Source organism: Flavobacterium sp. SLB02 (assembly GCF_009664855.1).
Lineage (GTDB): Bacteria > Bacteroidota > Bacteroidia > Flavobacteriales > Flavobacteriaceae > Flavobacterium.
In genome coordinates this window covers 5,099,016-5,214,358 of sequence record NZ_CP045928.1, presented here as the reverse complement: position 1 = coordinate 5,214,358, position 115,343 = coordinate 5,099,016, and the positions used below count along the sequence as shown (strand labels likewise).

The following is a 115,343-nucleotide window of genomic DNA, read 5'->3' as shown; positions in this document are numbered from 1 at the left end:
CAATTCTGCCAGTACTTTTTATTTTTATAACCCAACAACAGTTGCTTACGGAAAACTGCAATTCAAGAAATTGTGGGGTAATAGAACTTTGGGCGGAAATTGGAGATTGGCTGCAGTAAAATCTGCAAATAATGCTGCGATGAACGATTCATTAAGTATTGCTCAGGAAGCGGCAGATAAACTAAAAGATTCTATTGTTGTCGAAAAATATACAACTGCTTTTTATGAAAAACAGCTTCCAAAAACACAATCTGCCATAGATAGTATTGGAGTAGAACGTAATTTCGCATATTATCAATTAGGACTTATTTATAAAGAGAAATTCAAGGAATATAATTTGGCAAGTGCTAAATTAGAACAGCTATTAAAAAATAATCCGGAGGAAAAATTGATTTTGCCATCGATGTATAATTTGTACAAAATATACCAGATTACAAATCCGGCAAAAGCTGAAGCTATAAAAATGGATATCAGTTCTAAATATCCAAATTCGAGATACGCACAAATTTTAAATAATACCAACTCAGAAGATTTGGCATCTGCAGATAAAGAGTATCAAAAATGGTACAAACTATTTCAGGAAGAACAGTTTGACACCGTTTTAGATAATATTGATAATCTGATCAATCAATATTCTGGTGACGAAATTGTTTCTAAATATGAATTACTTAAAGCAAACACTTTAGGAAAGGTAAATGGTCTTGCAGCGTATAAAAATGGTTTAGAGAATGTTGCGGATAATTATCCAAATAGCGACGAAGGTAAAAATGCAAGAGAAATTCTGGAAAAGCAAATTCCAGGTTTAGAAAAACTAGATTTTACATCAGTTGATAGCAAAAACTGGAAAATTTTATATTTAGTTCCTAATAACGATTCTAAAACCCGTAAAAAAATCGAAGAAGCGATTAAAGTATTTTTGTTAGTTGAAAATTATGAAAGATTAACCACATCTTTCGACAGATACAACAGAACAGAAAGTTTTATAGTTGTTCATGGTTTAAAATCAGAGGCTTATGCCAAGGATATTTCCGGAGTTTTTAGAGATGATAAAAAGTATCAAATATCAAATCAGCCAATTATCATCTCAAGTGATAATTATAAATTGATCCAGATTAAGAAAAATCTCGAAGCCTACTTAGCCCCCAAAACCCCATAATCCCCATAATCATGTTTGATAAAGTTAAAAAAAACGGAACAGAACTCTTAGGTAAAACAAACAGAATTGTAGAAGGCACCTCTATAATAGGTGATATTGTTTCTAAAGCCGATTTTAGATTAGACGGCGAATTGATAGGAAACTTTACTTCGCAAGGAAAATTAGTGATAGGCGCCTCAGGCGTTGTAAGAGGAGAAATTGTTTGTAATAATGCTGATATCGAAGGAGAATTTCAGGGAAAAATCAAAGTTTTAGAAGTACTTAATATAAAGGCATCTGCACAAATTCATGGCGAAGTTGCTGTAGGAAAACTGTCTATCGAACCAGGAGCCGATTTTACAGCGACTTGTACGATGTTAACAAATAATCCAAAAGAAGTAACGCTAAAAGATGGAAAAGGAACCGAACAAAAACAGAAGGAATAAATGGATGCCGCTTATTAATATTCCTGTTCAAATGGGAATTATTATTTTCGTGTTCTCTTATTTCGGTACATGGTTAGATGAAAATCATCCAAGCCCAAAGGTGTATTATAATACAATCTTTGTAATGCTGGGTGTTGGACTTGCCTTGTATAATGTTATTCGTCAGGTAAATGACATTAACAAAACAAAGTGATTTTTGTCATTGAAAGCATTTGATAAAAAGTGCATCTTTGCATAAAATTATTTTTCCAATGCTTTCAAAAAATTACAAATCCATTTTACATTTATTCTTTTTTGCTTTGGCAGCTTATGTTTTGCATAAAGCAGCTTTTTTAGTTTTAGATTTAAACAGTCAAACCTTTTATTATAGTATAGAATTTTTGTATTTGATTTTTTTCGGATTATCAGCATTATTATACCTTATATTATTAATAGTAAAAAAGAAAAATTTTGAGATTGTCGGAATGGCTTTTCTGTTCGGAACTTTTACTCAAATGTTAATAGGATATTTAATTTTAAGACCGATTTTGGAAAACCATAGTGCAGAGGTTATGGTTGAAAAGATCAATTTTTTTATAACATTTATTTTGTTTTTGTTATTTGAGACGCTTTTAACTGCCCGATTATTAAATGAAAAGCGTTAAAATAGGGATTCTGTAAAAAAGGGTTCAAAAATAATTTTTCATATCCTTTTGAATATTAATAAAAAATGTACCTTTGCACCAAATTTTAGAAACGTAAAAAATAAGATTTTTAACAGATATGGTGATTTCAAACAAACCGCTCAAATTTATTCTTGCAGCTTTAGTAGCTTGTTCTCCTGTAATGAGTTTTGCAAATTCAGAGAATGACTCAACGCATGTACAGACTGAAACTGCTCATGAAGAGAAAGTAATTTCACATAACGCTCCTGTAGAAGGCGAGCATGAAGCTCTGGATCCAAAAGCAAAAGTAGACGCTTTTATTGATCATCACTTACAGGATTCTCATGATTTTGTTTTCTTTTCAGATGAAAAAGAAAATAAACATTATGGTTTCCCATTACCCGTTATCCTTATTGATGGAGGTTTGAAAATTTTCTCATCTTCAAAATTACACCATGGTGCAGAAGTTGCAGAAGTTGATGGTAACTTCTATAAATTAGTTCACGGTAAAATTTACAAAACAGATGCTGCCGGTACCATTACTTTTAATGAGCACGGACATCCTGAAAACGAAAAGCCATTAGATTTTTCTATTACAAAAAATGTAGTGTCAATGCTTTTTGTTGCAGTACTATTATTCATAATGTTTACTGGTTTAGCAAAATCATATAAAAAAGGACCAATCCCAACTGGATTTGGTAGAGTATTAGAACCGCTTATCATTTTCATCAGAGATGAAATCGCTGTTCCAAATATTGGTGAGAAAAAATACAGAAAATATATGGGTTACCTATTAACCGTATTTTTCTTTGTGTGGTTGTTAAACTTATTAGGTATGACTCCACTAGGAATAAACGTTACAGGAAATATTGCCATCACAGTTTGTTTGGCTGCGTTTACTTTCTTGATTACTCAGTTTAGTGCAAACAAAGATTATTGGGGACACATTTTCTGGATGCCTGGAGTTCCAGTTCCAATGAAAATTATTTTAGCTCCAATCGAAATCTTAGGAACATTAACAAAACCATTTGCATTATTAATTCGTTTGTATGCAAACATTACTGCAGGTCACGTAGTAATTATGAGTTTGATCGCAATGATCTTTGTAGGTAAAAATTTAGCTGCAGATTTGCCAATCTCTTTAGGATTAACATTATTTATTTCGGTTATCGAAGTTTTAGTTGCATTTTTACAGGCGTTCATTTTCACAATGTTATCTTCATTGTTTATTGGTATGGCTGTTCAGGATCACGATCACGATCATGGTCACGAAGAAGAAAATGTAATCATTTAATTTAGAAGTTTAATTTTATATATATAAATAGTTATGGGAACAATTCCAACTTTAGTAGGTGCTGGATTAGTAGTAATCGGAGCAGGTTTAGGTTTAGGTAAAATCGGTGGATCTGCTATGGACGCTATTGCTCGTCAGCCAGAAGCTGCTGGTAAAATTCAAACTGCGATGATTATTATCGCGGCTTTATTAGAAGGTTTAGCATTTGCTGCTTTAATCTTAGGAAAATAATAAAGAAAGAAATAACAACATCTTTAACGGTTGGTTAAAGGTGTTGTTACTTTTAAAAAAAGAAATTAAATATTTAATATAGTTATAAAATGGATAAGTTAATTAACGATTTTTCATTCGGTTTATTCTTTTGGCAAGCTTTAATCTTGTTGGTTTTAATTTTGCTTTTAGTAAAATTTGCCTGGAAACCAATTATGGAATCTATTACCGCAAGAGAAGAAGGTATTAAAAATGCATTACTTTCTGCTGAAAATGCAAAAAGAGAAATGGAAAACTTGCAAGCTGACAATCAAAGAATTTTGAATGAAGCTCGTGCAGAACGTGACGCGATGCTAAAAGAAGCTCGTGAGATGAAAGAGAAAATGATTGCTGATTCTAAAAACGAAGCACAAGAAGCTGGTCAAAAAATGATCGCTCAGGCGAAAGCGGCTATCGAAAGTGAAAAAAATGCTGCTATGGCTGAATTGAAATTACAAGTTTCGACTTTATCATTAAGCATTGCTGAAAAATTGTTGAAAGAAGAACTATCTAACAAAGAATCTCAAACTAAATTAGTAGAGAAAATGTTAGGTGACGTAAAGTTAAACTAAGATTATGGCAAGTACAAGAGCAGCAATTCGTTATGCAAAAGCAATTCTAGACTTAGCAAACTCTAAAGGTGTTGCCGAAGCTGTCAATAACGATATGAAGTCGATTGCAACAGCAATTGATACAAATGTAGAATTGAGTACATTTATTCAAAACCCAACTACAAAAGTTGAAGTTAAGGAAAGTGCTCTTATCGAAGTTTTTGCAGATGTAAATGGAGTAACCAAAGGTTTGTTTCATTTATTATTTGAAAACAAAAGATTTGAAATTCTTGAAGCAATTGCTTTAGAATATAAAAAATTATTTGATGAAGGAAATGGAGTTGAAGTAGCAAAAGTTACCACAGCAGTTCCTATGGATGCAGCTTTAGAAGCTAAAGTTTTGGCAAAAGTAGCTACATTATCAGATAAAAAGGTAACAATAGAAAATATCGTAGATCCATCCATCATTGGAGGATTTATTTTAAGAATAGGTGATCAACAATACAATGCATCTGTTGCAAACAGACTGCAGGTATTAAAAAGAGAGTTAAGTAATTAGTTTTATTACACATAAAAGTGTCTAAATTATAAATTAAGATGGCGGAAATCAAACCTGCTGAAATTTCAGCAATATTAAGAAAGCAAGTAGAAGGTTTTGAATCTGGTGCTACGCTAGAAGAAGTAGGAACAGTACTTCAAGTTGGAGACGGTATTGCTCGTATTTACGGGCTATCGAATGTACAATATGGTGAGTTAGTTGAATTTGACAACGGACTTGAAGCTATTGTATTGAACCTTGAAGAAGACAATGTTGGTGTGGTACTTTTAGGACCATCAACTGGAATCAAAGAAGGATCAACAGCAAAAAGAACACAACGTATTGCATCTCTTAAAGTAGGTGAGCAAATGGTAGGACGTGTAGTAAACACTCTTGGTTTTCCAATTGATGGAAAAGGACCAATTGGTGGAGACTTATACGAAATGCCTTTAGAAAGAAAAGCACCTGGTGTTATCTTCCGTCAGCCAGTAACTGAGCCATTACAAACAGGAGTAAAAGCAGTAGATGCTATGATCCCGGTTGGTCGTGGACAACGTGAGCTTGTAATTGGTGACCGTCAAACAGGTAAATCAACTGTTTGTATCGATACGATCTTAAATCAAAAAGAATTTTACGATGCAGGAAAACCTGTATTCTGTATATATGTTGCAATTGGGCAAAAAGCTTCAACTGTAGCAGGAATCGCTAAAATGTTAGAAGAAAAAGGTGCAATGGCTTATACAGTTATTGTTGCAGCTAATGCTTCTGATCCGGCTCCAATGCAAGTTTATGCTCCTTTCGCAGGTGCTGCAATTGGAGAGTACTTTAGAGATTCAGGTCGTCCTGCACTTATTGTGTATGATGATTTATCTAAACAAGCTGTTGCTTATCGTGAGGTTTCTCTTTTATTAAGAAGACCACCGGGACGTGAGGCATATCCTGGAGACGTTTTCTACTTACACTCTCGTTTATTAGAGCGTGCTTGTAAAGTAATTGCTGATGACGGAATTGCTAAAAACATGAACGATTTACCAGATTCTATCAAGTCTATCGTAAAAGGTGGTGGTTCATTAACTGCATTGCCAATTATCGAAACTCAGGCTGGTGACGTTTCTGCATATATCCCAACAAACGTAATTTCGATTACAGATGGTCAGATTTTCCTTGATGGAGATTTGTTCAACTCTGGAGTTCGTCCTGCGATTAACGTAGGTATCTCTGTATCTCGTGTTGGAGGTAATGCTCAGATTAAATCAATGAAAAAAGTTTCAGGAACTTTAAAATTAGACCAGGCTCAATTCCGTGAATTAGAAGCTTTCGCTAAATTTGGTTCTGACTTGGATTCAGTTACTTTAAACGTAATTGAAAAAGGTAAAAGAAACGTTGAGATCTTGAAACAAGGTTTAAATGATCCTTATACTGTAGAAAATCAAGTAGCTATTATTTACGCTGGTTCTAAAAACTTATTAAGAAACGTTCCTGTAAATAAAGTAAAAGAGTTTGAAGCTGATTTCTTAGCTTACTTAAACAGTAAACATAAAGATACGCTTAACGCTTTGAAAGCTGGTAAATTAGATGACAACATTACTGATGTTATCGAAAAAGCAGCAAAAGAAATTTCAGCAAAATATAACTAATAAGATAATTGGTTGATTAGATAATTAGAAAGGGTTTAACGCTCTTCTAATTATCTAATTTTCAAATTGTCACATTTTCTAATTAATAGATGGCAAATTTAAAGGAAATCCGTAATAGAATTACTTCCGTTTCATCGACGATGCAAATTACATCGGCAATGAAAATGGTTTCTGCTGCAAAGCTTAAGAAAGCACAAGATGCAATCACTGCAATGCGCCCTTATGCCGAGAAATTAACGGAGTTGTTGCAAAACCTTTCTGCTACACTGGACGGTGAAGTTGGAGGAGATTATACAACACAACGTGAAGTAAAAAAAGTATTGCTTGTAGCTATAACTTCAAACAGAGGTTTATGTGGTGCATTCAATTCAAATATTATAAAAGAGGTTAAAAATCGTTCTGCTTTTTATGCCGGAAAACAAGTTGATGTTTTTCCTATTGGTAAAAAAGGAAATGATGTATTAAGTAAATCTCATAAAGTTCACGGTCACCATAATGCAATTTTCGATCATTTAACTTTTGAAAATGTTGCCGGAATTGCTGATAACTTAACTCAGAAATTTTTATCTGGAGAATACGACAGAATCGAATTGATTTACAATCAGTTTAAAAATGCTGCTACACAAATCGTTCAAACAGAACAATTTTTACCGTTAGCGCCAATTAAATCTGATGTACCGGTTTCTACAGGAGATTATATTTTTGAACCTTCAAAAGAAGAAATTGTGTTGACATTGATTCCTAAATCATTAAAAACACAATTATACAAAGGTATTCGTGATTCATTTGCTTCAGAACACGGAGCGCGTATGACAGCAATGCACAAAGCAACTGACAACGCAACTGAATTAAGAAACCAATTGAAATTGACTTACAATAAAGCACGTCAGGCATCTATTACCAATGAGATCCTTGAGATCGTTGGTGGAGCAGAAGCTTTGAACGGATAATTTGTTCAGGACATACAAAAAAAGACCCGACAAGTAATTGTCGGGTCTTTTTCTTTATATAGTAGTTTTAGTTTTTCTAATTTTTAAACTTATAAAATGGTGATTCTCAATTCAATCAAAAACCGAGAATCAATTACCATTTTATAAAATTATTGACAGATTTATCACCTCTGTAGTGCTTTGTCTTTCATGGGAACAAACTAGCTTTATCAGTCCCAATGCTCTGTTTTTTTGAGGGTTACATATCAGCAGAATCACTCCCTTTGCTTTGTCTTTTATGGGAACAAACTAGCTTTATTAGTCCCAATGCTCTGTTTTTTTTGAGGGTTACATATCAGCAGAATCAATCCCTTTGTGCTTTGTCTTTTATGGGAACAAACTAGCTTTATTAGTCCCAATGCTCTGTTTTTTTGAGGGTTACATTTCAGCAGAATCACTCCCTTTTGCTTTGTCTTTTGTGGGAACAAACTAGCTTTATTACTCCCAATGCTTTGCTTTTTTTTAAAGGGTTGTATTTTAGCTTTGCTCATTCCCTTTGATACAAAGTTAGTATAGAAGTACTTGTAAAAATTTATATAATTTTTGGGCTTTATTATAAATTTCACACACGAGGTTAAAATAGAATTGTAATTGAAAAAATTGAGTATTTTTGATATCTATTTTTATTACAATGAAATTACAAGTAAAAGAGCTTACTACCATAGAAGCAATGGTTGACCAAATAGCAACTATTCGATTTCTTTATCCTAATTTATCGATTGAAAAATATCAGGCTTACCTTTCTGAAATGGTGCCTCATAGTTATATTCAGATCGCGGTTTTTGAGGGAGATAACTGTCTTGGAATTACAGGTTGTTGGTCGGCTACTAAATTGTGGACGGGTAAATATCTCGAGATAGATAATTTTGTTGTAAATCCTGATCATCGTTCTAAAGGAATAGGAAAATTATTAACAGATTATATCGAAAAAAAGGCTTTAGAGCTGGATTGTAGTTCTATAGTTTTAGACGCTTTTACCGGAAATTTCGCCGCTCACCGCTTTTACTACAACCAAGGTTATGGACCAAAAGGTTTTCATTTCGTTAAAATATTAGACGAAAAAAAACTAACACAATAAAATTACACACCAATTTTTTTATTGAACCTACAAAATCAGTAATAAACAAAAGAATTGGTTATTTTTGTTTTACAAACTTTATTATAAATTATTTTGGGATTATATAAAAATCTGTTCAAACAAACTGCTATTTACGGACTAGCAACGGTCTTACCAAGAATGCTAAGTTTTTTATTGGTAAGATTGTACACTGGTATTTTACCAACTGCAGAATATGGCGAGGTTTCGATCGTTTTGTCATGGATGGTGTTCTTTAATGTGGTTCTTTCGTACGGAATGGAAACCGCATTTTTTAGATTCTATAGTGCCGAGGATGATAAGAAAAATGTAATCGCAACATCGACAATATCAATATTTTGGTCCTCGATTATTTTCTTATTTGCCGCTTTAATTTTTAGAAATACCTTGGCAAGTCTTGCCGAAGTTGATGTACAATATATTACATATACCGTTTGGATTTTAGTTTTAGATGCTTTGGTTTTAATACCATTTTCTAAACTTAGAGCCAATCAGAGACCAATGGTTTATGCAGCAATTAAAATAGGAAACGTAGTAATCAATTTATTACTGAATATATTCTTTTTAATGTACTTGCCTAAGCTTGCTGCAGCAAATCCTAACTCAGTTTGGGATAATTTATATGTAGAGAATTTCCAGATTGCCTATATTTTCATTGCAAATCTACTGGCAAGTTTAGCTACATTTATTGTGCTTTCGCCAAATTATCTTTCATTGGGAAGAAAATTCGATCCAATCCTTTGGAAAAAAATGATGAAATACGGTTTACCAATTTTGGTTGCCGGACTGGCATTTGCTGTTAACGAACATTTCGATAAAATTCTATTAGGATATCTACTACCTGAAAATTTAGCAAAATCAGAAGTTGGAGCCTATTCAGCTTGTTACAAATTAGGTTTGTTTATGGTTTTGTTTGCAACGGCTTTTAGATTAGGTATTGAACCTTTCTTTTTTAGTCATTCAAAAAATGCCAATGCACCTCAAACTTACGCCGTAATTACAAAATATTTTGTTATTCTGGGTTCGTTAATTTTATTAGGAGTGATTGTTTTTGCCGATGTTTTAAAGTATCTTTTACTGGACAATAAATCATATTGGGAAGCAATGAAAGTGGTACCGCTAATTATTCTGGCAAACTTCTTTTTAGGAATTTACAACAACTTATCAGTCTGGTATAAACTGACCGATAAAACAAAAATAGGAGCATATATCTCGATTGTTGGGGCGATTGTAACATTGGTTTTAAATTATTTTTTAATTCCAAAATACAGTTACTACGGTTCAGCAATTGCAACGATTTCGGCTTACGGAAGTATGATGTTGATTTCTTATGTATTAGGAAACAAATATTATCCTATACCTTATGATATGAACAAAATTGGAGCTTACCTGGGAATTTCAATTGTATTTTCGGCTATTTCTTTTTACGGATTTAGAGAAAATTATTTCGTTGGAATTCCGTTATTATTAGGATTCATGTATTTTGTGTATCACAATGAAAAAGAAACCATCAAAGGAATTATGAGTAAAAAATAGAATTGAGTTTTAATAAACTCAATTTGATTTTAATGTTTTAAAATAAAAAATGAAAATACAAATTATCAATAAATCACAACACGCTTTACCAAACTACGAAACAATTGCTTCGGCAGGAATGGATTTACGTGCGAATTTAACAGACTCTATAACATTAAAACCTTTAGAAAGAACCATTGTAAAAACAGGACTTTTTATTGAATTACCAATAGGTTACGAAGCACAGGTTCGACCAAGAAGCGGATTAGCAGCCAAAAAAGGAGTTACAGTTTTAAATTCTCCGGGAACAGTCGATGCCGATTATAGAGGAGAAATAGGTGTAATTTTAGTAAATTTATCAAATGAAGAATTCATAATCGAAAACGGAGAACGAATTGCACAATTAATTATTGCCAAACACGAAAGAGCAGAATGGATTGAAGTTGCAGAACTTTCTGAAACATCAAGAGGCGAAGGCGGTTTTGGAAGTACTGGAGTTAAATAGTTTTCAGTCGCAGTCACAGTAATCAGTTTCTGTACTTTGCGGTTAAAATAGTTTTCAGTCGCAGTTATCAGTTTCAGTTCTTTGCGACCTTAAAAATGAAATGAATAAACCTAGCGAACTTTGCGTATCTCGATAGCTATCGGGATTGCGAACTTTGCGGTTAAATAGTTTTCTGTTGCAGTCAAGGTTATCAGTTTCTATACTTTGCAACAAAACAAAATAAATAACCAAACTAAGAGGATTTTTTAAATCTTCGAATAAAATAAAAAAGACAAAATGAAAATAATCGTTCCAATGGCAGGTCGAGGATCTAGACTTAGGCCACATACTTTAACAGTTCCAAAACCATTAATTCCTGTTGCAGGAAAATCTATCGTTCATCGTTTAGTCGAAGACATTGCTAAAATATTAAAAGAACCTATCGAAGAAGTTGCTTTTATTTTAGGAGATCCTGCTTTTTTTGGAGATGATCTTGTAGCAAGTTTAGAAGAATTGGCTGGAAGTTTAGGAGCAAAAGCTTCGATCTATCGTCAGGATTTACCATTAGGAACAGGTCATGCCATTATGTGTGCAAAAGAATCTTTGTCCGGTCCTGCAGTTATCGCTTACGCGGATACTTTGATTAGAGCAGATTTTGAATTAGATCCTGCTGCTGATGCTGTAATTTGGGTAAAACAAGTAGATCAGCCGGAAGCTTTTGGTGTTGTAAAACTGAATCAGAATAACGAAATTATAGAATTAGTTGAAAAACCAAAGGAATTCGTAAGCGACTTAGCCGTTATCGGAATCTATTATTTTAAAGAAGTTGGCGATTTGAAAAAAGAACTTCAGGGAGTTTTGGATAACAATATCCAGAATGGTGGAGAATACCAAATCAACGACGGGATTAAAGCCATGATGGCTAACGGTAAAGTTTTTAAAACCGGAAGCGTTGACGAATGGATGGATTGTGGAAATAAAGATGTTACGGTTGAAACTAATTCCAGAATGTTAGGATTCTTGCACAATGACGGAGAACATCTTGTAGATTATGATGTTAAGTTAGAAAACGCAACCATTATCCCTCCTTGTTATATTGGTGAAAATGTAGTGTTGAAAAATGCAACAGTAGGACCAAATGTTTCAATAGGAAAAGGATGTCACGTTATCGATAGTTCGATCAAAAATAGTTTGGTTCAAACTTATTCTCAAATAAAAAACGCTAACTTAGACAATGCTATGATAGGAAATCACGTTGTTTATGATGGTAAGTTTACAAGTATTAGCATTGGTGATTATTCGGTTTTAGAATAAATATAAGTTTAAAGAACACAAGTACAAAACCAACAAGAATTTCACAAACTAAATTAAGCTATTAAAGTTTGTGCAAATTAGTGAAATTCGTGCTGAAGATTAATTTATAGTATTTGTATTCGGTAGGCTCAAAAAGATTCATTTTTGTTTAAAAATTAAATTGTAAAGATGATACAAAAAGGAGTTATAGTTATTTTATTTTTCGTTTTGCTTGGCAATCCAATTTCGGTTATGGCACAAACAGAACCGGAAGATATTGCTATGGCAACAGATGAATATCAGGATGCTTTTTATGAATCATTAAAACAAAAAGGAATTGAAAATTATGATAAAGCAATAGCATCGCTGGATAAATGCGTTAAGCTAAAACCTAATGATGCAGTAGCATATTTTGAATTAGGAAAAAATTACCTGTCTTTAAAAGATTATAGAAACGCGCAGGATTCGTTTGAAAAAGCAACACAATTAGATCCAAAAAACAAATGGTACTGGTTAGGAATTTACGATGTAAGTTATGAAACTAAAAACTATCCTTTGGCAATTGAAACGATTCAGAAAATAATTGCTTTTGATGAAGAATATAAAGATGATTTGATTTCACTTTATATGATTACAAATCAGTTTGACAAAGCACTTGTAACGATCAATGAAATGAACGATAAATTCGGAAAATCAGAAGATCGCGACCGTTATAAAATGCAGATTTTATCTCAGGGAAAATATCAAAATGCCGAAATCACAAATCTGATTGATCAGATAAAAAAGAATCCAAAAGAAGAAGCGAATTATATCAACCTGATTTTTTTGTATTCAAAAGCAGAAGAAACAGACAAAGCTTTAGAAGTTGCGAAACAATTAGCAAAAGAAGTTCCAACATCAGAGTGGGCGCAAGTGAGCTTGTTTAAAGTTTATATAGACGGAAACCAGGCAGATAAAGCCATTAAGGCGATGAATGTAATTTTATCAAGTCCAAAAATTGATTCAAAAATTAAGCATCGTACTTTAAATGAATTTTTGATCTATGTGAATAAAAATCCACAATATGCTCCTGATTTAGAGAAAGCCATTGCTTATTTCGATAATGATAAAGAAATTGATGTTGCAAAAGAAGTAGGGAAATTTTATCATAGCAAAGGTCAGTTTGAGAATGCGATTAAGTATTATGAGAAAGATTTAAAATCAAAATCAGATACAGATCGTGAAACTAATTTGCTGTTGCTTGAAGCTTACACACAAGCAAAACAATTTGAACCAATGACAAAAAGAGCGATGAATATGATCGACGTATATCCTAGTCAGCCACAATTTTATTATTATGCCGGCTTAGGAAACAATCAGTTACAACAATTTAAAAACGCAAAAACCGTTTTAGAAATGGGACTCGATTATGTAGTTGATGATAAAACGCTCGAAGCAAATTTTAATATTCAGTTAGGAGAGGCATACAATGGTTTAGGAGATGCTAAGAAAAAAGAGGAATACTTTTTGAAGGCAAATGAATTATTAAAGAAAAAAAAGTAAAAGACTAAATTCAGATGAAAAAATATATAGCACTAGTATTAGTGACCGCTTTTATGGTTTCTTGTAAATCAAAGGCAGTTGCGGTACAAAATAATAACGGCAACACTGAAGTTATTAAAAAAGAAGATAAGAAAGCAGTTGAGAAACATTATGACAATAAGTTAGATTTTTCTACTTTATACATAAAAGCCAGCGCGAGATATGCTGACGAAAAACAAAGTCAAAATGTTACAGCCGATATTAGAATCGAAAAAGACAAACAGATCTTAGTAAGTGTTCGTTTTCTGGGAATTACAATGGCAAAAGCTTTAATAACGCCAACTACAGTAAGTTATTACGAAAAAATAAACAGTACCTATTACGAAGGTGATTTTACCAGTTTAAGTAAATGGTTAGGAACTGAATTAGATTACAGCAAAGTGCAGAATTTATTAGTTGGAGAAGCACTTGACGATTTAAGAAAAGGAAAATATACCCAGACCATTGTAGACAACCTTTTTAAGTTAGAAGATCTAAAAGAGGCTAACATAAAAAAATCTTTCTACCTGGATGCAGATAAATATTTATTGCAAAAAGAAGAGATTTCGCAGCCTACGGAAAACAGAATGTTACAAATTTCTTATGGTGACAGCAAAGTTTTTAATCAGGGAACACTTCCAACGAGTATTGAAATTAATGCAATTCAGCCAAAAGGGAAAACTAATATTAATTTGAATTACAATAATATTTCATTTAATGAAGAACTTTCTTTTCCATATAGCGTACCAAGTGGTTATAAAAAAGTTATAATTAAGTAAATTTGCAAAAAGAAAATATAAACATGCCAAAATTTCTCCTAAGCCTAATTTTTATATGTGCCACTACATTTATGTGGGCGCAAGATGATTCGCAACAAGAAAAACTTGAACAGCGTAAAGCTCAGATTCAACAGGAAATTAGAGACAATGAAAAAATGTTGCAGTCTGTAAAGAAAAAAGAAAAATCAGCAGTAAATGTTTTTTTGATTCAGGCGAATAAAATTAAGCTGAAAGAGAAACTGATAAATACTACAGCAAAACAAGAAAAACTTTTAAGTAACGATATGTATATTAACCAGGTTAAGGTTAATAAATTAAAAAAAGAACTTGAGGTATTAAAAGCAGATTATGCAAAAATGATTCTGAAATCATATAAAAGCAGATCTGAGCAAAGCCGGGCCATGTTTATTTTATCATCAGAAAGCTTTTTACAAGCTTATAAAAGAGCACAATATTTAAAACAATATACGAATTTCAGAAAGAATCAAGGTTTAGAAATTCAATCAAAAACCGCTCAATTAGTTGATTACAATGCTAAATTGGATGGACAAAGACAGGTTAAGAAAAAAATTATTGCAGAAAATAAAAAAGAGAAACAGAGCTTAGAAGTTGAAAAGCAGGAACAGCAAAAATTAGTTAACTCAATTAAAAAAGATAAGAGTAAAATTATTGCCGATACAAAAGCAAAACAACAGGAATCGAGAAAAATCGACGCTAAAATTAAGGAGCTTATCCGTGAACAAATTAGATTAGCAAATAAAAGAGCCGAAGAAGAAAGACGTAAAAGAATCGCAGAAGGTAAAGCCAGCGAAGCAGAGAAAGCAGAAGCGTCATCCCCTAAAAGTTATTCATCAGATAGAATTACATTAACACCGGAAGGGAAAATTTTAGCTGCCGATTTTAAAGCCAACAGAGGGAAACTGCCTTGGCCGGTAGAGAAAGGATTTATATCTCTTGGTTACGGAGATCAGCCGCATCCGCTATATCCAACACTTACGGTTCATAATTCCGGAGTAGAGATTACTACAGAACAAGGAGCAAGTGCACGTGCTGTATTTGAAGGAGTAGTATCAAAAGTTATAGCCTTGTCTCCTGTAAACAGAGCTGTTTTTATTCAGCATGGAGATTACTTTACAGTATATCAAAACCTAAGTTCGGTATCTGTTGAGCAAGGTGACAAAGTAAAAGTGAAACAAGTTCTTGGAAAAGTAAGAACAAGTGGAGACACTGGAAAAACAATTATTAAGTTTTTGATTATTCAAAATACATCAAATAACAATCCTGAGGGATGGTTGCAAAATAGATAATAAAAAAGGGAGCTAAATTAGCTCCCTTTTTTGTGGGTTGTTTTTTTGGTTAATCATATTGTTCTAAAAAGTACTTTAAAATATCGGTTGTAGTAACGATACCTTTTAGTTCTCCGTTATTCACTACCGGAAGAGCGTGAAATTCTTCGTTCACAAAAATTTGTGCCGAATCTTTTATAATAGTATCAGATGATATTGTTTTTGGTTTTGATGTCATGACCTGAGCAATGGTCAACATATCCAGAATGGCCTCATCAGCACCTTCCTGCGCTTCGAACAAAGCGCCCAAAGTTAATCTGTTAATATCAGTTCGGCTAATAATTCCAACGACATCTTTGCCCCTCACAATTGGGATGTGGCGAATGTTATGTTTTTTTAGCTTTTCAACTACTTTTCTAAGTCCGTCATTTTCGTTTACCGTTACGACGCATTTAGTCATGATATGACTAATTGGTTCTCTTTTTTTCATAATTGATATGTTTTAAGGTTATATCGAATATGTATCATTTTTCTTATAAATAACATGATTTTTATCAGCTATGAGATATCGTTTAGTTTAATTTTAAAGACCTCAGTTTTTATGTTTTTCTTGAAATTGACGATCGAAATTGTAACTTTATAAAGGATAAACCACATTAGAAGATAAAAATCATTCTATTGTTCATTTGAAATTGTATCGATTGAAATTTAAAATAGTATTTTTGCACTATGGAAACAAATAGACAGAAAAAAATCGGCGGTGTCATCCAGAAAGATCTGGTTGATATTTTGCAAGGTGAAGTGAGAAAAAACGGAATTACTAATTTGGTAATTTCGGTATCCAAAGTTAGTGTTACTTCAGATTTATCTGTAGCAACAGTGTATTTAAGCATTTTTCCTCAGGACAAAGCCAAAGAAACTTTAGAAGGTATAAAATCAAACTCAACTCTAATTAAGCACGATTTATCACAACGTGTTCGTTTACAATTGCGTCGTGTACCAAATCTGGTATTCTTTATCGATGACTCTCTTGATTATATCGAAAAAATTGATAACGCATTATCAAACAGAGAAAACCCAATCGAAAATCGTGATCTTTTAGAAAAAAGAAGAAAATCATAAATTGAATTTCCCCCTTTACATAGCCAAACGTTATATTTTTAGCAGAAGCAAAAACAATGCTATCAATATTATTAATCGCATTGCCAGCATGGGAATTATTGTTGGCACAATGGCTTTGTTTGTGGTTTTATCTGTTTTTAGCGGATTAAAGGTTTTTAGTCTTTCGTTTACAAACGAAATAGATCCCGATCTAAAAATTACCAGTACTTACGGAAAATCGTTTTTGATTACACCCGATCAGGAAAATCAAATTAAAAAGATTGACGGGGTTGTTTTGTATACTAAAATTATCGAAGAACGTGTTTTGTTTTTGTTTAAAGACAAACAGCAGGTTACTTATCTAAAAGGTGTCGATCGAAACTATCCCGTAGTTAACGATATCAAAAAAAAACTCTTTAACGGAGATTGGCTCAAACCGGACACTTATCAGGTTGTTATTGGCTACGGAATAGCTCAGGATTTCTCGATGGGAATTCTTGATTTCGAAAACCCTTTGCAAATATTTGCGCCAAAACCGGGAAAAGGAGCAATCGAAAATCCCGAAGAAGCATTTAATAAAACAGATGTTTTACCAGTTGGGATTTATTCGATCAGTGAAGATTTAGATTCAAAATATATTTTTGCAGATTTGGGCTTAGCGCAGGAATTATTAATGTACAAGCCGAATCAAATTTCAGGAATCGAATTTAATCTGAAAGATGGAGCAAATGAAAGCGCTATTAGTACTAAACTGAATGCTATTTTCAATAATAAAATTACAATAAAAAACAGGGCACAACTTAATGAGTCCTTGTATAAAATGCTGAATACAGAAAACATAGTGGTTTACCTGATTTTTACTTTGGTGATTATTGTGGCACTTTTCAATTTAGTGGGAGCATTGATCATGATGATTTTAGAAAAGAAAGGAAATCTTAAAACCCTTTTTAATCTTGGAACAGAAATCAATAGTTTACGGAAAATATTCCTGCTTCAGGGAACTTTGTTAAGCGTTTTTGGAGGTATAATTGGCCTTGTTCTCGGTATCATTCTAGTATTGTTACAACAACGATACGAACTTATTATGATCACGCCAACCCTGGCATATCCGGTAGTTTTCAATCTTGAAAACGTACTTATAGTGATGGGAACAATTGTATCACTTGGTTTTGTGGCTTCTTTAATTGCCAGCAGCCGTGTAAGCAAAAAGTTATTGGATTAGTATTTCTCACTAAAAAATATTACTTATATTTATCCTCTTAAAAAACTACAATTTATGATTGTTTCTGCCTAATCCTATTTTATTTTCTTGAATAATTAGGATACTTACGTTTATTTTTCTTCAGTTCAGATCATTGATTCTGGACTAATATTATCATTTATCCTAACTTATCATGACAGAAACAACAATACAGAAAAGTTTATTTTCTAAGATTTTCACCACTTTAAAACAAGCAATCAAAGGAGACGAATCTTTTGATTATACCGTAGGAAGCATCAAAAAAGCCGTTATTCTATTAGCCATCCCGATGGTTTTAGAAATGATGATGGAATCTGTTTTTGCCTTGGTCGATTTATATTTCGTTGGACATTTAGAGCACAGTAGTTTTGCCATTCAAACGGTTGGTTTAACAGAATCTGTACTTGCTATTATATATTCAGTTGCAATAGGTATGAGTATGGCTGCCACAGCAGTTGTAGCAAGACGTATTGGTGAAAAAGATCCTGTTGCCGCGGCAAAAGCAGGGATGCAGGCTATTATTATTGCTTTTGTGATCAATTGCATCATTAGTCTTTTTGGAGTTATTTATGCCAAAGAAATTCTGATGTTAATGGGTGCCTCTCAGGAAGCAGCAGAACATGGTTACATTTTTACGCAAATTATGATTGGCGGAAGTTTATGTATAATGCTTTTATTCTTAATTAACGGAATATTTCGCGGAGCAGGTAACGCAGCAATTGCCATGAAAAGTCTTTGGTTAGCCAATATTTTAAATATTGTTTTATGTCCGATACTAATTAACGGTTTCGGTCCAATTCCTGCTTTTGGCTTAACCGGTGCAGCAATCGCCACCACTTTAGGAAGAAGTATTGGAGTATTGTATCAGGTATTTCATTTGTTTTTTGGCAATGGAGCTTTAAAAATTAAACTTTCTTATTTCATTCCGGATTTTCATCAGATAAAAGCATTAGTAAAAATTGCTGCTCCGGGAGTTTTACAATTCGTTATTGCTTCTTGCAGCTGGATTTTTCTGGCGCAATTGGTTGCAACAACAGGTGGAGATCACGGATCGGCTGGATATCAGACTGCGCTTAGAATTATGATGTTTTTTATTCTTCCGGCTTGGGGATTAAGTAATGCCGCAGCTACTTTGGTGGGACAAAACTTAGGAGCAAAACAAATCGATCGTGCCGAAAAATCAGTTTATACAACCGCGAGATACAATGTCATTTTTATGGCGACCATTATGGTAATTGTATTGTGTTTTGGTAAATACATTATTTCGTTTTTTACCAATGATGAATTGGTAAAAACAATAGCCGTCGAAGCCTTACAGATTATGAGTATCGGATTTATCTTTTACGGAATCGGAATGGTTTTGATCAACACATTCAATGGGGCAGGAGATACCTGGACACCAACCGGAATTAATTTCTTTGGTTTTTGGTTGTTCCAAATTCCGTTAGCCTATGTATTGGCCAAACATTTTAATATGGGACCAACAGGAGTTTTTATCGCAATTCCGGTTGCAGAAACTGCAATAACATTGGCGAGTATTTTCTTTTATAAGAGAGGGAAATGGAAACGTATTCAAGTATAGTTTATACAAAAAAAGACCTTCAAATTGTGAAGGTCTTTTTTTATATCAGGTCTTTGTCAAAGTTTTAAACTTTGACAAAGATTATATTATTGTCTAAACAAACTCATATCCAGCATAAACCTGCTCGATTTCTTTCATAATAGCGAACAAAGCTTCAGGTTCATCAGTAGTAACCAGTTTTTGTTTGTATTCTTTAAAAGAATGAATTCCTTTAAAATAGTTGGTATAATGACGACGCATTTCAACAATTCCAAGGCGTTCGCCTTTCCATTCCATTGACCACATTAAGTGGTTTCTTGCCGCTTCTACACGATCAATAACCGTTGGGGCAGCTAAGTGTTCTCCGGTTTTAAAATAGTGCTTGATTTCGTTAAAAATCCACGGATAACCAATCGCAGCACGACCAATCATGATTCCGTCAATGCCGTATTCGTTTTTATATTTTAATGCTTTTTCCGGATTGTCAATATCGCCGTTTCCAAAAATAGGCATTGTAATTCTGGGGTTGTTTTTTACGCGGGCAATGTGCGACCAGTCAGAATGACCTTTGTACATTTGTGCACGTGTTCTGGCGTGAATCGTTAAAGCCTGAACACCAATATCCTGGAGTCTTTCAGCAACTTCATCAATATTGATCGAGTTATCATCCCAGCCCAAACGAGTTTTTACCGTTACAGGCAAATCGGTACTTCTGATAACCGCTTTGGTCAAACGAACCATCAAATCGACATCTTTCAAAACTCCTGCTCCGGCACCTTTACAAACTACTTTTTTTACCGGACATCCAAAATTAATGTCAACTAAATCAGGTTTTACCGTAGAAACAATTTTAGACGAAAGCGCCATTGCTTCCTCATCACCACCAAAAATTTGAATTCCAACCGGACGTTCGTAATCAAAAATATCCAGCTTCATTCTGCTTTTGATAGCATCACGAATCAATCCTTCAGACGAAATAAATTCAGAATACATCATGTCAGCGCCGTGCGTTTTGCATAATCTGCGAAACGGCGGATCACTAACATCTTCCATTGGTGCGAGTAATAAAGGAAATTCGGGTAATTCTATGTTGCCAATCTTGACCATCTTCAATATTTTGTGCAAAATTACAACTTTTTAGTCGAATTGGCACAATTCGAGGTACAAAGGCTCAAAGTAACAAAGGGACAAAGGTTTTTTTATAACGTTGATTAAGAGCCTTTGTACCTCTGAACCTTTACAACTTTGCACCTTTTTTTCTAAACTCTGTAATCAAAAAATCGAATTGGTTTTCGACTCATTGGGTTAAAAACTAAAGGGTTCAAAGTTTCTTTTGAGGCGAATTCAATCTTTGGTGTAACCCTTAATTTTGCTCTAAAGTGATCTTTTATTTCCTGTAAAAATTCAGCAGATTGATTTTTTACAGCAATTTTTATCAGGATTTCATCTGTTCCTAAATCGTTGGTAGAGATCTCAATAATATGATTTTCGATATTGTCGAAACCACTCAAAACATCATTCATCGCTGGCGGATAAAGCGTTGTTCCTTTGTATTTTATCATTTGTTTTTTACGGCCCACAACCGGACCAACACGCAATGTGTTTCTTCCGCAGGCACAAGGACTGTTGTGTAACTGAACAATATCTCCGGTTTTAAAACGCAATAAAGGCATGGCTTCAATCCCTAAGGTGGTAAAAGTAAGTTCGCCAATTTCTCCGTCTTTTACAGGAATATTATTTTCATCCAGCACTTCAACAATAATCAATTCCGGATGGTGATGACCTCCAACACCATGCTCACATTCTGTAAAAGCAGTGCTCATTTCTGTAGACGCATAAGTAGAGAACAACTTAATATTCCATTTTTCAGTGATTTTATTGGATAAAATATTCATCGAAAAATCCTGATTTCTTAGTGATTCTCCAATGCAAATAGCACCTTTTATGCTCGAATTATTATAATCAATTCCGTGAGCTTCTGCGTATTCAATTAACTTTAATAAAAACGAAGGAACCGTAATTAGATAAGAAGGTTTGTATTTTAAAATAGAATCCCATTGCAATTCCGGGATTCCGGCTCCAACGCGAATAACACCCACTTTTAGTTTTCGTAATCCCAGAAAATAAGCCAGACCGGCCATAAATTTTCTGTCGATTGTCGTCATCAATTGTACCACATCACCTTCTGCAATTCCGGCGCAGGCGAATGAAATTGCTTCGTTATAAGCCAATCTGTCTAAGTCAGAATCGGTTAAACCAAAAGTTACAGGATCGCCTAAAGTTCCTGAAGTCGAAGCATAATCGATGATTTTATTTTGAGGAACACATAAAAAATCATCGTTGTATTCCTGTAAATTTTCTTTTGTGGTAACAGGCAAATATTGTAAATCTTCGAGTGTTTTAATTTTCGAAATATCAATGTTTTGACCCGCAAAAAGGCGTTTGTAAAAAGGAGAATTTTGACTGATATATTCTAAAAGTTCGACTAATTTTTGCTCTTGAAAATTTTTAATTTCTTCTAAAGAATCTTTTTCTATTAATGGAATCATTGTAATTTTCTTTTGATTTTTTTTAAATACTTTTCAATTGCTGTTTTGTCAGGAACTGTTGTAATTTCTTTGGTTAACGCTTTTTCAAAATTGGCCTGAGAAAGCTTGTATTCTTTTTTTTGATAAAAGTACAACCCTGCTTTGTAATACACAACCCAATAATCAGGGTTTAAGGATTGATATTGCTGAATAAATTCAGGATTGATCGTTTCTTTATTTTTAAGATACAGATCTATTTTATCATCTTCAGTTCTAAATTTTTGATACTTTTTATATTGAATAGTTTCCAGAAAAGGATCTTTTGGAATGTCTAAATTTTTCTGTTGAAATGAAACAATCGGGCTTCTTTTTCTTTCTTTAAAAATAGAATCTAAATTATAACAAACAAATTCACCTAACTGATACGGATTTGCCGAAACCCAAACCAGTTTTTCTTTTGGTTTAAAGATTATTCCGTGATGTGCCATCAACTGATTCAATGCTTTTTCGTTGCCATAACCCAAAGGGATATTTTTTAAACCGTCTTTATTTCTAAGAATTTCAGAGGCAATTTTGGGATTAATTTTAGGATTTTCTGCAAAAAGTTCCTGCATTCTTTCAAAACGATATTCAGAATGGCTGTTGGCAATTTGCAACTGATTTCGTTTTTCGTTTTTTAAATCTTCTCCCTGAAAATGGTTCGAACAAAACAACTGATCACTATTTGGGACTTCGTAAACGTCCATCTTTTTAGGCGAAACTTCGATCAAAATCGCTTTGTTATCTTGCGCACTTCCAACCATAATAGATTCTGAAACAAAAACTTCTCTTTTTTTGGCAATCGCAATGGCTTCTTCAATATTCTTGGCATGTTGTAAAATTTCACGCGTTAGAATAGAAATTGGTGTTTTAGCAATCAATGGTATTTTAGATTTCGAGGCATTGATAGTAACCGTCAAACCTTGCGCATTCATTCCGGAAACCGCACCAACCATTCCGGGCCAGGTAACCATCATAAACTGTTGACCTTCTTTCGGGTTTATAAACGCGACGATTTTATTTTCCGCGAAAGCGTCATTCACATAAAAATCAAAATTACGTCCAAGGATTAAATTTCCATCCTCAGATTTTTCGCCCCAGGCAGCAAAAGAGGAACAACCCACCAAAGCCAAATCCTGCAAAGCATGCCCAATATCGTGCGCGGCATGCAAATACAAACTCCGCTGAAATTGTGGTGCAATGTTGTCAAAATCATGCGAGGTGTATTGCGAAACACCAAAAATTTCGGTTTGATATTCTTCAGGAACATTCAGGTATAATTTCCTGTTGTACCATTTTAGAAAATTTCGAAGAAGTCGTTGTTGAAATTTTGACGGAACAATATCCTTTATTTTGGAGAAGAATATATGTTCCTGATTTTTTAAAAGAGAATCTGATAAAGCTCCGGTGTTAAGGCCAATTTCAAGAGGATCGCCTTCAACATAAAGTTCCCAAAGGCCTTGTTTATTTTTTAAAAGTGAATTTTTTCCTGAAACAAAAACGCTGTCAGATTGTTTTGTTACAATTGGTTTTGCAGCATTATATTGAGAAGTCTCAGGAAGATGATGCATGGATTTTGATGTTCCGCAGGAGGCTAACACCAATAAAAAACCAACGAAAAAAAATAAATTAATCCGGCTTTTCATATCCCTACATTTTATTCAGATGCTTTATTGATTTTAGTTACTAAATATTCTTTGCCAAGAATTTCTGAACAGGTTACAACGGCGCCAATTGTTACACCAAGAACGCCATGCATATTAATACTTTGGCCAGTAAGATATAAATTATCCAGCTTGGTTTTTGAAGGAATCAGGGTTTTCATCGGATTATTCGAATCTTTAACATATCCGTACATATTTCCGTTGTCTCCACCTATATAATCCCGATAAGAAAGCGGGGTAGAAGTATGAACAGATTGAATGCAATCTCTAATACCGGGGAATTTTATCTCGATTTCATCTAAAAATTTAGCTGCTTTTCTGAATTTAAATTCTTCATAGCTTTCTCCGCGATCATTTTCATCAACTGTAGTATTGAAAGTATTCCTCCAGGGTGCAACATCGTCATATTTCATGTAAGTGATAAAGGTCATTCCTTCGGCCCATTCTTCCTGTTTTTTTGAGGCATTCATAGAAGCCATAAAAGCTTTTGGCCATGAATTTTCGTCATAATCATGAGCGGTCCACACTTCGGAACTTTTCTTGAAATGATAATGATTGTGATTGATGTATTTAAAAGTTTCCGGTTTAAAAACGATATATAAACTGAATGCCGAAATAACGCCTTCGAGACTTTGAACCCTGCTGTAAAATGATTTTCTAAAGTTTTCTTCGCCCGCCAGTTTTAATGTTGTTTTGGGTTCTATGTTCGAGATGAAATAAGAACCTGAAACCTGAGTTCCGTCTTTCATGTCTACCGAAGTTACTTTTTTGTTTTCGACATTAAATCGAATAGCTTCTTTGTATTTATAAAACTCACCACCGTGTTTTTTAAGCTGTTTCAAAAGCTGTTTTGTAATCTGACTTCCGCCATTGATACAGCGCCACGAACTTTGAATATAAGAGTTTACAGAAAGCGCATGGACATAAAAAGGCGATTTGTCAGCAATACCCGCATACAAAAAATTAGAACCGGATAAAACGGCTTTTAGCTTTTCATTTTGTGTACATCCCTCGATTGTTTCTTTGGCGTTAAGCCCTAAAATTTCGTTGTCGTATTTGCCTTCCCATTCTAAATTATAAAGAGGAAAACATTCACAAATTGCTTTTATTTTTTTGCAATATTCCTCAATGTTTGCTTTTTCATCAGGAAAAAAAGTGACTAATTGATTGGCAAAATTGTCGTAACCCTGCGCATGCGGATATTCGTTTTCATCATCTTCAAAAGAGATAATGTCAAAACCATTTTCATCTAATTTTTTCAAATTGAGATGATCCATGATACCCAGATATTTAAAATATTTATATAAATTTTGCCCTTCTTCAAGACCTCCTATGTAGTGAATTCCGGTATCAAAAATGGTTTTATCGCGCACAAAAGTTTGCAGGTTTCCGCCGTATTGATTGTTTTTTTCTAGCACACAAACGCTGTAGCCTTCTTTTGCCAGAATAATGGCCGAGACCAATCCGCCTAAACCGCTGCCTACAATTACTACATCGTATTGCTCTTTCATGCTAATTTTTCTTTAATACGATTATAGAATTTTCTTCTGAGACAGATTGAAAACCAAAGTTAATTAAAGTGTTTTTTAAACCTGAACTATTGATTAAAATAACACAAGAAGTTGTAGAAATGATTTTCCCGAGATCCTCTTTATAATTTTCATCAGAAATTAAAAGAGCATCGTATTGATTTTCTAAAGTCAATTCGAGATCATCCACATAAGAGATTTTTCTTTTTTTAAGGAAATAATTCGTTTTAGCAACTGCTAGTTTTTCTTCGTCAGAAATAAAAGAAATTACTTTTCGTTGTGGTTCCTGCAAAGTCAGTAAAACGTCTAATTGTCCGTAATCATTGGCTAAGTGCAGTATTTTGGCTTTTGCCGAAACATGCTTGTTAAGACGATAATAGGTTTCTAAATTATGTTTTAAATCGTTTTTGACACTGTTTGTTACTTCAATTTCTTTGTAATCATAACTATGAATTACCATTTTTTTGAAATAATCCGGACCTTCTAATTCCTGACGAATTTTCTGGAATTCAGTTTTAAAATAAGCGCTTAATAGTTTCGTTCTTTCGGCGTAATTTTTCCCGAAAGAAAGATTATCAGGCGCAATTCTTTCTAAAATTGAAAGGGTCAGATAACTATGATGAATGACAAAATCGCCTTTTGGGATTGCTTCTGAAGCCCCGTGAATTAAAACAGGAACAATGTCCAGATTAAATTCTTCGGCAAGATAAAAAGCACCTTTATGAAAACGGTTGATCTGATTGCTTTCTGAACGCGTTCCTTCAGGGAAAATCATTAACGAATATCCTTCGTTTACTTTTTGGCGCAAATGTTCAACGCCGCCTTCGATACCTTCTGAAACCCGATAAAAACCTGCTTTTCTAACCGTTCCGCCAAAAATAGGAGAGTTGTAAACCCAGTCGTTTACCAGAAATATAATTTTAGGACTCAGCATTCCCATTGCCAGAATATCAATAAACGAAGAATGATTAGCAATAATGATGGCTGGTTTTTCGAAATTTTCATTAAACTTATTAATGACTTTTTTATGCAAAAACGGATTGGAATACAATACGGAATTCATGAATTTTGAAATCACATATCGGAAACCTTTCATTTTTGTTTTTTCCTTTATTGGAAGAATCGGCATGATGGTGATACTGAAAATTGACATCAAAATACCGCCTAATCCGTAATAGGTAAACGAAATAATACCGTGTATAAAAGTGCGCAATACAAAAGGTGGATTTCCTTTTTTTGCACGATTGGATATGAATAATTTAAAGAGAATCGGGTAGAAGATAAACGTTATGATTAGTGCCGCAAAAACCCCAATTAAAGAAACAGAAGAAATGGATCTCAACGCTGGGTGACGTGCAAAAATCATGGCACCAATTCCTAAAATAGTTGTGATAACCGCCAGAATTATGGAAGTTCTGTAAATCGCGATTTCGTTTTTTCCGTTGGTATATTCTTTTTGAAGTGCGCTTGTCATGAAAATACTAAAATCGACACCATGACCAAAAATCAGCGTACAAACAATCATGCTGAAAATGTTCATCTGGATGCCAAAGATTCCCATAATTCCTGCCGTTACAATTCCGGTTAAAGCAATTGGAATACAGCTTACGATGACCAATTCGACTCTGCGGAAAAAGAAAAACAAAATCAGGATTACAGCAACAAACGAATAATTAACCAGCGAATTAAAATCGGTTTTTAAAGTACTGAAGAATGTTTCATTCATTTGCTGACGATCAATCGCAATCAGATTATTTTTGGTGGAAGCCGATTTTACAAAAGCATCTCGCTGCTCAGGCGTTACTTTTACTAAAGTAGAAATCGTGAAGAATCCATTTTTTTCGGTTACAAATTCTTTCAGTTGCAAAACCTGAATTTTCAGATATTCTGAAGCTGAAATGGGTTTGAAAGTAAAATTTAAATGATCAAAAAAGGCAGAATATGTTGTGGGTTTGAAACCTAGTTTTGCACCTTCAGCAATCAATTCAGATGCTAAAAGTTGTTTTTTATTAGCATCCCAAAACGAATTCCATTTATCGATTTTTTGTTGTTGCTCTTTTTGCGAAAGCATAATTCCGCCAACCGAACTGAAATTCAATATTTTGTTGGTTTGTTTTTCCTTCGATAAATCGGCAAAAAGTTGAGAGTTGTTTTGCAAAACTTCTTCCATGCTTTTTCCGTACGAAGCCACATAAATGGTTTTGGAGGTTAAGCTCGTGCTTTCTTCCAGATCTTTTTCGGCGGCTTTGATTTCTTTTGGAACAAAATTCAATTGCGATAAATCATTATTGAAGCCAACGTTATTATAAGTAAAGCAGCAAATAATGGTGATTAAAACGCAAAAACCAATCAAATATTTATTGTTATGAAAAGAGAAATGTGCCAGTTTATCGATGACATTTTTCTTATGTTCAAAATTATTTTCTTTCGGTTTATACAAATGCGGCACAATCAAAAGAGAGAAAAGACCCGTTACCATAACAATCACGGCAGCAAAAATGCCTAAGTCATTTAAAGCATCAGATTTTACAAAAAGCAAACATAAAAAAGCGACAGCCGTAGTTGAGCTGCTCATAATTACGGGCATTGTAATGTCTTTGTACAGCGTTTTTACGTCGCTGTTATGTTTGTAATGTGTGAGAATATGTATCGAATAATCGATTGTGATTCCTAGTAAGATTGAGCCAATCCCAAGAGAAATGGCTGAAATTTGTTCTTTTACAAAATATAAAAAAGCCACGGCGAACAAAGCGCCAAAAACCGTTGGAAGAAAAATAATTAACGGAATCAATACTTTTCGATAAAACAAAATCAAGATCAGCATCAGCGTGATCATTGCGATTGTTGTGGTTAAGATAATATCGCTTTTGATTTGATTGGCATTGGCAACCGCAATCAAAGCCGAACCAAAATAAGTTATCGAAGTTTTGCTTTTGAATTTCTGGTTTAGATTCTCCTGAATCGATTTTAGTTTTTCGGCAAAAATGGTATTCTTTTCCGTTTCGCTCGAAGGAAGATTTGACGTTATAAAAAGCAACAATTTCTTTTTGTCTTTGGTCATTACAAAACCATTGTTGAGGGTGAAATCGTCACCAATATTCAGTTGCTGTAATTTTTTCAGAGCAATAAACGAAATCCCAAGGGGATCTTGCAGGATAAAATCCTTAGTTACAAATCCGGATGGAGAAATGATCGATTTGTAATTTCCCTGAACCGTTGCGGCAATACTATCTTTTTGAAGTTTGTTTTGAATCGCAGCATAATCTTTATTCTCCAGGAAAAGCGGTAAATTATTGTAAACAAAATCTATCGTTTCCTGAATGTTTTCTTCGTCAATTTTTCCCTGAATTCCGGTTACATATGGTTTGCACGATTTGGCAATACTATCAGAAAAAGCAGTTGCCATTTCTTTTAAATCGTCTTCAGTTCCGTTTTTATCAAGTTTGAAAATAACCGTGATTTTATCAGCAAAGTTGAGTTGTTTCAACACTTTTGCCGTAACATCAGCCTTATCATTTGTTGGGATAAGCTTTGTAATATCTTCTTCAAACTTTATTTGAGAGGCAAAGAATCCAAAACCAAAAAGCATCAAAATAGCCAAAGCAACCGATAAAGTTTTTTGTCGGTTTATAAATAAGTGAATGGCGTAGAAGTATTGATGCATAATTATTTATTATTTTTTTTTTGCCACTCCCGATAGCTATCGGAATAAAGGGATTAAATTGATTTTAAGTTCTGTGTCAGTTCGCCACGAATTTCACGAATTTTCGCGAATTAATTTGTGCTAATTTGTGAAATTTGTGGCGAAAAAAATCAGCGTAAATCCTTTTAATCTTTGCCATTTTTACGTAATATTTGTTTTATTCTTAGAACTAAAAGCCGTTAAAAGTAAATAACTTATAAGGCCAAAAGTCAGCGCCAAAACGGATGCTAAAATAAGACTTCCGACGATATATTGGGTTGCATTTTTTTGAATATCATCGAGTGTAACCGAACTGTCTAAAATTAGCGGCGCATCATTCGATACAAAGTAACTTCCCATTTTTAGCGAACCGTAAATAACAAAAGGAATAAAAGGAGGAAAACTCACATTCGAAGCCAGATAAGCAATCACTTTATTGAGCCTGAACAAAGCCGCGAAAGTAAAAAGCAAAACGGTTTGAAATCCCCAAAAAGGCGAAATACCTATGAAAATACCCAAAGCAATTGCGGCTGATTTTTTGAAATTAGAATCAGAACTTTCTAAGATATCTTCGAGAAAGAATTTTTTAAAACCTTTTTTTTTTGCTCTTCTAAAAAAATCTCTTGGTTTGATGTACAACAATGCGTTTAGAACCAAAACGGTATTTAGAATACTGATTCGGGTAAAATCCTTGAACGGACGAAAATGCGAAACACGTTCTGCAGGATCATACAAAATCTGAATCGGGATGTTTTTTACCACAATACCTTTCCAGGCAGAACGCACAATTACTTCAATTTCGAACTCAAATTTATTGGTATAAAATTGTTTTGGAATTAAGTTTAAGGGATATAATCGAAATCCGGATTGAGTATCTTCCAATACAATTCCGGTTTCGAATTTAAACCAGAAATTCGAAAATTTGTTTCCAAAACTACTTTTCTTTGGCACGTTTTCCTGTGCCATATTGCGGCTTCCTATCAAAAGAGAATTTGGTTCCTTTTGAATTTCGGCAATAAAATTTGGGATATCAGATGCAAAGTGCTGACCATCAGAATCGATCGTGATGGCATATTCAAAATGCATTTCGATCGCTTTTCTAAAACCATTTCGAAGCGCCCTTCCTTTTCCTATATTTCGGGGATGGTGAATTTGGGTAAGCTTCGAATATTGCTTTAAAATTTCTTTTGTTGTATCTGTAGAACCGTCATTGACGATAATAATATTCGAAGTAAAATCTAAAATAGAATCCAGCACTTTTTTCAACGTTTTGTGATTATTGTACGTGGGTACAATAACACAAAAATTGGTCGAATTAAGTAATTCCTGCTGTGATAAAGTTGGTTGCATTGGGATTTTTTTCTTTACCTACTTCACAAATTGCTTCTCTTTTTCAGAGAAACTTTTCGATTGCAAAACAAAGTTTTTTAGGTATTCTTTCAAAGCGCCTGTTTGCTCTGCATAATGTTCTGTAATGAACTTTTTATCTTCTTTAATATTCTTTTTATAACCCGTAATTCCAGGAACATCTTCCTGAATACTCAATCGAATCATTCTGATTTCGATATTGTTGGGGTCAGTTTTTAAAGTAGCTTCAAGAAGTTTTGCCCCTTCTTTAAAACGGGAAATTTTGCTTCCTATTAAGTTTTCAAATTTAGAATCGACAAGTATTGAAGCTGCTTTGTACGCCACTAAAATTTTCTCATCGCTGTTTGAGATTCCGGAAAGTTTTTCTGTAAATTCTTTAGCATTTGCTTCTGATTTTGCAACGTCAGGATATACCTTTCGAATGGATGCTAAATCTGGATTTCCGGCAAAATTTATCCATAAGAGTATTGACAATAGTAATTTCATAATTATAGTTTTTTATACGCATTGCTTAATTTTAAAGCAACGGTATCATTAAAATATGTGGTGTTTTTCACCTTTACCAAATCATCCTCTGTGGTAGTTATATCAAGTTCTAAACGCAATTCCGGATTCGTTTCCGGATTGATCAATGCCATAAATTTTACATTTGTAAGCGTCTGAATCATCAAAGTACTTTTGGTAATCGATTCTGTAAGTTCTTTAATTATCTGAATCATGCAAACGCCCGGCATAATTGGGTTTCCTGGAAAATGACCTTTAAAAACCTCATGATTGGCATTAACTAATATACGAATATTAAATTTAGCATCTCCTGTTTTTTCTTCTGAAAGCACTTTATAAAAGTCTTTTAAAACCATATTTGTATTTTTTTATTTCGTTTCAAAAGAGTAAGAAATACCTATTTGAAAATTGACATTAGTATTATAATCACCAAATAAATAATGGCTATTAGAATTATTATGATAGTAATCGCTGTCTAAAACATCTAAGAGACCTTTTTTAAATCGAAATTCAAAAGCAAGACCAGATGGCATCTTATAAGCAACACCGGTAACAAACGAAAGATCATTATATGTTTTTCTAAAAGCTAAATTGTCGCTTAAAAGAACATCTAAAGCCGGCCCAAATTGTACCTGAAACTGAGCAAATTTTAATTTGTTAAGCAGGCCAACCGACAAATAACTCATTTGTAAATCCTGATAAACTGTTCTTTCTGTTTGCGTATCTTGATCAATAAAATTACGGGCGACATTATTAGATCCTTGTCTGATGTAATTTATTTCGGGCTGTAAAGCATAACGTTTCGTGAAATTTATTTCTCCAAAACCACCAACATAAAAATCAGGTCTGTAGTTGGCATGCATTTCTGAAATGGTAGAAAGAGACAAACCACCTCTTACACCTGGTTGAAAAGTTACCTGAGCCTGTACTTTTGCTAAGGCAAAAAAAACGAATAGAGCAATTGCTAATTTACTTTTATACATTATTTTACTTTAAAAGTGTAACTAATACCAATCTGGAAAACCTGATTCAGGATAAGATCATTATAGCGATAACCATTATCGTCATACTCAACTCCATCGTAGCCATAAATATCAACTAAACCTTGTTTTAATCTTGCTTCGAATGTTAATCCGTTTGGCAATGTATATCCAACGCCTCCAACAATGGCAAAGTCAAAACCTTCAGGATTGCTGTTGATATAATTATCAGAAATTTTTAAATCTACAGACGGACCTCCTAAAATGTGGAAACCTTTACCGCCAATGTTAAATTTTGCAACCGCGCCAAGTGTTAAGTAGTTTAATTCATAATTTACGTAACGATAATTATAGCCGTTTCCAAAATACTCTCTTCCTTCATCGCCTTGTCTTGAATAGGTTATCTCAGGCTGTAAGGAAAAATATTTATTAAACTTAATGTTTACTAATCCACCAACATAAAAATCTGTTTTAGATCTATTATCATCAATATTAGTTAATGTTGATAAATTTAAACCGCCTCTAAGCCCGGGACTAATTTTTACTTGTGCTTGAGGAGATTGAATTCCGATAAATAAAACAAAAGCAATTACGGCTAATTTTTTCATTTTGATTTGATTTAAAGTTTATGACTAGTTTAAATTTTCATTCTGATTTAAAATAATTCAGCTCAATTTTCAATTTAATATTCTGATGAATAATCTGAATCTTTTCGGCAAAAATATTGTTTTCTGAAGTAAATGTCAGCGTAAATTTTTCTTTTGTTTGAGACGAATGAACGACTTTTTCTAATTTGTGATTCTTTTTCGAGATGAAAAGATAATTGTCGCGTTTTCCATCTTTCGATTTATAAATATCATCTGTATCATTTTCAAATTGTTCCTGAATCAGATATTTTTTTTTGAGTAGTAAACGAAAATCTTCTTTCAATGTATTGATCAGGATCTTTCGATCTAATTCTGATACGATCGAATTGACTTTGAAACTGTTATCAGAAATTTCAAAATCTAATAATTTGTTGCCAAATTCAGTCGTGAAAACAATTCGGTGTGTGGTATCGTTTATTTTTTTAGCAATGAAAATTCCGCTGATTTCATTTCCGTAAACTGTGATGTTTGTTTTATAAACATAATCTGTTTTTGAATCTGAAAAATAGGCAACCTCATAAGACGTTTTGTCTAATTTTTTTGGAGTATAATTTTTTGTGACCGAGCCACAAGAAACTAAAACTAGCGCCAGAAAGCAATTAATTATTAAAAACTGAATCGTCGATTTTTGCATTGATCACTTTATTTTTAAGTACAATTCGGGTATAATCTTCAGATGATTCCAGCAATTTTACCTGAACTACGGTTGCTTCTTCTTTATCAAAAGTCAGTTCGATTTGTTTGATGTATTTTTTGAGCGTAGCATCTTTTGGGATAAATTTCGCGATATTTTGTCCTTTCGATTTAAAATACGAAATCGTAAATTCTTTATCGTCAAACATATTTCCGCTCACGCTGCCCACGATTAATTTATTGATTCGGCCAAAGATTTTGCTGTTGCCAATATCAACCGCGCTTTTCTTTCCTTCGTCGTTGATCAGGATTTTTCCGTTTTTAAAAACGATACTATAATTGTATGGTTTTTTATATTGCCACTGTAAGAGACTCGGTTCTTTAAAAATCATTTTACCCGAAGTTTCAATGTCTTTCGATAAAAAATCCAAGTGTTTGTATTGCATAAAATCAGTGCTTAAGGTTTTAATTTTTTTCGAAACCACATTTACATCTTGCTTGAAAGCTGAAATTTCAGCATCTGTCATTTTTTGTTCCTGTGCGAACAAACTGCCTGATATAAATAGAATTAGTAATGCTATTTTAGTTTTCATATTTTTTTAAAATTGTGCTTTAAATTTTTTGCCACAGATTAAAATGATTGCCACAGATTATTATTAACACATAGAAACATAGAATTATTGAACTCAAAAAAGGCGTTTCACTTGCATTAACAAACATAGCTATGTTTTAGAAACGAGTTTCTTTTTGTTTACTTTTTTAAACATATACGATCTATGTTTCTATGTGTTTAATTAAATTTTTTAGCATTAACTTATTGGTTAAAAATCCGTTTTTATCCGCGTCTTCGCGTAAGCGAATCCGTTTAATCAGCGTTCCATTTCATAAGCTTTAAGATTCAAAAGTTCTTCGATCGAAATCACTTTATAATTGTTTTGCTGTAAAAATTGCAAAAACTGTTCCAATACTAAAACTGAGTGTGATGCCGTGTCGTGCAAAAGTACGATTCCGCCGGGAGAAACCCGTTTTATAATGCGATTGAAAATTAATTCCTGATTTTTTGTTCCACCATCGAGCGATCGAATATTCCAGCCAATTACTTTATGTCCGGTTTTTTCTAAAGCTCTTCTTATCGAAGGTGTTGTAACTCCGTAGGGAGGACGAAAGAAGTTTATTTTTTTGGATGTGTATTTTTCTAAAAGAAGATCAGTTTTCTCAATTTCTTCCCGAATTTTTTTAGCATTATAAAAATCAAAAAAAGCAGAATGACTGTACGAATGATTGCCAACCAAATGACCTCCGGCAACAATTTGTTTTAGGATTTCAGGATGAGTTTCAATATTTTTCCCAATGCAAAAGAAAGTGGCTTTTACATTGTATTTTTTCAATAGTTCTAAAACTTCCAAAGTAAAAATGCTCGGTCCATCATCGAACGTAATGGCAATTTTTTTTTCTTTTTCTAATGGATTATTGCAGAAAGCTTTTACATGATGATTAGACGAAATTCGGGAAGAACCAATAGCGTTAATTCCTAACCAAATCAAAACAATTGCGATAAACCATACCCAACTAATTGCTGTATAAAAGTTCAGGAGAACGAGTAAAAGCAATAAAAAGAGAAAGAATAACGAAATGTTTTTATGCGTTATCATTTTGAGATCAAAGTAAAACTATGATTTTTTCCATTCAATTGATTGTACAATAAAATGGTTTTATAAACTGGTTTTTCAACCGAATTTACTTTTATGATTTCAGGAATTTCCTGAGTTTTAATAATTTTAGCTGCCATCCAAAAAGCAAAAGCAGATGCTGTATCGTACTCTCCGCTTAAATGTTTGTAATACAAAACAGGTGTTTTTGCGAAAGCATTTTCAGCAAGATTCTTGTAATAGTTTTCGAAATCTATATTTCCGTCAAATCCTAAAACTAAAGCGTCAATATCAAAAATTTCTAAATTATTAGATTTCAAAAACGATTTAATTTCAGCTTCGATTTCGTTTTCTTCGAGCGTATTTACAATGGCAATATCCAGAACTTCAGCATAGGTAGTTTCTTTTCTTTCATTTTCTAAAACAAAAAAACTGGCACCTTCACCATAAACTGCTCCGCTAGTCGAAGAATTTAAAAGATCATAAGGCGCTGAATTATCAGCTTTGATGCGTCCGTTTAATTTGAAAAGAGCAGCAGTATAATCACCATTTTCATCAACTCCGCCTATTAAAACCGACTGAGCTTCGTCTTCTTCGATTTGCATTTTAGCATCTAAAAGTGCCGATTCAAAAGAAACAGCGCCATTTACATACGTAAAATTATACCCTTTACATTGCTGTAATAAAGCGATTTGCGCACCAACGGTATTATGGGTAGATTGAATAAACGAAGTTGGTGTTAAAAATTCTTCGTTATTATCCAGAATACTTTTCAGGAATTTTTCAGAATCTTCGATGCATCCTAAACCGGTTCCGGTAATGATAGCATCTACTTTTTCGACATTGGCATCTTTCATGGCCAGGGCCGAAGCAACGATTCCGTTTTTCACTCCTTTTGCCATTCTACGGCTTGCGGCAGGAGAAATGTATTCTTTGTAAACCGGCGGAAGAATCCCCAGTACATTTTGATCATGATTGACAATAGCTTCTTCTAAAAAAACAGTATCAAATGTTTTTTGAGTCGAAATACAGCCTACTCCATTTATATATGTTTTTTTCATGCGAAGATTAAATTTGTTTTTTTAAAGGAACATGGAATCGTCATTGTTAATTTATTTTTTATTGGAATCATGACGATTTCATTTTAGCTTTTTGAAAATATAAGAGTGGAACAATTTCCTCCAAAACCAAAAGAGTTGGATAAAACGTGTTCGATGTTTTTATTTTTTAACGAAGTCTGCGGTTGCAAATCAAATTCTTCCATTGGATTTTCGAAATTCAAGTTTGGATACACCACATTATTCTGAATCGCCAAAACACTGTAAACAGCTTCAATTGCTGCAGCTGCTGCCAAAGTATGTCCGGTAAAAGGCTTTGTCGAACTAAAATCGGGAACTTTTTCATCCTGATAGATTCTCAACAACGCTCTTCCTTCAGATAAATCGTTATTTGGAGTTGCCGTTCCATGTACGTTGATATAGTCGATTTGAGAAGGTTTTAAACCCGAAACTTCAAAAGCTTTTTTCATGGCCAAATAAGCGCCATCACCATTTTCCGAAGAAGCAGTTTGGTGAAAAGCATCATTTGCATTTCCGTAACCAGAAACTCTTGCCAGAACTTTTTTATTTTGTTTCGCTACAATTTCATCCGATTCTAAAACCAAATATGCTGCAGCTTCGCCCAGGTTTAATCCTTTGCGTTCGTTGTCAAAAGGTTTGTTGAAATCGTCAGATAAAATCATCAAAGTTTTAAATCCGTTAATCGTGAATTTTGCCAAACCGTCGGCTCCGCCCACAATCACGCGATCTAATTTTCCGGTTTTAATTAATCTGGCACCCAACATAATCGAGTTTGCCGCAGATGAACAGGCCGTACTAATTGTGGTAACCATTCCTTTTAAACCTAGTTCTTGCGCAATCTTATCCGCAACATCGCCGCCATCATGACAAGTAATGTATTTAACCAGTTCAGGATGTGTGAAATAATCGTAATAATGTCTTTCGGTCATGTCCATTCCACCTACACTTGTAGCTGAAATAAGCCCGGTTCTGAATTCGTTTATCGATGTAATTCCTGCATTTTCAACAGCTTGTTTTGCTGCCAAAGTCGCGATCATCGCCGTTCTCGAAAAATTATTATCTGGAGTAAGGTTCAATTCTTTAACCAATTCTTCATTGGTTTTTTTAATTTCTCCTACTTTAATAACATCTGCGTGAACTGTCGAAATATTTGTGATACGAGAAATGCCAATTTTATTTTCGATCAACGAAGTATAATTTTCTTCGACTGAATTTCCAATCGAAGAGATGATTCCCATTCCCGTTATTGCAACACCTTTCATTTTTAGACTTCTTAAATTTTTAGACTTGCTTAGACTTCTTAGATTTTTGAGTGGCTTAGATTTTTTGATTTCTGGATTTAGACAGTTTTTAGTCTAAGAAGTCTAAAAATCTAAGCCAGTCTAAGTAATCTATTTAGTTCTGTTAGCGCTAATATAAGCCGCCATAGTTTCGATAGATTGGAAAATTGTTTTTCCTTCTTTCGGATCTACCAATTTAATTCCGTAATCTTTATCTAAAATCACAATTAATTCAAGAGCATCAATGGAGTCTAAACCTAAACCATCTCCAAACAAAGGATCGTTATCAGCAATATCTTCGATTGCAATATCTTCAAGGTTAAGAGTGGTAATGATTTTATTTTTTAATTCTTCTTTTAATGCTTCCATGATTATTTATTATATAATGTATTGATATTTTCGTTTTTATATTTTTCGTTTTCTTCTTCGCTAATCGTGCAAAGAAACGCTTTATAACTCTCATTAAAAAATTCCACCCAGCCACAAAGAACTGTATCAGCTTTATTTGTGTTTAACAGAATGCCTGAATAGTTAAACAGAAATTCAGTATTGAAAGCATCAAATATAAAGAAAGAATTCTCACTTTTAAGCTGATGACGAATACTTATTTCGCCCAAACAAATATTTGGCAATGTATAAACAAAAACCGCCGGACTCGGAAAATAGTTTTCTTTGTCTGAAATCGATTCCTGATACTTAATATCAGTATCTAAACTTGACGATTTATTGGCCAAAACCAAAGCAATATTATTTTCTTGTTCAGTTGAAGTTATCGGGCTCAAAAGCAATTCAGATCCTAAAAAAGCCAGTTTACTCAAAGCATCCATTTTAAAAAACTTTGGATATTGAATGTCAAAGTTGCGATAGGCTTGTTTCGAGAAATCAGCAAAATCGGTTGGTTCAATTTTGAATACAGAAGTTCCGTTCAAAACGATTTCGTTGTTTTGGATGGTGATGTAGGATTGTATGTATGTTTTATTTTGAGTCATTGTTATTTTATGTAATCTTCTGCTTCATAAGCATCAATAGGAAAATCTTCTTCTGTTAATGATTTATAAAAGAAAGTTCCAATACTCATTTTTAAATCAATATAAACTTTATTTAAATCTTCAATATTCTCTTCTTCCCAAAGAATATCATGAAAAATATATCCGACATTCAATGTTTTTGTATTTAAAACAATTGGATCGCCATTTGCACCTGCACCAATTATTAGCAAATCTTTTTTATAGATTTTTTTATTTTCTTCTTCAAGATTTTCAACCCGTATTTCATTAACACAATTAAAATAGATATTTCCAAATTCTATCCCTTCCCTAAAGGAAAATGTTTTAAAAAAATCTATTAAATCCTGAGACAGATTAAAACTTTCAAAAAATTCAATAGTTTTATCGGTTACTTTAACTACATCAGCTACATAATCAAAATTCTGAATTTTTAATGCTTCTTCAAAAAGGGATTCGTCTAATCTCATTGGCATAAATTTTTAATATCTCTTTTTAAACTTATTTGTGAAAAAAGAACAGGTGTATTTAATTTGTTTTCTCTTATAATCGTGAAATAAATTATATTTTCTTTTAAAAGAAAAATTCTACTTATTTTATAATTTGGACTAAAATTGTATGTCATTTCTGTGTTGTAAATTATAACATTGTTTGAATTTCTATACTTTTCAAAGCCTTTTTTTTTACAATATTCATTAATTAATAATTTGTTTTCTTCGACATCGTATTTACTTACAATTTTTATAAGTTTTTTTTCGGTTGCTTTTCTATAAAAAGAATACACAAAAAAAATGCTTAAAATAAAAACCAAATAATATTCATATCCTGTTTTTGAATGATCACGATAAGGATCATAAAAAATTAAAAAAGGGCATATAAAACCGGCACAACAAAATAGATAAAAAACGAATGAACCAAATTTATCTAACCAACTTTCGGAATAAACTAATTTATTCCGTTCTATGCTTTTGCTAACATTTAGGTTTTTTAAACTTCTCATTCTTAAATCTGTTTTGTTTTAAAATTCAATTTAAGACTCCCAAGTATGAATAACTTCGGCAATTTTCCATTTTCCGGATTTGTTTTCAATTATAATTAAAAAACCTCTTCCACATCTTCCGCCACCACAAGAAGCACTTGCTGACAAAACTCCACGAGTTTTTGTTTTATTAAACTGAATTCTTGAAATTCCCAAAGCTCCAACAGGCATATAACTTTTTTTGTCGTTTAAGTCCCAAACATTTACAGGAGGAAATTTTGATAGATATTGAAAATCGAATTTTTTATTATTTTTAAATTGGGCCAAATCAACAGTAAATTCGTCTCTTTCTTTTGAAATTTCATAGGTATAATCTGAAAGATTAATTTCTTTAATAATTATCTCATTTTCTTGAGGACTAATTTTTGTTACATGATCATAGACACCAATTAGTATTCTTGTTTTATCATTTTTGATGCTGTCCCGATCACGCCAATATTCCTTTAATTCTTTATGAAATCCAATAGTATCCTCTTTATTAGTTTTAAACTCAATTCTTAGCGTTCGTGGAGGAAGTATAACTCTTCGATCCATATAAATAGAATCTACAATTTCGACAAAGACATTATTTAAGACATCTTTTTCAAATTGTAGTTCATCTATTTTCTCCTTTATACATCCAAAAAGAGAAAGCAGAATAAAAACTATAAATATGACTTTTGATAATTTCATTTATTACTTTCGACTATATTGAACTTGTAAGATTTATTTACAAGTTGGAATTAAATTTTATAGATTTGACATTCTATGAAATTCTACGAAAAATATCTGCAATTAAAACAAAAAAGCTTTTTGTCAAAAGTTCTTGTTAGTACTGTCTATTCTACAATGGCTTTAGAAAATCAAGATGTTTCAAAAATAAAAATCATTAAAATTGTTAATACTATTTTGGAAGAAAGAGAATTAAACTGTTCAGCATTCTTTACTAAATAATTTTATTATCGTCTACTTTATCTTTTCAAAAACCACAGCTGTATTACAACCGCCAAAACCAGAAGCCGTTTTTAAAAAATACTCAATATCCGCTTGTTCATTTTTCTCAATAACATTAATCGATTCACTTACACCCATTTCATCAAAACCTTTCGATTCAAAAAGTGTATTTTGGTTTACTGATTCTATCCCAATTACTGTTTCCAACAATCCCGAAGCGCCTAATGTATGACCGTAAAAACCTTTTAAACTATTTATAGGAACATTTTGCAAACCTAAACGATTTAATGCAATGGCTTCCATTTCGTCGTTGAACGGAGTTGCGGTTCCGTGTGCTGAAATATAATCGATTTTGTCTGCGTCAATTTGGGCTTCTTTCAAAGCATTCTGAATACTTCTAAACAAACCTTCACCCGTTCTTGACGGACCCGAAATATGGTTGGCATCGTTTATCGAACTGTCTCCAATCACTTTTATTTTTGCAGTTGCTGGATTCGCCGAAATTAAAACAGCAGCGGTTGCTTCGCCTAAACTTACTCCGGTTCTGTTTTTAGAATAGGGTTTACAAGGTAAATCGCTCATGGCCTGAAATGAATTAAAACCTGATAAAACAAATTCTGAAACTTCATCTCCGGCTACAACAAATACATTGTCATACAACTCAGACTGAATCATTCTTTTAGCCACCGAAACAGCTAAAATTCCGGAAACGCAAGCATTCGAAACTACGATAGGTTGTGTTTTGAATCTGAAGAAGTCAGCAACATTTTTTGCTAAAACATCTAAATGTGCACTATTGAAACTTTCCTCTGAATCATTTTTTAATGCTGTAACATTTCCTTTTGTAGTCGAAAGTATAAAAGCAGTTTTCGAGTTTAATTCGATTTGAGAATTTTTGACAATTGGCTCTAAAGCCAGAATCATCATTTTCTCTAAACGAGAATATTTGGTAGCAGTGCTAATTTTTTCAAAAGCACTGTTTATTTTTTCATTGCTAATAATCGAAGCATAAAATGACGCTGTCATCAAAGCAATATCATTGTGCAATTGAATACCGGAATCACCACGAACAATCGCTTCGACGTTCGATTGAACATCAAATCCTAAAGGCGTGATACAATTGGTTTCGGTGATATATACTTCTTTTAACATTTTATACTTCTTAAATTTTTCCTGAAAGGTTTTCAAAACCTCGTAGGTATATTTCTTTTAACACATAGATACATAGTTTGGTTTGTTTGAAAAAGGCATTTCATTTGTTTAAACAAACACACCTATGTGTAAAATCTAGATTTTATTTAATTCTTTTATTCACTTTTTAAATTCTATGATTCTATGTGTTTAAATTTTTTTGCACACAGATTTTACGGATTGAACAGATTTGCACGGATTTTTATTAATTTTTAATTCGTGAAAATTAGTGTAATTCGTGTTTTACTTTAGTAATCCCACTTTTCTTTTCCATTCTTCGTAGAAAGGAGGATTCGTCAACATTAAATTTCCGTCGCCATCCAGAAAAACCTGAACAGTTTCACCGGTGCAGGCCACTTCGCCTTTTGCATCGATTATTCTAAAACGGTAAATCATTTTGGCAGCGGGAGTATCAACAACCGTTGTTTCTATGGTTACGACATCGCCGTAGCGTAAAGACAATTTATGTTCGCATTTCGATTTTACAATTGGAGTAGTATAACCCGTATTGCCAATATCTAAATAAGTAAGTCCGTGTTGGCGGCCAAACGCTTCTCGTCCATCTTCAAAATAGGTGATATAGTTGCCATGCCAAACGATTCCAAGCGGATCAGTTTCGTTAAAACGAATTCTGATTTCGTGAGAAACGGTTAGTTCAGTGGCTTCGTTATACTGTTCTTTTCTTTTTGTCATAAAATAAGGCAATGGATGTTGTGATAATAAAGAACAAAAATAACAAACTTATTTTTGGGATGATTTCAAGGAAAGAAACGTTGCGTAATAGAACATCGTAAAAAGCTTCTAATCCCCAATTCATGGGTGATGATTTTGCGATATACTGCATGATGGTTGGCATGGCAAAAACAGGCACCCAAACACCACCAACGGCAGCCAGAATAAGTACGCTTGTTGCGCCAAAAGGAGCAGATTGTTCTTGTGTGTTCGCAACAGTTCCTAATAAAATTCCGAACCCAATGGCAGCAAAACCAGAAAATAAAGCGACAACACTCATTAAAAATAAATGCCCTTCGATATTTAAAGATGGCAAACCAATATGTGGAAATAAAAATACCGCCACAGCCACCATCATATAAAACTGAATCATACAAATGGCAGAATAAGTAATGGTTTTACCCATAATCACCACCAAATTAGAAACCGGATTGGTCAATAATCGAACGAATGTTCCTTGTGATTTTTCTTTTACAATATTAATAGACAACGGAATCACGATAAAAAATATCGCAAAAAGGGTCCAGGCCGGAACGTTGTGTTGTACCGAGTTGGGACGCACTTCTTTATTGTTGATTTTTGGAATTATTTCTTTGAAAGTAATAAAACTCTTTTGATCGAATTCGACAGTTCCTTCTCCCAATTGATTTTGAAAAGTAGTGTAAATTGATTTGGTTTCGATTTGTGAAATCATCTTATCAATCGAACTCATCACGGCATTTTTGAAACTCATTTGAACCGCCGGATCAAAATACAATTTCACTTCTTTTTCTTTTATTACTTTATGCTTTTCAGCTTGAGCGGTTGTATCGGTTGTATCGGTTTCTGTTAAGCCCATTTTACTGATGATGTTCTCAACATTCTGATCGATTTTGGTTTGCAAATCAACGCTTAGATTTTCCGGAATTACAATTGCCAACTGAAATTTTCCTTTATAAACGGCTTCTTTCGCTAATTCTTCGGTAATAGGCTGATTATCTATTTGGGTAACAACACTAAACAAATTGCTTTTTTCAAGATTATCAAAAACAGTTTTCGATACAGAGCCTTTATCCTTATCGACCAATAAAATCGGAATTTTATTATCGCTAATGGTTTTAAAAGTACTGTCCTGAATTAAAGTTACCGTAATAACCAAAACCAGCGGCATGATAAACAAAATAATCAATCCGCCTAAATCTCGTTTAAGCAGTAGAAATTCTTTTACGACCGACATCCAAATTTTATTGACCATCTCTAAAATCTTTACCGGTTAATGAAATAAAAACTTCCTCCAGATTTCTAGCTTCATCTGTCGAGTCAATTAAACTTGACGGCGTTCCCTGCGCATAAATTCTACCTCGGTCCAGAATGGCAATATTGGTACAGAAATCTTCGGCTTCAGCCAAATGATGTGACGTATATATAATCGTAGTTCCGTTTTGATTGAGAACTTTCAAATAATCAATAATGGCATTTTTAGACTGAACATCAACACCAACGGTTGGCTCATCTAAAAACAAAACTTTAGGATTGTGCAAAATTCCCGCTATCAAATTGACTCTTCGTTTCATTCCGCCCGAAAAAGTTTCGATGCGTTTGTCAGCGAATTTTAGTAAACCCAAAAGGTCTAAAGTTTCAACGACTTTATCTTTTAAGTATGCACCTTTTAAGCCGTACATACTTCCAAAATAATGTAGATTTTCTCTCGCTGTAAGCGTTGGATATAAAGCATATTCCTGGGGAACAACCCCTATGATTTTTTTAATTTTGGAGGAATGATTCGTATAGTTCAGACTATCAATTGTGAAATGTCCTGAAGTGGGTTTGATCAATCCGCAAAGCATGGAGATTAAAGTGGTTTTTCCGGCACCGTTTGGCCCAAGTAAACCAAAAATCTGTCCTTCGTTTATATCCAGCGAAACGTTGTTCAAAGAATACTGGTCTGCATCTTTGTACTTTTTCGAAAGGGATTCTATTTTTATAATCGGTTGCAAAATATATTAGCTAATGGCTTTTTTTAGTTTTTTGAAAAAGATTTCTTCTCTATTGGCGATGCTCAAAAGTTCATCGGCAATGGTATTGTAGGCATCTTCTTTGGCACTTCGGTTTTTGTAAATTCTCGAAGCTTCAACTGCAAAATCACGCCATGAATCTCCAATTTGTGTCATTTCTTTAGAAAGAGTTTTCAATTCTTCATTATTTAAAATAACCGAAGCTTCTTGTAAAAAAGCAGCATATATAAAACGAAATCCTCCGCCGCCTGTTCCTATTTCTTCCTGCATACGAACCATTTGTGCCAGGTAATGATTGGCTTTTTTGGTACCGTGTTTTACCGGCCATTTACGGATTTGTTTCGACACGAATTTTATTCCGCGTACACCAACAATTGGCATTGGCGCCAACATATCGCGACAGGTATTTTTGATTCCTTTGATGATCGCACTTTTTAAATCAACTTCTTTCGGGATATGAATTGGGTAATACATTTGTCCTCTTGGAGCAAAAGCACCTTTGGCAAAACGGACTTTGTCTAATTCATCATGCGTTAAAGTCGTAACGGTTTCCATAACGGGATCGCTCACCAAATAATCAGTTTCGGTTTTTCCGTAAACGACTAAATTATGCGCATTGAAATGAAAACGGTATTCATCAGGAAAATAACTCAAATGATACACGCCAACTTGTAATCCGGTTGGAATGTTATTTTTTAAATTTTCATCTAAAGCTTTATTTGCATTTGCCGGAGAAGAAAATTTTTGTCTTTTTATTTTTAAGTTTAAACGATTAGCCAGTTTATTAAAAATTTGTCCGGGCAAAGTTCTATAGCTGATTGCGGGTGCGTAATTGACTTTTATAAAAGGCAAATACACGAAAAAAAGTCCAGAGCCAATACCAAAAACCATCGGTTCGCTGATGTTCAGTCCGTTGTTTTTTAACAAATTCGAAGCTACTCCGTTCTCACAATGAGCAGATTGATGATGTGTAAAATTGATTTGCATTAGTCTGTTTTAATATTTTTTAATTCGGCTACCGAAATCTCAAAAGCATCGGCATATTTTTTTAGGATCGATTCGCTTAATTTAGCAAAAACGGTTGGTTTAAAATGTCTTGTTACGCGCCATTTCCACATTCCAACATAACTGGATAGAATAGTAAGATCCATTTTGTTGACTTCCATATAATAACAAATCGGGCTTACTTCGCCAATTTCGACTTGCATTTTTGCTTCGGCAATTCGTTCGTTTATTTCGTCTATTGAATTTGAAAGTGCGATGGTTTTGGGTTCCCAGCCGGTACTTAGAGTTGTTGTATAATTGCCATCCGCATCGGTAGCATACAAAAGTTCTTTAACGTTGTTTTTTGTTAAGTTACTTTTATCTTGTGGTACTTTTTCTTTTTCCATTTCATTATTAATTTATTAGATATATAGAGCCTAAAACAATACATAAACTAATCATTAAAAATCCCAGATTTGCGAAGGCTAAATTTTGTTTTTTCTTCACAAATAAATATATCATTTCTATTAGTAATCCTAAATAAAAAGCCTGGACTACAATATATGCCATAATAAACATTCCTAAACCACCATCAACATGTCTATGGTCGTTTGCATCACAATTTTTATGAGGATCAAAGGTAAGGTACCAAAGTAAAAAAACCGATCCCACTAGAAGAACTAAAATCCCAATCCGGATTAATAAATGCAAAATGATTTTTTTCGCATTCATTTACACCGAAATGATCTTCTGAATGAATAAATTAATTTCGCATTCTAAAAGTAATTTATGTCCCCATATACTTTCGCAGCGCATGGTGCACAAAGTATAATCATCGCCTTCGAATTTTGAAACCAAAGTTGCTTTTGTAATAATCGTATCACCCACTTTTGGCAATAAATGTATTTTAAGGTTTTTTATCGCACTGATAAAACCCAATACATTTACGTTCTCATTTTCTGTTCCGTCTTCGTCAAAAAAATACTTTTTACCTACAATAGACGAACAGGTTTGTGCTGTGTTTTCAATTAAACCCGCTTCGATAAAAACGTTATTATCGATAAAAACATTATCCTCTTTTATCAGGAAAGTAGTTTCTACGAAGTTGGCATCTATATCCAAAATTAAATCCACCATGAGCATTGGCGCACGGTGCGGTAAATAATTTTGTATATCAACTCCGGTTTTCATTGCTGCTATCATTTCGCTAAAACAGTTTTCATTTGTCCGTTAGCAATTTCTTCATTATTCAAATACGTTACAACATCTACCAAAGTAATTCCTGCAAATTCCTGCAAAATAGTGATGGTAGATTGAATCGTATCATTGATTTTTGGCAGCTTTTTAATCTCAATTTCCTTGATAGAACCAATATATCCTGTTGGAGCTGTTTCGTTTTTCAGGAAAAATTGATAACCTGTATGCAAAGCCACAGATTGCGCCATATGTTCGATTAAACCTGCTTCAAGAAAAGTATCGTTGTCAAAAAAAATATTATCTTTTTTAATCTCTAAACCGGCAATTAAGGAGGTTTCGGTATACGAATACATTTTATCGACCATCACAAAAGGAAACTTTTGCGGCAGTAAATTTTCGACAGCTTCTTTTTCTAAAAGTAATGTCGTCTCCATTAGCAAACGGTTAAATAAGCATATGCAAACGAGAATCTTCCACTTTCAGGAACAGATAAAAGAATACGATCTCCTTTTTTTAAATTTCCTGAATTCATCAATTCTTCCAAAGCCAGATAAATAGAGGCAGAACCTACATTTCCTACTCTCGAAAGATTCATGAACCATTTTTCATCCGCCATTCCGATTCCTTTTTCCGTTAACCCTTTCTTTAAACCTTCGACAAAAAAGTTCGAAGAAACGTGAGGAATAAAATAATCGACCTGATCTGAACTAATATTATTTTTAGACATGGCATCGCTCATACTTTCAGCTCCTTTAGAAAGTATAAATTCATCCAGTAATTTTACATCTTGTTTAATGGCAAAAACAGATTCGTTTAACCATTGTTCCGGAGGATAATCGCTCCATGATTTAATTTCGCCATTTTCTAATTTATCTCCACCGGCGTACATGCAGGTTTCTAATTCGTAAGCATACGAAAAAGCTTCCATCCATTCTATTTTTAGAGAAATAGGACCTCTTGGTTTATTTTCTAATAAAAAAGCTCCGGCTCCGTCAGACAACATCCAGCGTAAAAAATCTTTTTTGAAGGCAATAATAGGTTGCTCTTCAAGGCTTTTTAAGTTTGCTGCTTCGTGGTTGTACATTTGAGCATTCAACCATGATGAAACTTTTTCTGATCCTGTGCAAATCGCATTTTTAGAATTTCCTGATCTTATCGATAAGAAACCAAATTTTAATGAATTCATTCCGGCGCAGCAAACACCAGTGGATGAATTTAATTCTACCGATTTATTTTTTAATAAACCATGAACCATTGCAGCGTGTGAAGGCAGGAAAACATCAGGTGTTGAGGTTCCGCATGAAAGCACTTCAAGATCTTGGGCTGTAAAGTGTTCATCAAACAATTGCACAACAGCATTTTTTGTTAACTCAGCATTATTATGGGTACTTTTTCCGGTTTTATCTATGGCGTAATAACGACTTGTGATTTTATTATTGCGCAAAATAATGCGTCTTGCTTTAGAAGCGGCATCATTAATGAGTCCTAAATAGTCTTCCATCTCATCATTCGAGACAGCTTCATTTGGCAAATACTTTGCGGCTTTGGTAATATATACTTCAAACATAATCTAATTCGTATTCTAAACTCCTTGATAATATTGAGTTTCTTTTTTTATGGTTTTTAACTTAAAAGGGTAGGTAATAAGGTGCAATATATATACTATTGGTGAGATTAACCATATTGCGAGGAATAAATAAACATTAAATACTTTAAGAAGCTGTTTTCTGTTTTTTTGATGTTTATAAATTAGATTCGACCATTTATTGAAAATTTTATTCGCGGTTTTGTCTACAGTAACGAGATACGGACTGATTTTTACAGCGCCGTTTGCAAGTAATTTTGGTTGTAAATCTTCAAAATTATTCTGGTTTAATGCAGAAACAATGACTTCTCCAAATTTATCAGACTCCTGAATATCTTTATCAGAAACTCCGGGTAGAGGTAAAATTCCCCAATGTTTTTTCTTAACTCCGGAAAACATCCATTCTACAATGGTAATTACACTGATTAAATTTCCAACGCGATCTACCAGGGCTACATTTCCTACCAATTTTGCGTTGGCTTCTTTTAGTAATGTTTTGATTTTTTCCTGCGCCATAATCCACATATTACGGGAACCACTTATGGTAACAACAGGTGTATTGTTAAGTATTTTTTTTGCATCATCACTTTTCAAAAAGGAATTGATAGGGATCGATGGAGACAAATACCAAACCTGGTAATGAAATAAAACCAAGTCGAATTTTGTATTTAAAATTTCCTCAGAAATGGGTTTTAATTTTGTTGGAATTTGAAGAAAAGATTCCGGGAAAGCATCAAAAAAAGAATCTTTATCCCACGGAAATGGAAAAGGTTTTTCTAATTGTATTTCGTGAAACGTTACATTTATTTCTTCTGAATTTAAGAAAGGCTTTGCAATATTTCGTGCAATTTCTTCTAATTGTCCAGATTGTGAATAATAAATAACAAGAACATTTTTCATTTGGTTTGATGGCTTTGGTGGTTGCGCAAAAATAAGTATTTTTTTTAAACGAATTTCCTTATTTTATCGGATCGTTTGGTATGAACCCAATCTGGCCATGTGGCAGAATCTTCGGCATCATAGATTCTGATTTTTTGATTTTTGTCTTCAATTAATAAATCATCAGAGGTACAGCCCAAAATTGCAGCGGCAGCGGCAAGACCGGAATATGTCGCACCTGCAACACCATGAGATAAGGTACAGGCACCACAAAGAAACAGATTTTCGATTTCGGTTTTGTTTTTATAAGAGAAAGGGCCAACCTGATTTAGTGTTTTTTCGGTTCCGTAAACATTTCCTTTTGTCGAATTGATGTAAAATTCATTGGTTTTTGGAGTTCCTAATTCTGCCTGAATAATATGTTCTTTTGCATTTGGGATTATTTTTTCGAGATTGCTCATTAGTTTATTGATGATTTTTTCTTTGAATATTTTATACTCTTCATTGTGATAATCATCTAAGCCATTAAAATCTTTCAGATGATCATAATTTACATACGTTACAATTTCAAAATTATGATAACGCCCGTTAAAACTTGCCGGATCTTTGAGTGTGGTACAACTAATAAATACTGATGGAAATGAATCTCCTGAATCTATGTTACTACTCATTAAATCTTCAAAATTAGCATCGTCGTTTTCATCTTTCATCATCCAGAAATTTCCGGAATCGATATTGTATAATGTAACATCAATGTCAAGCGTAAGGAATAAAATTAAAGAAGTAACCGAATATTTTGTTTTGTCGAGTTTCTTAAGAAGTGATTTGCTAAGATGTTCTTTATCAATTAAATTGAGATAAGTAATCGAAGGATCAGCATTGGAAACAATATTTTTGGCTCGTATTTCTTTACCATTTTCAAGCTGAATGCCTACTGCTTTTTTATTTTCGATAATGATTTTGCGAACGTTTTGTTGTACACGGATTTCTCCGTTATGTCTTTTTACGCCGTTTGTCATCGCTTTTACAATTCCGCCGCCACCGCCCATAGGGTAAAATCCGCCATCAAAATAATGACTCATTACAGAACAATGAACCGGGAAACAAGCACGAGCCGGAGGAAGTCCATGGTCGCCACATTGAATATTCAGGACTGCTTTTAGTTTCGGATCTTTTACATGCCAGCCAATTACTTTTTTTAACGGAAAGAGCGCAAATTTGCCAAAATGCTTGGTTCGAAACGGAACGGTGATATTTTGCCAGAAGCCTTTTAATTTAGGAATCAGCTGCAATTCGGAACTCACTTTTTCAATCAGTGAAAGATATTCATGGATGTTTTTTTCTTCGTGTGGAAAATGATCGGAAAGCTTTTTTTTGAGATTTTGAACTCCTGCAGGCAAATCGAAAGTTTCGTCTCCAATCAAACAATGTTCGTAAGCGTTTTTGTTCATTCGAAAGAAAACCATATCATTGGCAATTCCTAAACCTCTGTACAATTCGTTGGTTGATTGTCCTTCTTCAAGTTGACCTACATAATGTACGCCCGGGCTAAAACGCTGCCCTTTTAAAGTAAAACTGTGACTCCAGCCACCGGGAACATAATGTTGTTCGAGAACCAAAACTTTTTGTCCGGCTCTTGCAAGACATATCGCAGTCGACAATCCGCCAACTCCGGAACCAATAATTATTGTGTCAAATTCCTGCATACTTTACTTTAAGAATTGTAAAGTATAAAAGAACGACATTTAATTAAATGATTTTTACTTTTGCCACGAATTCACGAATTATTTTTTCAGGCAGATTTAAAAAGATTTCAGCTGATAAGCACAGATTAATTTAATAAAAATCTAAAATTAAATTTGCTGTAATCTGCCACCCGAGCGATAGCAAACAGGCGAAGCAAATCTGCGTGAAACAAAATCATTTTAATCTTTTAATCTGTGGCTTCGATTTTAACCGCAAAGTTCGCAAGGTTTTTTATACACATCAGATTTTATAAAAACACAAAGTTCGCAAAGCTAAATCAATACAAAGCTTTGTGAACTTTATGTTTTCTAAACATAGCATTAGATAAAAAACCTTGCGGACTTTGCTGTTAAATTTACCTTTAATAGTTTATTTTTATTTCAATTGATTCCAAAAATCAAAGTAGTTGAACCATTGCAAAGGATATTTTTTCAGCATAGATTCTACGCTTTCAATATACGCTTTCAACAATCCTTTTTCGTCACGATGTTTAACTACGGCTTCACGTGCATACAAGTGATAATGCAGGTTGGGTTCTTTCATTACATACACAAAAACTACAGGCACTTTTAATCTTGAAGCAATTAAAAACGGACCTGCAGGAAAATTAGCATCTTCACCAAGTATTTTTTCAGAAAGTGATTTGGTACCTTCAAAATAACGGTCGCCGGTAAAACAAACCAATTCGTTTTTAGAAAGTGCTGCATTGATCTCAAAAATATGAGACAAATTTTCTCTGATAATAATAAACTTAACAGTGGGTTTTTGGGTAACGCTTTCTAAATAATTCTTTATTGCAGAATGTTCGAGATCTGTGGTGACCAAATTAATTTGAAAATCGATGTCGATATCACCTAGAAAATGTTCGGCAATTTCAAAATTCCCAATATGAGCACTGATTAAAACGCCTCCTTTTTTTTCTGCCAAAAGATTTTTCAGGATTTCGATTCCGTCAAATTCATAGGTAAATCTATTTCGCATTCCTGCCGAAATGGAAATTTTATCAATGATGGTTTGCCCAAAAGTGTAATAACTTTTGAAAACCATTTTTTTAGATTTGAACCAGGAATACCCAAGCCTTTCTTTAAAATAATAAGAAATGGCTTTGTTACTTTTCTTTAGAAATAAAAAATAATAAGAAGCAACAAAATAAAGTAAAACATAAGCAGCTTTAACACCCGCTTTTTTTATAAGAAAAACGAATATCCGATACCCTAAAACAGTTCCTTTTGATTTGCCATCCCATTTGCTCATTAAGCAGTTTTGGCTTTTAGTTTGTTTTCAATAAGATCATAAAAACTTTGGAAAGAATCAATCCCAACAAAATCAACTTCAACCAGTTTTACACCAAAATTGGCTTCGATTGAAACGACTAAATCAACATAGTCCAAACTATCTAACCCAAGTGTATCTTTTAAATTAGCATCTGGTTCAATATCATCATTATCTACTTCAAACTCCTCAACTAAAAAACCATTTATTTTTGCTATAATCTCTTCTTTATTCATCGTTTAATTTAAACTTTTTAACCACCAACGCAGAGTTGGTTCCTCCGAACCCGAAGGAATTGGACAAAAATATGTCAAATTTTTTGTTTAAAGTAGTTTTGACCAAATTTAATTTGGCTGCATCTTCGTCTGGATTGTCTAAATTGATGTTTGGAGCAATGAAATCGTGCTGCATCATTAAGATAGAATAAATTACTTCGCTCGCTCCGGCCATCCAGCATTCGTGTCCTGTCATTGATTTTGTAGAGCTTACATACGGATTTTTCTCGCCAAAAACTTCAAAGATAGCTTTGGCTTCATTACCGTCTCCAACAGGAGTTGAGGTCGCATGAGCATTTATATAATCAATGTCGGTTGCTTTTAGTTGGGCGTCATCAAGCGCTCGTTGCATGGCTATAGATGGACCTTCGACATTAGGAGTCGAAATATGTCCGCCGTTTGATGAGAATCCGTAACCCACAACTTCGGCAATAATGTTAGCGCCACGAGCTATTGCAGATTCGTAACTTTCAAGAATTAAAGTCGCACCACCGCCACTAGGAATTAATCCGTCGCGATCGGCATCAAATGGACGTGAAGCTTTTTCAGGTTCATTTTCTCTGTTGGAAAAAACACCTAAACCATCAAAACTGCTCATGGCAAATTTGTTGATTTCCTGAGCGCCTCCGGTAATAATAATATCCTGAAATCCGCTTTTTATTAAAAAATAAGCCAGACCAATAGAATGCGAGCCACTTGCGCAGGCTGCACTTATGGTAAGATTGATGCCGCGGAGTTTAAAAATCGTAGATAAATTCATCGTTACCGTAGAATTCATCGATTTAAAAATAGCTCCGGAACCTATTAGTGCAGTGTCTTTTTTCTCACGTACAATATCTGTAGCTTCGATAATAGCTTTTGAAACGCTATCATTTCCGTACATAATACCTACTTCGCGATTGTCGAAAAAATCATCATCAATATTGGCATTTTTTAATGCTTCGATTGTAGCCATATAAGCATACTCGGTTTCTTCACCAATGCTCATACGTTGTCTTCGGGTCAATAAATTTTTTAGATCAGCTTTTGGAACCATTCCCGTAAGGGCAGATTGAAAACCAAATTCTTTTCTTTCAGCATCAAACTGAATACCGGATTTTCCGTTGTACAAAGAATCTTTTACTTCATCTAAAGAAGTTCCGATACAAGAATAAATCCCCATTCCAGTAATTACAACTCTCTTATTCATCGTCTTTCAAAGTAATTTTTTAAAGTGTAATTTTTTTAATCTCGCAATCCCGATAGCTATCGGGCGCAGAGTCGCAAAGTTCTTCTTTTTAATTCTTTCTTTAATAAAACTTTGCGACTCTGCGCCTTTGCGAGCAATTTTCTACGTTAAATAAAAAACTTAACAAACATAGTATTGTTAAGAATATATTCCTCCGTTTATATTGATAATCTCGCCTGTAATGTAACTTGCTTTTTTTGAAATCAAAAAGCTTACCAAATCTGCTACTTCTTCAGCTTCGCCAAAACGATTTACGGGAATTAGCTTTAATAATTCTTTTTCGTCTAACTGGCTTGTCATATCGGTTCTGATAAAACCAGGAGCTACAGCATTTACAGTAATATTTCGTTTGGCAACTTCCTGCGCTAACGCCTTTGTAGCAGCAACAATTGCACCTTTTGCAGCCGAATAATTGGTTTGTCCTGCCGTTCCTTTTACGCCGGAAACAGAAACCATATTTACGATTCGGCCGTATTTATTGCGCAACATTTTTTGAATAAAAAATTGCGTTACATTAAAAAATCCGTTCAAACTGGTGTTTACCACACCGTTCCAGTCTTCGGGAGTCATCCACATAAAAAGACCGTCTTTTGTAATTCCGGCATTGTTTACAATTGCTTCTACAATCGCTTCAGGATTTGATTCCTGCCATTGTGTTAATGTTTTTTGCACTTCTTCATAATTAGAAACATCAAAACCTAAGATTTCTCCGCTTGCGCCTAATTTTTGTATTTCCTGAAGTGTTTCTTCGGCAGCAGTTTTGTTCGAATGATAATTTATCAGAATATGATAACTAGATTCAACGGCTAATTTTTTACAAATAGCACTTCCAATTCCTCTTGAACCGCCGGTTACTAATACACATTTCATATGTAGAATTTATTTTTTATGGTCAAAATAGGGTATCGCTTTTTTACAGGCAATACCCTATTTGTATTTTATAGATTAATAGATATTATTTCTTCTTTTTGGCTGCAGGTTTCGCAGCCGGTTTTGTAGCCGGTTTTGTTTCTGACTTTGCTGTTGGTTTTGTTTCGGTCTTAGGCTTTTCGGCAGCAACATCGCTTACGTTGTTTCTTTCTTTTGATTTCGAGAAAAGTTCAGCGTTTTCAAACCATTGGTTGCTTAATACAGTTCCGTCAGGTCTCAGAAATCCCCATTTACCTTCATTTTTTACTCTTGCAATGCCATCAATAAAACCTTTGTCTTGTTGTACAAACAAAGCAATAACGAAGCCATTTGCTGTAATACCATATTGAGTTGGGATGACCAATTTTCCTGATTCATTAATAAATCCCCAGTTTTTTTCTTTCACAGGAGCTAATCCGTTTGAACTAAAAACTTCTGCATCGCTATACGTTGGCGGGATTACGAACTCAGCTTTTGGGTTAATGTATCCCCATTTAGATCCTATACAAACCGGAGCTAAATTTTTAGAGAATGCTTTTGCTTTGTCGTAGATAGGCAGAATTGTCCAGTTTCCTTTTATGTCAATAAAACCAATTTTACCGCCTTTTCGGGCATACGTTAAATCCTGAATTTCAAAATCCCAGATTTTGTCAGCACCATCTACCGCAATAAAGTTTCCGGCACTTACCAGTCCAAAAGTTTTATCTTTTCTTGCCCAGGTTGTGTTTTTGAAATAATTACCTATTTCATCATAAACAGGTTCTACTAATTCTTTCCCGGAAGTATTAATAATTCCCCATTTTTTATTGTTTTCTACTCTTGCATAACCATTTTCGAAAGATTTGATCTGATCGTATTTTGGTTCTAGGACAACAGCCATTTTTGAATTGATTAATCCCACTTTTTTGCCTTGTCTTATAAAAGCAACCCCGTCATTAAAATCAAATAATTTTTCTGTAGCCGGAGGTGTCTGAACTTCTCCTTTTGTATTAATATAAACCCAATCCTTATCTTTTTGTACTACTGCAATTCCGCTGTTAAATTCTTTAGTATCTTTAAAAGTGGCCGGAATTACCCATGTTCCTTTAGCATCGATGAATCCCCATTTTCCATTATCTTCAACCGCAGCTAAACCTTCAGAAAAGCTTTTTGCCGATTTGTATTGAGGCTCGATTTTAAAGTTTCCATCTTTAGAAATATATCCAATTTTACCGTTCTTCTTAACTAAAGCCAATTCCTGACTATTAACAAATTGAATAAATAATACGAATAAAAAAATAAGTGGTTTTTTCATGATTTTTAAGGTTCAATATTAATACTGTAAAATAAAGTTTAACTGTTGATCAGGTAATCTTTTACTTTTTGAACAAAAGGGTACATGACCTGATCTTCTTTAAATGTAGGAATTATATTTCGAATATCGTCGTACCATTTTTTAGTAACCGATGAAATTTGATCTTTTTGTACTAAATAATCAATTGCCTGAACGATTGTAATTAGTTCGATTGCTAAAACTTCAAAAGAGTTTTCGATCACTTTTGAGGTAATAACCGCTGCATTGGTTCCCATACTTACAATATCCTGATTGTCGTTGTTGTTCGGGATACTGTGTACATACATTGGGTTAGAGAGCATTTGGCTTTCGGCAGTTGTTGAGGTTGCAGTAAACTGAACGCCCTGCATTCCGAAATTGAATCCTAATGTTCCTAAGTTTACGAATGGAGGAAGAATTTCATTGATTTTTGAATTCAATAAATAATTCAACTGACGTTCTGCCAACATCGTTAGTTTGGTAATAACAATTTTCAGTTTATCCATTTCAAGCGAAATATAATCGCCATGGAAGTTTCCTCCGTGATAAACGTGTTTGTTTTTTACATCTATAATAGGGTTGTCGTTCGCTGAGTTGAATTCGTCTTCAAGAATAGAAGCAACATTATTGATGGTTTCTAAGACCGGACCCAAAATTTGAGGTACACATCTTAAAGAATAATATTCCTGAACTTTTTCTTTGAAGATTTCTTCGGTATTTTCTCCTGAATATAAATGATCTTCTCTTTTACGGATCAAAGTACTGTCAGAAAGATTTTGTCTCATTCTTGCCGCCACTTCCTGTTGTCCTTTATGACGTTTGGTTTGATTTAATTCTTCAGAAAAATGGTCGTCGTAAGCCTGAACCAATTCGTTTATGGCGCAAGAAGCTTTTAATGACCAGTCTAATAATTTATTAGCATGATGAACATTTACAACTCCAATTCCGGTCATTACAGATGTACCGTTGATTAAAGCCAGACCTTCTCTAATTTCTACCTGAATAGGTTTTAAACCTTCAATTTCGAAAACTTCAGCAGTTGGTCTTCTGTCTCCTTTATAAAAAACTTCGCCTTCGCCGATTAAAACCAAAGCTAAATGTGATAATTGTACTAAATCTCCGCTGGCACCAACACCACCGTGTTCAAAAATAAGAGGAGTAATATCTCTGTTGATTAATTCTGCCATTAGGTGAATTACTGACGGATGAACTCCGGAATTACCTAATGATAAAGTATTTAATCGGGCCAAAATTGCTGCTTTTACACAAACCGGGCTCAAAGGTTTTCCTGTCCCCGAAGAGTGGCTTCTGATTAAATTGTATTGTAACTGAATTTGGTCAGACTCTTTAATGCGGTATTGAGCCATTGGGCCAAAACCTGTATTTACGCCATATATTACTTTGTTTCCTGAAAATTCTTTCAGAAAATTGAAGCTTTCGTTTACCCGGTTTAAAACAGCATCGCTAATGGAAACCTTGTTATTTCCAAAAATGATAGATTCGAATTCTGCTAAACTTAAATATTCATTAATTGTATTCATTAAACTGGTTTTGATTGTGCTAATTTAATTTTATTTATCAAAATAAATGTAGTTATTTTGATGATGGCAAATGTAGGCTAATAATTGATAATATTTTTAATATGATAAAGGAGTTTGTAGATGTTTTGGTGATTGGTGCGGGACCTTCTGGATGTGTGTCAGCATCTTATCTTCATAAAAACAATGTTAAGGTAAAAGTTGTTGAAAAAACAAAGTTTCCAAGACTGGTGGTTGGCGAAAGCCTTATACCGCGGGTAATGGATCATTTTGCGGAAGCCGAACTTTTTGAAAGTCTCGATGCAATGAAATTCGAGAAAAAATTAGGTGCCCGATTTATTAGAGGAGAAGAAATTTGTGTTTTTGATTTCAGTAAAAAATTTGGAGAAGGCTGGGATTGGACCTGGCAAGTGCCAAGAGCTGATTTCGACAATACAATGGCGCAGGAAGTGATTAGAAAAGGTATTGATCTGGAATTTGAGTCAGAAGTTCTGGAAGTTTCTTTTGAAGGAAAAAAATCTAAAACCATCGTAAAAAATAAGGACGGAAATCTAAAAGAAATTCATGCTAATTTCATTATCGATTCCAGCGGATACGGTCGCGTTCTGCCAAGACTATTAGATCTTGATACACCCTCAAAATTAGATCCGCATTCTTCGATATTTACACACGTAAAAGATATTAACAGAACCGAAGGTGAAGAGGGAACGCAGATTTCATTTGATATTCTGGAAACCGAAGTTTGGTTGTGGGTGATTCCTTTCTCAAACGGAAATACAAGTTTAGGAGTTGTGGGACCAACAGATTTCATCAATTCATTATCTGAAAATAAAGACAATGCCGAAGCTTTGCGCAATGCGATTCAAAAATCGGATTATTATATCAAAAGATTTAAAGGAACAGAGTTTTTATTCGAACCGGTAAAACTCGAGAATTATTCAAGAGCTGTAAAAAGAATGTACGGAGATGGTTTTGCCCTTACGGGAAATAGTTCTGAATTCTTAGATCCTGTTTTTTCATCAGGAGTTGCTTTTGCGACTGAATCCGGAATGCTGGCCGCAAAACTATACCTAAAAGAATCGCAAGGAATCGAAGTAGACTGGGAAGTTGAATTTACAGAATATATGAAACGCGGTATTGCTGTTTTTACAACTTACGTGAAAGAATGGTACACCGGAAACCTTCAGACTTTATTCTTCCACCAACCCGAAAACCCTGATGTAAAAGAAAAAATATGTTCAGTTTTGGCAGGATATGTCTGGAACGAAGAAAATCCATTTGTGAAGAAACACGATCATGTGATAGCAAATATGGCGTATTTATTGAATATGCAGAAAGAAGAAAAACAGAGCCCTAATTTATAGGGCTTTTTTTTAAGTCATTCCGTAGGAATGTTTCATCGGTAGAAAAAATTAGAATTGTAGTTATACCTTCCATAGGAATGTTTGATTAACGTGGCAGATGTTTTGTTTTCATAAAAGCAGGTGTTCCTACAGGACACAACGCGCAACGATATTATTTTTTTTCTACCGATGAGATATTCCTAACAGAATATTTTTATCGGAATACTTTTCTACTACCAATGAAATATCCCTACGGAATATAATTCTAGAAACAAAAAAAGACCATCCTTAGAAGGTCTTTAATTCTTCAAAAAATAAATATTAAGTAAAAAACTATACTTCTAAATTATAAAAACTCACGGCGTTATTTCCCCAGAGAGCCTTTTGATCTGCAGTAGAAAACGATGCGAAATAGTTTTCTATTAAGGCAATTACTTCGGAGTAATTGGCAGACAATAAACAAACGGGCCAATCGCTTCCGAACATTAAACGATCACTTCCGAAGTTTTGGGTAACGATGTCAAGAGCGGTTTTAAAATCTTCCGGTTTCCAGTTGTGCCAATGCGTCTCTGTAACCAAACCTGAAACTTTGCAAAATACGTTTGGGTTCTTTGCAATGTTTTGAATTGTTTTTTCAAACTCAGTGAAATCACTTTTCTTAAAATCAGGCTTTGCCAAATGATCAAGTACAAAATATTGCTCCGGAAACTTTTGTATGAATTGGGTAACAAAAGGCCAATGTTGAGCACCAATTAAAATATCATAAGTGAAATTATACTTTGCTAATTTGCCAATTCCGTTACAAAAGTCATTTCGAAGCATAAATTCCGGATCTGTTTCGGCCTGAAAAATATGCCTGAATCCTTTTAGTTTTTTAAAACCTGAAAAATATTCTAATCGTTGCTCTATATTTGGAGCTTTAAAATCGACCCAACCTACAACACCTTTTATAAAATCATTTTCACGAGCCAGTTCAAGCAAAAAATGAGTTTCATTTTCGCTTTGATCTGCCTGAACCACAATACAACCGTCGAATTTGTTTTGACTTAAAAGTGGCTTCAGATCCTGAGGCAGAAAATCCTTTTGAATTACTGCCATTTCAGGAGTAATCCAAGCCTCTTTAATGGGATCGTATTTCCAAAAATGTTGGTGGCTGTCGATTTTCATTTATATAGATTAATTGCAAAATACAATTCTTAACCCGTTGGGTGTAATTAGTTTTAATACATAGAAACATAGATTTTAAACCCTCAAAAAAGGCGTTTCACTTATTTAAAATTCATCCCGAAGCTTCGGGACTAGCTATGTGAAAGAAATGTATTTCTTTTTTGCATTCTTTTAGCAAAAAAAAATCTATGTTTCTATGTGTTATTTTTTTAAAATTATACCCAACAGGTAATTTTAATACGCTACGGCAACTTGTTTACTGGTGCCTAATCCTTCAATTCCTAACTCAATTACATCTCCCGGTTTGATGTAAACAGGATCTGGTTTTATTCCAAGTCCAACTCCCGGAGGTGTTCCTGTACTTACAACATCGCCCGGTAAAAGTGTCATGAACTGACTTAAATAATGAATCAAAAATGGAATCTTAAAAATTAAATTAGAAGTATTACTGTTCTGGAATTTTTTACCGTTTACAGTAAGCCACATGGATAAATTGTTGACATCTTCGATCTCGTCAGCAGTTGCCAAAATTGGTCCAAGGGGAGCAAATGTATCACATCCTTTTCCTTTGGCCCATTGTCCGCCACGCTCGATCTGAAAAGCTCTTTCGCTATAATCATTCAATAAACAATAACCGGCAAGATAATCCAGCGCATCTTCTTCGGCAACATAACTCGCTTTTTTACCTACTACAAAAGCAAGCTCCACTTCCCAGTCGGTTTTGTCGCTATTTTTAGGAATGATTAAATTATCGTTTGGTCCGCATAGCGAAGTTGTTGATTTAAAGAAAATAATTGGCTCTTCTGGAATTGCAGCGCCAGTTTCTTCACAATGATCTACATAATTTAAGCCAATACAAATAATTTTTGAAGGTCGCGCCACTGGCGAACCCAATCGAATATCGTTGCTTACTTCCGGAAAAGAAGTGTTGTTTTTTAAAGCTTCTTCTAATTTTGCAAGTCCGTCATTTTCAAAAAAAGCTTCGTTATAATCTGTTACTACAGACGAAACATCTATTCTTTTATCATTTATTAAAACTCCGGCTTTTTCCTGACCGGCTGCTCCAAATCGTATTAGTTTCATATTCTCTTTTTTTAATAGTATTATATTTTTCTAACTGTAAAAGTTATTTTTTTTAATTGTTTAATTTGATAAAACCTCCGTCAATTGGGTAATCAGAACCGGTAATAAATGAAGATTCATCGCTGCAAAGAAACAAAGCAAGCGTTGCTATTTCCTCTGGTTTTCCCATGCGGCCAATAGGTTGAGACTGGGATAGTTTTTCGAATATTTCGGCTTCTTGTCCCGGATAATTTTTCGAAATAAATCCATCAACAAATGGAGTATGTACTCTTGCCGGAGATATCGAATTGCATCTGATATTTTCTTTTAAGTAATCTTTTGCAACAGATAAAGTCATGGCCATAACCGCGCCTTTTGCTGTAGAATATGCGAATCTATCCGGAATTCCGACCCAGCAGGCAATCGAAGCAAGATTTAAAATAACACCTCCGCCAGCGCTTTTTAGTGGGGGAATTGAAGCGTGTAAACAATTATAAACGCCTTTTACATTGACACTCATGATGCGGTCAAAATCAGATTCTGAAGTAGTGTCTACTTTTCCCACATGTGCAATTCCTGCATTGTTTACTAAAATATGAATAGCTCCTATTTTTTCAAAAGTAGTTTTTACTTCCTGATGATTGGCAACATCGCAGGCATGAGCGAAAACAATTCCTGCGTTTGATTCTATTTCTTCAACCGTATTTTGGGCACTTTCAAGAGTCAGTTCTAAAACATGAACTTCGGCTCCTTGTTTGGCAAACAAAACAGAGATCGCTCTTCCAATTCCACTTCCGCCTCCGGTTATGATTGCTTTTTTATTTTTTAATGAAAACATTTTACTTAAATTAAAAGTTATTTTTTTTGATTGGATTTTATAAAGATACGCCTCGTTTCCACGGAATAAAATCATCCTGATTCAATTGTACCGCTTTCGGAATAATTTCTCCACTGGCTGCCTTGATGCAATAGTCCAGAATTTCTTCGCCCATTTCTTCGATCGATTTTTCGCCACTAATTATAGGGCCACAATCAATATCGATAATATCGCTCATTTTTGTTGCCAGAACAGAGTTCGTCGCTACTTTTATTACCGGACAAACAGGGTTTCCGGTTGGGGTTCCTAATCCGGTTGTAAATAAAATCAAGGTAGCTCCGGAAGCTGCTTTTCCGGTTGTGGCTTCTACATCATTTCCGGGCGTGCAGACTAAACTTAATCCTGATTTGGTAACCAGCTCAGTATAATCTAAAACATCAACAACGGGAGAAGTGCCTCCTTTTTTGGCTGCTCCGGCACTTTTTATAGCGTCTGTAATTAAACCGTCTTTTATATTTCCCGGAGAGGGATTCATATGAAAACCGGAACCCACTTTATGCGCTAAGGCATCGTAAGATTCCATTAAATCAATAAATTTTTCGGCAGTTTCTTTGGTGATGCAACGATCAATTAAATTTTGTTCGGCACCGCATAATTCGGGAAATTCGGCTAAAAGAATTTTTCCGCCCAGAGCGACAACCAAATCAGAAGTATAACCAACGGCCGGATTTGCTGATACTCCGCTGAAACCATCGCTTCCTCCACATTTTACACCAATGCATAATTCGCTTAAAGGCGCATCGGTTCTTTCGTATTGATTGATTTCGATTAAACCTTCGAATGTTTTTTTGATGGCGTTTGTAATTAAAGCTTCTTCGCTTTTGGTTTGTTGTTGTTCGAAAATCAGTAAAGGTTTGTCGAATTGAGGGTTTTGTTTTTTTACATCATTTACAAAATCCTGTACTTGCAAATGCTGGCATCCTAGACTCAATAACGTTATTCCGCCTACGTTTGGATGATTGGCGTAAGAAGCCAGTAAAGCACTTAAAGTGGCAGAGTCCTGACGCGTGCCTCCACAGCCTCCCTGATGGTTTAAAAATTTTATTCCGTCGACATTCTCAAAAACGCGATTGTTTTTTGGCGTTGGATTCAGTTCAATATTAATGCTTTCGATATCATCTCCGTTAAGGTAACCCTGTAATAATTCGTGTGTATACTGATTGTATTTGTCACTCACGGCATAGCCTAACTGATTGTGAAGTGCTTCTTTAATAACATCTAAATTTCTGTTTTCACAAAAAACCGTTGGAACAAAAAGCCAGTAATTGGCCGTACCAACGCGGCCGTCATTTCGTTTATAACCTTTAAAAGTTTTGTTCTTGTACTTAGAAACATCAGGAGCCTGCCATTCGTAAGAAGCATTTCTGTAGGCATAAGGATCGGCGGCATGTTTTAAGTTTTCGGTCGTCATTAAACTTCCTTTGCTGATATCACTTTGCACTTTTCCTACCAGAACGCCGTACATAATTACTTCTTGCCCCTTGATCATATCCTGGGTATAGAATTTATGTTTTGCTTTGATGAGGTCTTGTAGAATGAATGTTTCAGATTCAAAAGATATGCTTTCTCCTTTTTGCAAGTCAGATAATGCTACCAATACGTTATCGTCTGGATGCAATTTTACGACTTGCTTTTTTGTTTTATTCTCGGGCATGATATTGTTTTATTGTCTGGTTTGTTGTTGTCCTTTGTAAGCAAAAAGGGCGATTATTAAAAATGAAATTAAAGGAACAATGTATCCGTTCTGGATACTTTCGGTATGATCTGAGATGGCACCTAAAATTGGTGGCAGTATTGCTCCGCCCACAATAGACATGACGATTAAGGAAGATCCTATTTTTGTGTTGTGAGCAAGTCCGTCTATTCCCATCGAGAAAATAGTAGGGAACATGATGCTCATAAAGAATGCAATGGCGATTAAGGTATAAATGACTAACATTCCGTTGCCTAAAATGGCTATCGTACAAAGTATTATATTGATAAAAGAGTATACTAATAATAGTTTTTTGGGTTCAACAAATTTCATAAAATAGGTTCCCGCAAAACGGCCAATCATGAAAAACAATCCAAAAAGACCTAAATATTTTGCTGCCGATGATTCGGATAAATTAGCCGATGTTGTGGCCATTTTAATGAAAAAACTACCTATGCAAACTTGTGCCCCTACATAGAAAAATTGCGCTAAAATTCCCCATTTCAATTTGATAGATTTAAAGGCTTCTTTAAAACTGCTCACTTCGGTTGTTGATTTTTCTTTTACATCGGGCATTGGAGTAAAATAGAAAATTACGGTTATTACTAAAATGATTAGTCCTAAAGTTAAGTAGGGCATTTTTACACTGGCTGCTTCTGCTACCACATAAGCATGCATTTGAGCATCTGACATTGCATTTGCTTCTTCAGGAGATAAGGTTTTGTTGGATAAAATAAGCGGACCAATATAGGCTGGGGCAATATATGCGGCAAGACCATTAAAGGATTGTGCAAAATTAAGTCGTTGTGTAGCCGTTTCTGGAGGTCCCAAAATAGTAACATACGGATTTGCTGCAGTTTCTAAAAAAGTCAATCCGCAGGCAATGATAAATAATGCTCCCAGAAAATAACTGTATTCGAGCGAATTTGCTGCGGGAACAAATAAAACAGATCCAATACCAAAAAAAAGTAAGCCAACAAGAATTCCTGATTTGTAGCCGTATTTTCTCATGATAAACCCCGCAGGCAGTGCCATGGCAAAATAAGCGATAAAAACCGACGAGTCTACAAGTGAAGATTCAAAGTCTGTCAGGCTGAATGCTTTGCGCAAATGCGGAATTAAAATAGGATCGAGATTATGCACAAATCCCCAAAAGAAAAACAAACTTGTCACTAAAATGTAGGGCAACAACCATTTTTTTGAAGTCTTGACTTTTGTACTGGTGTCATATTCTGGAAAAACGGCTTCTTTCATATTTTTTTGGGATTATTTTTACGTTTAATAAAATTTAAAATTATAATTTTTACAGCTTAGTTAGTAATCCGATATTATCCTTGTTTAATCTTTAATTATCTTTGTCTCCATGAAATTAGAGCAAACCAAAATAACATCCTACACCAACTCTACAGTTTCGGTTCTTAATCGTGAGGAATCGTTTTTTCAATCGCCATTTCATTCTCATCCGGAACTGGAATTGGTGTATGTAAAGGAGAGTTTTGGAAAGCGAATCATTGGCAATTCGGTTATGCCTTTTGAGCCCGGCGATATGGTTTTTTTGGGTTCAGATCTTCCGCACGTTTGGCTGAATGATGAAATGTATTATCAGGGAATTTCGACTTTAAAAGCAAATGCTATTGTGGTCTATTTTAGCAAAGATATTTTTGGCCCTGCTTTTTACGAATTAAAAGAAACACAGAAAATAAATGAATTGTTTTTTCAGGCAGGAAAGGGAATTTCGATCATTGGAAAAACAAATAAACAGATTGCTAAAAAATTAGAAAAACTGCTGCTGAAAAAAGATTTTGAAGTAATTATTGGTCTTTTTGAAATTTTATCATTGCTATCAGAAAGTGAGGATAGGATTTATATCAATAATGAAGCTTATTCTACGGCACATAAAGATGCTAAAAAAGACAGGCTTTCGGAAGTTTTTCAATATGTAAATGAAAATTATAAAAAAGATATCGTCCTGGTTGAAATTGCCGCAATTGCCAATATGACGCCAACTTCTTTCTGTAGAATGTTCAGGCTAAAAACAAAGAAAAGTTTTGTAGAATATTTAAACGAAATTCGGGTTTCTAAGGCTTGCAAGTTTTTATTAGAAACCGATTTGAGCATGTCTGAGATTGCCTATGAATGCGGCTATAAAACGGCCTCTAACTTTAATAAACTTTTTAAAAAATTTATGGGAATGACTCCCAGCGAATTTAAAAAGAGTGCTGCAGTTTAATGAATCGTAGTTCAATTTTAAACACGAATTTCACGAATTTGCACAGATACTAAGAGACTAGCTTAGTTCGTTAAATTAATTCACAAATAAATTAATTAGTGTCAATTAGTGAAATTCGTGTTTTATTTTTTCAGTTTTATTTTAATGGTAGCGCCCATTTTCTTTAAGAAATCGAACGGTCTAAATGAGTGTAACCTCCATCAACATAAATAATTTGCCCTGTAGTGTGGCTTGATCTTTCGGATAAAAGAAAAACAACCATATTGGCAATTTCATCCACTGTTGTCATTCTGTTTTCGAAAGGAATATTTTGTGTAATGGATGCCAGTTTTTCTTCTTTATTTTCGAAAGTATTGATCCATGTTTCATAAAGAGGCGTGAAGCATTCTGCCACTACAACCGCATTGACACGAATGCTGTACTTTAATAATTCAACAGCCCATTCTCTGGTTAAAGCATTTCGGCCTCCGTTTGAAGCAGCATAGGCAGATGTTCCTCCCTGTCCGGTTTCGGCAGTTTTTGAGCCAATATTGACTATCGCTCCTTTTGATTCAATTAAGTAAGGTAACGCATGCTGCGCCATTAGATAATAATGAATTAAATTTTTATGCAAAGAGGCAACAAAATCTTCATAATTGCCTTTTTCCAGACCAACTCCGTCATTTACGCCGGCATTGTTGACTAATCCGTCAATTCGTCCGCATTGTTTTATAACAGCTTCGACTGCTTTTTTGCATTCTTCCGGTTTTGTTAAGTCGGCAACAACCTGAAAGGCTTCTTTTCCGGAAGCTTTAATTTCATTTACTGCTTTATTGTTGTCCTCTTCATTTCGGCCTACAATAAAGGGTATGGCACCTTCGCTTGCTAATACATTACAAATGCCAAGTCCAATTCCTTTTGCACCGCCTGTTACTATGATAATTTTATTGGTAAGGGATAGTTGCATGATATTTTTTATTAAAGATGAAAAATACAAACTGGTTTATAATTTTATAGCTGTTGCCTTTACGACAACAGCTATAAAAATAGAGAGAATTAAAACGTTCTATATTACCAGAACTTAACGTATAAAGCTACAATTACTAATAATGTAATTACGATTAAAACTGTAGTTTGTGGTTTTACTTTAAACATTTCAGCATCGATTTCAAATGCTTTAGGATTTACTTTTGGTCCTGCAAAACTGATTGCAATCATTGCTAACATTGTAAAGAAGAATGATAATCCCATACAAATATGGAAAGGAATTTCAAAAGCACCTTTTCCGTTATTATACGCTGTGTATAATAAAGTTTCGTTTCCGAATAAAGCCGGAGCATATTCGTTGAATAATACAGATAAAACAAATCCTAAAATTACACCCACAATTGCTGCAGTTCCTGTTGTTCTTTTCCAGAACATACCAAGGAAGAACATAGCAAAAACTCCAGGGCTAATAAATCCTGTATATTTTTGGATGTAGGTGAATCCACCAACTCCGCCAATTCCTAAGATGTCATTCCATGTAAATAAAACAGCTAAAAGCATTGCAGCAAAAACGGCAATTCTACCAATGTTTACTTGTTGTTTTTCGCCAGCATCCTTTTGGATGTATTTTTTATGAATATCTAAAGTATAAATAGTGGAGATACTGTTTACTTTTCCGGCTAATGAAGCTACAATTGCAGCAGTTAAAGCCGCTACTGAAAGTCCTTTTAATCCAGTTGGCAAGAATGTCAATACAGCAGAATAAGCTCCGTCTTTTCCTCCAACAAGTTGAGGTAAATGTCCGTTTGTGTATAAAACGTAAGCAGCAATACCAGGTAACATTACGATTAATGGCATTAATAATTTTAGCATACCTGCAAATAAAATACCTGTACGGGCAGTTTGCAAATCAGCACCAAGAGCTCTTTGAGTAATGTATTGGTTACATCCCCAGTAGTTTAAGTTGATGATCCAGATACCAGCCAAGTACGACATTAAACCTGGGAAAGTCAAATATTTATCAATTTCAAGTTGAGAAGAATTTGCAGTTGGTTTTGGAATAATCATTTTGAAATGCTCAGGAGCTTCTCTCATTAAAACTTTGAAACCGGCAATAGCATTTTCACCTACTCCAAAATATTGTCCAACAGTTGTAAGGGCGATATACGAAGTTACCAAACCACCAATAATTAATACAGCAACCTGAATAACATCTGTATAAGCTACTACTTTCATACCTCCTAAAGAGATGAATAAAGCGAATACTGCTAAACCTATCATGATCACGTGAAGGTATTCTCCACCGGCTAAACCATTAATAGCAACTGCTCCTAAATAAAGAATAGAAGTTAAGTTTACAAATACATATAAAAACAACCAGAAAACCGCCATAATTAATGCAGTAGATTCGTTGTAACGTGTTTTTAAGAATTGAGGCATCGTGTAAATCTTGTTTTTAAGATATACAGGAATAAACCAAACTGCTACAATAATCAAAGCGATAGCAGCAAGCCATTCGTAAGCCGCAACAGCGATTCCTAAAAAGAAACCTTCACCGCTCATCCCGATGAATTGTTCTGCTGAAATATTTGAGGCAATCAAAGATGCTCCAATAGCCCACCAGGTTAAGTTTCCTTCAGCCAAAAAGTAAGCTTTGGCATCTTGTTCGTCTTGTTTACGCTTGCGGTAAACCGTGTAACCGTAGGCAGAAACTACGATAAAATAAATAATAAAAACCGCATAATCTGCGAAAGCGAGGTTCTGGTTCATTGTTAGTAGTATTTTAAAAATTAGTATAGGTGATTGTTTGTTTAATTTGGTTTAAAATGTGATATGTGTTTTTATTCTGTTATTTTTTTACGAAATAAGAACGAAAGCCAAAAGTAAAATAAATAATTACAAATATACTACTACAAATGTATTTTTTACATTTATAAATAAATTATTGTGTTAAATTTTAAAATGACCTTCTTATAAATGGACTTTTACAGGTTATTTTCCAGTCGATTTATAATGCACATCAGATTGTTGTCTTAAAATTTCGGCACTTTTTTCAGGTGTAATATCACGTTGTGATTCGCCTAACATTTCATATCCCACCATGAATTTTTTAACTGTTGCCGAACGCAATAACGGCGGATAAAAATGCATGTGAAAATGCCATTCAGGATGCTCTAAACCATCTGTTGGTGCCTGGTGAATTCCTGATGAATATGGGAATGAAGTGCTAAATAAATTGTCGTACTTGATCGTTAATTGCTTTAAAATTGTAGCAAACGCATTAGTTTCTTCAGCCGTAAAATCAGTAATTTTATTAAGCGCTCTTTTGCTGATGATCATCGTTTCGTAAGGCCAGATTGCCCAAAACGGAACCAATGCTACAAAGTGATCATTTTCGATTACGATACGTTCTCCGGTTTTTAATTCGGCTTGCAGGTAATCTTCAAGAAGGGTTCTGTTATTTTTATCAAAATAAGATTTCAGGCTGTTTTGTGTTTTTTCGACCTGAGTTGGCAATGATGATTGCGCCCAGATTTGCCCGTGCGGGTGTGGGTTACTGCAGCCCATCACGCTTCCTTTATTTTCAAAAATCTGAACGTGGTTGATGTATTTTATGTTCCCTAAATCGGTATATTCTTTTTGCCAGGTTCTGATGATATTTTCGATTCCGTCAATTTCCATTTCCGGTAACGTAAGATCGTGTCGTGGCGAAAAACAAACCACTCTCGAAATTCCTTGTTCCGGTTTAGCTTTAAAGAAAGTGTGTTTAATATCTTCTTCAAAAATAATTTCATCCTGCTTCATGGCAGCAAAATCATTTTCGAATACAAAACTGCTTTCGTAATTTGGGTTGTTTAATCCGTTAGCGCGAACATTTCCCGGACACAAATAACAAGTTGGGTCGTATTTTGGTAATGCTTCGGTTGCAATTGTTTCGTTTTGTCCTTGCCAGGGGCGTTTTGCTCGATGAGGTGATACTAAAACCCATTCATTAATTAAGGGATTAAAACGTCTGTGTGGATCTTCGTTAATGTCAAAATTTTTCATTGTAATTCTTGTGGTATTAAAGTAGTGTTGTTCCGTTTGAGATTTTTACATCATAGAATTTTAATTCAATCCCAAATGTATCTAAATAAAGATTTGAAAACTTACTTTTTACCTCATTTTCATGTCCTTTTTTAATCAAATTGATGGTACAGCCACCAAAACCACCTCCCATAAGTCGCGATCCAATAATTGCATCATCAGCTTTTGCGTTATCTACAAGCATATCCAACTCTGCACAACTTACTTCGTATTCTTGCGATAAACCGTAATGAGTTTCAAAAAGCAATTGTCCTAAAAGTTCTATATTTCCGTTATCCAGAGCCTCACAAGCCTTTATCACGCGGTTAATTTCCTTAACAACATAATGCACTCTTTTAAAAACAGTTGGGCTTATTTTGTCCTGAATGCTCAAAAGTTGTTCTTCGGTACAATCCCTGAAACTTTTTATAGCAGGAAAATTTTCTTTAATAATGGCCAATCCTTGTTCGCACTCAATTCTACGGGTATTGTATTCAGATGTAAAAAGCGAATGTTTTACATTACTATCAAATAACACTAAAGAGTAATCTTTAAAATCGGCATTGTGATATTCAAAATCAAGCGTATTACAATCTAATTTAATCACTTTGTTTTCTACACCATGAACGCTCGAAAACTGATCCATAATGCCACAATTGATACCTACCCAGTGTTCTGCTTTTTGTCCTAATAAAGAAATATCTACTTTTTCAATTTTCAGATCGAAAAGTTCCCTGATACCGAAAATCATTCCGCATTCTAAAGCAGCAGAAGAAGATAATCCGGAACCCACCGGAATGTTACTGCTAAAAACACAGTTGAAACCTTCAAACACAAATCCGTTATCCTGCAATTGTTTGATAACGCCGCGGATATAATTGGTCCAGACTACATCGCTTAATGTGACTGGCTGAGTCAGATCAATTTCAAAATCTTCGTTTAAATCGATGGCAACTATTAGCGATTTTTTGGTATCGTTTTTCGCAAAAGCAAAACAAATAACTTTGTCGATTGCAGCTGGTAAAACATAACCGTCATTATAATCAATATGTTCCCCAATGATGTTGATTCTTCCTGGAGAAAGTACTACTTTTTGAGGAGCTGATCCAAAAGATTTCTCAAAAAAAGCAGTGGTGTTCTGTACTAAAATGTCATTCATTATGATGTAATTGAAATGGTATTATCTTGTAATTTTTGAACTTTTCTTTAAAAAAATATTAGTTTATATTTTCGAATTTATAAACCGTTGTTTGATGGTATTCGTCACCTTTTCTTAAAACCGAATTTGGAAAATGTTCCTGATTTGGTGCATCCGGAAAATTTTGAGTTTCAAAACAAATTCCGCTTGTGGTATGGTAGTTTATATTTTCTTTTCCTTTTAATGTGTCAGAACATTTACCGCCTACATATATATGTACACTTGGCTGATCAGTGTAAACGCTCATTTGCAAATTATTTTTAGCACTGTATAATTTTGCAACAGCATTATTTGTAGCTTCAATTACAAACGAATTGTCAATAATTGCCGGACATTTTTTAGTCGTTCTAAAATCGAAATCATGATTGGCAAGAGCAGTAAAGTTTCCGCTTGGGATATTAACTGAATCTGTTTCCAGCATTTTTTCAGCATCAATAAACATGGTCTGATCCAGAACATTTCCGTCATGACCATCAAGATTAAAATAACTATGATGCGTCAAGTTGATAACCGTATCTTGTGTTGTTGTCGCTTTGTATTCCAGCTTCAGTTCGTTGTCTTCGGTTAAAGTATAGGTTAAATCAACGTGTAATTCTCCCGGAAAATTTTCGTCTAAATCTTCACTCAAAAGACTCAGTGTAATCGACGGATTATCGCCTGAAGTAATATTGGTAACATTCCATACCTTTTGTCCAAAACCAACATTTCCGCCATGCAATGCATTTCCGTTATTGTTGATGTTCAACTGGTATGTTTTGTCGTTTAATTTAAAAGAACCTTTACTAATTCTTCCCGCATAACGGCCAACAGTGGTCCCAAAATAAGGAGCGCCTGGTAAATTATAAGAAGCCAGATATGATTCTAAAGTATCAAAACCCAAAACAACATCAACAAGTTTACCATTCGAAACCGGAATTTGTAATAAAGTTACAGTAGCGCCATAATTAATGACCTGAACTTTCATTCCGTTTTTATTAGATAATTCAAAAGAAAGAATTTCTTCCTTATCGGGCATTAAACCAAATGATTTAGATACAGATCCGTTTTGAAAATGCGATATATGTTTTATTTCCATATTATTTTTGCCAAAAGTGAAATCCAAAAATAGAAACATTATTTACGTTTGCATACCAGTACCTACCAGTTTTTTGTATATTGCACCAAAATTTCCTTTTTTATGAATATTATTTCGATTCAGAATAACATTGGTTTGCCAAAATATAAGCAGATAATTCTGTCAATAGAAAAAGCAATTGAAGAAGAAAAACTGGTAAAAGGCGACCGGCTTCCGTCTGTGAATAAAGTTTGTCTGGCTTTTTCATTATCGCGTGATACCGTTTTATTAGGATACGATGAACTCAAAAAAAGAGGTATTATTTACGCTATTCCCGGTAAAGGATATTACGTGAAAAGCGTTGAAACGACTATAAAACAGAAGGTTTTCTTATTATTTGATGAATTAAATAGTTTTAAGGAAGACATCTATAATTCGTTTTTGCAGTATATTGGAAAAAATGCTCAGGTCGATATTTTCTTTCATCATTTTAATGTTCCCGTTTTTCAGAAACTCATAAATGACAGTAACGGAAATTATACAAAATACATCATCATGCCCACCAACTTAAACGATGTAGCCAAATTGATAAAAACCCTACCAGTAGGCGAAGTTATCATACTGGATCAGACCAATCCGGATCTGAAATTGTATCCCGCAATTTATCAAAATCATGAAAAAGATATTTTTGAAGGATTGCTCAAAGGAAAGTCGAGACTGGGTAAATACGAAAAGTTGATTTTGATTTTCCCGGGTTTCAGAGAACCACTCGGAATGAAAATTGGGTTTGAAGCTTTTTGTACGGAATATGATTTTGAATACGAAATCATCACTGAATTTACCGACCGCGAAATTACTTTGGGCGATTTATACATTATCCCGAATGATCGTGATTTAGTACGCGTAATCGAAAAAGCAAGAGACCAAAACCTGAAATTAGGAATCGATCTCGGAATTATATCCTATAATGAAACACCATTAAAAAAGATTGTTGCCAACGGAATCACCACAATTTCGACCCATTTTGAAACAATGGGAAAAATTTTGGCAGATATGGTCCTAAAAGGAAAGAAAGAACAAATAGAAAACAAATCATCTCTTATGATGCGCAATTCTTTGTAAAGAGGAAAATATTATTTTAAGCGATTGGTTTAGTCCCTACGGGACATTTTGGAATATGGACGATATTGTATTTCTACCAACATTTAATCTCTACGAGATATTTCATTTCGCATAATTTGAGAATTTTTTCCGCCAATCATTTAGATTGGATAACTCCGCTAGGAGTTAAAGGTTGGTAGCAGATTAAATTATCACCCCACGCAAATGTCCCGTAGGGACATCTCTATCCAATTTCCAATCTCCCGTTATGTTTTATTTTTTTTATTTGACAAACCAATATCTCACAATAAAAACCAATAATCTATTAAATCCCTAATTTTTTAATTAAAAAAATAACGAAACAATTTTTTTGTTTTTGTGAAATTATTTTGCATACATTTGTAAATGTAAATTTTACACTTATTATTTGTTTTGATTTTGCTTTATAAAAATAGGATATGTTCTATTTTGAAATTTAGTAAAAACTATTACAAATCTGCTATTAAATAAACCAAACCAACTTGAAATTAACTTAGAAATGAATAACAAAATAGACCAATTATCGGCAGATAATATAAGAGCTTTGGCTATTTCGATGGTCGAAAAAGCAAATTCCGGACATCCGGGAGGATCAATGGGAGGTGCAGATTTCATGCATATTTTATATTCTGAATACTTAAAATACGATCCAACTGATATGAACTGGATTTTCAGGGATCGTTTTTTTATGGATGCGGGACATCTTTCGGCTTTGATGTATGCACAATATCATTTGCTGGGCAATTACGAAAAATCAGATCTTGAAAATTTCAGACAATGGGGTTCTGTAACTCCCGGACATCCTGAAATTGATGTAAAAAGAGGTATCGAAAATACATCAGGACCATTGGGTCAGGGACATGCCATGGGCGTTGGAGCAGCTATTGCGGCTAAGTTTTTATCAGCAAGATTTGAGAATTTATTCGATCATAAAATTTATGGTTTTATAACCGATGGCGGCGTTCAGGAAGAAATTTCGCAGGGAGCCGGAAGAATTGCAGGACATTTAGGATTGAACAATTTTATTATGTTTTATGATTCGAATGATGTGCAGCTTTCTTCGATGACAGATGAGGTTACGACCGAAAATACAGCCATGAAATACGAATCATGGGGGTGGAAAGTGATTACCATTGACGGTCATAATCACACTCATATTCGTTCAGCATTAAACGCAGCTCATGCCGAATTAGAAAGACCAACTCTAATTATTGGCCGCACCATAATGGGAAAAGGTTGTGTAACGGCAGATGGAACGATGTACGAAGGACAATGCGAATTGCACGGAAAACCTATTGGCGCTACAAAAGCCAATTTCGAAAAAACATTACTGAATTTAGGTGCTAATCCAGAAGATTCATTTGCGATTTATAAAGAGGTTGAATCGCATTATAAATCAATTTTAGAAAATAAAACAGAAGAAGCGGCAAATCGAAAAATACAAATTTCGGCCTGGGAAAAACAAAACCCAAAATTAGCTGAAAAGATCAAACAGTTTTTTAATGGAGATTTACCGACATTGGATTTTAGCACAATTGCTCAAAAAGCCAATGCAGCAACACGCGATGCATCGGCGGCAGTTTTAGGATATCTGGCTGAAAATGTAGAGAACATGATTGTGTCTTCTGCTGATTTATCGAATAGTGATAAAACAGATGGTTTCCTGAAAAAATCATCGGTTTTACAAAAGAATAATTTTAGCGGAGGATTTCTGCAAGCCGGTGTTGCGGAATTAACGATGGCAGCAATTGCTAACGGAATCGCGCTTCACGGTGGTGTAATTCCGGTTGTGGCAACATTTTTTGTGTTTTCAGATTATATGAAACCGGCGATTCGTTTGGCCGCCATTCAGGAATTACCGGTAAAATATGTGTGGACACATGATTCTTTCCGCGTAGGCGAAGATGGTCCAACGCACCAGCCTATTGAGCAGGAAGCTCAGATTCGATTACTAGAAAAAATTAAAAATCATTCGGGAGATCAGAGTTTATTGGCTTTACGTCCGGCAGATTCTGTAGAAACTTCTGTAGCCTGGCAAATGGCGCTCGAAAATAAAAAAACGCCAACTGGTTTAATTCTTTCGAGACAAGATATAAAAGATATTCCAACAAACGGAAGTTCAAGATTTGAAGAAGCTTCTCAAGCCAAAAAAGGAGGTTATCTGGTGCAATCAAATCCAAATCCTGACGTCACTTTAATCGCAAACGGATCTGAAGTAGCAACACTTATCGAGGCTGCAAAAGAACTGGCACAGGATTTTAAATTAAGTATAAATGTGGCTTCTATTATTTCAGAAGGGCTTTTTAGATTTCAGTCTGCGGAATATCAGGAAAGTGTTATTCCAAAAGATGCTTTGGTTTTCGGACTTACCGCCGGACTTCCGGTTAATTTAGAAAACCTTGTTGGTACCAAAGGAAAAGTATTTGGTTTAGAGCATTTTGGATATTCGGCTCCGGCATCAGTTTTAGATCAGAAATTTGGATTTACCAGCGAAAATGCCCGTAAAGAAATCCTGAAATATTTAGAAAATAACAATTACAACTTATTAAAATAATAGAAAGACATGAAATTTTTTATAGACACAGCAAATTTAAAAGATATTAAAGAAGCCAATGATTTAGGCGTTTTAGATGGTGTAACCACAAACCCTTCGTTGATGGCAAAAGAAGGAATTACCGGAGCTCAGAATATTTTAGATCATTACATAAAAATTTGCGAATTGGTTGATGGTGATGTTAGTGCCGAAGTTATCTCGACAGATCTTGATGGTATGGTAGCTGAAGGTGAAAAACTGGCAGCTTTACATCCGCAGATTGTGGTAAAAATCCCGATGATAAAAGATGGTGTAAAAGCAATCAGGTATTTTTCGAATAAAGGAATCAGGACCAATTGTACTTTGGTATTTTCTGCAGGTCAGGCTTTATTGGCAGCAAAAGCCGGAGCAACTTATGTGTCGCCATTTATTGGCCGCTTAGATGATGTTTCGACTGACGGAATGGTTTTGATTGAAGATATCAGACTGATTTACGATAATTACGGTTACGAAACCCAAATTTTAGCGGCTTCTGTTCGTAACGTAATGCACATTATCAATTGTGCAAAAATAGGATCAGATGTTATTACCGGGCCATTAAGCGCCATCGAAGGCTTATTAAAACATCCTTTAACGGATATTGGTCTTGCCACTTTCCTGGCAGATTATCAAAAAGGTAATAGTTAATTAGAAGACTTTTTTGGCCCACGGATTTAAGGGATGAAATAGATCAAAGCAGATTTTAAATTTAATGGATAGCTCAATTAAAATTTATCATATCAGTTCAATTGATAAATAATATAAACTGTAAAGATCTGTTTGTTTCAAATCCGTGACCAAAACTTAAAATAATAATTTTGTTAGTTTTTAATAGTAGTTTTTTTGAAGAAAAAACCCTGAAAGTTTGTGGCTTTCAGGGTTTTATTTTTTTAAGCCCACGGTTTGTGCGGGTGATGCAGATTGACGCGGATTTTTTATTTTAATTTGTTCGATTTGTGAACTAAACTTAAGGAATAATTTTTTCTTCTTTTTTTCTCTCGCAGATTTAGCGAATTTTTTTAAAATTTTCATCTGCCTGATCTGCTAAATCTGCGAGAGAAATTATGATATAGCTATTTGACATTTTTATAAAAAAAATAAAATCAGCGAAAATCAGTTCAATCCGTAAAGTCAGCGTGCCAACTTTTACAAATTCAATACAAAATCGTTGAGTAATTTCTCTTCGTATTTTTCTTTATTAAAAGTATACAGATAAGATCCTTTTCGGGAAGACTGCATATCTTTTTCATCCAGTTTATTCAGGATTTCTAAAGAATTAATCTTGCTGATAAAATTTCGTTTGTCTAATTCTTTACTCAATATAGCTTCGTATAATTCTAACAGCTGACGCATTGTAAACTTTTCAGGCAGTAATTCGAAACCAATTGGTTTGATCGAAGTTCTGTAACGAAGTCTTTTAATGGCGTTTTGCACCATTTCGTTATGGTCAAAAATTAAATGAGGAGCATCTGCAATACTAAACCATTGTGCATGATAATTTTTAATCAGTTCAGCATTATGATTTTCGATATTAATCAAAGCATAATAGGAAACTGAAATGGTTCTTTCGACAGGATCACGATCGATTTCGCTGTAAGCATATAGTTGCTCCATATAAATATCGTTTAAACCTGTATACGTATTTAAGATTCTGATTGCAGCATCATCCAACACTTCATCTCGTTTTAAAAAACCTCCAATCAAAGACCATTTTCCCTTTTCAGGCTCAAAATCTCTCTTGATCAAAAGGATTTTCAACCCTTCACTGTCGAATCCAAAAATGATACAATCTACTGCTAATAAGACTTTATCTGCAGAACTATAACTGTTTAGCATATTCAATTTTTTATTGGTAAATATATAAACTTCCTAATACGTTTCATAATTTATTAATGTAGATTTTACACTTAATAAGTTTGTCTTTTTCAAGAAGTTCAATAATGAGTTTTTTACAGTCAAATTTAGACCACAATTTATCTTTTTCAATCGTTTTCGCGACAAAAAAGCTTTGATTTTATCAAAAAACAATTCATCTGTCGAAATTTAAAAGAACCTAAAGAGGATTTTATTTACAAAAATAACAAATTTTTATGCTTCAAATATCCAATAAATAACTCATTTGTTAATTTTTTTTATAACTCATTTTTTTGAGTAAAAAGTTGCTTTTTAATAAAAAGTGTTGGTTTTACACAAATTATAGATCAAAAAGCTCTTTTTTTTGAAAATAACATTAATTTTTAAATGTTGTTTTTACACTTAATTTGTGATATGCATTTTTTTTACCTCCTTTTTTTGCCATATTAATTTGTTTTTAAGCTTTTTTTTTATTTAAATTTACAAATGTAAAATTAACACTTATAATTATACGCTAACCAACTTAAACTAACCAGTATGATAACAAACCAAAAATTATTTTTTTACTGCAATTTTTTATTGCCAAAAAAAGAATGGCTTGTAGCATTTATGATGCTATTATTTTCCGTAAATCAAATGTCGGCTCAGGGCAAAGTGATTACCGGAATTGTTACCTCGGCGCAAGACAAACTGCCTTTGCCGGGAGTAAACATTTTGATAAAAGGAACCAAAACCGTTTCTACAACAGGTTTTGATGGAGAATATTCGATTAAAGCATCTCCAAACGATGTTTTAGTTTTTTCATTTATAGGATTTCAGAATCAGGAATTAACAGTAGGAAACCAATCTAAAGTAAATATTACTTTAAGCGAAGACACCAATAAACTAAATGAAGTAGTAGTTGTAGGATACGGTACACAAAAGAAATCTAATCTTACAGGTTCAATAAGTGTTGTGGATATGGAATCAGCTAAAAAGACGATCACCTATGATCCTGCAAAAATGCTTCAGGGCCAGGTTGCTGGTGTTACAGTACAATCATCAGGAGAACCCGGAGGCTTTGTAAATGTAAAAATTAGAGGTATAAATTCATTTACAAACAACAATCCTCTTTTTGTTATTGACGGAATGATTGTTGATAGTCCAAATGATTTTGCGCCTGGTGATATCGAATCAATGCAGGTTTTAAAAGATGCATCATCGGCCGCTATTTATGGTGTTCAGGGGGCAAACGGGGTTGTAATCATTACCACTAAAAAAGGGAAGAACGGAAAATTAGATATAAAATATAAGTCATTAGTTGGGCTCCAGAATGTGGCTAAAGAATGGGACTTGACTGATAGAGTTGGATACCAGAAAATTACAACAGCTGCCGAATTAAATGCCGGATTAACTGTTGCTCCTGGAAATAACCCAACGAGTCCTTCTTATATAAAAAATGTAAATACAGATTGGCAAAAGGAAGCTTTTCAAACTGGGATTGTCCAAAATCATTCACTTACCCTTAATGGAGGAGCTGAAAATTTAGGATACAATATGAATGTAGATTATTTTAAAAATACCAGTTATTTAAATTCTCCACAAGATTATGAAAGAATATCGACCAATTTAAATTTATATGGTAAAAAAGGGAAATTTAAATATGGTTCTAAGATAGGTTATACACAATCTGACAAAGAGAATTTCAACGAATATAATGCAGGTCAATCAGCGATTGTTGATTTGCTGGGCGCTATTCCAACAATGCCTGTTTATGATCCAAACAGACTTGGCGGCTACGGAGGTACTGATGTTTTAACGCAAAGGGCTATTTCGATGAATGTAATTGGGTTTAATAATTTAATAACGAATAACGGAAAAAGAAATCGTTTCATTGGAGATATCTGGGGAGAACTTGAAATTGTCAAAGGTCTTAAATATAAACTAGATGTAAGTTATGATAGATTAGATTGGCAAAATAGAAAATTTAATCCACCAAGCAATTTAGGGTGGTACTATATTACAACGAATGAGAAGGCGGCATTAGATCTTGAAACAGGAAATCAGACAAGAACATTCCTGAATAATTTATTGACATATGAAGTTTCGCTTGGAAAGCATAAAATTGATGTTTTGGGCGGATGGATTCAGGAGAAAAAGGATTTTTATAGACTATGGAATAAAGGTGTTGGCTATACGCCGGGAGAGATCAGTCAACTTCAATATGCTGACTCAAGAGATGGAGGAGAATATAAAAATACGATTACGAATATTTCGTATTTAAGCCGATTAAATTATTCTTACGATGATCGTTATTTTATTACTGGAAATTTCAGACAAGATAAAACATCACTTTTTAGTGAAGAGAATAATACGGGTAATTTCTACTCTTTTTCAGGGGCGTGGAAAATTAGTAATGAAAAGTTTATTCACTTACCTGAGTGGTGGAATACTATTAAAGTTAGAGGAGGTTATGGTATTTTAGGTAATAATACGATTGGTGCTTATGGCTATTCTCCAACTATTAATGCTTTTGCAGGATACGACTTTAATAATAAATTAGCACCTGGAACTACAGTAATTAGTGCTATTGATCCAAATGTTCACTGGGAAGAAACTTCGACTTCGAATGTAGCTCTTGAGTTAGGATTTTTTAATAATGACTTACAAGTTACAGCAGAATATTATCAAAAAAAATCAACAGATTTACTAATTGGAGTTCCGTTGCCTTTTTCAACGGGAGCGTTCCCTGCAAATGTTGTAACAAATGCCGGAGCAGTTAGAAATAGCGGTTTAGAATTTACAGCAAGTTATAACAACAATCGCAATAAGTTTAAATATAACATTTCAGCTAATCTAGGAACTTTAAAAAATAAGGTGCTACAAATTGGTTTAGACGGAAATCCTATTTATGGAGCAGCGTCAAAAACAGAAGTGGGAAGATCTATTGGTGAACTTTATGCTTATGAAACGGCAGGGATTTTTCAGAATGCGGCTGATTTAGCAGCTTCGCCAACACAAACGAATGCAGGTGTTGGAGATCTTAAATTTAGGGATGTAAATGGTGATGGAAAAATTACAGATGCAGATAGAACTTTTCAGGGAGTTGCCATTCCAAAATACAGTTACGGACTTAATTTTAGTGCTAATTACAAAAACTTTGATTTCTCTATGTTTTGGCAAGGAAGCGGTGGGAACAAGGTATTCAATGGATTGTACCGTAATTTAATGGCAGAACAATACGGAAACAGTAGTGTTGATGCATTGAATTACTGGACCCCAACAAATACAAACACAAATGTGCCACGTCCGATTATTGGAGATCCAAATGCAAACGCAAGAGATTCTAACAGATTTATTGAAAGTGGCGATTATATCAAATTGCAGACATTAGAAATCGGGTTTTTAATTCCAGTTCCTAAAGATACTTTTATTCAGAAAGCGAAGATATTTGTTAATGGGCAAAACTTATTGATTATTAGTAAATACAAAGGTTATGATCCCGATTTTAATTACAATGATGGATTATTTTCCAGAGGATACGATGCGGGATCTTTCCCTAATCCAAGAACAATTTCTATGGGTGTTGAAGTAAATTTTTAAAACTAGCCTAATCAATTAAAACGTATTAAAATGAAATATAAAATATTTAACTATATAACGGCTTTCTTTTCAGTAGCCGTGTTAACAACAAGTTGTGTTGATAATGAAGATTTACTTCAGGTTGATCCAAATGTTGAAACGGCAGCATCATTTTGGAAAACAGATGAGGACGCGATTGCAGGTATAAACGCTGTTTATAGTAGTTTATTAACAGATGGTACTTATATGCGAAGTACACCTTTATTACTAGATGCAAGATCTGATGATGCTCGTACTAATAGTCCATGGCCATCTATGTACAATGTTGGGCATTTCAACTCAAATGTTGCGGATGCGGCAATTTACGGCTGGGCTTACGAAACCTATTATCAGGGAATTTACCGTGCTAATCAAGTTTTGGCAAATGTTCCAAATATCGAAATGGCAAATGGGGCGCTAAAAAGCAGAATTTTAGGTCAGGCTTATTTTTTGAGAGGACTTTACTTATTTCATGCAGTAAACATGTTTAAAAACGTGCCGGTTCCAATAGACATTGCAGTTAAATATCCACAGAAAACAGAAGCAGAAGGTTGGGCACAAGTCATTGCAGATTTTACAGCTGCGGCTGAGTTATTACCTACTTCATACGCTAGTGTTTCAGGTTTAGATAGCGGGGAGGCAGGACGCGCAACAAAGGGAGCAGCTCTGGGGTACCTGGGAAAAGCTTATTTGTTTACTAAGGATTTTGAAAAAGCCAAAGCTACTTTCAAACAAGTTATTGACTTAGGCGTTTATTCATTAGTATCAAATTATCGCGATAATTTTACTACTGCTAATGAAAATAATTCAGAGTCACTTTTTGAAGTACAAATGAGTAGAGAGGCTGGAGGCGTTGCATTAGGCTGGGGAGGTATTCCAGCTTCAAATTGGGGAAAAACTTCAGCACGTGCTATCACTTATGCAGCAAGAGGTTTTGGATGGACAGATGTTCAGCCTTCATTTGCATTATTCAATGAATTTCATGAGGAGAAAACTCAATCAGGAGATCTGGATCCTCGTTTAGATGCCACGATATTTTACAATAAACCAGGCGGAATGAAATTGTATGGACAAGATTTTGCAACTTACTATGAAAAAAGTCCAGCTGATTTGAATGATATATTTTGTAGAAAATATCAAAATTCAGATGGAGAATTTGAAAGCGAAATGGATTGGCGTTCTGGAATCAACGAGCGTTTGTTGCGTTATGCAGATATTCTTTTGATGTATGCCGAAACTTTAAACGAAACAGGTGATACTCCCGGAGCATACGGATACATTCAGATGGTAAGAAACAGAGTTGGTTTGCCAGATCTGGCAACAGTAAAACCAGGTATGTCACAAGCCCAAATGAGAGAACAGCTAGGTCACGAAAGATTCCTGGAGTTCCCTCTTGAAGGACACCGTTTTGATGACATTCGTCGTTGGGGATGGTTACAGGATGCTACAAAATTAGCCTGGCTAAAATCGAGAGATGCTGAGTTTAATTCGTATACACCAGGAAGAGAATTTTATCCAATTCCGCAATTAGAAATGGATAATAATCCGGGAACAAAACAGAATGACAGTTATTAAGTTTTCAGTTCCAGTCACAGTCTCAGTGTTTACTGTGACTGAAAACTGAGACTAAGATTTTATTTGAATTAGTTAGAATACTTAATATCATGTAAGGGCCTAAAAACCTTTACATGATATTATCTTAAAAACAGAAATTGAGATTGCAGAGATATAATAATTACACCTTAACTAAAATTATAACCAATGAAAACAATTACAAGTTTAGTTTTATTAGCAGTATTATTAGTAAGTTGCCAAAATGAAGATCTTATAAATCCTTCAAATGAGGACGCAGCCGCGGTTGTAGATACTCAGAATTCTCAAGTAAAAAACTTAACAGCCAAAACTGTTACAGGAAAAGTTCCCTCACACGATCCTAGTACAATTGTAAAAAGTGGCGTAAACTATTATGTATTTACAACAGGAGATAATATACCCATGACATATTCAACAAATCTAACAAGTTGGACTTGGGGAGCATCAGTATTTACTTCGACTCCAGGTTGGATCACAGGATATGTACCCGGTTTTGTAAAAACATTTTGGGCGCCAGATGTAGCCTGGTTCAATAATCGATGGAATATGTATTATTCATGCTCCACTTTTGGTTCCGCAACATCAGCAATTGGGTTGGTAACTACTCCGGCAATAAGTGCTTCGGCGGGAACAACCTGGACAGATAGAGGTGTAGTGGTTTCATCCTCGTCAGCTTCAGATGTGAATGCAATTGATCCTTCAATTTTAGTAGACGGAAGCAATGTTTATATGGCATATGGTTCCTGGCATGCCGGAATTGGAGTCATCCAGATTAATCCTTCAACAGGAAAAACGACAGGAAGCAAAACGATTGTTGCCGGCGGAAGCAGTGCAAGTTGGGAAGCGCCTTGTTTGATAAAAGAAGGAAGTTATTACTATATGTTCGTAAACCGAGGTAGTTGTTGTAACGGCGTAAACAGTACATACTATATTGTAGTAGGCCGCTCAACAAGTCCGTTTGGCCCCTATGTTGATAAAAACGGAGTGAATTTAAAGAACGGTGGCGGAACAACAGTTTTAGCAACACAAGGAAATTATATCGGACCAGGTCATTTATCCAGAATTGTCGGAACTCAAAAAGGATCAGTTCATTATTATGACGGAGCCGACAGCGGAAATCCAAAACTCGAAATTGTATATTTTACATGGTCATCAGGTTGGCCATCACTTTCTTATTAAAAATACTATTTAGAGGAAAGTTTCATGAAGCTTTCCTCTTTATAACTTATAAAAACACATTATGAAAAAAATACTTTTAAGCACATTTCTTTTTACCCTTTTCACTCAGGTTAATTTTGCTCAAAATCAAACTACAGTAGTTACTATTAAAAATAATGCTGATGCCCCAACTATTGATAAAAATATTTACGGGCATTTTGCAGAACATTTAGGACGTTCTATTTATGGAGGTTTTTTTGTGGGAGATACATCCAAGATTCCAAATACAAAAGGAGTTAGAAATGACATTGTTAAAGCTTTAAAAGAATTAAAAATTCCGAATTTAAGATGGCCGGGCGGATGTTTTGCAGATACCTACCACTGGAAAGATGGAATTGGACCACAACAGGAAAGACCAACAATTGTAAACAAATGGTGGGGCGGTACAACAGAAGATAACAGTTTTGGGACGCATGATTTTCTTAACATGTGCGAATTATTGGGTGCCGAACCTTATTTGTCAGGAAACGTAGGCAGCGGAACCGTTCAGGAATTAGCGGATTGGGTGCAGTACACCAACTTTAGCGGCAAAAGCCCAATGAGTGATTTGCGTAAAAAGAATGGAAGAACTGAACCTTGGAAAGTAAAATTCTGGGGAATTGGAAATGAAGCCTGGGGTTGTGGAGGAAATATGACAGCAGAATATTATGCTAATGAATACCGCAAATACGCCACCTTCATGTCAGATTGGGAAAATACAGGCGGAATTACCCGCATTGCATCAGGATCAAACAGTGCCGATTATAACTGGACAGAAGTTTTAATGAAAAACATTCCGATCAATATGTTAGGCGGAGTTGGAGTACACCATTATGCCGTTATCGATTGGGGTAAAAAAGGCGACGGTGTAAACTTTACCGAAGACGGCTATTTTCATACCATGCAATCTGCCTTAAAAATGGAAGAATTGGTAACCAAACATTCTGCTATAATGGACAAATACGATCCGGAGAAAAAAGTAGCTATGATTGTAGACGAATGGGGAGCCTGGTACGAAGTAGAGAAAGGAACAAATCCTGGATTTTTATACCAACAAAATACGATGAGAGATGCGGTTTTGGCCGGAGCAACGCTTAACATCTTTAACAATCATGCTGACAGAGTTCGTATGGCAAACCTGGCACAATGTGTAAACGTTTTACAAGCGGTAATCCTTACGGATAAAGCAAAAATGATTACAACGCCAACCTATCATGTCATGAAATTGTATAGCGTTCACCAGGATGCTAAATTATTGCCAGTCAATTTTCAGTCACCATTATACACTTTCAACGGAGAATCACTTCCGGCAGTTTCTGCTTCGGCATCAAAAGACAAAAGCGGATTGGTTCATATTTCTTTAGTAAATGTAGATGCCAAGAATAAAAATAAAATAGAAATAGATGTCAATAATCTGGGCGTTAAAAACTTCACAGGAACTATTATAACATCAGCTAAGTTACAGGATTATAATTCATTCGATACTCCAAACAAAATTGTGCCAACAGTTTTTAAAGCTTTCGAAAATAAAAAAGGAAAATTAGAAATCACAATTCCTCCTTTCTCAGTAGTAGTATTAGAAGGAAAATAACAAGCTAAAAAAATGAAAAAATCAAAACACATAATAAAAATAGCCTCGTACTTAGGGCTGCTTTTATTTGTTTTTGCTGCAGTGAGCTGTTCAAAAGATGATCCTGCAACAAATGAAAATCCTGATCCGCCGGTAGTGGTGGATCCTCCGGTAGTGACGCCCGCTTTTCCGGGACCAACTTACGCAGATAATTACACCTCATTATCAGGTTGGGGAAGCCGAGCACAATGGAATTTAGCCAACGTTCATGATCCATCTGTAGAAAAATCAGGAGACTATTATTATATGTACCAAACCGATGCTTCTTACGGGAATGCAACAGATGGTCACGGACATTTTTTTTACAGAAGATCCAAAGATTTAATCAACTGGGAATTTATGGGACCTTCAATGACCGAAGCTCCGGCCTGGGTAAAAGATTCTTTAAACAATAAAAGAGCCAGAATGTCTCCTGCTTTGCCACCCATTACAAATCCTAATTATGGATATTGGGCGCCTTGCGTTCGAAAAGTAGGTAATATTTACAGAATGTATTACAGTATTGTAGTAACAAATCCTATTGTAGGCACAGATACCAATACTTCCTGGACAGAACGCGCTTTCATTGGCTTAGCCGAAACAACTGATTTAGCATCTAACAATTGGGTAGATAAAGGAATGGTCGTTTGCTCTGAACCTGATGGCGTAAAAAGCTATGTTCGAAACGGAGGAAACGATTGGGATGCTTATTTTAAATTCAACGCCATCGATCCGAGTTTCATTCAGACTCCTGAAGGCAATCAGTATTTAATTTACGGTTCATGGCATTCCGGAATCGCAGCTTTAAAACTGAACCCGGCAACAGGAAAACCTGATAAATTAAAAACCATTGACGATTACGGAGTACGAATTGCAGGACGCGGTAACGTAAATTCAAACCGCTGGCAAGCACTCGAAGGACCTGAAATTATTTATAATCCGGAGACTCAATATTATTATTTATTTCTGGCTTATGATGAATTATCAGTTGCTTACAATACACGTGTAGCACGTTCAAAAAGTATCTTGGGACCTTATCAAACCATTACCGGAACCAGTATTACAAACGGAGCCGATTGTTTACCAATGTTAACACATCCATACTCTTTTAAAAATCATACAGGCTGGGTGGGAATTTCACATTGCGGAATTTTTCAAAACCCAGAAACCAAACAATGGTATTATGCATCGCAGGCACGTTTGCCGGAAGGAGTTCCGGGAATCGCAGTTTCGAATGCCGTAATGATGGGACACGTTCGTGGGATTCAATGGACAGAAGATGGCTGGCCGGTTGTAGAAGCAGAACGTTATGCAGGAGTACCGGCAACCACGATTTCTGAAGCTAGTTTTATTGGAACATGGGAACAAATAACCATGAATTATCAATACAAAACCATTCAAAAATCAATTACCGTTTATTTAACCGCCGATAAAAAAGTAAGCGGAGATGCAAATGGAACCTGGTCATACGACAGCGCCAAAAAAATCTTAACGATAAACGGAGTAAAATGTAATGTAACCGATGCCTGGGATTGGGAATCTGCCACCAGAAAAGTGACTTTGAGTTATTCAGGTTTAACGGCAGGCGGATTACCGGTTTTGGGGAAAAAGATTAATTAGAAAATTTCAATTTTTAAAATTCTAAACATTAAATAATAGCCACAGAGTAAAAGATAAAAATCTGCTCAATCTGCCAAATCTGCGAGAAAAAATATTTAACACATAGAAACTATGTTTTAAAATAAATCATAATGAAAAATATAATTACGACCATATCACTTTTACTTAATTTCTGTCAAACAGTTCAAAGCCAAACTGATCCCGCAAAATTCAATAATCCAATAATCAAAGATCAATATACAGGCGATCCTGCGGCATTAGTTTATAAAGATAAAGTTTATCTATACGCGGGTCATGACGAAGCGCCAAACGATTTTAATTTTTATAAAATGAATGAATGGGTAGTATATTCTTCATCAGATATGAAAAAATGGGAATCGCATCCGGTGCCGTTAAAAACAACTGATTTTGCTTGGGCAAAAGGAGATGCATGGGCTTCACAAGTTATTGAAAGAAACGGAAAATTTTATTGGTATGTAACCGTTGAGCATGGATCAGTACACGGAAAATCAATTGGAATTGCAGTTTCCGACAGTCCAACAGGGCCTTTTAAAGATGCTTTAGGAAAAGCGCTGATTACAAACGACATGACCAAATTTACCGATATAAGCTGGGACGATATCGATCCAACGGTTTATATCGATACTGATGGACAAGCCTATTTGTTTTGGGGAAATACCGCTTGTCATTATGCAAAATTAAAAGAAAATATGTTGGAATTAGACGGGCCAATTCAGCACATCGATTTGCCGCACTTTACCGAAGCGCCATGGATTCATAAACATAAAGACTGGTATTATTTATCATACGCGTATGAGTTTCCTGAAAAAATCGCCTACGCCATGAGTAAGTCCATTACTGGTCCTTGGGAGTTCAAAGGAATCCTGAACGAATTAGCCGGGAACAGTAATACCAATCACCAGTCAATTATAGATTTTAAAGGACAATCGTATTTTATTTATCACAACGGAGCGTCAATTCCGCATGGAGGAAGTTTCAGAAGATCAGTTTGTGTAGACAAATTGTATTATAATAAAGACGGAACGATGAAACGAGTGGTGATGACCTCTGAAGGAATAGTGAAGTAATTAATAAGAATAAAAAGACACATAGCTGCTCATGAAAAACAAACATGATATAAAAAGAAAGATTATTCAATTGGTAATCATATCTAATGGCTTTGCACGAAAAAAATCTCAGATGTTATTCAATTTTTTTGAATGATTTTGGAGAATCTCAACTGATCTTGTTGTTGTAGTTATATTTCTTGCAAACCAAAAAAAGTTATATAAAAAAGTTGGTTCTACAGATTACACTTATAAATTTTTAATATTAACTAAAATTGCAAACAATGAAAAAAATAATACTCTTCGTATTCTTAACACTTTCACTTATCTTGAAAGCACAGCAAAAGTTAAAACTTCAAAATGATAAAGAAGTAATAGAGTTTCAAATTTCAACAGAAAAATTTTTAGTAAAATTCAAAGATGAAGATAGGGAAACCATTCAAAAACAGAGTAATAATCAATTTACAGAAATATCTAAAAACACTGCTATAATAAAGACCGCTCAACTTAATTACACAGATTTTACCAACACAAAATCAGCGTTAGAAAATAAATTTAGTGATAAAGTAACAAGTATTGAACCAGTCTTGATATATAAAGACGGAGTTGAACAAGTTTGTAATGGAGAACTCAATGTTAAAACAAAAATGGAGGTTGATTTCGATTTACTTCTGAAAGAATACAATTTTACGATTAAAAAAGATGACTTTCTAACAAATCAATTTTTGATAACGATAGACAACATCTCAACTCCAGAATTATTTGCATTGGCTGAGTTTTTACAAAAGAATAAAAATATTGATTATGCCGAACCAAATTTTATTAGATTTATAAAACCCCAAACCACAGATCCTTTTTATGCTTCGCAATGGACAATAAACAATCAGGGATATTTTGGAGGTACTATAGATGCAGATATGGATGTAGATAATGCATGGAATTTTTCTACAGGTAACGGAATAAAAGTAGCCATTATAGATGAAGGAGTAGATTTGAATCATCCTGATTTAAATGCAAATCTTTTACCGGGGTATGATGCAACAGGAGGAAATTCTAGCGGAGGTCCCTCAAATAATGATGCTCACGGAACAGGTTGCGCAGGTATTGTGGCTGCGGTAGCTAATAATAATATTGGTACTGTTGGCGTAGCATACAATTCAAAAGTTATCCCGATTAGGATTGCATTGAAAGATAACAATGGTTTTTGGCAAACTAATGATAATTGGATATCAGCAGGCATTAATTTCGCGGTTCAAAATCAGGCGGATGTTTTAAGTAACTCTTGGGGAGGAGGAAGTCCATCTTCTACAATTACCAATGCAATAAATAATGCCGTTACAAATGGCAGAAACGGAAAAGGGGCTGTTGTTTTATTTGCTACTGGTAATGAAAACGTTGCAGTTAGTTATCCTGCTACGTTGCCAAATGTTATAGCAGTTGGGGCTAGTTCAATGTGTGACCAAAGAAAAACACCCACTTCTTGTGACGGAGAATCTTGGTGGGGGAGTAACTATGGTGCTGGAATTGACGTAGTTGCACCGGGCGTAAAAATATATACTACGGATATTTCGGGATCAGCAGGTTATGATTATGGAGATTATAGATCTGATTTCAACGGAACCTCTTCTGCTTGTCCGAATGCAGCAGGTGTTGTTGCTTTAATACTATCTGTAAATCCTAACTTAACAGGAGTAGAGGCGAGACAATATTTAGAAACTTCAACAGATAAGGTAACGGGATATTCATATTCTTCAAATGTAACCGGTCAGGCAAATGGGACTTGGAATAATGAAGTTGGTTATGGTAGAATTAATGCTATGAATGCGGTTCTAAAAGCTTTAAATTTAAGTATAACTGGAAATCCAACGATTTGTACTTCTACAACTAATATTTATACAATACAAAATTATGCAAATGGTCTTGTCACTTCTTGGAGTTGTTCATCAAATTTAATTTTGTCAAATCCAACAAATAACTCTGTTACTGTAACAGCAAACGGTTCAGGGAATGGGACAATAACCGCTACTTTTCAAAGTGGACAAACTTTAACCAAAAATATTTGGGTAGGACAACCAACATTCAATGTACAAAAAACAAATGAAACCTGTGGTCAATATCGTTTTGTTACTTTAACAATTACGAATATGGATATTGATGCCTCACATGTTTACGATTATTCTTTTATTAATTTACCAACAGGAATTACATATACCAAAACTTCAAATAATGTGTTTCTTTTCAAAATATCATTAAACACCTATACTCAAAATTATTTCATCTATACAGCCAAAGCTACGTTAGGATGTGCTACAAGTTCGTATAGTAATTACGCTATGTTAGGCAGTTGCCCAAGCAGTACAATAAGCGCGCAAAAAACGACAACAAATGAAGAAACCGTTCAATATGTAGTATATCCAAATCCTTCAAGTGATATATTGAATATTTCATTAATAGATGGAAAGACAGTCCCTGTAAAAACTTCAAAAATCACAGCTACATTATATGATTTGAATGGAAATAAAACTGAAAGTATTTCGGTTATAAACAATATAGCTTCGTTGAATGTTAGCAATTATAAAAAAGGGATATATGTATTGAAAATAGACATTGATGGTCAAACAGAAAGTCATCAGGTAATTATAAAATAGAAATTAATTAACTTTAAAATAGCGGTTTATATCTGAAAATAAATAATATGAAGTTTTATAAAAACATAAAATGCATTTTTTCTGCTCTAATGATACTGATGGGTTCAGTATCATTTGCACAGGAAATAGTCGTTCACGATCCCGTCGTTATCAAACAAAAAGGTACCTATTATTTGTATTGCACCGGTAACGGAATCAGTGTTTTTAGTTCGAAAGATTTAAAAAACTGGAATCCCGAGCCGCAGGTTTTCAAAGACAAGCCTGTTTGGGCAGATGGTGTTGCGGCCGATTTTAAAAATCATATTTGGGCGCCGGATATTTCATTACATAACAATGTTTATTATCTGTATTATTCGGTTTCGGCTTTCGCCAAAAATACGTCGGCGATTGGTGTGGCGACCAATACAACATTAGATCCAAAAGACAAAAAATACAAATGGGTCGATCAGGGAATCGTGATTCAATCGCAACCCAATCGCGATATGTGGAACGCCATTGACCCGAATTTAATTTTCGATGAAAACAATACGCCGTGGTTATCATTTGGTTCTTTTTGGGAAGGATTGAAACTGGTAAAACTAAATCCCGATTTAAAATCGATCGCCCAGCCACAAGAATGGCACACGATTGCAAAACGAAAAAGAACTTTCGAATTACCGGATGCAGACCCGGGCGATGGTGCGCTTGAAGCTCCTTTTATCTTTAAGAAAAACGGTTATTACTATCAGTTTCTTTCTTGGGATTTATGCTGCCGCGGAGAAAAAAGTACTTATAAAGTTGTTGTTGGAAGATCTAAAAATGTGATAGGACCTTATGTCGATAAAGACGGAAAATCTTTAAACGAAGGTGGTGGAAGTATCGTAGTTCAGGGCGATGAGAGTTACTTTGGCGTAGGCCATAACAGCGCTTATACGTTTGACGGAAAAGATTATATTTTCTATCACGCTTACGAAAAGAAAACCAACGGAACACCAAGATTAGTCGTTAAAGAAATGCTTTGGGACAATGATTTATGGCCCGTTTTAAAATAGAATATTCAAAATAATGAAAAAATATACCTTCCATATCCTCACGATTTTTCTATCATTTTTGATTTTTGTGTCCTGTAAAGAAACCAGAAATGATGTCGTGCAATCGAATAAAACATCGGCCTTAAAAGCGGGTTACGAAATAGAACCGGTCAACATTCAAAATGTAAAACTGACCGATTCTTTTTGGTTGCCTATTATAAAAAGAGTGCAGGAAATTACGATTGCATACGCCATTCAAAAATGTAACGAAGAAGGTCGATTCGAAAATTTCTTAATTGCAGGAAAACAAAAAACAGGAACAGTAAGAGGAGAAATGCCTTTTGATGATACCGATGTTTATAAAATTATCGAAGGCGCGTCGAATACTTTAATTAGTGCACCAAATCCAAAACTTGAAAAAGTATTAGATTCCTTGATTGCCATTGTAAAAATTGGTCAGGAAAAAGATGGATACCTAACAACCTGGAGAACCATAAACCCTGCAAAACCACCAGCGCCTTGGGTTCCGGTTATTGAAGGAAAACGTTGGGAATCATTACAAATTAGCCACGAATGCTATAATGCAGGACATTTGATCGAAGCTGCTGTGGTACACTATGAAGCAACCGGAAAAAGAAATTTCCTTGATATTGCCATCAAAAATGCCGATTTATTGGTAAAAACTTTTGGCGACAAACCAGGTCAGGTAAAAGGAGTTCCGGGACATCAGATTGTAGAAACAGGTTTGATCAAGTTGTATCAAATTACCGGAAAAGAAGATTATCTAAAACTGGCAAAATATTATTTAGACAATCGCGGAAATCCTAATAATCATAAATTATATGGCGAATATGCGCAAGATCATATTCCGGTAATACAGCAAAATGAAGCAGTTGGTCACGCCGTAAGAGCTGTTTATATGTATGCGGGAATGACAGATATTGCCGCCATGACAAAAGACAAAGGTTATACCGATGCTGTGAATAATTTATGGAACAATATGGTAAACAAAAAAATGTACATCACTGGCGGAATTGGTTCAAGACACGACGGAGAAGCTTTTGGAAATAATTACGAATTACCAAACTTAACCGCATACAACGAAACCTGCGCTGCAATTGGCGATGTATATTGGAATCACAGATTGCATAATCTTACCGGTAAATCGCAATATTTTGATGTGATCGAAAGAACGATGTACAACGGATTAATCTCCGGAATTTCGTTAGACGGAAAAGAATTTTTCTACCCAAACGCCTTAGAATCTGATGGCGTTTTTAAATCGAACAGAGGATCTTGCACACGTCAGGCTTGGTTTGACTGTTCTTGCTGCCCAACGAACTTAATCCGATTTGTGCCTTCGATTCCGGGTCTTATTTATTCGAAATCAAAAGACGCGCTTTATGTCAATTTGTACGCTTCAAACAACGCCTCTTTCAATTTAGGAAAAACTGATTTACAGATTTCTCAGCAAACCGGATATCCTTGGAACGGAAAAGTAGATATCTCGGTTAACCCGAAAAAACAAAGCCAATTTACAATCAAATTGAGAGTTCCGGGTTGGGCAAGAAATGAAGTTTTACCGGGCGATTTATATTCTTATAAAAAAGCTTCGACTCAAAAAGCAACAGTCAATTTAAACGGAGAAGTTTTAGCCATTCAGCCACAAGACGGTTATTTCACCATTACCAGAAATTGGAAAAAAGGAGACAAAATCAATCTTAATTTCCCAATGGAAGTTCAGGAAGTGGAAACAAATGCCAAAGTTGAAACCAACAAAAATAAAGTTTCTTTAGAATACGGACCGATAGTTTATGCTGTTGAAGAAGCTGATAATAAAACCAATTTCGATAAAATAAATGTAGCATCAGGAGATACTTTCAAAGTAAAAAAAGAACCTAATTTATTGCAAGGCGTAAACGTCATCGAAAATTCAAAATTCAAAGCGATTCCTTATTACAGCTGGTCAAACCGAGGTGTTGGGAAAATGAAAGTTTGGTTGGATTATAAAGGGAATTAAGAATATAGAACAAAGAGTAAAGAACATAGAATAAAGCACATAGAATAAAGCACATAGAATAAAGATAATGCCACAGATTAAAGGATTAAAAAAGATTAAAAAAAAGTTCCGAAGGAACGAATCATATTGTAGAGATGGATTTCAATCCGTCAGACGCATAACATAAAAAATATCCACTCCCGATAGCTATCGGGATAAAGGATTAAAAAGATTAGAAAAAAATCTGCTCGATCTGCAAAATCTGCGAGAGAAATATTTAAACACATAGAAACATAGATTTCTAAATAAATAAAAAAGAGAATAAAACAAATCTGGATTTGCACACATAGCTATGTTTGTTTAGATAAATGAAATGCCTTTTTTAAGAAATCAAAAGCTATGTTTCTATGTGTTAAAAATTCAAAGTTTAGAAAATAAAAATCCGTTTTTATCTGCGTTTTCACTTTAGTGAATCAGTATCATCCGCGTCCCATAAAAACACAAATAAAATAAAAATGAAGTCCAATTTAATTACAAAAATTACCCTTTGCGGTTTGATGCTTAACGGCTTTTATGCTTCGGCACAAAAAAACAATCTTCAGGTAGACGCTGCAAAAACCGTTACCAAAATTCAGCCAACAATGTACGGAGTGTTTTTTGAAGACATCAATTTTGCTGCTGATGGAGGATTATATGCCGAAATGATCAAGAATAGATCCTTCGAATTTGAAGCACCAATGATGGGTTGGAACGAACCCAACAGCGACAGACACAAATTAAACCTTCAATCCGGAATTGCCAATATCATTCAGTATTCGCAAAAAGGGACCAATCATAACTATTGCAGAGTTACTGTAAATGATGCCAATGGTTATGAATTGATCAATGAAGGTTTCAGAGGAATGGGAATCAAGAAAGACCTGAAATATAATTTGTCATTGAAAGCATCAAAATTATCTGGAAATGTTTCTAAAATCAAGATTCAATTTATTGATAAAAGCAAAAAGGTTTTAGGCGAAACCTCGATTGTTCCAACAGCAAAAGACTGGACCAGTTATACGGCACAATTAACCGCAACGGCAACAGAAGCAAAAGCGCAAATTAAAATCACTTTTGAAGGAAGTGGAGTAATCGATTTAGATCAGATTTCGCTATTTCCGCAAGATACATGGAAAGGCAGAAAGAACGGAATGCGTGCTGATTTAGTACAATTATTATACGATTTGAAACCAGGATTTTTACGTTTTCCGGGCGGATGTATTGTAGAAGGAAAAACGCTGGCATTGCGTTACCAATGGAAAAAATCGATTGGAAATGTTGAAGACAGAGAAACCATGATCAACCGTTGGAATACCGAATTTGCGCATAAACCTGCACCGGATTATTTCCAGAGTTTTGGATTAGGATTCTATGAATATTTCCAACTTTCTGAAGATATTGGCGCTTCACCATTACCTATTTTAAGTTGCGGAATGGCGTGCCAATTCAACACAGGAGAATTGGTACCAATGGACCAATTAGATCCTTATGTACAAGATGCTTTAGACTTAATTGAATTCGCAAACGGAGATCAAACTACCGCTTGGGGAAAAGTGAGAGCGGATATGGGACATCCAAAACCATTTAATTTAAAACATATCGGAGTTGGAAATGAGCAATGGGGACCAGATTATATCGAGCGTTTCAAAGTATTTCAAAAAGCGATAAAAGACAAATATCCAAACATCATTATTGTTTCGGGAACAGGACCATTTCCTGACGGAGATTATTTTGATTACGGCATGAAAGAACTTAAAAAACTAAATGCTGAAATTGTAGACGAACATTATTATAAAGATCCGGCCTGGTTTCGTAAAAACGTGACACGTTACGATAATTATGACCGAAAAGGACCAAAGATTTTTGCAGGAGAATATGCAGCACAAAGTGTAGCGATTGCAAGTCCGGATAATAAAAACAACTGGGAATGTGCTTTTTCTGAAGCAGCTTTCATGACCGGAATGGAGCGTAATGCTGAGGTAGTTCACCTGACATCGTATGCGCCGTTATTGGCTCACGTAGAAGGCTGGCAATGGACTCCGGACATGATTTGGTTCAACAATTTACAATCCTACGGAACGCCAAATTATTATGTTCAGAAATTATTCTCTAATAATAAAGGAACAGATTTAATCAACATTACAAAAGACGGAAAAGCCATTACAGGACAAAACGATTTGTTTGCATCTGCAGTAAAAGATGTGAATTCTAAAGAATTAATCCTGAAAATTGTGAACGCTTCTGCATCGGCACAAAATGCTTCAATTAATGTAAAAGGAGCAAAATTAGAGACAAAAGGAACGGCAATAATCTTAAAAGGTGACGGAATAAATGATGAAAATTCTTTTGAATCTCCAACTAAAATTAGCCCAAAAGAAAGCGAATTTAAAGTAAACGGAAACAAGGTTCAATATGATTTTCCGGCTTACTCAGTTACCGTTTTGAAGATAAAGATGAAATAATCGCAAGATAATAAATGTAAAATCAACGTTTGTTTTCTGTTTTTATTCTAAACGACTGTTTTGATGCATTATTTGCAAAAATTAAGAGGCTTATTTTTATTAAGTGTTTTTTGTACACTTATAAAATATTTATATTTATATTTGTCATTATTATAAAATGAATTTCGAATGAAAAATTACGTTATAGGATTGGACTACGGAACAGATTCAGTTCGGGCGATGCTAATAGATACTGAAAATGGGCAAGAGCTGGCATCCAATGTTTCTCATTATAAAAGATGGAAAAACAAGCAATATTGTGACGCGGCTGCAAATCAGTTTCGTCAACATCCATTAGACCATATTGAAGGTTTAGAAATCACCATTCAAACGGTTATAAAAGAAAGTAAAGTCGATCCTTCGCAAGTGCGCGGAATCTGTATTGATACTACAGGATCTTCTCCTGTGCCTGTTACGAAAGAAGGAATTCCGTTGGCCTTGACAAAAGGTTTTGAGGAAAATCCGAATGCGATGATGGTACTTTGGAAAGATCATACTTCGATAAATGAAGCAAACGAAATCAACGAACTGGCGGTAAGCTGGGGCGGGGAAAACGTAACCAAATATGTAGGCGGAATTTATTCATCAGAATGGTTTTGGGCAAAAATCCTGCACATTGCCAGAGAAGATGAAGCCGTTCGAAATGCAGCGCACACCTGGATGGAGCACTGCGATTTAATGACCTATTTATTAATAGAAGACAAAGATTTAAAAACCTTTAAAAGAAGCCGTTGCGCAGCAGGTCATAAAGCGATGTGGCACGAAGACTGGAATGGGCTTCCGCCAGTGGAATTCTTAGAAAAATTACATCCATATTTAGCAACACTTCGTGGTAATTTATATGATGAAACGTATACATCAGATGTAGTTGCCGGAAATCTAAGCAAAGAATGGGCAGATCGTTTAGGACTTTCTACAGATACAGTTGTAGCGGTAGGAACTTTCGATGCACACTCTGGAGCTGTTGGAGCTAAAATTGGAGAAAATACTTTAGTTCGCGTAATGGGAACTTCGACTTGTGATATTTTGGTAGGTTCAAAAGAAGAAGTAGGAACCAAAACCGTTCGCGGAATCTGCGGACAGGTTGACGGATCTGTAATTCCGGGTTATATTGGTTTAGAAGCCGGACAATCTGCTTTTGGAGATTTACTGGCCTGGTACAAAGAATTATTGCTTTGGCCAACAGATCATTTATTAACCGCTTCGACTGTTTTAAATGATGCTCAAAAAGAACAATTAAGAGAAGAATTCAGCGATAAATTAATTGTAGAATTAACCAAAGAAGCAGAGAAAATTCCAGTTTCAGACAGTCTTCCAATTGCTTTGGATTGGATTAACGGACGTAGAACTCCAGATGCCAATCAGGAATTAAAAAGCGCGATTTCAAATCTTTCTTTAGGAACAAAAGCGCCACATATTTTTAAAGCTTTAGTAAACGCAATTTGTTTTGGAGCGAAGAAAATCGTGGATCGTTTTGAAGAAGAAGGAATAAAAATCGACAGTGTTATCGGGATTGGGGGCGTTGCCCGTAAATCTCCTTTTATCATGCAGACTTTGGCAAACGTCTTGAACAAGCCAATTAAAATTGCAGCTTCAGACCAAACTCCAGCTTTAGGAGCGGCGATTTATGCAGCAGTTGCAGCAGGAATTTATCCGAATGTAATTGAAGCAAGCCAAAAAATAGGAAGCGATTTCGACGGAGAATATTTCCCTCAATTAGACAAGGTAGCAGCATATCATAAACTGCTTTTGGCATACGATCAATTAAGTGCTTACGAAGATCCAACTATTAAAATTTCGCAACATGAGTTCTCTTTATAAAGATTTAAAACAGGAATGTTACGAAGCCAATATGCAATTGAATGCATTGAACTTGGTCGTATATACTTTTGGGAATGTAAGTGCGGTAGACAGAGAAAATGGTGTTTTTGCCATTAAACCAAGTGGCGTTCCGTACGAAGATTTAAGACCGGAAGATATTGTTATTGTCGATTTTGATAATAATATTATCGAAGGAACAATGCGTCCGTCATCCGACACTAAAACGCATGCTTATTTATATAAAAACTGGCCAAATATTGGAGGTGTTGCGCATACACACGCCACCTATTCTGTAGCCTGGGCACAATCACAGCGCGATATTCCAATCTTCGGAACCACGCATGCGGATCATTTAACAGCTGATATTCCGTGTGCTCCGCCGATGGCAGATTCACTTATTGAAGGAAACTACGAACACAATACCGGAATTCAGATTTTGGATTGTTTCAAAGAAAAAAATCTTTCATACGAAGAAGTAGAAATGGTTCTAATTGGAAATCACGGTCCTTTTGCCTGGGGGAAAAACGCAGCCAAAGCCGTGTACAACAGCAAGGTTCTGGAAGTCGTAGCCGAAATGGCCTATCTGACTTTACAAATAAACCCAAATGCACCAAGATTAAAAGATTCCCTAATAAAAAAACATTACAATCGTAAACACGGAAAAGATTCGTATTACGGACAATAATAATTTTAGATTTTAGAATGCAGATTTTAGATTTTTAGAACCTGCAAACGATTAAACAGTTCAACAATAAACGATTAAACATAATGATAGATATATCTCAAAAAGAAGTTTGGTTTGTAGTAGGAAGCCAGGAATTATATGGTGAAGAAACATTAAGAAAAGTTGCAGAACATTCGCAATTAATTGCAAAAGGATTAGACGCATCATCTAGTATTCCTATAAAAGTGGTTTATAAAGATGTGGTAAAATCTCCTGCTCAAATATTAGATGTTTGTTTAGCGGCAAACACGGCTAAAAACTGTATCGGGATTATTGCCTGGATGCACACTTTTTCTCCGGCAAAAATGTGGATTGGCGGATTGAGTATTTTAAAGAAACCATTATGCCATTTGCATACACAATATAACGCTGAAATTCCTTGGGGAACTATCGATATGGATTTCATGAACCTGAATCAATCGGCACACGGAGATCGTGAGTTTGGTTTTATCATGTCCAGAATGCGTAAAAAACGTAAAGTAGTGGTTGGACATTGGGAAGATCCTCGCGTTTTAAATAAATTAGGCGTTTGGACAAGAGTTGCTCTTGGATGGGATGAACTTCAAAACTTAAAAGTAGCCCGTATTGGAGACAATATGCGTGAAGTTGCCGTTACAGAAGGCGATAAAGTAGAAGCTCAGATTCGTTTCGGAATGTCGGTTAACGGATATGATTCTTCAGATGTTACCAAACATATCGAGAAAGTTACAGAGCAACAATTGAATGATTTATTAGCCGTTTATGAATCTTCTTATTCTTTGACTGATGCTTTAAAAGAAGGCGGAGCGCAAAGAAGTTCATTAGTAGAAGCAGCAAAAATAGAATTAGGTTTAAGAGCTTTCCTTGAAGAAGGAGGTTTTGGAGCCTTTACAGATACATTTGAAAACCTTGGAGTTTGGAAACAACTACCGGGAATTGCAACACAAAGATTAATGGCCGATGGTTATGGTTTTGGTGGCGAAGGCGACTGGAAAACCGCTGCAATGGTTCGTGCCTTAAAAGTGATGAACATAGGTCTTGAGGGAGGAACATCTTTCATGGAAGATTATACGTATCATTTCACTCCACAAAAATCATATGTTTTAGGATCTCACATGTTAGAAATTTGTCCGTCTATTGCAGAGACAAAACCATCATGCGAAGTACATCCTTTAGGAATTGGCGGAAAAGAAGATCCAGCTCGTTTGGTGTTTAATTCACCTGCAGGAGATGCAATCAATGTTTCTTTGGTAGATATGGGAAATCGTTTCCGTTTGATTGTAAACGAAGTGGAAGCTATTAAACCATTAGCAGATTTACCAAAATTACCGGTAGCCAGGGTTTTATGGGATTGCAAGCCAAACCTTGATATCGCGGCAACTGCTTGGATTCTTGCCGGAGGAGCGCATCATACCGTTTACAGTCAGGCCATCACAACAGAATATATGGAAGATTTTGCAGATATCGCCGGAATCGAATTATTGGTTATTGACGAAAAAACAACCGTAAGAGACTTTAAAGATAAGATCAATGCGAACGAAGCGTATTATCATTTGTTTCAACATGGACTTTAATCTAAGGTACTAAGTTGCTATCCCGATAGCTATCGGGAGTAAAGTTTTTTTGTTACTTTTAAGTTTTTAACATCTAACATTTAACCAATTAAAATATCATTTATGAATGTATTAAAACGTTGCGTTTTTGGAATCAGCCTTTTGAGTCTGGCTGCAGTTTCAGTTCAGTGCAAAAGCGATAAAAAAACAGATGCTACAACAGTTTCTTCTGATGAAAAAGCTACGGTTACAATCAAAAAATCTTCTTATGGAACCACCGCAAAAGGAGAAAAAGTAGATAGTTATAAGCTGAAAAACCAAAATGGGATGGAAGTAAATATCATCACTTTTGGCGGAAGAATTACAGAATTGAAAGTACCAAATAAAGACGGTGTTTCTGAAAATGTAGTGATTGGGTTTAATTCTTTAGCACAATACGAGAAAGAAAATCCATTTTTTGGAGCTTTGATCGGAAGATACGGAAACCGAATTGCAAAGGGAAAATTCACTTTAGACGGAAAAGAATATCAATTAGCTATAAATAATGCACCAAATGCTTTGCATGGAGGACCACAAGGCTTTTTTAATGTTGTATGGAAAGCCGATGAGGTAAAATCAGGAAATACAGCTTCTTTAAAATTATCTTATTTAAGTAAAGATAAGGAAGAAGGTTATCCTGGAAACTTACAGGTTTTTGTAACGTATACATTAAATAATGATAACGAACTAGAAGTGCTTTACGAAGCAACTACTGATAAGAAAACAGTAGTGAATTTAACACAGCATTCGTATTTCAATTTATCAGGAGACTTTACAAAAACAATCTTAGATCACGAATTGACTTTAAATGCTGATAAATTAGTTCCGGTTGACGCGACTTTAATTCCAACAGGAAAATTAGAAGATGTTGCCAGTACACCTTTCGATTTTAGAACTCCAAAATTAATTGGGAAAGACATCGAGGTTAAAAACGAACAATTAGAAAGAGGAAAAGGATACGATCATTGCTGGGTATTGAACAATCCTGAAAAAGGAAAAACAATCATTGCAAAAGTATACCACGCAGCAAGCGGAAGAGTGATGGAAATGACAACAGACGAACCTGGAATTCAGTTTTACTCAGGAAATTTCCTTGACGGAACGTTACCAATGCCACAAGGCGGAACGTATGCTCACAGAACCGGACTTTGTCTGGAAACAGAACATTATCCGGATTCTCCAAACCAGAAAAATTTCCCAACTACGGTTTTAAACCCAGGAGAAAATTATAAAACTAAAACTACTTTTAAATTCTCAGTGAAGAAATAGTTTTAGAATCCTGTTTATTAGTTTAGTAATTTTAAAAAACCTCGTAAGTGATGCTTGCGAGGTTTTTTTATTTGTAATTTGTCTAGTCCTGAAAAATCGAAAGGAATGCTTTTGAGGTTTTTTATTTTTCTAGAAATATTTTCGAGATGAATTTGTAGCTTATCCTTCTTATATTTGAAGTTAATTACCTAAATCTAAATATAGAAACTAAAATTATTTAAATGAAAATGACATTAACCAGAAGTAGTAAATTTAATATAGTAATTTCATTTTTAGTTTTTTTAGTTTTTCAATATGCAAATGCACAAATAACATTAACCAATAATATAGGAACAACACTTGTTAAGACTGATATGTACTCTTGTAAGGATGATGAAAGTTGGTCAAGAGTGTTTAAATTATCAGATTTTGGTATAGCACCAAATGAACAATTTATTATTAAATCAGGTCAGATTGGAATTGCTAAATCAGAAGCAGGTTCAAATCTGTTTTTTTCGGTTTATATTGTTGACAATAGATTTCCTGATCTCTTTAATTCCTATTTTGAAAAACCATTACTTGGAACTGGAGGCTTTAAGCCAACGAAAGTTATTGATGGTAATCCGGAAATTGTGCAAATAGATTTCGATAAACCAATTATTGTTCCAGCTGGAATAGAAAGAATTTTGGTAACTGTAAGTAAGCAAAAAGACTACACTAATTATACATCAGCAGAAGTCTTTATTGCTGGAACTGCTCAAGATAAGGGAGATTCATGGTACGGAGGTTGCGAACCTAATCGCCGTTTTACACGTACTACGGATCTAGCTATTCCTGTTCCAGCTGCAAATTTTTATATAAATGTAACTGGTGAGGCATTTAAGTCAAAAAGTACTGGGCCAATAACAAGACTGTCTCATAATGTTTGTGATGATGTAATAGAAACAGCTATACATTCCTGCAGTTCTACTAATATTTATTGGGCAAGAGCATTTACTTTAAAAGATTTTGGAATATCAAATAACGAAGAATTCGTAATTAATTCAGGGCAAGTTGCAATTAATAAAACGGGTTGGCAACCCAATATTAAATTTAATATTTACAAAATAGACAATAATTTTCCAGCTTCTTTTTCCGAAACAAATTTGATAGGAAGTAGTCAGTCTAGAGTACTTCAATATGGTTTAGGTCATGAATCTCAGATTGTACAGGTCGATTTTGATACACCAATAGTAATTCCTGCAGGCGTAGAAAGAATTCTCGTAGAAGTGCACAAAGGAATTGAAGGAGGTGAAGGAGTCGCATTTATAGCTGGTTCAGCACAAGATAATGATGTGTCATGGCAAAGAGGTTGCACAAATTTGTCAGGAGCCGGAGATAAATATGTTTCTACTGCTGATTTTGGATTTCCAAATGCTAATTTTTATATTAATGTAACAGGGAATGTAAAGAATGTCTCTAGCCATTTCGAAATGAATTTTTCAAATATCTGCTCTGAATTTTTAAAAGAATTTAGTGTCGATGATCAGTCAAAAGTAGCTTCAATAGCTTGGAATTTTGGTGATCCGGCTTCGGGAACAACTAATACCTCTACAGATTTATCTCCCTTTCACGATTTCTCAGCAGATGGAAGATATATTGTTACGGCCATAGTTACTGGTAAAGATGGAACTGTAGAAACTTTGTCAGAGATAATTGATGCAAAAGAACCGCCAAAAGCTTACGGAATCAGTAATCTGTATGCATGCGAAAGTATATCCGGCACAGGTATCTCAAAATCTTTTGATGTTTCGACGGTTACACAGCAGTTATTAGGAGGGCAAACAGATAAGGATGTAACTTTTATAGATGGTAAGGGAAATAAATATACTTCATTGCCAAATCCGTTTACGAATATCATTAAAGACAGAGAAACAATAACGGTAAGAGTAAGCCATAAAGATAATCTTTGTTGCTATTCTGAAACTACTTTTGATTTAATTGTAAATCCATTACCCAATTTATCTGTTATTACTGATTTAAATACCTGTGACAATGATACAGATGGTTTTGCTCAATTTAATTTAAAGCCAATAGAAACCTTAATTGTAGGATCTGCAACCAATATAAAAGTTGAATTTTACCATCAAAACGGACAGAAAATAGTAGATCCATTAAATGCAATTTCTAATTTGGTGCTTAAAGAAGAAATAATAAAAGTAAAAGCAATTAATACAGATACAAATTGTTTTAACGAAACAACTTTTAAGTTAATAGTAAATCCGTTGCCGATAGCAAACTCTTTACAAGAGCTTATTGGATGTGATGATAACAACGATGGTATTTCAGAATATTTTGATACTTCGAATGTTGAATCTTCTGTTTTAGGAAGTCAACAGAGTATGAAAGTTTCTTATTTTGACACTAATGGGAATCCATTAATAAGCCCATTACCAAATCCTTATACAAATACGGCTAATAATCAGGAAATAATAACTGTTAGGGTAACGAATACTTTGACTAGTTGTTATACAGAAACATCATTAGTTTTAAAAACAGCTTCACAACCACAAATTAATAAGCCAGCCAATAAATATGCTTGCGATGAAGGTAATGGTTTTGCTAGTTTTGATATGTCAAATTTAGAAACTGAAATTATAGGGAATCAGTCAGGTTTAAAAATAATGTATTTTGACAATAATAGAAATCCATTGCCTGATCCATTGCCAATATTATTTAAAAACACACAATCAAAATCTCAAACAATATATATAAGGGTCGAGAACGAAGCAAATAGTCTCTGTAATTCTGAAACAAGTTTTGATTTAATTATAAATGATTTGCCCAATCTACAGATCGATAAAACTTATTTTTTATGTAATCTGGAACCTTCATTGCCTATAAGTGTTGATAATACTTTAGACAGCTATGTTTGGAAATCTCCCGAAGGCGATATTATCTCAAATACTAATAATGCTAGTTTAGTACATGCAGGAAAGTACACACTTGTAGTTGGAAAAATTGAAAACAATATTTATTGTGAAAATAGTTTTGATTTTGAATTAATACGATCTGTACTTCCAACGATCAAAGAAGTAAAATTTAAGGAATTGTCAGATAACAATTTCATCGAAATTATAGCAGAAGGTTATGGTGATTTTGAATATTCTATAGACGGTATTAATTATCAGGACAGCAATTATTTTTCTGATGTTCAAGGAGGAAACTATATTGCTTATGTAAGAGACAAAGAAGGTTGTGGAGAAGATTCGAAAGAAGTTACTGTAATTGATTACCCAAAATTCTTTACGCCAAATAATGATGGACATAATGACCTTTGGCAAATAAGCGTTATCAAAAAATTTCCAAACTCCAAAATATCAATATTTGACAGATATGGTAAATTATTGAAAGAACTATCCTCAAATGATTCTGGATGGGATGGTTTTTATAATGGAAAAGAAATGTTATCTGATGATTATTGGTTTAGAGCCAACTTCAATAATAAGGTTGTTTTTTCCGGACATTTTGCATTAAAACGATAGAATAAAATTAACCCGATTGGGAATAATAGAACCTTTATTTCCTGGTGAATAAATTTAATTTTGACACAAAATATAACAAGAAATGGCATTTAAACATTTATTTAAAGCAGAATTATGTTGGACATCCAATCAAGATTCAAAAGAAACAATCTCAAAAGTCTATAACAAAAGCCATCAAATTAAAATCGAAGGAAAACAAGTTTTAGATGTCTCAGCAGCCAAAGCATTCAAAGGCGATCCGGAATTATACAATCCCGAAGATTTATTGTTGAGCAGTTTGGTTTCCTGCCACATGATGTCCTATTTATATGTCTGCTCTCAAAATAAAATAGAAGTACTCGAATATTCAGACAACGCCGAAGCAACTCTTGAAGTCTCCGAAGATGGAAGTGGGCGTTTTACAAAAGTTCGATTAAAACCAAAAGTAAAAATCACAAATCCAGACCAAATTGAACTTGCTTTAAATTTACATTTTAAAGCCAATCAATTGTGTTTTATTGCTAATTCATGCAATTTCCCTGTTTTACATGAGGCGAGTTGTGACGTTTAAAGAAAGTTATTAAGTTGAAAACCAGACTTGTTAAATGAACTTACATATGTTATTGGTGAAAAATTAACCGTATAAAACCAAAAAAACCTCTTCCGTTAAGAAGAGGTCTTTGTACCCGGAGCCGGAGTCGAACCGGCACGGTTTCCCACAGGTGTTTGAGACCAGCGCGTCTACCAATTCCGCCATCCGGGCTTAGCAGACGAAAAAATAACTAAGTAAATCAATTATTTTAACGCAATAGAATAAGTGAATTATGATGTCATAACTGTGCTTATTCCTTTAACACGGTGCAAATGTAAAAAATAAAATTAAAAATTCTAATAAAAATACTTAAATTTTTCCTTTCAGTGTCCAATAAATTTTCTAAATTTGCACCTCGTTAAAACGAAGCACACACAACTAACTACAAAACAACAAATTATAATGTCGCACCTAGAACCAGAAGCTAAAATTTTTGCTTGTTCACAAAGTGTTTATCTTGCAGAAAAAATTGCAGAACAATACGGAATTCCGTTAGGAAAAGTAACGATGTCAACGTATAGCGATGGAGAATTTCAGCCATCATACGAAGAATCAATAAGAGGATTACGCGTTTTTATCGTGTGCTCAACATTTCCAACTGCTGATAATTTGATGGAATTGTTACTAATGATTGATGCAGCAAAACGTGCATCAGCCAGACACATTACAGCTGTTATGCCTTATTTTGGTTGGGCAAGACAAGATAGAAAAGATAAACCAAGAGTTCCGATTGGAGCAAAATTAGTAGCTAATTTATTAGATGCTGCCGGAGCGACAAGAGTAATGACAATGGATTTGCACGCAGATCAAATTCAGGGGTTTTTCGAAAAACCAGTAGATCATTTATTTGCATCTACAATCTTTTTACCATACGTAAAAAGTTTAAATTTAGACAATTTAACCATTGCGTCTCCGGATATGGGAGGTTCAAAAAGAGCATATGCTTACTCTAAGTTCCTGGAATCAGATGTAGTAATCTGTTACAAACAAAGAAAAGCAGCCAACGTTATCGACACTATGGAGCTAATTGGTGAAGTAAAAGGACGTAACGTAATATTAGTAGACGACATGATCGATACTGGTGGTACATTAGCGAAAGCGGCAGATTTAATGATCGAAAAAGGAGCATTAAGCGTTAGAGCAATTTGTACACACGCCATTTTATCAGGTGACGCATACGAAAAAATCGAAAACTCAAAATTAAGCGAGTTAATAGTTACCGATTCAATCCCATTAAAGAAAGAATCAAAGAAAATCAGAGTAGTGAGTTGTGCACCTCTTTTTGCTGAAGTAATGCACATGGTGCACCACAACAATTCCATCAGTGGAAAATTTATAATGTAAAAAGCAATATGTTTAGGCTTTAAGCCGTAAGCTATCCACTTTACAAAAAGCCTAAAGCCTAGTGCCTAAAGCTTATAGCAAACGAGAATATTTATTAATAACTATATTTTTTTTACAATGAAATCGATTACAATTAAAGGATCAGAAAGAGAAAGCGTGGGCAAAGTGTCAACTAAAGCCTTACGTAATGCTGGAGCGGTTCCTTGCGTGTTATACGGAGGAAATCAAGCAGTACACTTCTCAGCAGACGCTGCAGCGTTCAAAAACTTGGTTTACACTCCAAACGCACACACAGTTGTGATTGAGCTTGGAAAAGGAAAATCATTTAATGCAATTTTACAAGATATCCAGGTTCACCCTGTATCTGACAGAATTTTACACATTGACTTCTTTCAATTATTTGATGACAAAGAAATCACTATGGAAGTTCCTGTAAAAGTTGTAGGTACATCAAAAGGTGTTCTTGCAGGTGGTGTTTTACGTTTGAACACACGTAAATTAAAAGTTAAAGCTTTACCTAAAAATCTTCCTGATTTTGTTGAAGCTGACATTACTCCACTTGAAATGGGTAACAAATTATACGTTACTAAAGTTGGTTCTCCAGAATACAAAGTGATGCACCCAGAGAACACAGTTGTAGCTCAGGTAAGAATTTCTCGTGCTGCTATGAAAGCTGCTCAAGAAGCTGCAAAAGCTGCAAAAGCTCCTGCAAAAGGAAAGAAAAAATAATTTTTTTCAAATTCAATACAAAAGCATCAATCGAAAGATTGGTGTTTTTTTTGTTTTTAGAGGTTCTGAGTTGCTAAGATGCTAAGGTTCTAAGTTTTCATATGTCATGTTGAGCGAAGTCGAAGCCCTTTGCTGGTTTTTGGTTATTCTTTTTTTAGAAGCAGATATTTTAGGGTTTTTTCAAGACCCGACAAAGGTTCAAAGGTTCAGAGAGACACAGAAGGTATAGTTTACAGTATGTCAGGCTGAGGCGAAGTCGAAGCTCTTCCCAAAGTAATTTACTCCATATTGTCGGGCTTCTTGCGGACTTGTCCCGAAGTTTGGGCATCGCTCAGTCTGAAAAGTGGAGATGACAAAATAAAGAGTAAATAAAAAAAATCCGCGTAAATCCATTCAAATCCGTGTCATCCGCGTGCCATTCTTTGCAGTTAAAAGCAAATTATCTAATTAACAAATTGGCACATTCTCTAATTAACCTTATTTTTGTATCATGATAAAATGGATAACAAAACTGTTTTCATCAACACAAAAAGAAGAGAACATAGATAATATGAAGAAATATTTAATCGTAGGTTTAGGAAATATTGGTGCCGAATACGTAAATACAAGACACAATATTGGATTTAAAGTATTAGATTTTTTAGCCAAAAAAGAAGGACTTTCATTCGAAACCGTAAAACTGGGCGCTTTGGCCGAATATAAATTCAAAGGCAGAACCTTTTTCCTGCTTAAGCCTAACACCTACATGAATTTAAGCGGCAAGGCGGTAAAATACTGGATGGACAAAGAAAATATACCGTTAGAGAATATTTTGGTCATTACAGACGATTTAAACCTGTCATTCGGAACCATCCGTATCAAACCAAAAGGAAGCGACGGAGGTCATAATGGCTTAAAGAATATCAACTTGGTTTTAAATACTCAAAACTACACCCGTTTTAGATTTGGTATCAGCGATCAGTTCAAAAAAGGACAGCAAATCGATTACGTTTTAGGAGAATGGGACGAAGAAGAAAAAGCAAAATTGCCGGAACGTTTAGAAGTTTCTTCGGAAATTATCAAATCATTTGGAACCGCCGGTTTAGAAAATACGATGACTACATTTAACGGAAAGTAAAGAATTTCAGTTATTTAACTGTTAAATAATCAAATTATCAGTTAATTATATTCAATTATAACGAAATAGTATTTTCTATTCCAAAGTTAAATGTCTAAATTTGAAATAAATTATTATAAATCATAAAATCATAATATCATGGCTTTTGAATTACCACAATTACCTTATGCATATGATGCATTAGAACCACATATTGATGCTCGTACAATGGAAATCCATCATACAAAGCACCATAATGCTTATACTACAAATCTTAACGCTGCAATTGCAGGAACAGATTTAGAAGGTAAGACAATCGAAAATATCTTAATCAACTTAGATAAAACAAACGCAGCAGTTCGTAACAATGGTGGAGGTTTCTACAACCACAATTTATTCTGGACTGTAATGTCTCCAAACGGTGGTGGATTACCAACAGGTGATTTATTAGCTGCAATCGAAGATTCTTTTGGAACTTTCGAAGAGTTTAAAGCAAAATTTGCTAAAGCCGGAGCAACTCAATTTGGTTCAGGATGGGCTTGGTTAACAGTAAAAAAAGGTGGTAAACTAGAAGTTGTAGGTACTCCAAATCAAGATAATCCATTAATGCCGGAAGTTGCTGGTAACGGTGGAACTCCAATCTTAGGAATGGATGTTTGGGAGCACGCTTACTACTTAAACTACCAAAACAGAAGACCGGATTATATCGAAGCTTTCTTCAGTGTAATTAACTGGACAGAAGTAGCAAGAAGATATGCTTTAGACAAATAGTCTGTTTAAGAGGAGATAGAATAAAGAGTAAAGACAAAAGACGGATGGCTTGATCGCTATTCGTCTTTTTTTTTGTTACCATATTAATTATTTTCAACAATCTTTATTCTTTGCTCTATTTTCTTTCTTCTAGATTAGTTCTTCAACAATCTTTCTTCTCTAATCTTTACTCTTTTTTCTGCTTAATAAAAATAAAAAAGGCGGAATCTCTTCCGCCTTTTTTGCCCCAAATCTACCATATACTTTACCTACTAATGTTATGGTTCAGTAAATGTATGTTAGCTATTCTTATATAAAAAACTTTTCAGACGAATGGTCAATATATCCGATTAAGTAAGGAAAAGATAGGCTAAAGTGAATAGACTAAAGAGAATAGATTATAGAGGATGGAGTAAAGAGGATGGAGTAAAGAAGATGGAACAAAAAGAATAGAGTAAAAAAGATAGAATAAAGAGGAAAGATTAATGAAGGAAGAATATAGAGAATAGAATATAGAAGATAGAATATAGAAGATAGAATATAGAGAATAGAAGCAAGGGGAAAGAATAGAGGAGGAGAATTAAAGAAAGCGTTTTTCGATTGTTTGTCTATTCTCAGAGCTTTTAGTCTATTCTCTAAAAAAAAAGAAAATAAAAAAGGCGGAATTTCTTCCACCTTTTTTGCCCCAAATCTACCATAAACTTAACCTACTAATGTTATGGTTTAGTAAATGTATGATAGCTATTATCGTTAAAAAAACTTTTCAGATGAATGGTCAATATATCCGACCAAAAGAAGATAATGGCTTTAAATTGAAATGCTTGAGTTTATTCCAATAAAAAAGGTGGAATTGCTTCCACCCTTTTTGCCCCAAATCTACCATAAACTTAACCTACTAATGTTATGGTATCTCAAAAGTATTGTAGCTTTTCAATTTTACCAAACATATAGGATGAACGGCAAAAAAAACCGATGAAATGCACTAATTAACCTTTTGTTAGTATTTTTTTAATATGCTCTTGCATCTTTTCCTTCGTAGAAATTCATGAAAGCCCTGTTTACAACGCGATTACCACCTGGTGTAGGATAATCTCCCGTAAAATACCAGTCACCTAAATTTTTAGGGCAAGCAATATGCAAATCTTCTACTTTCTGGAAAATGATTTTTACTTCGGCATTAATTTCGGGAGAACTCAACATTTCAGCAATTTTATCTGAAATTTCTTCAGGAGTAAACTGATCGTAAATTGCCGTGACATAATTCACAACATCACTATCTAAATAGTTTTCCTGTGCTTTACATTTTGCATAAACTTCATCAACTATGTGATATAGATTTCTTTCTTTTAATAAAGCCAAAGCTGCTCTAAAAGCTACAAGACCTTCTAGTTTAGCCATGTCAATTCCGTAACAATCAGGGTAACGAATTTGTGGCGCCGATGAAACGATTACAATACGTTTAGGATTTAAACGATCCATCATTTTAATGATACTCATTTTAAGGGTAGTACCACGAACGATACTGTCATCGATAATAACAAGGTTGTCTGTTGGTTTGATCACCCCGTAAGTCACATCGTAAACGTGTGCAACAAGATCGTCACGGCTGCTATCCTCAGTAATAAAGGTTCTAAGCTTAGCATCTTTAATTGCAACTTTCTCAGTACGTATTTTTACAGCTAATAATTCCTGTAAAGTTTCGGCTGTAAGCGTGTTTCTGTTTGCTAAAATATAATTGTTTTTTCTCTGGTTTAAGAAATCCTGAGCAGCTTCGACTAAACCGTAAAATGAAGTTTCTGCTGTATTCGGGATATAAGAGAAAACAGTATTATCTGTATCGCTGTCAATTGAATCTAAAACTGCAGGTAAAATTAATTTACCTAAGTTTTTACGTTCCTGATATATTTCGGCATCACTTCCTCTTGAGAAATAAATTCTTTCAAAAGAACAGGCTTTTTTTACAGTTGGTTCTAAAATTTGTTCCATAGAAACTTTTCCGCTTTTTTTGATAATCAAAGCATTTCCAGGTTCAATTTCCTGAACACTATCAAAAGGTACATTAAATACAGTCTGAATAACCGGTCTTTCAGAAGCGACAACCACTACTTCATCATCCTGATAAAAGTAAGCCGGACGAATTCCTGCCGGATCTCTAAATACGAAAGCGTCACCATGACCTAATAATCCGGCCATTGCGTAACCTCCGTCTAAGTTTTTAGCAGAACGTCCTAATATTTTTGCGATGTCCAATCGGTCTGCAATTACCGGAGAAGCTTCTCTTTTAGAATAGCCTTCGGCTTTACAGTCCTGGTATAATTGCATTACTTCTTTGTCAAGAAAGTGACCTATTTTTTCCATTACGGTAACAGTGTCGGCCATTTCTTTAGGATGTTGTCCAAGCTCAACTAAATTTTCGAAAAGTTCTTTAACATTTGTCATGTTAAAGTTACCTGCCAAAATTAAGTTACGGTGCATCCAGTTACTCTGACGTAAAAATGGGTGAACACTTTCGATGCTGTTTTTTCCGAAAGTTCCGTAACGAACGTGACCTAAAAATAATTCTCCTATATAAGGTATGTTTGCTTTTTGTTTGGCAACATCATTTGCATATTCAGGATGAGAAGTCATCTCCTCATTGATACGCTCGTTGATTTGTTTAAAAACGTCCTGAATAGGCTGTGCGTGGTTCGAACGAACTCGGCTTATGTAACGCTCACCTGGTTCAACATCTAATTTGATGCTGGCAAAACCTGCTCCGTCCTGCCCACGGTTGTGTTGCTTCTCCATCATTAGATACATTTTTTGTATCCCGTAAAAAGCAGTACCGTATTTTTCTTTGTAATATTCAAGCGGTTTAAGAAGTCTAACTAAGGCTATACCACATTCGTGTTTTAAAGCGTCGCTCATTGTTTTTTGTATTTGTGTTGTTGTTGTAAAGTTGTGCGTAATAACGTAATAAAAAAGCCCCGTTTTATCGAGGCTTCAGGGCATTATATTTCTATGTCAAACTGAGTTAACGACTTAAACTGTTGTAATCGAATCGCTACTTCTGCTTTACTTAATGTTTCCATCCTTTCGGTTCCAAATTTCTCTACACAAAATGAAGCTAAATTAGATCCGTAAATAATTGCGTTTTTCATGTTGCCAAACGAGATGTTTTCGCTTTGCGCAATAAATCCTGAAAAACCACCTGCAAAAGTGTCTCCGGCTCCTGTTGGATCAAAAACATCTTCTAACGGTAATGCCGGTGCAAAGAATACTTCTCTGTTATGGAATAAAAGTGCTCCGTGTTCTCCTTTTTTGATCACCACATATTTTGGTCCCAATTCCTGGATTTTGTTAGCTGCTTTTACTAATGAATATTCTCCTGAAAGTTGTCTTGCTTCTTCGTCATTGATTGTAATTACGTCTACACGTTTTATTACGTCAAGTAATTCCGGAAGAGCACAATCCATCCAAAAGTTCATAGTATCTAAAACTACTAATTTTGGTTTTTTCTCCATTTGATCCAAAACACTGCTTTGTACTAAAGGATGTAGGTTTCCTAACATCACAACATCAGCATCTTTATAGTTTTGAGGAACTTTTGGTTGAAAATCAGCCAAAACGTTTAGTTCCGTTACAAGAGTGTCTCTTGAGTTTAGATCGTTGTGGTATAAACCGCTCCAGAAAAAGGTTTTTCCACCTTTTACAATTTCGATACCAGAGATATCAATATTTCTTGAAGTTAAAAGATCTAAATGTTCTTGAGGAAAATCGTCGCCAACTACTGAAACAATGGCCGATTGTAAGTTAAAAAAGGATGCTGATAAACCAATGTACGTTGCAGCACCACCTAATATTTTATCTGTTTTTCCGAAAGGAGTTTCAATCGCGTCGAAAGCAACCGTTCCAACAATCAATAATTTATTCATTTTATGAATTTCGAATTAGGGTGCAAAGATACTTCATAAGTTGCAATATTGCAACGGTTTAAGTTCTCAAAATTTTCATAAAAAAACAATATCGTTTTCGGGGCTAAAACTATTGTAAATGAATGAATTAAATTTGATTCCTCTGAGTGCTTAAAATATGTTTTTTGGATTTAAAATACAATATTTATTTTTGAAAAAAAGAGTTGAAGATTTTAGTTAGATTTGTTTAAATATCAAATTTCATTCATGAAGAAAATTATAATCTTATTAATGCTGTTTTGTTTTTTGATTTCCTGTGAAAGAAAAGAACCGAATTTTTCTGAAGAAATGATAGAGAAGTTGGCTCTTAGAGATAATGAAAAAAACGGATTTCCTATATTTATTCCTTACGGATTTTCAGATTTATATTTTAGGACAAATCATAATGAAATTTTATGACAACTGAGAATTATCTCTATGCGTCTTACAAGTTGTACTATTCAAAAAAATATAACTCTTTCAAAATGTTTTTAGAAACTTTTCTTAATGACGATTTTGTATTTGACGAAAAGTCTCCGCTAATTCTTGAACAGAAATTTAAATTAGATTCAAAAATAGAAAAAGAATATTGTGATTTAGGATTTAATAAATTTCTGAAAAAATATTCAAAATCATCAAAAAGAAAAAATGAAATTGAACTCAATAAATCAAATTTAAAAACTGATGAATATTTTACAATAAAGTATTTGTTTTATCTTAATAAATATGATGTAAGTTCCGATTGTTTAATTGGAATAGATTATCTCAGAAAAAGAGAAGATTCTTTCAAATAATTCTACAACTCATACTTCTTATCAAAATAATTCTTCAAAACCCCAATCTGAATTAATACCATAAACGGAACTACCAATAAAGCGTAAAGTACATTCGTAGAAAAATGAATTCCGGAAAATAGGGCAGAAGCTTTATCAGAATAGGTTTTGGCTATTTCGAAATTAGAAATGTCGTTATTGTAGTAAATAGCATAAGCCGTCAAAGCAACTAAACTGACACCAATAAATATCCAGGTTGTTTTAGAAATTAAAGGTTTGTAGGCTTTGATTTTGCTTTTTTCAGTCACTAAAACCTGAGACATTATTTTTGAAGTAAAGTCAAAAGATGGCGATTCCAAAGTGTTTTCGCTCATCATTCTCTCAATCAGATTTTCTATTTCTTTATCATTTTCTTTCATAACATTCTATTATTTCTGGTTCTAATTGCTTTTTCAAAATTACAGCTAATTTTTGTCGGCTTCTAAATAATTTTACCTTGACATTATTAGTGTTAATGTTCATGACTTTTCCTATTTCTTCTAAGCTCTGATCTTCAAAATAAAATAAAGTTAGCAGGAAATTCTCTTCACTCGGTAATAAATTCAAACAATTCTGAATGGTTTGCTTTCGTTCTTTATCTTCTAAAGCGCTCAAAGCATTATCCATCGTTTTTATTAAATGAGCCGAAAATTCATCTATCGATATATTGTTGTCTTCTTTTTTATTTTTTTTCAAACGATCTAAACACGTATTATAAGCAATCTTATAAATCCAGGTCGAAAATTTAGAATCTCCTTTAAACTTTACCAAAGAACTGTAAGCTTTAATAAAAGTGTCTTGTGCAACCTCTTCGGCTTCTTCTCTGTTTTTAATCATTTTAAGAGCCAATGTAAAGATCATATCTTTATAACGATCCACCAGCACGGCAAACGCATTCGCGTCGCCCTGTATAATTTTATCGATATAATGTTGATCGCTTATTGTGCTCATATTAGGTAAGACGACACGTTCTGTGTTTAGGTTACAAGAATTTTGAAAAAAAATAAATTACAATATTTTTAAAAATCCAAATTCCAACTTCGGAAGAAGAAGAAATGTATAGTTTAAATTTTAATCTATATGTGTATAGAACTTTGTCAAAGTTTTAAACTTTGACAAAGTTTAATCCCAATATTCATCTCGACGAAGGAGAGATCACACAAGTAATTCCACAAAGAAAGTTACCAATCGTTGTCGAGTTTCGCGTGTGATCTCTCTTTCGTCGAGATAACAAACAAGAAGAAAATATTGTTATGAAAATAATTATAAACTCAAAATTAACTCATAATCAGCAAGTTTTGGAATTTGGAATTTAAAA

General features: G+C 34.4%; 99 protein-coding genes and 1 tRNA gene (1 of these 100 only partly in view). 46 read left to right on the top strand and 54 right to left on the bottom strand.

Annotated elements, in window-relative coordinates; translation table 11 throughout:
• The 17 genes from GIY83_RS19630 to GIY83_RS19550 all read left to right on the top strand — a co-directional run.
• Nucleotides 1-1,156 carry the 3' end of a tetratricopeptide repeat protein gene (locus tag GIY83_RS19630; RefSeq protein ID WP_208683015.1) on the top strand. It extends 1,457 nt beyond the left edge of the window, so 1,156 of the gene's 2,613 nt are visible here — the last part of the coding sequence; the start codon falls outside the window, past its left edge; its stop codon occupies nt 1,154-1,156.
• Between the two features lie 11 nt (nt 1,157-1,167).
• Nucleotides 1,168-1,581, top strand: coding sequence for a polymer-forming cytoskeletal protein (locus tag GIY83_RS19625; protein WP_194615035.1), 414 nt, complete (start codon nt 1,168-1,170; stop codon nt 1,579-1,581).
• Nucleotides 1,547-1,774, top strand: a complete 228-nt coding sequence (locus tag GIY83_RS19620; protein ID WP_194615036.1) for an AtpZ/AtpI family protein — start codon at nt 1,547-1,549, stop codon at nt 1,772-1,774. Before GIY83_RS19625 ends, GIY83_RS19620 begins: the two co-directional genes overlap by 35 nt.
• Before the next feature lie 58 nt (nt 1,775-1,832).
• Complete coding sequence (locus GIY83_RS19615) at nt 1,833-2,225, top strand: hypothetical protein (RefSeq protein ID WP_194615037.1); 393 nt, start codon at nt 1,833-1,835, stop codon at nt 2,223-2,225.
• Nucleotides 2,226-2,343: 118 nt separating this feature from the next.
• Nucleotides 2,344-3,519 (top strand): F0F1 ATP synthase subunit A, encoded by a 1,176-nt coding sequence (gene atpB / locus GIY83_RS19610; RefSeq protein ID WP_194615038.1) that lies wholly within the window; start codon nt 2,344-2,346, stop codon nt 3,517-3,519.
• A gap of 33 nt (nt 3,520-3,552) precedes the next feature.
• Nucleotides 3,553-3,750, top strand: coding sequence for an ATP synthase F0 subunit C (gene atpE / locus GIY83_RS19605; protein WP_008465835.1), 198 nt, complete (start codon nt 3,553-3,555; stop codon nt 3,748-3,750).
• An 89-nt stretch (nt 3,751-3,839) separates the two neighbouring features.
• Complete coding sequence (locus GIY83_RS19600) at nt 3,840-4,340, top strand: F0F1 ATP synthase subunit B (RefSeq protein WP_078006590.1); 501 nt, start codon at nt 3,840-3,842, stop codon at nt 4,338-4,340.
• Between the two features lie 4 nt (nt 4,341-4,344).
• Nucleotides 4,345-4,878 (top strand): ATP synthase F1 subunit delta, encoded by a 534-nt coding sequence (gene atpH / locus GIY83_RS19595; protein WP_194615039.1) that lies wholly within the window; start codon nt 4,345-4,347, stop codon nt 4,876-4,878.
• 38 nt (nt 4,879-4,916) lie between these two features.
• Nucleotides 4,917-6,494: a F0F1 ATP synthase subunit alpha gene (atpA, locus tag GIY83_RS19590; protein ID WP_053472983.1), complete on the top strand. Its 1,578-nt coding sequence runs from the start codon at nt 4,917-4,919 to the stop codon at nt 6,492-6,494.
• An 89-nt stretch (nt 6,495-6,583) separates the two neighbouring features.
• Complete coding sequence (atpG, locus tag GIY83_RS19585; protein WP_078006589.1) at nt 6,584-7,444, top strand: ATP synthase F1 subunit gamma; 861 nt, start codon at nt 6,584-6,586, stop codon at nt 7,442-7,444.
• A 670-nt stretch (nt 7,445-8,114) separates the two neighbouring features.
• The gene (locus GIY83_RS19580) at nt 8,115-8,561 is read left to right on the top strand and encodes a GNAT family N-acetyltransferase (RefSeq protein WP_208683013.1); all 447 of its coding nucleotides are present in this window, start codon (nt 8,115-8,117) and stop codon (nt 8,559-8,561) included.
• A 93-nt stretch (nt 8,562-8,654) separates the two neighbouring features.
• Nucleotides 8,655-10,115, top strand: coding sequence for a lipopolysaccharide biosynthesis protein (locus GIY83_RS19575; RefSeq protein ID WP_194615041.1), 1,461 nt, complete (start codon nt 8,655-8,657; stop codon nt 10,113-10,115).
• Between the two features lie 49 nt (nt 10,116-10,164).
• On the top strand, nt 10,165-10,599 hold the full coding sequence (dut, locus tag GIY83_RS19570) for a dUTP diphosphatase (RefSeq protein ID WP_208683011.1): 435 nt from the start codon (nt 10,165-10,167) through the stop codon (nt 10,597-10,599).
• A gap of 276 nt (nt 10,600-10,875) precedes the next feature.
• Entirely contained in the window at nt 10,876-11,892 is a 1,017-nt protein-coding gene (locus GIY83_RS19565) for a sugar phosphate nucleotidyltransferase (protein WP_194615043.1), read from the top strand.
• Between the two features lie 168 nt (nt 11,893-12,060).
• Complete coding sequence (locus GIY83_RS19560) at nt 12,061-13,413, top strand: lipopolysaccharide assembly protein LapB (protein WP_208683005.1); 1,353 nt, start codon at nt 12,061-12,063, stop codon at nt 13,411-13,413.
• 14 nt (nt 13,414-13,427) lie between these two features.
• Entirely contained in the window at nt 13,428-14,210 is a 783-nt protein-coding gene (locus tag GIY83_RS19555; protein ID WP_208683004.1) for a DUF4292 domain-containing protein, read from the top strand.
• 23 nt (nt 14,211-14,233) lie between these two features.
• Complete coding sequence (locus GIY83_RS19550; RefSeq protein ID WP_208683003.1) at nt 14,234-15,517, top strand: murein hydrolase activator EnvC; 1,284 nt, start codon at nt 14,234-14,236, stop codon at nt 15,515-15,517.
• Nucleotides 15,518-15,566: 49 nt separating this feature from the next.
• On the opposite strand, the gene GIY83_RS19545 is transcribed toward GIY83_RS19550, so the two are convergent.
• Nucleotides 15,567-15,986 carry a CBS domain-containing protein gene (locus GIY83_RS19545; protein WP_208683002.1) on the bottom strand — a complete coding sequence of 140 codons (420 nt, stop codon included), beginning with the start codon at nt 15,984-15,986 and terminating at the stop codon, nt 15,567-15,569.
• 239 nt (nt 15,987-16,225) lie between these two features.
• Between GIY83_RS19545 and rbfA the strand changes: the two genes are divergently transcribed.
• The 3 genes from rbfA to GIY83_RS19530 all read left to right on the top strand — a co-directional run bounded on the left by rbfA (nt 16,226) and on the right by GIY83_RS19530 (nt 19,419).
• Nucleotides 16,226-16,618 carry a 30S ribosome-binding factor RbfA gene (gene rbfA, locus GIY83_RS19540; RefSeq protein WP_041519807.1) on the top strand — a complete coding sequence of 131 codons (393 nt, stop codon included), beginning with the start codon at nt 16,226-16,228 and terminating at the stop codon, nt 16,616-16,618.
• A 1-nt stretch (nt 16,619) separates the two neighbouring features.
• Complete coding sequence (locus GIY83_RS19535) at nt 16,620-17,819, top strand: FtsX-like permease family protein (protein WP_208683001.1); 1,200 nt, start codon at nt 16,620-16,622, stop codon at nt 17,817-17,819.
• A gap of 172 nt (nt 17,820-17,991) precedes the next feature.
• Nucleotides 17,992-19,419 (top strand): MATE family efflux transporter, encoded by a 1,428-nt coding sequence (locus tag GIY83_RS19530; protein WP_208682998.1) that lies wholly within the window; start codon nt 17,992-17,994, stop codon nt 19,417-19,419.
• Nucleotides 19,420-19,512: 93 nt separating this feature from the next.
• Here the strand turns inward: GIY83_RS19530 and dusB are convergent, their stop codons facing one another.
• The 37 genes from dusB to hutH all read right to left on the bottom strand — a co-directional run bounded on the left by dusB (nt 19,513) and on the right by hutH (nt 56,801).
• The gene (dusB, locus tag GIY83_RS19525) at nt 19,513-20,505 is read right to left on the bottom strand and encodes a tRNA dihydrouridine synthase DusB (protein ID WP_194615050.1); all 993 of its coding nucleotides are present in this window, start codon (nt 20,503-20,505) and stop codon (nt 19,513-19,515) included.
• Between the two features lie 152 nt (nt 20,506-20,657).
• Nucleotides 20,658-21,947, bottom strand: coding sequence for a phenylacetate--CoA ligase family protein (locus GIY83_RS19520; protein WP_194615051.1), 1,290 nt, complete (start codon nt 21,945-21,947; stop codon nt 20,658-20,660).
• Nucleotides 21,944-23,611: a C45 family peptidase gene (locus tag GIY83_RS19515; RefSeq protein WP_208682996.1), complete on the bottom strand. Its 1,668-nt coding sequence runs from the start codon at nt 23,609-23,611 to the stop codon at nt 21,944-21,946. The genes GIY83_RS19520 and GIY83_RS19515 overlap by 4 nt, the downstream gene beginning before the upstream one ends.
• 11 nt (nt 23,612-23,622) lie before the next feature.
• Complete coding sequence (locus GIY83_RS19510; RefSeq protein ID WP_208682994.1) at nt 23,623-25,140, bottom strand: NAD(P)/FAD-dependent oxidoreductase; 1,518 nt, start codon at nt 25,138-25,140, stop codon at nt 23,623-23,625.
• A 1-nt stretch (nt 25,141) separates the two neighbouring features.
• Nucleotides 25,142-28,822: a 1-acyl-sn-glycerol-3-phosphate acyltransferase gene (locus GIY83_RS19505; protein ID WP_208682992.1), complete on the bottom strand. Its 3,681-nt coding sequence runs from the start codon at nt 28,820-28,822 to the stop codon at nt 25,142-25,144.
• A 180-nt stretch (nt 28,823-29,002) separates the two neighbouring features.
• Entirely contained in the window at nt 29,003-30,190 is a 1,188-nt protein-coding gene (locus GIY83_RS19500) for a DUF2062 domain-containing protein (protein WP_194615055.1), read from the bottom strand.
• An 18-nt stretch (nt 30,191-30,208) separates the two neighbouring features.
• Entirely contained in the window at nt 30,209-30,694 is a 486-nt protein-coding gene (locus GIY83_RS19495; RefSeq protein ID WP_194615056.1) for a hypothetical protein, read from the bottom strand.
• 2 nt (nt 30,695-30,696) lie between these two features.
• Nucleotides 30,697-31,068, bottom strand: a complete 372-nt coding sequence (locus GIY83_RS19490) for a 3-hydroxyacyl-ACP dehydratase (protein WP_194615057.1) — start codon at nt 31,066-31,068, stop codon at nt 30,697-30,699.
• A gap of 12 nt (nt 31,069-31,080) precedes the next feature.
• A complete protein-coding gene (locus GIY83_RS19485) occupies nt 31,081-31,695 on the bottom strand; it encodes an outer membrane beta-barrel protein (RefSeq protein ID WP_208682991.1) in 615 nt (204 codons plus the stop codon).
• Entirely contained in the window at nt 31,695-32,300 is a 606-nt protein-coding gene (locus GIY83_RS19480; protein WP_208682988.1) for a porin family protein, read from the bottom strand. Before GIY83_RS19480 ends, GIY83_RS19485 begins: the two co-directional genes overlap by 1 nt.
• A 37-nt stretch (nt 32,301-32,337) precedes the next feature.
• Nucleotides 32,338-32,973, bottom strand: coding sequence for a hypothetical protein (locus GIY83_RS19475; protein ID WP_208682986.1), 636 nt, complete (start codon nt 32,971-32,973; stop codon nt 32,338-32,340).
• Nucleotides 32,939-33,565, bottom strand: coding sequence for an outer membrane lipoprotein carrier protein LolA (locus tag GIY83_RS19470; protein ID WP_208682984.1), 627 nt, complete (start codon nt 33,563-33,565; stop codon nt 32,939-32,941). Before GIY83_RS19470 ends, GIY83_RS19475 begins: the two co-directional genes overlap by 35 nt.
• 276 nt (nt 33,566-33,841) lie before the next feature.
• A complete protein-coding gene (locus tag GIY83_RS19465) occupies nt 33,842-34,624 on the bottom strand; it encodes a polysaccharide deacetylase family protein (RefSeq protein ID WP_208682982.1) in 783 nt (260 codons plus the stop codon).
• On the bottom strand, nt 34,621-35,682 hold the full coding sequence (locus tag GIY83_RS19460; protein ID WP_208682980.1) for a beta-ketoacyl synthase N-terminal-like domain-containing protein: 1,062 nt from the start codon (nt 35,680-35,682) through the stop codon (nt 34,621-34,623). The genes GIY83_RS19465 and GIY83_RS19460 overlap by 4 nt, the downstream gene beginning before the upstream one ends.
• An 83-nt stretch (nt 35,683-35,765) precedes the next feature.
• Nucleotides 35,766-36,962, bottom strand: coding sequence for a beta-ketoacyl-[acyl-carrier-protein] synthase family protein (locus GIY83_RS19455; protein ID WP_208682978.1), 1,197 nt, complete (start codon nt 36,960-36,962; stop codon nt 35,766-35,768).
• A 129-nt stretch (nt 36,963-37,091) separates the two neighbouring features.
• On the bottom strand, nt 37,092-37,349 hold the full coding sequence (locus tag GIY83_RS19450) for a phosphopantetheine-binding protein (protein ID WP_017496902.1): 258 nt from the start codon (nt 37,347-37,349) through the stop codon (nt 37,092-37,094).
• A 2-nt stretch (nt 37,350-37,351) separates the two neighbouring features.
• Nucleotides 37,352-37,969 carry a 3-oxoacyl-ACP synthase gene (locus GIY83_RS19445; RefSeq protein WP_194615065.1) on the bottom strand — a complete coding sequence of 206 codons (618 nt, stop codon included), beginning with the start codon at nt 37,967-37,969 and terminating at the stop codon, nt 37,352-37,354.
• Between the two features lie 2 nt (nt 37,970-37,971).
• Complete coding sequence (locus GIY83_RS19440) at nt 37,972-38,454, bottom strand: hypothetical protein (protein WP_208682976.1); 483 nt, start codon at nt 38,452-38,454, stop codon at nt 37,972-37,974.
• Nucleotides 38,451-38,984, bottom strand: a complete 534-nt coding sequence (locus GIY83_RS19435) for a hypothetical protein (protein ID WP_208682974.1) — start codon at nt 38,982-38,984, stop codon at nt 38,451-38,453. Before GIY83_RS19435 ends, GIY83_RS19440 begins: the two co-directional genes overlap by 4 nt.
• Before the next feature lie 30 nt (nt 38,985-39,014).
• A complete protein-coding gene (locus tag GIY83_RS19430) occupies nt 39,015-39,695 on the bottom strand; it encodes a hypothetical protein (protein WP_208682972.1) in 681 nt (226 codons plus the stop codon).
• 273 nt (nt 39,696-39,968) lie between these two features.
• Nucleotides 39,969-41,108: a beta-ketoacyl synthase N-terminal-like domain-containing protein gene (locus GIY83_RS19425; protein WP_208682971.1), complete on the bottom strand. Its 1,140-nt coding sequence runs from the start codon at nt 41,106-41,108 to the stop codon at nt 39,969-39,971.
• Between the two features lie 282 nt (nt 41,109-41,390).
• Nucleotides 41,391-41,840: a thioesterase family protein gene (locus GIY83_RS19420; RefSeq protein ID WP_065451727.1), complete on the bottom strand. Its 450-nt coding sequence runs from the start codon at nt 41,838-41,840 to the stop codon at nt 41,391-41,393.
• A complete protein-coding gene (locus GIY83_RS19415) occupies nt 41,815-43,113 on the bottom strand; it encodes an ABC transporter permease (RefSeq protein WP_208682969.1) in 1,299 nt (432 codons plus the stop codon). The genes GIY83_RS19420 and GIY83_RS19415 overlap by 26 nt, the downstream gene beginning before the upstream one ends.
• Nucleotides 43,103-43,855: an ABC transporter ATP-binding protein gene (locus tag GIY83_RS19410; protein WP_194615071.1), complete on the bottom strand. Its 753-nt coding sequence runs from the start codon at nt 43,853-43,855 to the stop codon at nt 43,103-43,105. The genes GIY83_RS19415 and GIY83_RS19410 overlap by 11 nt, the downstream gene beginning before the upstream one ends.
• 6 nt (nt 43,856-43,861) lie before the next feature.
• Nucleotides 43,862-44,860, bottom strand: a complete 999-nt coding sequence (locus GIY83_RS19405) for a BtrH N-terminal domain-containing protein (RefSeq protein WP_208682967.1) — start codon at nt 44,858-44,860, stop codon at nt 43,862-43,864.
• Nucleotides 44,860-45,264, bottom strand: coding sequence for a hypothetical protein (locus GIY83_RS19400; protein WP_208682965.1), 405 nt, complete (start codon nt 45,262-45,264; stop codon nt 44,860-44,862). The genes GIY83_RS19405 and GIY83_RS19400 overlap by 1 nt, the downstream gene beginning before the upstream one ends.
• Before the next feature lie 325 nt (nt 45,265-45,589).
• Nucleotides 45,590-46,048, bottom strand: coding sequence for an ABC transporter permease (locus tag GIY83_RS19395; protein WP_194615284.1), 459 nt, complete (start codon nt 46,046-46,048; stop codon nt 45,590-45,592).
• 8 nt (nt 46,049-46,056) lie between these two features.
• A complete protein-coding gene (locus tag GIY83_RS19390; protein WP_208682963.1) occupies nt 46,057-46,488 on the bottom strand; it encodes a hypothetical protein in 432 nt (143 codons plus the stop codon).
• Nucleotides 46,488-47,621 carry a beta-ketoacyl-ACP synthase III gene (locus tag GIY83_RS19385; RefSeq protein WP_194615075.1) on the bottom strand — a complete coding sequence of 378 codons (1,134 nt, stop codon included), beginning with the start codon at nt 47,619-47,621 and terminating at the stop codon, nt 46,488-46,490. Before GIY83_RS19385 ends, GIY83_RS19390 begins: the two co-directional genes overlap by 1 nt.
• A gap of 15 nt (nt 47,622-47,636) precedes the next feature.
• The gene (locus GIY83_RS19380) at nt 47,637-48,539 is read right to left on the bottom strand and encodes a dialkylrecorsinol condensing enzyme DarA (protein ID WP_208682961.1); all 903 of its coding nucleotides are present in this window, start codon (nt 48,537-48,539) and stop codon (nt 47,637-47,639) included.
• A gap of 44 nt (nt 48,540-48,583) precedes the next feature.
• Entirely contained in the window at nt 48,584-50,224 is a 1,641-nt protein-coding gene (locus tag GIY83_RS19375) for an NAD(P)/FAD-dependent oxidoreductase (protein ID WP_208682960.1), read from the bottom strand.
• 415 nt (nt 50,225-50,639) lie between these two features.
• Nucleotides 50,640-51,518: a lipid A biosynthesis acyltransferase gene (locus GIY83_RS19370; protein WP_208682958.1), complete on the bottom strand. Its 879-nt coding sequence runs from the start codon at nt 51,516-51,518 to the stop codon at nt 50,640-50,642.
• On the bottom strand, nt 51,518-51,772 hold the full coding sequence (locus GIY83_RS19365; protein ID WP_065451716.1) for an acyl carrier protein: 255 nt from the start codon (nt 51,770-51,772) through the stop codon (nt 51,518-51,520). Before GIY83_RS19365 ends, GIY83_RS19370 begins: the two co-directional genes overlap by 1 nt.
• Entirely contained in the window at nt 51,765-53,000 is a 1,236-nt protein-coding gene (locus tag GIY83_RS19360) for a beta-ketoacyl synthase (protein ID WP_194615079.1), read from the bottom strand. The genes GIY83_RS19365 and GIY83_RS19360 overlap by 8 nt, the downstream gene beginning before the upstream one ends.
• Before the next feature lie 177 nt (nt 53,001-53,177).
• Nucleotides 53,178-53,909 (bottom strand): 3-oxoacyl-ACP reductase FabG, encoded by a 732-nt coding sequence (fabG, locus tag GIY83_RS19355; RefSeq protein WP_194615080.1) that lies wholly within the window; start codon nt 53,907-53,909, stop codon nt 53,178-53,180.
• An 85-nt stretch (nt 53,910-53,994) separates the two neighbouring features.
• On the bottom strand, nt 53,995-55,242 hold the full coding sequence (locus GIY83_RS19350) for a WG repeat-containing protein (RefSeq protein WP_208682955.1): 1,248 nt from the start codon (nt 55,240-55,242) through the stop codon (nt 53,995-53,997).
• A 38-nt stretch (nt 55,243-55,280) separates the two neighbouring features.
• Complete coding sequence (hutH, locus tag GIY83_RS19345) at nt 55,281-56,801, bottom strand: histidine ammonia-lyase (RefSeq protein ID WP_208682953.1); 1,521 nt, start codon at nt 56,799-56,801, stop codon at nt 55,281-55,283.
• Between the two features lie 101 nt (nt 56,802-56,902).
• Between hutH and GIY83_RS19340 the strand changes: the two genes are divergently transcribed.
• On the top strand, nt 56,903-58,162 hold the full coding sequence (locus tag GIY83_RS19340; protein WP_208682951.1) for an NAD(P)/FAD-dependent oxidoreductase: 1,260 nt from the start codon (nt 56,903-56,905) through the stop codon (nt 58,160-58,162).
• Between the two features lie 312 nt (nt 58,163-58,474).
• Here GIY83_RS19340 and GIY83_RS19335 read toward each other — a convergent pair whose 3' ends face one another.
• The 5 genes from GIY83_RS19335 to fucP all read right to left on the bottom strand — a co-directional run bounded on the left by GIY83_RS19335 (nt 58,475) and on the right by fucP (nt 64,194).
• The gene (locus GIY83_RS19335) at nt 58,475-59,308 is read right to left on the bottom strand and encodes an amidohydrolase (RefSeq protein WP_194615084.1); all 834 of its coding nucleotides are present in this window, start codon (nt 59,306-59,308) and stop codon (nt 58,475-58,477) included.
• A gap of 234 nt (nt 59,309-59,542) precedes the next feature.
• Nucleotides 59,543-60,391 carry a fumarylacetoacetate hydrolase family protein gene (locus GIY83_RS19330; protein WP_208682949.1) on the bottom strand — a complete coding sequence of 283 codons (849 nt, stop codon included), beginning with the start codon at nt 60,389-60,391 and terminating at the stop codon, nt 59,543-59,545.
• A gap of 52 nt (nt 60,392-60,443) precedes the next feature.
• Nucleotides 60,444-61,208, bottom strand: coding sequence for an SDR family NAD(P)-dependent oxidoreductase (locus GIY83_RS19325; protein ID WP_208682947.1), 765 nt, complete (start codon nt 61,206-61,208; stop codon nt 60,444-60,446).
• A 37-nt stretch (nt 61,209-61,245) separates the two neighbouring features.
• Nucleotides 61,246-62,901: a UxaA family hydrolase gene (locus tag GIY83_RS19320; protein ID WP_208682945.1), complete on the bottom strand. Its 1,656-nt coding sequence runs from the start codon at nt 62,899-62,901 to the stop codon at nt 61,246-61,248.
• A gap of 9 nt (nt 62,902-62,910) precedes the next feature.
• Nucleotides 62,911-64,194, bottom strand: coding sequence for an L-fucose:H+ symporter permease (fucP, locus tag GIY83_RS19315; protein ID WP_208682943.1), 1,284 nt, complete (start codon nt 64,192-64,194; stop codon nt 62,911-62,913).
• 109 nt (nt 64,195-64,303) lie between these two features.
• Here fucP and GIY83_RS19310 point away from each other — a divergent pair, with 109 nt between their 5' ends.
• Entirely contained in the window at nt 64,304-65,170 is an 867-nt protein-coding gene (locus tag GIY83_RS19310; protein WP_194615089.1) for an AraC family transcriptional regulator, read from the top strand.
• Between the two features lie 163 nt (nt 65,171-65,333).
• Here the strand turns inward: GIY83_RS19310 and GIY83_RS19305 are convergent, their stop codons facing one another.
• From GIY83_RS19305 to GIY83_RS19285, 5 genes are all read right to left on the bottom strand, one after another.
• Nucleotides 65,334-66,116 carry an SDR family oxidoreductase gene (locus tag GIY83_RS19305; protein WP_208682941.1) on the bottom strand — a complete coding sequence of 261 codons (783 nt, stop codon included), beginning with the start codon at nt 66,114-66,116 and terminating at the stop codon, nt 65,334-65,336.
• Between the two features lie 104 nt (nt 66,117-66,220).
• Nucleotides 66,221-67,906, bottom strand: coding sequence for a sodium/sugar symporter (locus GIY83_RS19300; RefSeq protein WP_194615091.1), 1,686 nt, complete (start codon nt 67,904-67,906; stop codon nt 66,221-66,223).
• Between the two features lie 222 nt (nt 67,907-68,128).
• Nucleotides 68,129-69,184, bottom strand: coding sequence for a UDP-glucose--hexose-1-phosphate uridylyltransferase (locus GIY83_RS19295; RefSeq protein ID WP_194615092.1), 1,056 nt, complete (start codon nt 69,182-69,184; stop codon nt 68,129-68,131).
• A 16-nt stretch (nt 69,185-69,200) separates the two neighbouring features.
• Nucleotides 69,201-70,361, bottom strand: a complete 1,161-nt coding sequence (gene galK, locus GIY83_RS19290) for a galactokinase (RefSeq protein ID WP_208682939.1) — start codon at nt 70,359-70,361, stop codon at nt 69,201-69,203.
• Nucleotides 70,362-70,419: 58 nt separating this feature from the next.
• Nucleotides 70,420-71,475, bottom strand: coding sequence for an aldose epimerase family protein (locus tag GIY83_RS19285; protein WP_208682937.1), 1,056 nt, complete (start codon nt 71,473-71,475; stop codon nt 70,420-70,422).
• A 102-nt stretch (nt 71,476-71,577) separates the two neighbouring features.
• Here GIY83_RS19285 and GIY83_RS19280 point away from each other — a divergent pair, with 102 nt between their 5' ends.
• From GIY83_RS19280 to fsa, 3 genes are all read left to right on the top strand, one after another.
• Entirely contained in the window at nt 71,578-72,576 is a 999-nt protein-coding gene (locus tag GIY83_RS19280) for a GntR family transcriptional regulator (RefSeq protein ID WP_208682935.1), read from the top strand.
• Between the two features lie 517 nt (nt 72,577-73,093).
• A complete protein-coding gene (locus tag GIY83_RS19275; protein ID WP_208682933.1) occupies nt 73,094-75,148 on the top strand; it encodes a transketolase in 2,055 nt (684 codons plus the stop codon).
• Nucleotides 75,149-75,157: 9 nt separating this feature from the next.
• The gene (gene fsa / locus GIY83_RS19270; RefSeq protein WP_194615097.1) at nt 75,158-75,814 is read left to right on the top strand and encodes a fructose-6-phosphate aldolase; all 657 of its coding nucleotides are present in this window, start codon (nt 75,158-75,160) and stop codon (nt 75,812-75,814) included.
• Between the two features lie 498 nt (nt 75,815-76,312).
• Here the strand turns inward: fsa and GIY83_RS19265 are convergent, their stop codons facing one another.
• Nucleotides 76,313-77,002, bottom strand: coding sequence for an NUDIX domain-containing protein (locus GIY83_RS19265; RefSeq protein ID WP_194615099.1), 690 nt, complete (start codon nt 77,000-77,002; stop codon nt 76,313-76,315).
• 555 nt (nt 77,003-77,557) lie between these two features.
• On the opposite strand from GIY83_RS19265, the gene GIY83_RS19260 reads away from it, so the two are divergent.
• The 16 genes from GIY83_RS19260 to GIY83_RS19185 all read left to right on the top strand — a co-directional run bounded on the left by GIY83_RS19260 (nt 77,558) and on the right by GIY83_RS19185 (nt 105,341).
• The gene (locus GIY83_RS19260) at nt 77,558-80,602 is read left to right on the top strand and encodes a TonB-dependent receptor (RefSeq protein ID WP_208682931.1); all 3,045 of its coding nucleotides are present in this window, start codon (nt 77,558-77,560) and stop codon (nt 80,600-80,602) included.
• A 30-nt stretch (nt 80,603-80,632) separates the two neighbouring features.
• Entirely contained in the window at nt 80,633-82,195 is a 1,563-nt protein-coding gene (locus tag GIY83_RS19255) for a RagB/SusD family nutrient uptake outer membrane protein (RefSeq protein ID WP_208682929.1), read from the top strand.
• A 186-nt stretch (nt 82,196-82,381) separates the two neighbouring features.
• The gene (locus tag GIY83_RS19250; RefSeq protein WP_208682927.1) at nt 82,382-83,392 is read left to right on the top strand and encodes an arabinan endo-1,5-alpha-L-arabinosidase; all 1,011 of its coding nucleotides are present in this window, start codon (nt 82,382-82,384) and stop codon (nt 83,390-83,392) included.
• Between the two features lie 61 nt (nt 83,393-83,453).
• Nucleotides 83,454-85,001 (top strand): alpha-N-arabinofuranosidase, encoded by a 1,548-nt coding sequence (locus tag GIY83_RS19245; RefSeq protein WP_208682925.1) that lies wholly within the window; start codon nt 83,454-83,456, stop codon nt 84,999-85,001.
• Nucleotides 85,002-85,013: 12 nt separating this feature from the next.
• On the top strand, nt 85,014-86,639 hold the full coding sequence (locus GIY83_RS19240; protein ID WP_208682923.1) for an arabinan endo-1,5-alpha-L-arabinosidase: 1,626 nt from the start codon (nt 85,014-85,016) through the stop codon (nt 86,637-86,639).
• Between the two features lie 131 nt (nt 86,640-86,770).
• Complete coding sequence (locus GIY83_RS19235) at nt 86,771-87,727, top strand: glycoside hydrolase family 43 protein (protein ID WP_208682921.1); 957 nt, start codon at nt 86,771-86,773, stop codon at nt 87,725-87,727.
• 263 nt (nt 87,728-87,990) lie between these two features.
• The gene (locus GIY83_RS19230; protein WP_208682919.1) at nt 87,991-90,354 is read left to right on the top strand and encodes a S8 family serine peptidase; all 2,364 of its coding nucleotides are present in this window, start codon (nt 87,991-87,993) and stop codon (nt 90,352-90,354) included.
• Between the two features lie 98 nt (nt 90,355-90,452).
• Nucleotides 90,453-91,385: an arabinan endo-1,5-alpha-L-arabinosidase gene (locus tag GIY83_RS19225; protein ID WP_347349810.1), complete on the top strand. Its 933-nt coding sequence runs from the start codon at nt 90,453-90,455 to the stop codon at nt 91,383-91,385.
• Between the two features lie 13 nt (nt 91,386-91,398).
• A complete protein-coding gene (locus GIY83_RS19220; RefSeq protein ID WP_208682917.1) occupies nt 91,399-93,384 on the top strand; it encodes a glycoside hydrolase family 127 protein in 1,986 nt (661 codons plus the stop codon).
• Nucleotides 93,385-93,878: 494 nt separating this feature from the next.
• Entirely contained in the window at nt 93,879-95,864 is a 1,986-nt protein-coding gene (locus GIY83_RS19215; RefSeq protein ID WP_208682915.1) for an alpha-L-arabinofuranosidase C-terminal domain-containing protein, read from the top strand.
• A gap of 168 nt (nt 95,865-96,032) precedes the next feature.
• On the top strand, nt 96,033-97,724 hold the full coding sequence (locus GIY83_RS19210; RefSeq protein ID WP_208682913.1) for a ribulokinase: 1,692 nt from the start codon (nt 96,033-96,035) through the stop codon (nt 97,722-97,724).
• Nucleotides 97,708-98,409: an L-ribulose-5-phosphate 4-epimerase gene (locus tag GIY83_RS19205; protein ID WP_208682911.1), complete on the top strand. Its 702-nt coding sequence runs from the start codon at nt 97,708-97,710 to the stop codon at nt 98,407-98,409. Before GIY83_RS19210 ends, GIY83_RS19205 begins: the two co-directional genes overlap by 17 nt.
• A gap of 83 nt (nt 98,410-98,492) precedes the next feature.
• On the top strand, nt 98,493-100,001 hold the full coding sequence (araA, locus tag GIY83_RS19200) for an L-arabinose isomerase (RefSeq protein ID WP_208682909.1): 1,509 nt from the start codon (nt 98,493-98,495) through the stop codon (nt 99,999-100,001).
• A gap of 102 nt (nt 100,002-100,103) precedes the next feature.
• Nucleotides 100,104-101,288 (top strand): aldose epimerase family protein, encoded by a 1,185-nt coding sequence (locus tag GIY83_RS19195; RefSeq protein WP_208682907.1) that lies wholly within the window; start codon nt 100,104-100,106, stop codon nt 101,286-101,288.
• Between the two features lie 221 nt (nt 101,289-101,509).
• On the top strand, nt 101,510-104,791 hold the full coding sequence (locus tag GIY83_RS19190) for a T9SS type B sorting domain-containing protein (RefSeq protein WP_208682905.1): 3,282 nt from the start codon (nt 101,510-101,512) through the stop codon (nt 104,789-104,791).
• Between the two features lie 82 nt (nt 104,792-104,873).
• The gene (locus GIY83_RS19185) at nt 104,874-105,341 is read left to right on the top strand and encodes an OsmC family protein (protein ID WP_194615115.1); all 468 of its coding nucleotides are present in this window, start codon (nt 104,874-104,876) and stop codon (nt 105,339-105,341) included.
• A 112-nt stretch (nt 105,342-105,453) separates the two neighbouring features.
• On the opposite strand, the gene GIY83_RS19180 is transcribed toward GIY83_RS19185, so the two are convergent.
• Nucleotides 105,454-105,533 (bottom strand) — tRNA-Leu (locus GIY83_RS19180).
• Between the two features lie 231 nt (nt 105,534-105,764).
• On the opposite strand from GIY83_RS19180, the gene GIY83_RS19175 reads away from it, so the two are divergent.
• From GIY83_RS19175 to GIY83_RS19160, 4 genes are all read left to right on the top strand, one after another.
• On the top strand, nt 105,765-106,706 hold the full coding sequence (locus tag GIY83_RS19175) for a ribose-phosphate pyrophosphokinase (protein WP_065451678.1): 942 nt from the start codon (nt 105,765-105,767) through the stop codon (nt 106,704-106,706).
• Between the two features lie 117 nt (nt 106,707-106,823).
• Nucleotides 106,824-107,435: a 50S ribosomal protein L25/general stress protein Ctc gene (locus tag GIY83_RS19170; RefSeq protein WP_194615116.1), complete on the top strand. Its 612-nt coding sequence runs from the start codon at nt 106,824-106,826 to the stop codon at nt 107,433-107,435.
• Between the two features lie 490 nt (nt 107,436-107,925).
• Nucleotides 107,926-108,552: an aminoacyl-tRNA hydrolase gene (pth, locus tag GIY83_RS19165; protein ID WP_208682904.1), complete on the top strand. Its 627-nt coding sequence runs from the start codon at nt 107,926-107,928 to the stop codon at nt 108,550-108,552.
• Nucleotides 108,553-108,690: 138 nt separating this feature from the next.
• Nucleotides 108,691-109,302 carry a superoxide dismutase gene (locus GIY83_RS19160; RefSeq protein WP_208682903.1) on the top strand — a complete coding sequence of 204 codons (612 nt, stop codon included), beginning with the start codon at nt 108,691-108,693 and terminating at the stop codon, nt 109,300-109,302.
• A gap of 987 nt (nt 109,303-110,289) precedes the next feature.
• On the opposite strand, the gene GIY83_RS19155 is transcribed toward GIY83_RS19160, so the two are convergent.
• Nucleotides 110,290-112,188, bottom strand: coding sequence for an amidophosphoribosyltransferase (locus GIY83_RS19155; RefSeq protein ID WP_194615119.1), 1,899 nt, complete (start codon nt 112,186-112,188; stop codon nt 110,290-110,292).
• Between the two features lie 83 nt (nt 112,189-112,271).
• On the bottom strand, nt 112,272-113,195 hold the full coding sequence (locus GIY83_RS19150) for a PfkB family carbohydrate kinase (protein WP_055097600.1): 924 nt from the start codon (nt 113,193-113,195) through the stop codon (nt 112,272-112,274).
• A 503-nt stretch (nt 113,196-113,698) separates the two neighbouring features.
• On the opposite strand from GIY83_RS19150, the gene GIY83_RS19145 reads away from it, so the two are divergent.
• Complete coding sequence (locus GIY83_RS19145) at nt 113,699-114,007, top strand: hypothetical protein (RefSeq protein WP_208682902.1); 309 nt, start codon at nt 113,699-113,701, stop codon at nt 114,005-114,007.
• 2 nt (nt 114,008-114,009) lie between these two features.
• Here GIY83_RS19145 and GIY83_RS19140 read toward each other — a convergent pair whose 3' ends face one another.
• Nucleotides 114,010-114,405: a hypothetical protein gene (locus GIY83_RS19140; RefSeq protein WP_194615122.1), complete on the bottom strand. Its 396-nt coding sequence runs from the start codon at nt 114,403-114,405 to the stop codon at nt 114,010-114,012.
• Nucleotides 114,392-114,976: an RNA polymerase sigma factor gene (locus GIY83_RS19135; protein WP_194615123.1), complete on the bottom strand. Its 585-nt coding sequence runs from the start codon at nt 114,974-114,976 to the stop codon at nt 114,392-114,394. The genes GIY83_RS19140 and GIY83_RS19135 overlap by 14 nt, the downstream gene beginning before the upstream one ends.
• Nucleotides 114,977-115,343: the final 367 nt, after the last annotated feature.

Coding starts and splice junctions, on each gene's coding strand:
- GIY83_RS19625 (WP_194615035.1), top strand. CDS start 1,168: ATGTTTGATAAAGTTAAAAAAAACGGAACAGAACTCTTAGGTAAAACA.
- GIY83_RS19620 (WP_194615036.1), top strand. CDS start 1,547: ATGGAAAAGGAACCGAACAAAAACAGAAGGAATAAATGGATGCCGCTT.
- GIY83_RS19615 (WP_194615037.1), top strand. CDS start 1,833: ATGCTTTCAAAAAATTACAAATCCATTTTACATTTATTCTTTTTTGCT.
- atpB (WP_194615038.1), top strand. CDS start 2,344: ATGGTGATTTCAAACAAACCGCTCAAATTTATTCTTGCAGCTTTAGTA.
- atpE (WP_008465835.1), top strand. CDS start 3,553: ATGGGAACAATTCCAACTTTAGTAGGTGCTGGATTAGTAGTAATCGGA.
- GIY83_RS19600 (WP_078006590.1), top strand. CDS start 3,840: ATGGATAAGTTAATTAACGATTTTTCATTCGGTTTATTCTTTTGGCAA.
- atpH (WP_194615039.1), top strand. CDS start 4,345: ATGGCAAGTACAAGAGCAGCAATTCGTTATGCAAAAGCAATTCTAGAC.
- atpA (WP_053472983.1), top strand. CDS start 4,917: ATGGCGGAAATCAAACCTGCTGAAATTTCAGCAATATTAAGAAAGCAA.
- atpG (WP_078006589.1), top strand. CDS start 6,584: ATGGCAAATTTAAAGGAAATCCGTAATAGAATTACTTCCGTTTCATCG.
- GIY83_RS19580 (WP_208683013.1), top strand. CDS start 8,115: ATGAAATTACAAGTAAAAGAGCTTACTACCATAGAAGCAATGGTTGAC.
- dut (WP_208683011.1), top strand. CDS start 10,165: ATGAAAATACAAATTATCAATAAATCACAACACGCTTTACCAAACTAC.
- GIY83_RS19565 (WP_194615043.1), top strand. CDS start 10,876: ATGAAAATAATCGTTCCAATGGCAGGTCGAGGATCTAGACTTAGGCCA.
- GIY83_RS19560 (WP_208683005.1), top strand. CDS start 12,061: ATGATACAAAAAGGAGTTATAGTTATTTTATTTTTCGTTTTGCTTGGC.
- GIY83_RS19555 (WP_208683004.1), top strand. CDS start 13,428: ATGAAAAAATATATAGCACTAGTATTAGTGACCGCTTTTATGGTTTCT.
- GIY83_RS19550 (WP_208683003.1), top strand. CDS start 14,234: ATGCCAAAATTTCTCCTAAGCCTAATTTTTATATGTGCCACTACATTT.
- GIY83_RS19545 (WP_208683002.1), bottom strand. CDS start 15,986: ATGAAAAAAAGAGAACCAATTAGTCATATCATGACTAAATGCGTCGTA.
- rbfA (WP_041519807.1), top strand. CDS start 16,226: ATGGAAACAAATAGACAGAAAAAAATCGGCGGTGTCATCCAGAAAGAT.
- GIY83_RS19530 (WP_208682998.1), top strand. CDS start 17,992: ATGACAGAAACAACAATACAGAAAAGTTTATTTTCTAAGATTTTCACC.
- dusB (WP_194615050.1), bottom strand. CDS start 20,505: ATGGTCAAGATTGGCAACATAGAATTACCCGAATTTCCTTTATTACTC.
- GIY83_RS19520 (WP_194615051.1), bottom strand. CDS start 21,947: ATGATTCCATTAATAGAAAAAGATTCTTTAGAAGAAATTAAAAATTTT.
- GIY83_RS19515 (WP_208682996.1), bottom strand. CDS start 23,611: ATGAAAAGCCGGATTAATTTATTTTTTTTCGTTGGTTTTTTATTGGTG.
- GIY83_RS19510 (WP_208682994.1), bottom strand. CDS start 25,140: ATGAAAGAGCAATACGATGTAGTAATTGTAGGCAGCGGTTTAGGCGGA.
- GIY83_RS19505 (WP_208682992.1), bottom strand. CDS start 28,822: ATGCATCAATACTTCTACGCCATTCACTTATTTATAAACCGACAAAAA.
- GIY83_RS19500 (WP_194615055.1), bottom strand. CDS start 30,190: ATGCAACCAACTTTATCACAGCAGGAATTACTTAATTCGACCAATTTT.
- GIY83_RS19495 (WP_194615056.1), bottom strand. CDS start 30,694: ATGAAATTACTATTGTCAATACTCTTATGGATAAATTTTGCCGGAAAT.
- GIY83_RS19490 (WP_194615057.1), bottom strand. CDS start 31,068: ATGGTTTTAAAAGACTTTTATAAAGTGCTTTCAGAAGAAAAAACAGGA.
- GIY83_RS19485 (WP_208682991.1), bottom strand. CDS start 31,695: ATGTATAAAAGTAAATTAGCAATTGCTCTATTCGTTTTTTTTGCCTTA.
- GIY83_RS19480 (WP_208682988.1), bottom strand. CDS start 32,300: ATGAAAAAATTAGCCGTAATTGCTTTTGTTTTATTTATCGGAATTCAA.
- GIY83_RS19475 (WP_208682986.1), bottom strand. CDS start 32,973: ATGCAAAAATCGACGATTCAGTTTTTAATAATTAATTGCTTTCTGGCG.
- GIY83_RS19470 (WP_208682984.1), bottom strand. CDS start 33,565: ATGAAAACTAAAATAGCATTACTAATTCTATTTATATCAGGCAGTTTG.
- GIY83_RS19465 (WP_208682982.1), bottom strand. CDS start 34,624: ATGATAACGCATAAAAACATTTCGTTATTCTTTCTCTTTTTATTGCTT.
- GIY83_RS19460 (WP_208682980.1), bottom strand. CDS start 35,682: ATGAAAAAAACATATATAAATGGAGTAGGCTGTATTTCGACTCAAAAA.
- GIY83_RS19455 (WP_208682978.1), bottom strand. CDS start 36,962: ATGAAAGGTGTTGCAATAACGGGAATGGGAATCATCTCTTCGATTGGA.
- GIY83_RS19450 (WP_017496902.1), bottom strand. CDS start 37,349: ATGGAAGCATTAAAAGAAGAATTAAAAAATAAAATCATTACCACTCTT.
- GIY83_RS19445 (WP_194615065.1), bottom strand. CDS start 37,969: ATGACTCAAAATAAAACATACATACAATCCTACATCACCATCCAAAAC.
- GIY83_RS19440 (WP_208682976.1), bottom strand. CDS start 38,454: ATGAGATTAGACGAATCCCTTTTTGAAGAAGCATTAAAAATTCAGAAT.
- GIY83_RS19435 (WP_208682974.1), bottom strand. CDS start 38,984: ATGAGAAGTTTAAAAAACCTAAATGTTAGCAAAAGCATAGAACGGAAT.
- GIY83_RS19430 (WP_208682972.1), bottom strand. CDS start 39,695: ATGAAATTATCAAAAGTCATATTTATAGTTTTTATTCTGCTTTCTCTT.
- GIY83_RS19425 (WP_208682971.1), bottom strand. CDS start 41,108: ATGTTAAAAGAAGTATATATCACCGAAACCAATTGTATCACGCCTTTA.
- GIY83_RS19420 (WP_065451727.1), bottom strand. CDS start 41,840: ATGACAAAAAGAAAAGAACAGTATAACGAAGCCACTGAACTAACCGTT.
- GIY83_RS19415 (WP_208682969.1), bottom strand. CDS start 43,113: ATGGTCAATAAAATTTGGATGTCGGTCGTAAAAGAATTTCTACTGCTT.
- GIY83_RS19405 (WP_208682967.1), bottom strand. CDS start 44,860: ATGCAAATCAATTTTACACATCATCAATCTGCTCATTGTGAGAACGGA.
- GIY83_RS19400 (WP_208682965.1), bottom strand. CDS start 45,264: ATGGAAAAAGAAAAAGTACCACAAGATAAAAGTAACTTAACAAAAAAC.
- GIY83_RS19395 (WP_194615284.1), bottom strand. CDS start 46,048: ATGAAAACCGGAGTTGATATACAAAATTATTTACCGCACCGTGCGCCA.
- GIY83_RS19390 (WP_208682963.1), bottom strand. CDS start 46,488: ATGGAGACGACATTACTTTTAGAAAAAGAAGCTGTCGAAAATTTACTG.
- GIY83_RS19385 (WP_194615075.1), bottom strand. CDS start 47,621: ATGTTTGAAGTATATATTACCAAAGCCGCAAAGTATTTGCCAAATGAA.
- GIY83_RS19380 (WP_208682961.1), bottom strand. CDS start 48,539: ATGAAAAATGTTCTTGTTATTTATTATTCACAATCTGGACAATTAGAA.
- GIY83_RS19375 (WP_208682960.1), bottom strand. CDS start 50,224: ATGCAGGAATTTGACACAATAATTATTGGTTCCGGAGTTGGCGGATTG.
- GIY83_RS19370 (WP_208682958.1), bottom strand. CDS start 51,518: ATGAGCAAATGGGATGGCAAATCAAAAGGAACTGTTTTAGGGTATCGG.
- GIY83_RS19365 (WP_065451716.1), bottom strand. CDS start 51,772: ATGAATAAAGAAGAGATTATAGCAAAAATAAATGGTTTTTTAGTTGAG.
- GIY83_RS19360 (WP_194615079.1), bottom strand. CDS start 53,000: ATGAATAAGAGAGTTGTAATTACTGGAATGGGGATTTATTCTTGTATC.
- fabG (WP_194615080.1), bottom strand. CDS start 53,909: ATGAAATGTGTATTAGTAACCGGCGGTTCAAGAGGAATTGGAAGTGCT.
- GIY83_RS19350 (WP_208682955.1), bottom strand. CDS start 55,242: ATGAAAAAACCACTTATTTTTTTATTCGTATTATTTATTCAATTTGTT.
- hutH (WP_208682953.1), bottom strand. CDS start 56,801: ATGAATACAATTAATGAATATTTAAGTTTAGCAGAATTCGAATCTATC.
- GIY83_RS19340 (WP_208682951.1), top strand. CDS start 56,903: ATGATAAAGGAGTTTGTAGATGTTTTGGTGATTGGTGCGGGACCTTCT.
- GIY83_RS19335 (WP_194615084.1), bottom strand. CDS start 59,308: ATGAAAATCGACAGCCACCAACATTTTTGGAAATACGATCCCATTAAA.
- GIY83_RS19330 (WP_208682949.1), bottom strand. CDS start 60,391: ATGAAACTAATACGATTTGGAGCAGCCGGTCAGGAAAAAGCCGGAGTT.
- GIY83_RS19325 (WP_208682947.1), bottom strand. CDS start 61,208: ATGTTTTCATTAAAAAATAAAAAAGCAATCATAACCGGAGGCGGAAGT.
- GIY83_RS19320 (WP_208682945.1), bottom strand. CDS start 62,901: ATGCCCGAGAATAAAACAAAAAAGCAAGTCGTAAAATTGCATCCAGAC.
- fucP (WP_208682943.1), bottom strand. CDS start 64,194: ATGAAAGAAGCCGTTTTTCCAGAATATGACACCAGTACAAAAGTCAAG.
- GIY83_RS19310 (WP_194615089.1), top strand. CDS start 64,304: ATGAAATTAGAGCAAACCAAAATAACATCCTACACCAACTCTACAGTT.
- GIY83_RS19305 (WP_208682941.1), bottom strand. CDS start 66,116: ATGCAACTATCCCTTACCAATAAAATTATCATAGTAACAGGCGGTGCA.
- GIY83_RS19300 (WP_194615091.1), bottom strand. CDS start 67,906: ATGAACCAGAACCTCGCTTTCGCAGATTATGCGGTTTTTATTATTTAT.
- GIY83_RS19295 (WP_194615092.1), bottom strand. CDS start 69,184: ATGAAAAATTTTGACATTAACGAAGATCCACACAGACGTTTTAATCCC.
- galK (WP_208682939.1), bottom strand. CDS start 70,361: ATGAATGACATTTTAGTACAGAACACCACTGCTTTTTTTGAGAAATCT.
- GIY83_RS19285 (WP_208682937.1), bottom strand. CDS start 71,475: ATGGAAATAAAACATATATCGCATTTTCAAAACGGATCTGTATCTAAA.
- GIY83_RS19280 (WP_208682935.1), top strand. CDS start 71,578: ATGAATATTATTTCGATTCAGAATAACATTGGTTTGCCAAAATATAAG.
- GIY83_RS19275 (WP_208682933.1), top strand. CDS start 73,094: ATGAATAACAAAATAGACCAATTATCGGCAGATAATATAAGAGCTTTG.
- fsa (WP_194615097.1), top strand. CDS start 75,158: ATGAAATTTTTTATAGACACAGCAAATTTAAAAGATATTAAAGAAGCC.
- GIY83_RS19265 (WP_194615099.1), bottom strand. CDS start 77,002: ATGCTAAACAGTTATAGTTCTGCAGATAAAGTCTTATTAGCAGTAGAT.
- GIY83_RS19260 (WP_208682931.1), top strand. CDS start 77,558: ATGATAACAAACCAAAAATTATTTTTTTACTGCAATTTTTTATTGCCA.
- GIY83_RS19255 (WP_208682929.1), top strand. CDS start 80,633: ATGAAATATAAAATATTTAACTATATAACGGCTTTCTTTTCAGTAGCC.
- GIY83_RS19250 (WP_208682927.1), top strand. CDS start 82,382: ATGAAAACAATTACAAGTTTAGTTTTATTAGCAGTATTATTAGTAAGT.
- GIY83_RS19245 (WP_208682925.1), top strand. CDS start 83,454: ATGAAAAAAATACTTTTAAGCACATTTCTTTTTACCCTTTTCACTCAG.
- GIY83_RS19240 (WP_208682923.1), top strand. CDS start 85,014: ATGAAAAAATCAAAACACATAATAAAAATAGCCTCGTACTTAGGGCTG.
- GIY83_RS19235 (WP_208682921.1), top strand. CDS start 86,771: ATGAAAAATATAATTACGACCATATCACTTTTACTTAATTTCTGTCAA.
- GIY83_RS19230 (WP_208682919.1), top strand. CDS start 87,991: ATGAAAAAAATAATACTCTTCGTATTCTTAACACTTTCACTTATCTTG.
- GIY83_RS19225 (WP_347349810.1), top strand. CDS start 90,453: ATGGGTTCAGTATCATTTGCACAGGAAATAGTCGTTCACGATCCCGTC.
- GIY83_RS19220 (WP_208682917.1), top strand. CDS start 91,399: ATGAAAAAATATACCTTCCATATCCTCACGATTTTTCTATCATTTTTG.
- GIY83_RS19215 (WP_208682915.1), top strand. CDS start 93,879: ATGAAGTCCAATTTAATTACAAAAATTACCCTTTGCGGTTTGATGCTT.
- GIY83_RS19210 (WP_208682913.1), top strand. CDS start 96,033: ATGAAAAATTACGTTATAGGATTGGACTACGGAACAGATTCAGTTCGG.
- GIY83_RS19205 (WP_208682911.1), top strand. CDS start 97,708: ATGAGTTCTCTTTATAAAGATTTAAAACAGGAATGTTACGAAGCCAAT.
- araA (WP_208682909.1), top strand. CDS start 98,493: ATGATAGATATATCTCAAAAAGAAGTTTGGTTTGTAGTAGGAAGCCAG.
- GIY83_RS19195 (WP_208682907.1), top strand. CDS start 100,104: ATGAATGTATTAAAACGTTGCGTTTTTGGAATCAGCCTTTTGAGTCTG.
- GIY83_RS19190 (WP_208682905.1), top strand. CDS start 101,510: ATGAAAATGACATTAACCAGAAGTAGTAAATTTAATATAGTAATTTCA.
- GIY83_RS19185 (WP_194615115.1), top strand. CDS start 104,874: ATGGCATTTAAACATTTATTTAAAGCAGAATTATGTTGGACATCCAAT.
- GIY83_RS19175 (WP_065451678.1), top strand. CDS start 105,765: ATGTCGCACCTAGAACCAGAAGCTAAAATTTTTGCTTGTTCACAAAGT.
- GIY83_RS19170 (WP_194615116.1), top strand. CDS start 106,824: ATGAAATCGATTACAATTAAAGGATCAGAAAGAGAAAGCGTGGGCAAA.
- pth (WP_208682904.1), top strand. CDS start 107,926: ATGATAAAATGGATAACAAAACTGTTTTCATCAACACAAAAAGAAGAG.
- GIY83_RS19160 (WP_208682903.1), top strand. CDS start 108,691: ATGGCTTTTGAATTACCACAATTACCTTATGCATATGATGCATTAGAA.
- GIY83_RS19155 (WP_194615119.1), bottom strand. CDS start 112,188: ATGAGCGACGCTTTAAAACACGAATGTGGTATAGCCTTAGTTAGACTT.
- GIY83_RS19150 (WP_055097600.1), bottom strand. CDS start 113,195: ATGAATAAATTATTGATTGTTGGAACGGTTGCTTTCGACGCGATTGAA.
- GIY83_RS19145 (WP_208682902.1), top strand. CDS start 113,699: ATGTTTTTAGAAACTTTTCTTAATGACGATTTTGTATTTGACGAAAAG.
- GIY83_RS19140 (WP_194615122.1), bottom strand. CDS start 114,405: ATGAAAGAAAATGATAAAGAAATAGAAAATCTGATTGAGAGAATGATG.
- GIY83_RS19135 (WP_194615123.1), bottom strand. CDS start 114,976: ATGAGCACAATAAGCGATCAACATTATATCGATAAAATTATACAGGGC.